The organism is Flavobacterium artemisiae (assembly GCF_042678225.1).
GTDB lineage: Bacteria > Bacteroidota > Bacteroidia > Flavobacteriales > Flavobacteriaceae > Flavobacterium > Flavobacterium artemisiae.
The window spans coordinates 1-115,343 of record NZ_JBHUDZ010000018.1; the positions used below are offsets into that span (position 1 = coordinate 1).

At 32.0% G+C, this 115,343-nt stretch carries 112 protein-coding genes, 2 tRNA genes and 1 rRNA gene (1 of these 115 running past the window's edge); 53 read left to right on the plus strand and 62 right to left on the minus strand.

All coding sequences use genetic code 11. The annotated features are described in order from the left end of the window. The 5 genes from rrf (at position 1) to ACFSC2_RS19615 (ending at position 1,393) form a co-directional block, all read left to right on the plus strand. Positions 1 to 108: ribosomal RNA gene (gene rrf / locus ACFSC2_RS19595) — 5S ribosomal RNA — on the plus strand. Between the two features lie 70 nt (positions 109 to 178). Further along, positions 179 to 251, plus strand: a tRNA-Phe gene (locus tag ACFSC2_RS19600). A gap of 6 nt (positions 252 to 257) precedes the next feature. Continuing rightward, positions 258 to 343: transfer RNA gene (locus tag ACFSC2_RS19605), tRNA-Leu, on the plus strand. A gap of 146 nt (positions 344 to 489) precedes the next feature. Continuing rightward, on the plus strand, positions 490 to 942 hold the full coding sequence (locus ACFSC2_RS19610; RefSeq protein ID WP_379812699.1) for a DUF1569 domain-containing protein: 453 nt from the start codon (positions 490 to 492) through the stop codon (positions 940 to 942). 16 nt (positions 943 to 958) lie between these two features. Continuing rightward, entirely contained in the window at positions 959 to 1,393 is a 435-nt protein-coding gene (locus ACFSC2_RS19615; RefSeq protein ID WP_379812700.1) for a nuclear transport factor 2 family protein, read from the plus strand. Here the strand turns inward: ACFSC2_RS19615 and ACFSC2_RS19620 are convergent, their stop codons facing one another. After that, entirely contained in the window at positions 1,394 to 2,044 is a 651-nt protein-coding gene (locus ACFSC2_RS19620; RefSeq protein ID WP_379812701.1) for an endonuclease III domain-containing protein, read from the minus strand. It abuts the gene before it with no gap. Between the two features lie 44 nt (positions 2,045 to 2,088). Further along, on the minus strand, positions 2,089 to 2,955 hold the full coding sequence (locus ACFSC2_RS19625; protein WP_379812702.1) for an alpha/beta hydrolase: 867 nt from the start codon (positions 2,953 to 2,955) through the stop codon (positions 2,089 to 2,091). 115 nt (positions 2,956 to 3,070) lie between these two features. Here ACFSC2_RS19625 and ACFSC2_RS19630 point away from each other — a divergent pair, with 115 nt between their 5' ends. From ACFSC2_RS19630 to ACFSC2_RS19655, 6 genes are all read left to right on the plus strand, one after another. After that, positions 3,071 to 4,498 (plus strand): glycogen synthase, encoded by a 1,428-nt coding sequence (locus ACFSC2_RS19630; protein ID WP_379812703.1) that lies wholly within the window; start codon positions 3,071 to 3,073, stop codon positions 4,496 to 4,498. Next, complete coding sequence (locus ACFSC2_RS19635) at positions 4,488 to 5,768, plus strand: glucose-1-phosphate adenylyltransferase (RefSeq protein WP_379812704.1); 1,281 nt, start codon at positions 4,488 to 4,490, stop codon at positions 5,766 to 5,768. Before ACFSC2_RS19630 ends, ACFSC2_RS19635 begins: the two co-directional genes overlap by 11 nt. Before the next feature lie 54 nt (positions 5,769 to 5,822). Then, complete coding sequence (glgB, locus tag ACFSC2_RS19640; protein WP_379812705.1) at positions 5,823 to 7,727, plus strand: 1,4-alpha-glucan branching protein GlgB; 1,905 nt, start codon at positions 5,823 to 5,825, stop codon at positions 7,725 to 7,727. Between the two features lie 201 nt (positions 7,728 to 7,928). Beyond that, positions 7,929 to 10,328 carry a glycoside hydrolase family 31 protein gene (locus ACFSC2_RS19645; RefSeq protein WP_379812706.1) on the plus strand — a complete coding sequence of 800 codons (2,400 nt, stop codon included), beginning with the start codon at positions 7,929 to 7,931 and terminating at the stop codon, positions 10,326 to 10,328. An 85-nt stretch (positions 10,329 to 10,413) separates the two neighbouring features. Further along, entirely contained in the window at positions 10,414 to 11,223 is an 810-nt protein-coding gene (locus tag ACFSC2_RS19650; RefSeq protein WP_379812707.1) for a M48 family metallopeptidase, read from the plus strand. Between the two features lie 162 nt (positions 11,224 to 11,385). Next, a complete protein-coding gene (locus ACFSC2_RS19655) occupies positions 11,386 to 12,711 on the plus strand; it encodes an MFS transporter (RefSeq protein WP_379812708.1) in 1,326 nt (441 codons plus the stop codon). Positions 12,712 to 12,805: 94 nt separating this feature from the next. Here the strand turns inward: ACFSC2_RS19655 and ACFSC2_RS19660 are convergent, their stop codons facing one another. From ACFSC2_RS19660 to ACFSC2_RS19675, 4 genes are read right to left on the minus strand one after another with little or no spacing between them, the layout of a single operon-like run. Next, the gene (locus tag ACFSC2_RS19660) at positions 12,806 to 13,534 is read right to left on the minus strand and encodes a head GIN domain-containing protein (RefSeq protein WP_379812709.1); all 729 of its coding nucleotides are present in this window, start codon (positions 13,532 to 13,534) and stop codon (positions 12,806 to 12,808) included. Positions 13,535 to 13,568: 34 nt separating this feature from the next. Next, positions 13,569 to 14,627: a DUF4097 family beta strand repeat-containing protein gene (locus tag ACFSC2_RS19665; RefSeq protein WP_379812710.1), complete on the minus strand. Its 1,059-nt coding sequence runs from the start codon at positions 14,625 to 14,627 to the stop codon at positions 13,569 to 13,571. Then, on the minus strand, positions 14,611 to 15,144 hold the full coding sequence (locus ACFSC2_RS19670) for an anti-sigma factor (RefSeq protein WP_379812711.1): 534 nt from the start codon (positions 15,142 to 15,144) through the stop codon (positions 14,611 to 14,613). The genes ACFSC2_RS19665 and ACFSC2_RS19670 overlap by 17 nt, the downstream gene beginning before the upstream one ends. Further along, the gene (locus ACFSC2_RS19675; RefSeq protein ID WP_379812712.1) at positions 15,141 to 15,695 is read right to left on the minus strand and encodes an RNA polymerase sigma factor; all 555 of its coding nucleotides are present in this window, start codon (positions 15,693 to 15,695) and stop codon (positions 15,141 to 15,143) included. Before ACFSC2_RS19675 ends, ACFSC2_RS19670 begins: the two co-directional genes overlap by 4 nt. A gap of 170 nt (positions 15,696 to 15,865) precedes the next feature. Here ACFSC2_RS19675 and ACFSC2_RS19680 point away from each other — a divergent pair, with 170 nt between their 5' ends. The 8 genes from ACFSC2_RS19680 (at position 15,866) to ACFSC2_RS19715 (ending at position 24,701) form a co-directional block, all read left to right on the plus strand. Next, entirely contained in the window at positions 15,866 to 16,564 is a 699-nt protein-coding gene (locus ACFSC2_RS19680; RefSeq protein WP_379812713.1) for a hypothetical protein, read from the plus strand. A 249-nt stretch (positions 16,565 to 16,813) separates the two neighbouring features. Beyond that, positions 16,814 to 19,279 carry an endopeptidase La gene (lon, locus tag ACFSC2_RS19685; RefSeq protein ID WP_379812714.1) on the plus strand — a complete coding sequence of 822 codons (2,466 nt, stop codon included), beginning with the start codon at positions 16,814 to 16,816 and terminating at the stop codon, positions 19,277 to 19,279. A 245-nt stretch (positions 19,280 to 19,524) separates the two neighbouring features. Then, entirely contained in the window at positions 19,525 to 20,544 is a 1,020-nt protein-coding gene (porQ, locus tag ACFSC2_RS19690; RefSeq protein WP_379812715.1) for a type IX secretion system protein PorQ, read from the plus strand. 5 nt (positions 20,545 to 20,549) lie between these two features. Then, positions 20,550 to 21,152: a murein L,D-transpeptidase catalytic domain-containing protein gene (locus tag ACFSC2_RS19695; protein ID WP_379812716.1), complete on the plus strand. Its 603-nt coding sequence runs from the start codon at positions 20,550 to 20,552 to the stop codon at positions 21,150 to 21,152. 228 nt (positions 21,153 to 21,380) lie between these two features. Continuing rightward, the gene (gene cmk, locus ACFSC2_RS19700; protein WP_379812717.1) at positions 21,381 to 22,073 is read left to right on the plus strand and encodes a (d)CMP kinase; all 693 of its coding nucleotides are present in this window, start codon (positions 21,381 to 21,383) and stop codon (positions 22,071 to 22,073) included. 69 nt (positions 22,074 to 22,142) lie between these two features. Next, entirely contained in the window at positions 22,143 to 23,519 is a 1,377-nt protein-coding gene (locus tag ACFSC2_RS19705; protein WP_379812718.1) for a nucleoside permease, read from the plus strand. Positions 23,520 to 23,610: 91 nt separating this feature from the next. Next, on the plus strand, positions 23,611 to 24,141 hold the full coding sequence (locus ACFSC2_RS19710; RefSeq protein ID WP_379812719.1) for a hypothetical protein: 531 nt from the start codon (positions 23,611 to 23,613) through the stop codon (positions 24,139 to 24,141). Positions 24,142 to 24,152: 11 nt separating this feature from the next. Next, entirely contained in the window at positions 24,153 to 24,701 is a 549-nt protein-coding gene (locus tag ACFSC2_RS19715; protein ID WP_379812720.1) for a hypothetical protein, read from the plus strand. A gap of 86 nt (positions 24,702 to 24,787) precedes the next feature. On the opposite strand, the gene ACFSC2_RS19720 is transcribed toward ACFSC2_RS19715, so the two are convergent. Continuing rightward, positions 24,788 to 25,264: a hypothetical protein gene (locus ACFSC2_RS19720; RefSeq protein ID WP_379812721.1), complete on the minus strand. Its 477-nt coding sequence runs from the start codon at positions 25,262 to 25,264 to the stop codon at positions 24,788 to 24,790. 388 nt (positions 25,265 to 25,652) lie between these two features. Between ACFSC2_RS19720 and rpsA the strand changes: the two genes are divergently transcribed. Further along, on the plus strand, positions 25,653 to 27,431 hold the full coding sequence (rpsA, locus tag ACFSC2_RS19725; protein WP_379812722.1) for a 30S ribosomal protein S1: 1,779 nt from the start codon (positions 25,653 to 25,655) through the stop codon (positions 27,429 to 27,431). Between the two features lie 67 nt (positions 27,432 to 27,498). Here the strand turns inward: rpsA and ACFSC2_RS19730 are convergent, their stop codons facing one another. Genes ACFSC2_RS19730 through ACFSC2_RS19750 form a run of 5 tightly spaced genes read right to left on the minus strand, consistent with a single transcriptional unit; the run spans position 27,499 to position 30,214 of the window. Next, positions 27,499 to 28,026, minus strand: coding sequence for an ExbD/TolR family protein (locus ACFSC2_RS19730; protein WP_379812723.1), 528 nt, complete (start codon positions 28,024 to 28,026; stop codon positions 27,499 to 27,501). Between the two features lie 31 nt (positions 28,027 to 28,057). Beyond that, the gene (locus ACFSC2_RS19735) at positions 28,058 to 28,582 is read right to left on the minus strand and encodes an ExbD/TolR family protein (RefSeq protein ID WP_379812724.1); all 525 of its coding nucleotides are present in this window, start codon (positions 28,580 to 28,582) and stop codon (positions 28,058 to 28,060) included. Positions 28,583 to 28,607: 25 nt separating this feature from the next. Then, positions 28,608 to 29,135, minus strand: a complete 528-nt coding sequence (locus ACFSC2_RS19740; RefSeq protein WP_379812725.1) for an ExbD/TolR family protein — start codon at positions 29,133 to 29,135, stop codon at positions 28,608 to 28,610. A 12-nt stretch (positions 29,136 to 29,147) separates the two neighbouring features. After that, positions 29,148 to 29,672, minus strand: coding sequence for an ExbD/TolR family protein (locus ACFSC2_RS19745; protein WP_379812726.1), 525 nt, complete (start codon positions 29,670 to 29,672; stop codon positions 29,148 to 29,150). An 11-nt stretch (positions 29,673 to 29,683) separates the two neighbouring features. After that, a complete protein-coding gene (locus ACFSC2_RS19750; RefSeq protein WP_379812727.1) occupies positions 29,684 to 30,214 on the minus strand; it encodes an ExbD/TolR family protein in 531 nt (176 codons plus the stop codon). 215 nt (positions 30,215 to 30,429) lie between these two features. On the opposite strand from ACFSC2_RS19750, the gene ACFSC2_RS19755 reads away from it, so the two are divergent. Further along, a complete protein-coding gene (locus ACFSC2_RS19755) occupies positions 30,430 to 30,984 on the plus strand; it encodes a fasciclin domain-containing protein (RefSeq protein WP_379812728.1) in 555 nt (184 codons plus the stop codon). Positions 30,985 to 31,404: 420 nt separating this feature from the next. On the opposite strand, the gene ACFSC2_RS19760 is transcribed toward ACFSC2_RS19755, so the two are convergent. The 8 genes from ACFSC2_RS19760 to ACFSC2_RS19795 all read right to left on the minus strand — a co-directional run bounded on the left by ACFSC2_RS19760 (position 31,405) and on the right by ACFSC2_RS19795 (position 39,765). Continuing rightward, complete coding sequence (locus ACFSC2_RS19760) at positions 31,405 to 32,250, minus strand: EamA family transporter (protein WP_379812729.1); 846 nt, start codon at positions 32,248 to 32,250, stop codon at positions 31,405 to 31,407. An 86-nt stretch (positions 32,251 to 32,336) separates the two neighbouring features. After that, a complete protein-coding gene (locus ACFSC2_RS19765; RefSeq protein ID WP_193845785.1) occupies positions 32,337 to 32,477 on the minus strand; it encodes an SsrA-binding protein in 141 nt (46 codons plus the stop codon). Positions 32,478 to 32,557: 80 nt separating this feature from the next. Continuing rightward, positions 32,558 to 33,994, minus strand: a complete 1,437-nt coding sequence (locus ACFSC2_RS19770; RefSeq protein ID WP_379812730.1) for a serine hydrolase — start codon at positions 33,992 to 33,994, stop codon at positions 32,558 to 32,560. 122 nt (positions 33,995 to 34,116) lie between these two features. Then, a complete protein-coding gene (locus ACFSC2_RS19775; RefSeq protein WP_379812731.1) occupies positions 34,117 to 36,012 on the minus strand; it encodes a M56 family metallopeptidase in 1,896 nt (631 codons plus the stop codon). An 11-nt stretch (positions 36,013 to 36,023) separates the two neighbouring features. Then, entirely contained in the window at positions 36,024 to 36,392 is a 369-nt protein-coding gene (locus tag ACFSC2_RS19780; protein ID WP_379812732.1) for a BlaI/MecI/CopY family transcriptional regulator, read from the minus strand. A gap of 28 nt (positions 36,393 to 36,420) precedes the next feature. Then, the gene (locus ACFSC2_RS19785; RefSeq protein ID WP_379812733.1) at positions 36,421 to 37,992 is read right to left on the minus strand and encodes a M56 family metallopeptidase; all 1,572 of its coding nucleotides are present in this window, start codon (positions 37,990 to 37,992) and stop codon (positions 36,421 to 36,423) included. 21 nt (positions 37,993 to 38,013) lie between these two features. Next, entirely contained in the window at positions 38,014 to 38,382 is a 369-nt protein-coding gene (locus tag ACFSC2_RS19790; RefSeq protein ID WP_379812734.1) for a BlaI/MecI/CopY family transcriptional regulator, read from the minus strand. Positions 38,383 to 38,547: 165 nt separating this feature from the next. Beyond that, positions 38,548 to 39,765: an MDR family MFS transporter gene (locus ACFSC2_RS19795; RefSeq protein ID WP_379812735.1), complete on the minus strand. Its 1,218-nt coding sequence runs from the start codon at positions 39,763 to 39,765 to the stop codon at positions 38,548 to 38,550. 99 nt (positions 39,766 to 39,864) lie between these two features. Between ACFSC2_RS19795 and ACFSC2_RS19800 the strand changes: the two genes are divergently transcribed. The 7 genes from ACFSC2_RS19800 to ACFSC2_RS19830 all read left to right on the plus strand — a co-directional run bounded on the left by ACFSC2_RS19800 (position 39,865) and on the right by ACFSC2_RS19830 (position 44,672). Continuing rightward, positions 39,865 to 40,464, plus strand: coding sequence for a DUF1684 domain-containing protein (locus ACFSC2_RS19800; protein WP_379812736.1), 600 nt, complete (start codon positions 39,865 to 39,867; stop codon positions 40,462 to 40,464). After that, positions 40,464 to 41,117 (plus strand): TatD family hydrolase, encoded by a 654-nt coding sequence (locus ACFSC2_RS19805; RefSeq protein WP_379812737.1) that lies wholly within the window; start codon positions 40,464 to 40,466, stop codon positions 41,115 to 41,117. Before ACFSC2_RS19800 ends, ACFSC2_RS19805 begins: the two co-directional genes overlap by 1 nt. Positions 41,118 to 41,190: 73 nt before the next feature. Then, the gene (locus ACFSC2_RS19810) at positions 41,191 to 41,904 is read left to right on the plus strand and encodes a tRNA threonylcarbamoyladenosine dehydratase (RefSeq protein WP_379814294.1); all 714 of its coding nucleotides are present in this window, start codon (positions 41,191 to 41,193) and stop codon (positions 41,902 to 41,904) included. A 118-nt stretch (positions 41,905 to 42,022) separates the two neighbouring features. Next, on the plus strand, positions 42,023 to 42,685 hold the full coding sequence (locus ACFSC2_RS19815) for an HAD family hydrolase (RefSeq protein WP_379812738.1): 663 nt from the start codon (positions 42,023 to 42,025) through the stop codon (positions 42,683 to 42,685). Positions 42,686 to 42,755: 70 nt separating this feature from the next. Continuing rightward, positions 42,756 to 43,598, plus strand: a complete 843-nt coding sequence (locus tag ACFSC2_RS19820; protein WP_379812739.1) for a DUF2911 domain-containing protein — start codon at positions 42,756 to 42,758, stop codon at positions 43,596 to 43,598. 133 nt (positions 43,599 to 43,731) lie between these two features. Next, positions 43,732 to 44,259: a TetR/AcrR family transcriptional regulator gene (locus tag ACFSC2_RS19825; RefSeq protein ID WP_379812740.1), complete on the plus strand. Its 528-nt coding sequence runs from the start codon at positions 43,732 to 43,734 to the stop codon at positions 44,257 to 44,259. Further along, the gene (locus tag ACFSC2_RS19830) at positions 44,259 to 44,672 is read left to right on the plus strand and encodes a DUF1348 family protein (RefSeq protein WP_379812741.1); all 414 of its coding nucleotides are present in this window, start codon (positions 44,259 to 44,261) and stop codon (positions 44,670 to 44,672) included. The genes ACFSC2_RS19825 and ACFSC2_RS19830 overlap by 1 nt, the downstream gene beginning before the upstream one ends. A 180-nt stretch (positions 44,673 to 44,852) precedes the next feature. Here ACFSC2_RS19830 and ACFSC2_RS19835 read toward each other — a convergent pair whose 3' ends face one another. The 15 genes from ACFSC2_RS19835 to ACFSC2_RS19905 all read right to left on the minus strand — a co-directional run bounded on the left by ACFSC2_RS19835 (position 44,853) and on the right by ACFSC2_RS19905 (position 61,251). After that, positions 44,853 to 45,482 carry an MCP four helix bundle domain-containing protein gene (locus ACFSC2_RS19835; protein WP_379812742.1) on the minus strand — a complete coding sequence of 210 codons (630 nt, stop codon included), beginning with the start codon at positions 45,480 to 45,482 and terminating at the stop codon, positions 44,853 to 44,855. Between the two features lie 122 nt (positions 45,483 to 45,604). Beyond that, positions 45,605 to 46,213 carry a hypothetical protein gene (locus tag ACFSC2_RS19840; protein ID WP_379812743.1) on the minus strand — a complete coding sequence of 203 codons (609 nt, stop codon included), beginning with the start codon at positions 46,211 to 46,213 and terminating at the stop codon, positions 45,605 to 45,607. Between the two features lie 192 nt (positions 46,214 to 46,405). Next, entirely contained in the window at positions 46,406 to 46,846 is a 441-nt protein-coding gene (locus ACFSC2_RS19845; protein ID WP_379812744.1) for a hypothetical protein, read from the minus strand. A gap of 47 nt (positions 46,847 to 46,893) precedes the next feature. Beyond that, a complete protein-coding gene (locus ACFSC2_RS19850; protein WP_379812745.1) occupies positions 46,894 to 48,618 on the minus strand; it encodes a sodium:solute symporter family protein in 1,725 nt (574 codons plus the stop codon). A gap of 113 nt (positions 48,619 to 48,731) precedes the next feature. Further along, on the minus strand, positions 48,732 to 51,260 hold the full coding sequence (locus ACFSC2_RS19855) for a PIG-L family deacetylase (protein ID WP_379812746.1): 2,529 nt from the start codon (positions 51,258 to 51,260) through the stop codon (positions 48,732 to 48,734). Between the two features lie 376 nt (positions 51,261 to 51,636). Continuing rightward, entirely contained in the window at positions 51,637 to 53,259 is a 1,623-nt protein-coding gene (locus ACFSC2_RS19860; RefSeq protein WP_379812747.1) for an LVIVD repeat-containing protein, read from the minus strand. A 214-nt stretch (positions 53,260 to 53,473) separates the two neighbouring features. Then, positions 53,474 to 53,986 carry a hypothetical protein gene (locus ACFSC2_RS19865; RefSeq protein ID WP_379812748.1) on the minus strand — a complete coding sequence of 171 codons (513 nt, stop codon included), beginning with the start codon at positions 53,984 to 53,986 and terminating at the stop codon, positions 53,474 to 53,476. A gap of 188 nt (positions 53,987 to 54,174) precedes the next feature. Continuing rightward, positions 54,175 to 56,010 (minus strand): BamA/TamA family outer membrane protein, encoded by a 1,836-nt coding sequence (locus ACFSC2_RS19870; RefSeq protein ID WP_379812749.1) that lies wholly within the window; start codon positions 56,008 to 56,010, stop codon positions 54,175 to 54,177. Positions 56,011 to 56,078: 68 nt separating this feature from the next. Then, positions 56,079 to 57,179: an AI-2E family transporter gene (locus ACFSC2_RS19875; RefSeq protein ID WP_379812750.1), complete on the minus strand. Its 1,101-nt coding sequence runs from the start codon at positions 57,177 to 57,179 to the stop codon at positions 56,079 to 56,081. 102 nt (positions 57,180 to 57,281) lie between these two features. Then, complete coding sequence (locus ACFSC2_RS19880) at positions 57,282 to 57,812, minus strand: mechanosensitive ion channel domain-containing protein (protein ID WP_379812751.1); 531 nt, start codon at positions 57,810 to 57,812, stop codon at positions 57,282 to 57,284. Between the two features lie 12 nt (positions 57,813 to 57,824). Continuing rightward, entirely contained in the window at positions 57,825 to 58,409 is a 585-nt protein-coding gene (locus ACFSC2_RS19885; protein ID WP_379812752.1) for a Maf-like protein, read from the minus strand. Then, complete coding sequence (locus ACFSC2_RS19890; RefSeq protein WP_379812753.1) at positions 58,402 to 59,328, minus strand: geranylgeranylglycerol-phosphate geranylgeranyltransferase; 927 nt, start codon at positions 59,326 to 59,328, stop codon at positions 58,402 to 58,404. Before ACFSC2_RS19890 ends, ACFSC2_RS19885 begins: the two co-directional genes overlap by 8 nt. 93 nt (positions 59,329 to 59,421) lie before the next feature. Then, on the minus strand, positions 59,422 to 59,931 hold the full coding sequence (locus ACFSC2_RS19895; RefSeq protein ID WP_379812754.1) for a hypothetical protein: 510 nt from the start codon (positions 59,929 to 59,931) through the stop codon (positions 59,422 to 59,424). A 47-nt stretch (positions 59,932 to 59,978) separates the two neighbouring features. Further along, a complete protein-coding gene (locus ACFSC2_RS19900; RefSeq protein WP_379812755.1) occupies positions 59,979 to 60,506 on the minus strand; it encodes a KdsC family phosphatase in 528 nt (175 codons plus the stop codon). Continuing rightward, positions 60,490 to 61,251 (minus strand): Rossmann-like and DUF2520 domain-containing protein, encoded by a 762-nt coding sequence (locus tag ACFSC2_RS19905; RefSeq protein ID WP_379812756.1) that lies wholly within the window; start codon positions 61,249 to 61,251, stop codon positions 60,490 to 60,492. Before ACFSC2_RS19905 ends, ACFSC2_RS19900 begins: the two co-directional genes overlap by 17 nt. 328 nt (positions 61,252 to 61,579) lie before the next feature. Between ACFSC2_RS19905 and ACFSC2_RS19910 the strand changes: the two genes are divergently transcribed. Next, positions 61,580 to 64,795, plus strand: coding sequence for a cytochrome c biogenesis protein CcsA (locus tag ACFSC2_RS19910; RefSeq protein WP_379812757.1), 3,216 nt, complete (start codon positions 61,580 to 61,582; stop codon positions 64,793 to 64,795). Between the two features lie 75 nt (positions 64,796 to 64,870). Here ACFSC2_RS19910 and ACFSC2_RS19915 read toward each other — a convergent pair whose 3' ends face one another. From ACFSC2_RS19915 to ACFSC2_RS19930, 4 genes are all read right to left on the minus strand, one after another. Further along, entirely contained in the window at positions 64,871 to 65,881 is a 1,011-nt protein-coding gene (locus ACFSC2_RS19915) for an alpha/beta hydrolase (RefSeq protein WP_379812758.1), read from the minus strand. Positions 65,882 to 66,009: 128 nt separating this feature from the next. Further along, complete coding sequence (locus ACFSC2_RS19920) at positions 66,010 to 66,405, minus strand: DoxX family protein (protein ID WP_379812759.1); 396 nt, start codon at positions 66,403 to 66,405, stop codon at positions 66,010 to 66,012. Between the two features lie 90 nt (positions 66,406 to 66,495). After that, positions 66,496 to 67,284: an anti-sigma factor gene (locus tag ACFSC2_RS19925; RefSeq protein WP_379812760.1), complete on the minus strand. Its 789-nt coding sequence runs from the start codon at positions 67,282 to 67,284 to the stop codon at positions 66,496 to 66,498. Then, a complete protein-coding gene (locus ACFSC2_RS19930; protein ID WP_379812761.1) occupies positions 67,284 to 67,814 on the minus strand; it encodes an RNA polymerase sigma factor in 531 nt (176 codons plus the stop codon). The genes ACFSC2_RS19925 and ACFSC2_RS19930 overlap by 1 nt, the downstream gene beginning before the upstream one ends. A 218-nt stretch (positions 67,815 to 68,032) precedes the next feature. Between ACFSC2_RS19930 and ACFSC2_RS19935 the strand changes: the two genes are divergently transcribed. Then, positions 68,033 to 68,170 carry a hypothetical protein gene (locus ACFSC2_RS19935; RefSeq protein ID WP_379812762.1) on the plus strand — a complete coding sequence of 46 codons (138 nt, stop codon included), beginning with the start codon at positions 68,033 to 68,035 and terminating at the stop codon, positions 68,168 to 68,170. A gap of 505 nt (positions 68,171 to 68,675) precedes the next feature. Further along, positions 68,676 to 69,260: a glutathione peroxidase gene (locus ACFSC2_RS19940; protein WP_379812763.1), complete on the plus strand. Its 585-nt coding sequence runs from the start codon at positions 68,676 to 68,678 to the stop codon at positions 69,258 to 69,260. Positions 69,261 to 69,384: 124 nt separating this feature from the next. Here the strand turns inward: ACFSC2_RS19940 and ACFSC2_RS19945 are convergent, their stop codons facing one another. Together ACFSC2_RS19945 and ACFSC2_RS19950 are read right to left on the minus strand one after the other, a co-directional pair. Next, the gene (locus ACFSC2_RS19945) at positions 69,385 to 69,882 is read right to left on the minus strand and encodes a GNAT family N-acetyltransferase (protein WP_379812764.1); all 498 of its coding nucleotides are present in this window, start codon (positions 69,880 to 69,882) and stop codon (positions 69,385 to 69,387) included. A 16-nt stretch (positions 69,883 to 69,898) separates the two neighbouring features. Beyond that, entirely contained in the window at positions 69,899 to 71,074 is a 1,176-nt protein-coding gene (locus tag ACFSC2_RS19950; RefSeq protein WP_379812765.1) for a thioredoxin family protein, read from the minus strand. A 178-nt stretch (positions 71,075 to 71,252) separates the two neighbouring features. Between ACFSC2_RS19950 and menD the strand changes: the two genes are divergently transcribed. Together menD and ACFSC2_RS19960 are read left to right on the plus strand one after the other, a co-directional pair. After that, complete coding sequence (gene menD / locus ACFSC2_RS19955; protein WP_379812766.1) at positions 71,253 to 72,914, plus strand: 2-succinyl-5-enolpyruvyl-6-hydroxy-3-cyclohexene-1-carboxylic-acid synthase; 1,662 nt, start codon at positions 71,253 to 71,255, stop codon at positions 72,912 to 72,914. A 232-nt stretch (positions 72,915 to 73,146) separates the two neighbouring features. After that, entirely contained in the window at positions 73,147 to 73,488 is a 342-nt protein-coding gene (locus tag ACFSC2_RS19960) for a DUF2853 family protein (RefSeq protein ID WP_379812767.1), read from the plus strand. A 60-nt stretch (positions 73,489 to 73,548) separates the two neighbouring features. On the opposite strand, the gene ACFSC2_RS19965 is transcribed toward ACFSC2_RS19960, so the two are convergent. Next, the gene (locus ACFSC2_RS19965; protein WP_379812768.1) at positions 73,549 to 74,898 is read right to left on the minus strand and encodes a M28 family metallopeptidase; all 1,350 of its coding nucleotides are present in this window, start codon (positions 74,896 to 74,898) and stop codon (positions 73,549 to 73,551) included. A gap of 156 nt (positions 74,899 to 75,054) precedes the next feature. Between ACFSC2_RS19965 and ACFSC2_RS19970 the strand changes: the two genes are divergently transcribed. The 6 genes from ACFSC2_RS19970 (at position 75,055) to menC (ending at position 81,852) form a co-directional block, all read left to right on the plus strand. After that, positions 75,055 to 75,915, plus strand: coding sequence for a CvfB family protein (locus ACFSC2_RS19970; RefSeq protein ID WP_379812769.1), 861 nt, complete (start codon positions 75,055 to 75,057; stop codon positions 75,913 to 75,915). A gap of 764 nt (positions 75,916 to 76,679) precedes the next feature. Then, entirely contained in the window at positions 76,680 to 77,513 is an 834-nt protein-coding gene (locus ACFSC2_RS19975) for a 1,4-dihydroxy-2-naphthoyl-CoA synthase (protein ID WP_053473251.1), read from the plus strand. An 89-nt stretch (positions 77,514 to 77,602) separates the two neighbouring features. Further along, positions 77,603 to 78,565: a 1,4-dihydroxy-2-naphthoate octaprenyltransferase gene (menA, locus tag ACFSC2_RS19980; protein ID WP_379812770.1), complete on the plus strand. Its 963-nt coding sequence runs from the start codon at positions 77,603 to 77,605 to the stop codon at positions 78,563 to 78,565. A gap of 26 nt (positions 78,566 to 78,591) precedes the next feature. After that, a complete protein-coding gene (locus ACFSC2_RS19985) occupies positions 78,592 to 79,269 on the plus strand; it encodes a metal-dependent hydrolase (RefSeq protein WP_379812771.1) in 678 nt (225 codons plus the stop codon). 106 nt (positions 79,270 to 79,375) lie between these two features. After that, positions 79,376 to 80,602: a tetratricopeptide repeat protein gene (locus ACFSC2_RS19990; protein WP_379812772.1), complete on the plus strand. Its 1,227-nt coding sequence runs from the start codon at positions 79,376 to 79,378 to the stop codon at positions 80,600 to 80,602. Positions 80,603 to 80,814: 212 nt separating this feature from the next. Then, entirely contained in the window at positions 80,815 to 81,852 is a 1,038-nt protein-coding gene (menC, locus tag ACFSC2_RS19995; RefSeq protein ID WP_379812773.1) for an o-succinylbenzoate synthase, read from the plus strand. Between the two features lie 75 nt (positions 81,853 to 81,927). Here the strand turns inward: menC and ACFSC2_RS20000 are convergent, their stop codons facing one another. Next, on the minus strand, positions 81,928 to 82,470 hold the full coding sequence (locus ACFSC2_RS20000; RefSeq protein ID WP_379812774.1) for a hypothetical protein: 543 nt from the start codon (positions 82,468 to 82,470) through the stop codon (positions 81,928 to 81,930). Between the two features lie 12 nt (positions 82,471 to 82,482). After that, positions 82,483 to 83,391, minus strand: coding sequence for an OmpA family protein (locus ACFSC2_RS20005; RefSeq protein WP_379812775.1), 909 nt, complete (start codon positions 83,389 to 83,391; stop codon positions 82,483 to 82,485). Between the two features lie 182 nt (positions 83,392 to 83,573). On the opposite strand from ACFSC2_RS20005, the gene ACFSC2_RS20010 reads away from it, so the two are divergent. Both ACFSC2_RS20010 and ACFSC2_RS20015 read left to right on the plus strand, forming a co-directional pair. Continuing rightward, on the plus strand, positions 83,574 to 84,047 hold the full coding sequence (locus ACFSC2_RS20010; RefSeq protein WP_379812776.1) for a CYTH domain-containing protein: 474 nt from the start codon (positions 83,574 to 83,576) through the stop codon (positions 84,045 to 84,047). A 3-nt stretch (positions 84,048 to 84,050) separates the two neighbouring features. After that, complete coding sequence (locus tag ACFSC2_RS20015) at positions 84,051 to 85,022, plus strand: YpdA family putative bacillithiol disulfide reductase (RefSeq protein ID WP_379812777.1); 972 nt, start codon at positions 84,051 to 84,053, stop codon at positions 85,020 to 85,022. A gap of 85 nt (positions 85,023 to 85,107) precedes the next feature. On the opposite strand, the gene ACFSC2_RS20020 is transcribed toward ACFSC2_RS20015, so the two are convergent. Together ACFSC2_RS20020 and msrA are read right to left on the minus strand one after the other, a co-directional pair. Beyond that, entirely contained in the window at positions 85,108 to 86,676 is a 1,569-nt protein-coding gene (locus ACFSC2_RS20020; protein WP_379812778.1) for a protein adenylyltransferase SelO, read from the minus strand. Between the two features lie 113 nt (positions 86,677 to 86,789). Beyond that, positions 86,790 to 87,323: a peptide-methionine (S)-S-oxide reductase MsrA gene (msrA, locus tag ACFSC2_RS20025; protein WP_379812779.1), complete on the minus strand. Its 534-nt coding sequence runs from the start codon at positions 87,321 to 87,323 to the stop codon at positions 86,790 to 86,792. 182 nt (positions 87,324 to 87,505) lie between these two features. Between msrA and ACFSC2_RS20030 the strand changes: the two genes are divergently transcribed. After that, positions 87,506 to 88,993, plus strand: coding sequence for an aminotransferase class V-fold PLP-dependent enzyme (locus tag ACFSC2_RS20030; RefSeq protein ID WP_379812780.1), 1,488 nt, complete (start codon positions 87,506 to 87,508; stop codon positions 88,991 to 88,993). Between the two features lie 112 nt (positions 88,994 to 89,105). Here the strand turns inward: ACFSC2_RS20030 and ACFSC2_RS20035 are convergent, their stop codons facing one another. The 5 genes from ACFSC2_RS20035 to ACFSC2_RS20055 are packed head-to-tail and all read right to left on the minus strand — an operon-like array spanning position 89,106 to position 91,996. Beyond that, positions 89,106 to 89,576 (minus strand): nuclear transport factor 2 family protein, encoded by a 471-nt coding sequence (locus tag ACFSC2_RS20035; protein ID WP_379812781.1) that lies wholly within the window; start codon positions 89,574 to 89,576, stop codon positions 89,106 to 89,108. 50 nt (positions 89,577 to 89,626) lie between these two features. Beyond that, complete coding sequence (locus tag ACFSC2_RS20040) at positions 89,627 to 90,151, minus strand: hypothetical protein (protein ID WP_379812782.1); 525 nt, start codon at positions 90,149 to 90,151, stop codon at positions 89,627 to 89,629. Between the two features lie 11 nt (positions 90,152 to 90,162). After that, positions 90,163 to 90,639: a hypothetical protein gene (locus ACFSC2_RS20045; RefSeq protein ID WP_379814295.1), complete on the minus strand. Its 477-nt coding sequence runs from the start codon at positions 90,637 to 90,639 to the stop codon at positions 90,163 to 90,165. A 6-nt stretch (positions 90,640 to 90,645) separates the two neighbouring features. Beyond that, the gene (locus ACFSC2_RS20050) at positions 90,646 to 91,323 is read right to left on the minus strand and encodes a peptidoglycan DD-metalloendopeptidase family protein (protein WP_379812783.1); all 678 of its coding nucleotides are present in this window, start codon (positions 91,321 to 91,323) and stop codon (positions 90,646 to 90,648) included. Positions 91,324 to 91,333: 10 nt separating this feature from the next. Next, the gene (locus ACFSC2_RS20055) at positions 91,334 to 91,996 is read right to left on the minus strand and encodes a spermidine synthase (RefSeq protein ID WP_379812784.1); all 663 of its coding nucleotides are present in this window, start codon (positions 91,994 to 91,996) and stop codon (positions 91,334 to 91,336) included. Between the two features lie 64 nt (positions 91,997 to 92,060). Between ACFSC2_RS20055 and ACFSC2_RS20060 the strand changes: the two genes are divergently transcribed. Then, entirely contained in the window at positions 92,061 to 92,612 is a 552-nt protein-coding gene (locus tag ACFSC2_RS20060) for a 1-acyl-sn-glycerol-3-phosphate acyltransferase (RefSeq protein ID WP_379812785.1), read from the plus strand. Between the two features lie 83 nt (positions 92,613 to 92,695). Here ACFSC2_RS20060 and ACFSC2_RS20065 read toward each other — a convergent pair whose 3' ends face one another. Next, positions 92,696 to 93,145: a helix-turn-helix domain-containing protein gene (locus tag ACFSC2_RS20065; protein WP_379812786.1), complete on the minus strand. Its 450-nt coding sequence runs from the start codon at positions 93,143 to 93,145 to the stop codon at positions 92,696 to 92,698. A gap of 313 nt (positions 93,146 to 93,458) precedes the next feature. On the opposite strand from ACFSC2_RS20065, the gene ACFSC2_RS20070 reads away from it, so the two are divergent. The 4 genes from ACFSC2_RS20070 (at position 93,459) to ACFSC2_RS20085 (ending at position 98,377) form a co-directional block, all read left to right on the plus strand. After that, complete coding sequence (locus ACFSC2_RS20070; protein WP_379812787.1) at positions 93,459 to 94,613, plus strand: M14 family metallopeptidase; 1,155 nt, start codon at positions 93,459 to 93,461, stop codon at positions 94,611 to 94,613. A 77-nt stretch (positions 94,614 to 94,690) separates the two neighbouring features. After that, positions 94,691 to 95,170 (plus strand): Lrp/AsnC family transcriptional regulator, encoded by a 480-nt coding sequence (locus ACFSC2_RS20075; RefSeq protein WP_007805990.1) that lies wholly within the window; start codon positions 94,691 to 94,693, stop codon positions 95,168 to 95,170. A gap of 93 nt (positions 95,171 to 95,263) precedes the next feature. Next, on the plus strand, positions 95,264 to 97,849 hold the full coding sequence (locus ACFSC2_RS20080) for a phosphoenolpyruvate carboxylase (RefSeq protein WP_379812788.1): 2,586 nt from the start codon (positions 95,264 to 95,266) through the stop codon (positions 97,847 to 97,849). Positions 97,850 to 97,861: 12 nt separating this feature from the next. Further along, positions 97,862 to 98,377, plus strand: a complete 516-nt coding sequence (locus tag ACFSC2_RS20085) for a DinB family protein (RefSeq protein WP_379812789.1) — start codon at positions 97,862 to 97,864, stop codon at positions 98,375 to 98,377. A gap of 248 nt (positions 98,378 to 98,625) precedes the next feature. Here ACFSC2_RS20085 and recQ read toward each other — a convergent pair whose 3' ends face one another. The 5 genes from recQ to aroB all read right to left on the minus strand — a co-directional run bounded on the left by recQ (position 98,626) and on the right by aroB (position 105,169). Further along, complete coding sequence (recQ, locus tag ACFSC2_RS20090; protein WP_379812790.1) at positions 98,626 to 100,743, minus strand: DNA helicase RecQ; 2,118 nt, start codon at positions 100,741 to 100,743, stop codon at positions 98,626 to 98,628. Positions 100,744 to 100,895: 152 nt separating this feature from the next. Next, a complete protein-coding gene (locus tag ACFSC2_RS20095) occupies positions 100,896 to 101,318 on the minus strand; it encodes a DNA primase (protein ID WP_379812791.1) in 423 nt (140 codons plus the stop codon). A gap of 8 nt (positions 101,319 to 101,326) precedes the next feature. Continuing rightward, positions 101,327 to 102,295: a deoxyhypusine synthase family protein gene (locus ACFSC2_RS20100; protein WP_379812792.1), complete on the minus strand. Its 969-nt coding sequence runs from the start codon at positions 102,293 to 102,295 to the stop codon at positions 101,327 to 101,329. Positions 102,296 to 102,393: 98 nt separating this feature from the next. Then, the gene (locus ACFSC2_RS20105) at positions 102,394 to 103,797 is read right to left on the minus strand and encodes a type III PLP-dependent enzyme domain-containing protein (protein WP_379812793.1); all 1,404 of its coding nucleotides are present in this window, start codon (positions 103,795 to 103,797) and stop codon (positions 102,394 to 102,396) included. Between the two features lie 304 nt (positions 103,798 to 104,101). Continuing rightward, positions 104,102 to 105,169: a 3-dehydroquinate synthase gene (aroB, locus tag ACFSC2_RS20110; protein WP_379812794.1), complete on the minus strand. Its 1,068-nt coding sequence runs from the start codon at positions 105,167 to 105,169 to the stop codon at positions 104,102 to 104,104. 242 nt (positions 105,170 to 105,411) lie between these two features. Between aroB and ACFSC2_RS20115 the strand changes: the two genes are divergently transcribed. Then, positions 105,412 to 106,581 (plus strand): proline dehydrogenase family protein, encoded by a 1,170-nt coding sequence (locus tag ACFSC2_RS20115; protein WP_379812795.1) that lies wholly within the window; start codon positions 105,412 to 105,414, stop codon positions 106,579 to 106,581. A 106-nt stretch (positions 106,582 to 106,687) separates the two neighbouring features. Here ACFSC2_RS20115 and ACFSC2_RS20120 read toward each other — a convergent pair whose 3' ends face one another. Next, positions 106,688 to 108,472 (minus strand): ABC transporter ATP-binding protein, encoded by a 1,785-nt coding sequence (locus ACFSC2_RS20120; RefSeq protein WP_379812796.1) that lies wholly within the window; start codon positions 108,470 to 108,472, stop codon positions 106,688 to 106,690. 153 nt (positions 108,473 to 108,625) lie between these two features. On the opposite strand from ACFSC2_RS20120, the gene ACFSC2_RS20125 reads away from it, so the two are divergent. Beyond that, the gene (locus tag ACFSC2_RS20125) at positions 108,626 to 109,126 is read left to right on the plus strand and encodes a hypothetical protein (RefSeq protein ID WP_379812797.1); all 501 of its coding nucleotides are present in this window, start codon (positions 108,626 to 108,628) and stop codon (positions 109,124 to 109,126) included. Positions 109,127 to 109,175: 49 nt separating this feature from the next. Here the strand turns inward: ACFSC2_RS20125 and ACFSC2_RS20130 are convergent, their stop codons facing one another. After that, positions 109,176 to 110,387, minus strand: coding sequence for an outer membrane protein assembly factor BamB family protein (locus ACFSC2_RS20130; RefSeq protein ID WP_379812798.1), 1,212 nt, complete (start codon positions 110,385 to 110,387; stop codon positions 109,176 to 109,178). A 297-nt stretch (positions 110,388 to 110,684) separates the two neighbouring features. Here ACFSC2_RS20130 and ACFSC2_RS20135 point away from each other — a divergent pair, with 297 nt between their 5' ends. Both ACFSC2_RS20135 and ACFSC2_RS20140 read left to right on the plus strand, forming a co-directional pair. Next, positions 110,685 to 111,395 carry a hypothetical protein gene (locus tag ACFSC2_RS20135; protein WP_379812799.1) on the plus strand — a complete coding sequence of 237 codons (711 nt, stop codon included), beginning with the start codon at positions 110,685 to 110,687 and terminating at the stop codon, positions 111,393 to 111,395. A gap of 43 nt (positions 111,396 to 111,438) precedes the next feature. Continuing rightward, complete coding sequence (locus tag ACFSC2_RS20140; RefSeq protein ID WP_379812800.1) at positions 111,439 to 112,368, plus strand: gliding motility protein GldB-related protein; 930 nt, start codon at positions 111,439 to 111,441, stop codon at positions 112,366 to 112,368. 61 nt (positions 112,369 to 112,429) lie between these two features. Here the strand turns inward: ACFSC2_RS20140 and ACFSC2_RS20145 are convergent, their stop codons facing one another. From ACFSC2_RS20145 to ACFSC2_RS20155, 3 genes are all read right to left on the minus strand, one after another. Then, the gene (locus ACFSC2_RS20145) at positions 112,430 to 112,993 is read right to left on the minus strand and encodes an adenylate kinase family protein (RefSeq protein ID WP_379812801.1); all 564 of its coding nucleotides are present in this window, start codon (positions 112,991 to 112,993) and stop codon (positions 112,430 to 112,432) included. A 39-nt stretch (positions 112,994 to 113,032) separates the two neighbouring features. After that, complete coding sequence (locus ACFSC2_RS20150; protein WP_379812802.1) at positions 113,033 to 113,671, minus strand: RDD family protein; 639 nt, start codon at positions 113,669 to 113,671, stop codon at positions 113,033 to 113,035. Between the two features lie 263 nt (positions 113,672 to 113,934). After that, positions 113,935 to 114,132, minus strand: coding sequence for a hypothetical protein (locus ACFSC2_RS20155; RefSeq protein ID WP_379812803.1), 198 nt, complete (start codon positions 114,130 to 114,132; stop codon positions 113,935 to 113,937). Between the two features lie 196 nt (positions 114,133 to 114,328). On the opposite strand from ACFSC2_RS20155, the gene ACFSC2_RS20160 reads away from it, so the two are divergent. Beyond that, positions 114,329 to 115,243: a hypothetical protein gene (locus ACFSC2_RS20160; protein ID WP_379812804.1), complete on the plus strand. Its 915-nt coding sequence runs from the start codon at positions 114,329 to 114,331 to the stop codon at positions 115,241 to 115,243. Between the two features lie 47 nt (positions 115,244 to 115,290). Continuing rightward, on the plus strand, positions 115,291 to 115,343 hold the 5' end (the start) of the coding sequence (locus ACFSC2_RS20165; protein ID WP_379812805.1) for a hypothetical protein. It continues 301 nt past the right edge of the window; 53 of the gene's 354 nt are visible here — the first part of the coding sequence; the start codon lies at positions 115,291 to 115,293; the stop codon falls past the right edge of the window.

The window sequence follows — 115,343 nt, forward strand, 5'->3', positions numbered from 1 at the left end:
AGGTGGTTATTGCGGCGGGGCTCACCTCTTCCCATTCCGAACAGAGAAGTTAAGCCCGCCTGCGCAGATGGTACTGCAGTTTTGTGGGAGAGTATGTCGTCGCCTTTCTTTTGAAAAACCCTGTTTTTTTTAACGGGGTTTTTTATTCTAATCTTCTTATTTTATGAGTTGATTTAAAGGTACCTTAGCTCAGATGGTAGAGCAATGGACTGAAAATCCATGTGTCCCTGGTTCGATCCCTGGAGGTACCACATAATGCTCGGATGGTGAAATTGGTAGACACGCTGGACTTAAAATCCAGTGAACAGCAATGTTCGTGCGGGTTCAAGTCCCGCTCTGAGTACTAAAAACTTCAATTGGCTTTTGCTGATTGAAGTTTTTTTTTGAAATAAACTCAAATTTATTATATAAAATTATATTTGTTGTAATCGTTTGTCAGAGTATTTTTATATTTTTACTGATCTATTTCTGTCACTATAAATTTAGATTATGCAAAATGTTTTTAAACGAGAAGATTGTGACGAATTTATCAATCGTATTAATCAGTTAAAAAATGACTCTCAACCACTTTGGGGTAAAATGTCTGTTGATCAAATGCTGGCTCATTGCAATGTGACGTATGAAATGGTGTTTGATAATATTCATCCAAAACCAAATGCTTTTATGAGATTTATTTTAAAAGTACTAGCTAAGAAAACGGTTGTTGGTGATACTCCTTACACAAGAAATATTAAAACAGCTCCGCAATTTATTATAAAAGGAGATAAAGATTTTGATATTGAGAAAAACAGGCTTGTTAATTATATCAACAAAACTCAGAATTTAGGAGAAAATGAATTTGAAGGGAAAGAATCTCTTCCTTTTGGACAATTGACATCTAAAGAATGGAATAATATGTTTGCTAAACATTTGGATCATCATTTAAACCAATTTGGTGTTTAATTAAAATATTTCAGGTATGAAGATATGTTTTATTTTATGTTTTTTATGCTTAGCATTAACAGTACGCGCACAAAAACAGGAAGTTCAAAAAACTATTGAATTATTTTTTGAAGGTTTTCATCAAAAAGATTCAATAAAAATAAAATCTGTTTGCTCTGATAAAATTATATTGCAATCAATCAGTGAAAATGCAGTTAAGGGAAACAAATTAAACAATGAGAATTCAGCAGAATTTTATAAATCAATAGCTTCGATTCCTTCAACTGTAAAATTTCAAGAAAAAATTTTGAATTACAATATCCAAATTGATGGATCAATGGCACGTGTTTGGGCACCGTACGAGTTTTATTTGAATGAAAAACTTAGTCATTCAGGTGTTAATACCTTTACTTTATTCAAAGAAAAAGATTCTTGGAAAATTATTTATTTGATTGATACAAGAAGAAAATAGTTAGTTAGAAAGAATTTCTGTTTTATAATAGAGACAAATATCTGTTAATAGACATTCTGGACATTTAGGCTTTGGTCTACAAGTTTCTCTACCTAGAAAAGAAATCGCCATTCCAATTTCTGACCAAATGCTTTTTGGAAGAACTTGCATTAAGTCTTTTTCCACTTTATTACCGTCTTTACTTTCTTTTATAATTCCGATTCTTGGAGCAACACGAATTACATGTAAATCAGCAATTATTCCTTCCGCAGGTTTATGTGTTTCTCTTAAAATAACATTTGCAGATTTTCTTCCTATACCTTTTAGAGCTGTTAATTCAGACATCTTCACTGGAATATTTTTATCGTGTTTAATTGTTTTTGCAATTTCGATAATCCATTTTGCCTTAGTGGCGTGATTACGTACTTTGCTTATATAAGGAATCAAATCTTCAAAGTCTATCTTTGAGAGGCTGTTTAAAGTTGGATATTTTTCAAATAATAATGGAGAAATGGCATTAATATTCGCATCAGAATCTTGCGCAGAAAGAATAACCATGATTAATAACTGATACGTATTTTGATAATCAAGTGGATGTTTCTTTCCTTTATATTTTTTTAAAATTGGTTTTAATTTAGTTTCCCAATCTAATGATTCTCCAAATAAATCCATTTTTGTGATGTTTTAATGTTTGATGGTTAGTGACTTATATAAAATTACGAATTTTCGATAAAGGCAAGAATTTTTTTAATCACATTATGATTTCCTAAAATTTTTCTATGCCCAAGTCCTTCCGTTAAAAAGAGACTTCCATTTTCTAAATTTTGATGAATATGTACTCCAGCTTTTACGGGAACTTCTGGATCATCATTATCATGAATCACTAAAACAGGAATTTTAATTTTTTGAGCAGCTCGATATGCTGAAAAATCATCCATTTTTACTTGGTGCTTTTTCTCAAAAAGGTCTTTTAAATGGTTTCCAATGTCTTTTTTTAATTTTAACTTCAATATAAATTCATCTAGAATATCCTGTACAATATCACCGCTTCCAATAATGACCGCTTTATTTACTTGTAAACCATCTTTTATCGCATTTAGAACAGACATGCCACCAAGGGAATGACCTATTGCTATTTCGAAAGGTCCAAATTGTTTTTCGAGTTCTAAGACTGAAGCTATAAACTCAGACATTATTGTTGTATTTCCCTCTGATTTTCCATGTGCTGGAGCATCAAAACTCACAGTTGAATAACCATTTTGCAAAAGCTCGTCAGCAATTTTAAATAATTGTGTTCCGCGTCCTGACCATCCGTGCACTAATAATATTTTGCGATCACTTTGACCGTATAAATAGGTAACTATGTTTTTATTTATTGCGGGAACATAAATCTGTTTTTGTATGCTTTTCGCATCCATTTCTAGTTCACGTTTAGGAACTTTATGTTTTATTGGAGTTGTAAATATTCTTGCAGCAAATTTTGTAACCAGCTTTGTTGAGAACAGCGCGCATATTTTCGCGGATATTATAATTATTGCTGGAATTTTTAATGATTTAGTAGGATTAATTGCCTTTTTTGCCATTTCGTTAAAATTTATTTTGAAGCTGCACTTTGCTTATTTTTTTGCTAAATTTAAAGAACATAAAAGTAGCATATAAATAATTGCTTCCTAAAAATAATCACAAATTAATTTCTTGATGGAAATATTTCATATTAGTGCAGAATGTTATCCTATGGCAAAGGTTGGCGGTTTGGCAGATGTTGTTGGAGCGCTACCAAAATATCAAAAATCTGCAGGACATGATGTTAGAGTTGTAGTTCCTTGTTATGATACCAAGTTTAGAAGCGAAAATGATTTTGAATGTGTTCATTGGGGAACGGTTAAACTCGGAAATTTTAATTTTCCTTTCAGCGTTTTAAAAGAAACTACCGATAAGCTTGGGTATGAATTATATCTAATAGAAATTAATGAATTATTCAACCGCCCGAATGTTTATGGATATGAAGATGATATCGAAAGATTTTTATCTTTTCAGATTGCGACATTAGACTGGATTATAGCAAGGAATGGAATTCCAAATATTATTAATTGCCATGACCATCATACGGCTGTAATTCCGTTTTTGTTTCAATTTGCTTATAAATATGAGACGTTAAAAGAGGTTAAAACGGTTTTAACAATTCATAACGGATTGTATCAGGGCTGGTTTGGTTTCGATAAATTATATTATTTGCCAGAATTTGATCTGAGACATATTGGTTTTTTAGAATGGAATAATTCTATTAATTCATTAGCAGTCGGCATTAAATGTGCCAATGCAGTAACAACTGTTTCTCCAAGTTATTTAAATGAAATTAACTATTCTGCAAATGGTTTGGAGGAATTGTTTAAATCTGTTCGAAATAAATCTATTGGAATTCTGAATGGAATTGATTTTGAAGTCTGGGATCCTTCTAAGGATGAAGGAATTGCATCTAATTATTCGATTGAAAATTTTCAAGTTGGAAAACAGAAAAATAAAGAAAAATTATGTGAACAATTTGAGTTAGATTCTTCAAAACCTCTTTTTAGTTTTATTGGAAGATTATTTGAAGAAAAAGGTGGTGATCTTCTTCCTCAAGCTTCGGCATTAGCTTTGTCAGAGAATTTCGAGGATATAAATATACTTATACTTGGTTCAGGAAATGCAGAGATTGAGAAGCAATTACAACAATTACGAGATGACTATAAAGGAAATTACAATGTTTTTATAGGTTATAATGAAGATTTGGCGCATTTAATTTATGCAGGATCAGATTTTATTTTAATGCCTTCTCGAGTAGAACCTTGCGGGCTGAACCAAATGTATGCCCTTAGATATGGAACCGTTCCGATAGTAAGAAGAACTGGCGGGTTAAGAGATACTGTTATTGACTTTGGAGACGACGGAAATGGAATTTGCCACGATCAGGCTTCGGTAGGTGATATTTGTTATTCGATTAATCGTGCAGTTGGTTTGTTTGCTGATAAAGAAAGTTTTAATAAAATAATTAAAAAAGGAATGACAACAGATCATTCCTGGGAAAAAGCATGTGAGGAATATATCAAAATATACAACTTAATAATTCAGCAAAATGAAATTTAAAAAGAAAAACGTTGTTGCCATTATTTTAGGAGGCGGGCAAGGATCCCGTTTGTTTCCATTGACAGAAACCAGATCAAAACCTGCAGTACCTATTGGAGGAAAATATAGACTGGTCGATATTCCGATTTCAAATTGTATTAATTCAGACATTTTCAAAATATTTGTCTTGACTCAATTTAATTCAGCATCATTAAATGCACATATTAAAAACACTTTTAATTTTAGCATTTTCAGCCAATCATTTGTTGATATTTTGGCCGCAGAGCAAACACCAGATAATCCGACATGGTTTCAGGGAACTGCAGATGCCGTTCGCCAGTGTATGTCTCATTTTCTTAAACATGACTTCGACCATGCATTAATACTATCCGGAGATCAATTGTATCAAATGGACTTTAATGAAATGCTTGAAGCACACATTGCCAGCAACGCGGAAATTTCTATCGCAACACTTCCTGTTAATGCAAAAGACGCTCCAGAATTTGGGATTTTAAAAACCAATCATGAGAACTGTATAGAAGCATTTATTGAAAAACCTGATGCTTCACTTTTGCCTGAATGGGAATCTGAAGTAAGCGAAGAAATGCATGCAAAAGGGAAAAAATATCTGGCCTCTATGGGAATTTATATTTTTAATAAATCGTTGCTTGAAGAGTTAATGGCAAACCCTGAGACTAAAGATTTTGGAAAAGAAATAATTCCGCATGCCGTTGGAAAACATAAAATACTAAGTTATCAATACGAAGGTTATTGGACTGATATCGGAAATATAGAATCATTTTTTGAAGCTAATATTGGGCTTACTGCTGATATTCCAGAATTTAATTTGTTCGATAACGATAATAAGATTTTTACAAGACCCAGATTATTGCCTCCGTCGAAATTCAGAAATTCAATTATCAACCAATCTTTAATTTCTGAAGGCTGTATTATTAATGCTAAAGAAATAAAAAGTTCTGTAATTGGTATTCGTTCCAGAGTTGGTGCGGGAACAATTTTAGAAAACTGTTATGTGATGGGTAACGATTTTTACCAAGATTTGGATGAATTAAACCATGAAAGCAGTATCAATAAAATTCATGTCGGAATTGGAGAAAACTGCTTTATTAAAAATGCTTTGATTGATAAAAATGTTAGAATAGGAAATAATGTCCATATTAATGGAGGAAAACATTTAGATAATTTTACCAATGAATTATATAGTATCAAAGACGGAATTGTTGTAATCAAAAAAGGTGTTGTACTTTCAGACAATTTCAGGATAGAATAACTTTTTAAAATTCCAATAGAAAAAAATAAATTCCAATATTGCTAAAATACAAATATGAATAAAGTTATTACCCATTCTCTTTTTACCGATTTTGATATTGATCTTTTTAAAGCCGGAAAACATTATAGATTATATGAAAAACTTGGTGCGCATTTAATTGAAGTTAATGGAGTAAAAGGCGTTTATTTTGCTGTTTGGGCGCCTACAGCGAGTTCGGTTTCGGTTGTGGGCGATTTTAATTATTGGGTTCAAGGTGAACATCAACTGCAGGTTCGCTGGGATTCTTCGGGTATTTGGGAAGGATTTATTCCTGATGTTTCGAAAGGTGCACTTTATAAATATAAAATTCAATCGAATATTAATGGAGTTACAACAGAAAAAGCAGATCCGTTTGCTTTATACTGCGAAAAACCTCCTCATACTGCTTCTGTAGTTTGGGATTTAGACTATAAGTGGAAAGATGAAAACTGGATGCAAAATCGTCATAATCATAATGATTTAGACAAACCTTATTCGGTTTACGAAGTGCATTTAGGATCTTGGAAACGTGCAGATCATAATCGTTTTTTAAGCTATTTAGAGCTTGCAGATGATTTGGTTGCTTACGTAAAAGAAACTGGTTTTACGCATGTTGAATTTATGCCCATTATGGAATATCCTTATGATCCTTCATGGGGATATCAGTTAACAGGCTATTTTGCGCCAACTTCCCGATTTGGTAAACCACAGGATCTTATGGTTTTAATCGATAAATTACATCAAGCTGGAATTGGTGTTATTTTGGATTGGGTGCCGTCTCATTTTCCAGAAGATGCTCACGGACTCGGATTCTTTGACGGATCAAATTTATACGAGCATCCCGATCGAAGAAAAGGATATCATCCGGATTGGAAAAGTTTAGTTTTTAACTATGGACGAAATGAAGTTCGTGCTTTTCTAATCAGTAATGCTCTTTTTTGGCTCCAGCATTATCATGTTGATGGTTTACGAGTAGATGCTGTTGCTTCGATGTTATATTTGGATTATTCTCGAAAGGAAGGAGAATGGGAAGCGAATATTTTTGGTGGAAATGAAAATCTCGAAACTATTAGCTTTCTTAAAGAATTTAACGAAGTAATATATTCTAATTATTCTGGTGTACAAACTATTGCTGAAGAGAGTACTTCTTTTTCTATGGTTTCGCGACCTACATCTTTTGGAGGTTTAGGTTTCGGAATGAAATGGATGATGGGCTGGATGCACGATACTTTACAATACTTTCAAAGAGAAACTGTTTACCGTAAATACCATCAAAACGAGTTGAGTTTTGCAATGACTTATGCATTCACTGAAAATTTTATGCTTCCGTTTTCACATGATGAAGTGGTGTACGGCAAAAAATCTTTAATTTACAAAATGCCGGGCGACGAATGGCAGCGTTTTGCCAATTTAAGACTGCTTTATGGTTATATGTTTACGCATCCAGGAACGAAATTATTGTTCATGGGGGCTGAATTTGGACAAACTAGTGAATGGAATTTTGAGCAAAGTTTAGACTGGCATTTATTGCAATATGATCTGCATTCTGGAATTAAAAAATTGATTACAGATTTGAATCAGTTTTATAAATCGCAGCCTGCCTTGTATGAAAAACAATTTTCAGGAGAAGGTTTTGAATGGATAAATTATTTAGATCATCAAAATGCGGTTTTGTCTTATATCCGAAAAGGTAATAATGAAAATGAAAATGTAATTGTAGTTTGTAATTTTACTCCAGTAGTTAGGGAAAATTATAGAATTGGAGTTCCTCATAAAGGAAAATTAAAAGAAATTTTTAATACAGACGCGACAATTTATGGAGGAAGCGGTATTCAAAATTCAGAAAATTTACACATAGATTCCATATCTTATGACGGAAGAGATTATTCAGTCGCATTAATTTTACCTCCGTTAAGTGTCGTTGCTTTTTCTTTCACTTAAAAATTAGAATCTTATTTTAAAGAATGCTATTTTGTTAATTTAAGGTTTTTAAATTATCGAATTGCTGTTTTTTGAATATCAAATTTAACAGACATACAGAAAAAACGTTTTCGTTAATAAACCTTTTATTCATAGAGGTTTATCTAGTTTTTTTGTATGTTTGAAAGAGTGAAAAAGTTCTATAATTAATTCAGAAGCGATATGATTACAAACACATCATTAGAATATAAAGGCGATTTATATCCATCCAAAATTGTCTCTTTTGAACACGAAGGCGATTCTATTTTTTTTAATACGGATAATAAAGTAATTCTAAAAGTTACTATTTTAAGAGACAGTTTAATTCGTTTTCGGTTTACTACAAAAGGGTATTTTAGCAATGACTTTTCATACGCAATCGATAAAACACAGCTTCACGGATATAATTTCTTAGAACTTACAGATGAAGAAACTTTTTTTCTAATTCGTACCAGCAAAGTAAAATGCAAAATACAGAAAGCAGATCTTCGTCTTTCAATTTATGACTTAAATGATTTTTTAATTCTTGAAGATGAACTAGGTTTTCATTGGGAAGAAAGTTATGAATATGGCGGAAACATTGTAAAAATGAGCAAATATTCTAAAGACGGTGAATGTTATTACGGTCTTGGGGATAAAGCTACTCAAATGAACCTGAAAGGGAAACGAGTAGAAAATTTTGCTACAGATCAATATGCTTATCAAAAAGATCAAGAGCCATTATATAAAGTAGTTCCGTTTTACATTGGTCTTCATAATAAACAATCTTACGGAATATTTTTTGACAACACTTTTAGAACCTTTTTTGATTTTTGTCAAGAAAGAAGAAATATTACAAGTTTTTGGGCAGAAGGAGGAGAAATGAATTATTATTTTGTTTACGGCCCTCAAATGCAAGACGTTGTAACCACTTATACTGATTTAACAGGAAAACCAGAATTACCGCCGCTTTGGGTTTTAGGCTATCATCAATGTAAATGGAGTTATTATCCAGAAAGTAAAGTCAAAGAGATTACTTCAAAATTTAGGGAATTACAAATTCCGTGCGACGCTATCTATTTGGATATCGATTATATGGACGGATTTCGATGTTTTACTTGGAACAAAAATTACTTTCCTGATCCAAAAAAGATGGTGGCAGAATTAGCCGAAGACGGTTTTAAAACAGTCGTAATTATCGATCCGGGAATTAAAATTGATAAAGATTATTGGGTTTATAAAGAAGCCTTAGAAAAAGATTATTTCTGTAAAAGAGCCGATGGTCCTTATATGAAAGGAAAAGTATGGCCTGGGGAATGTAACTTTCCAGATTATACAAATCCCGTTGTTAGAGAATGGTGGGCTGGTTTATTTAAAGAATTAATTTCAGATATAGGCGTAAAAGGTGTATGGAATGATATGAATGAACCTGCGGTTATGGAGGTTCCGAATAAAACTTTTCCGATGGATGTTCGTCACGTTTATGACGGAAATCCATGTTCTCATAGAAAAGCACATAATATTTATGGAACACAAATGGCGAGGGCGACTTATCATGGTGTAAAACGTTTTGTTTATCCGAAACGTCCATTCGTGATTACAAGATCGGCTTATTCTGGTGCACAACGTTATACTTCTTCTTGGACAGGAGATAATGTCGCAACTTGGGAACATTTGTGGCTTGCTAATATTCAAGTACAAAGAATGTCAATTTCAGGAATGGGATTTACAGGTTCTGATATTGGAGGTTTTGCCGAACAACCAACTGGAGAATTATACGCAAGATGGATTCAATTAGGTGTTTTTCATCCATTCTGCAGGACACATTCTTCTGGTGATCACGGAAATCAAGAACCTTGGGCTTTTGATGAAGAAGTGATTAATATTACGAGAAAATTTGTCAGTCTTCGTTATCAATTATTACCGTACTTATACACGATGTTCTGGCAGTATATCGAAGAAGGAATTCCGATGTTGAAACCTCTTGTTTATTATGATCAAGATGATACGCAAACGCATTACAGAAACGATGAATTTATCTTCGGAAATCAAATTTTGGTTTGTCCAATACTTGAACCTAATGCTGTAGGTAGACGTATGTATATACCAAGAGGTGAGTGGTATAACTATTGGACGAATGATTTTTTTGTTGGTGGAAGAGAAATCTGGGTTGATAGTAAATTTGACGAAATTCCGGTTTTTGTAAAAGCGGGTGCGATCATTCCAAAATATCCAGTACAGCAATATGTCGGCGAATTAGAATTTGACGAATTAACGCTTGATATTTACTTTAAAAATGGCAAAGAAAAGTCGGTTGTTTATGAAGATGCACAAGATGGTTACGATTATAAAAAAGGACGTTACAGCTTTTTATCGTTTAGAATTATCGGAAAAGAAAAAGAACTGATCATTCAGCTTCATAAAGAAGGAAAATACGATACTCCTTATTCAAAATATAAAATCAATTTAATTGGGCTTCCTTTTAAAGTAACCGAGATAGAAATTGATAACGAGAAAATAGAATTTGATAAAATAAGTTTTGAAGCAAATAAATTCTTAATAGTTGATAAAGAGTTTAATGAACTTCATTTAATAGCTGAATAGTCTAATTCTGATACTTTTTTGACAAATTGTGTAAGGGAATAATTCATAATAATTGTATTTTTGTTATATAAAAATAGCTTAAATTATGAAAAAATATTTGTTTTTAGGGATTTTCAGTAGTCTTGTTTTAGCCTGTGCAACGAATCCAATTACAGGAAAACAGAACTTGAATTTTGTTTCAAACAGTGAATTATTTCCAACCTCTTTTCAGCAATACAGTACTTTTTTGTCTGAAAATAAAGTTATTACTGGTACCGCAGATGCTAAAAGAGTAGAATCAGTAGGTTTTAGAATCAAAGCAGCGGCTGAAAAATATTTAACTTTTTTAGGTCAGTCTCAATATTTGAAAGATTACAGATGGGAATATAAATTAGTTGATAATAAAGAAGTAAACGCATGGTGTCTCCCAGGAGGTAAAATCGTTGTATATTCAGGAATTTTACCGATTACTCAAGATGAAGCAGGTTTAGCAACCGTTATGGGACACGAGGTTTCTCACGCCTTGGCAAATCACGGAGCACAAAGAATGAGCGCCGCACAATTGCAGCAAATTGGAGGAGCAGTTTTAGATGCAGCAACAAGCAGTAAATCGGCTCAAACGCAAGCGATTTTTTCTCAAGCATATGGAATGGGAACAGAAGTGGGAGTGATGCTGCCATTTAGCCGTAGTAATGAGACGGAAGCTGATAAAATTGGTTTAACTCTTATGGCTATTGCAGGTTATAATCCAGATGATGCAATTTCTTTCTGGAGCAGAATGGCTGCAAAATCTGGAGGATCTGGTACACCAGAATTCATGAGCACGCACCCGTCTGATGCGACAAGAATTGCTAATTTAAAATCTTTAATTCCAGAAGCAAGAGCGACGGCATTAAAAGTTGGAGTTATCAAATAAAACCACGATAAAAAAGATATAAAAGCTATTCGAATGAGAATAGCTTTTTTTATACTCTGTATTTAGATCTTGTTTAAGATTTTTTAATAAACGATTTAACAAAAAGTAATTTAATTATCCGAAAAATTAAATACATTCGTAGCTTCTTAACTAAAATAGAATATGAAAAACCTACAAAAAGGAGATAAAAAACTCCTTAATGCCTGGGCATTTTACGATTGGGCCAATTCAGTTTATACACTTACTATTGCTTCGGCAGTTTTCCCTATTTTTTATGAAGCATTATTTACTGACCGCGATCATTATATCGATGTTTTTGGTTTGCACCTTAAAAATTCTGCATTAATTAGTTTTATTACTGCTTTTGCTTTTATGGTTGTGTCTTTTATTTCTCCATTATTGTCTGGAATTGCCGATTATGTAGGAAATAAAAAGGCATTCATGAAATTTTTCTGTTACGTTGGAGCTTTGTCGTGCATGGGATTATATTGGTTCGATCTTAACAATATTTATGTTGGATTGTTTTTCTATTTTTTAGGATTGCTTGGATACTGGGGAAGTTTGGTTTTCTACAATTCTTATCTTCCTGATATTGCTTTTGAAGAGCAGCAAGATAGAATTAGTGCAAAAGGATATTCGTTAGGATATATTGGAAGCGTGATTTTATTGATTATAAATTTAGCAATGATCATGAAGCCAAAACTTTTTGGCATAACAGGAACAGATGGAGAAGCGGCAATGAAAGCCATGAGGTATTCTTTTGTAATGGTTGGAGTTTGGTGGATTCTTTTTAGTCAATATACTTATTATTATCTTCCAAAAGGAAGTAAAGAAACCGGACAGAAATTAACTAAAAATGTTGTTTTTAACGGATTTAAAGAACTAAAAAAAGTTTGGGCAAGTCTACAAAATATTGTGCCCTTAAAACGTTATTTAGGAGGTTTTTTTGTTTCAAGCATGGCGGTTCAAACTGTAATGTTAGTGGCAACTTATTTTGGAGCACAGGAAATTCAATGGTCTTCTAAAGAAGAAAGTACGATTGGACTTATTATATGTATTTTACTAATTCAATTAGTTGCTGTTGCGGGTGCGATTTTAACCTCTAGAGCATCTGCAAAATGGGGTAATATTCCAACGTTGATTGCTATAAACTTTATTTGGGTGGTTTTTTGTATCATCGTTTACTTCATAAGTTTGCCAATACATTTTTATGCAATGGCTGCGCTGGCAGGAATAGTTATGGGTGGAATACAAGCATTATCACGATCAACCTATTCAAAATTATTGCCTGATACAGAAGATACAGCATCATTTTTTAGTTTTTACGACGTTGCAGAAAAAATCGGAATTGTAATCGGAATGTGTGTTTATGGAATTATTGATCAAATTACTGGAAGTCCGCGTTCTGCGATTGTAATTTTAGGAATCTTCTTTGTTACAGCGATTTTCCTTTTACGAAGAGTACATAAAAAAGACGTTTCAAAGTAATGAAACGTCTTTAATGATAACAAAATCACGAATTGCAGCTAATTATTTGATTGATGATAGTTTTTTGTAATTCGTGATTTTTTATTTTCAATAATTAACTTTTTGAAATTGTTCCCGATCCAGAAACTTTTACATCTCTTTTTTCTGGATTTCCTGCATATTTAATATTTCCAGAACCAGATACTCTTGCTGTTAAGCTTTCGTTGCAGGTAACTTTGCTGTTTCCAGAACCTGAAACATTTGCGTCAACAATTTTTGATTTTAAATCAGAAGCATCAATATCTCCAGAACCTGCAAGTTTAGTAGAGAAAGTATCCGCTTTTCCTTTTAGATGAATATTTCCTGAACCGCTCACTTTTAAATCCAAATTTTTCGTATCAACTGGAAGTGTAAAATTTCCAGAACCAGCCAATTTTATTGTTAGATTATCCGTTTTTATGGCATCTTTTGATACAACGTCACCAGATCCAGCCAAACTTAATGCAGCGATTTTCTCAAAAGGAACTGTAATTTGAATCTTTTTACCGTTGCTTGGTCGAATGTTGGTAGATTTCTCCACATAAATTTTCAAAGAATTATCTTCAACTTCCACTTTTATAGCAGCTAATAAATTTTGTTCTCCCTTAAGAATAATTTTTCCTTCTTTTCCGGCAACTAAATCTACATCAAAAGAACCTGCAATTTTAATTCCTTCATAATCAGATGTAGTTCTGGTTTCTGTTACAACATTTCCATTTCCGTTTAATTTATTATTTTCTTGCGCATTAATAAAGCTATTGAAAGATAATACGCTTATAGCTAACAGTAAGATTGATTTTTTCATTGTTTTGATTTTTTGATTAATAAGATGATTTGATTTATTTTTTTGCTAAAGTGATATTTCCATAATTAGAAGTAATATTGACTTTGTTTTGGCCTTTTTTCTTGTAATAGCCGCTGATTCTTTTTGATGTATTTTTTGTTTCAGATACAGAAATATCAAGTGAATTATCATGTTTTATTCCGGCATATCGTGCTGAGATATCAAAGTCAAAAGCATAATTGGCATTATAACCTAGATATACATCTGTATAGCCAGAGTTAATACTTACGTTTCCTGCTTTATCAGACATATTGGCGACGCTTATTTTGCTATAATTGGTATCTACATTTATATTACTTGAAATATCTCCCACGGCAACCGTTATATAATTTCCTGATCCTGAAAGTGAATTTATTTTTTGATATTTAAAATTTCCGTAACTGCATTCATACTTAATATTACCACCTTCGTTAAGATTTAAATCGGTATAATTGGTGTCTAAATTCAAGTTACCAGATTCATTGATTTTCAGTCCAGAATAACGAGCGTGAACATTCCCACTTTTGATATAATCGATATTAGAGTTTTGGCAATAAGCGATTTCAATTTGATTATTAGGGCTGTTTAGTCTTCCTAAATTTATCTTTCCGTACTTGCAGCTAACATTAACAGGACCTTCAAGGTTTTGAGTTGTAATGTTTCCGTATTTATTAAAAAGCTTTGCACCTCCGTTTTTAGGAATTTTAATAATATAATTGATTTCGAAACTGTTATTGCTTCCTCTGCTTTTTAAAGAAGAACTTCCAATATTCGTAACTGCAGAAACCAATCCTTTTAAGGCATTGATATCTACATCAATACTATTTAATTTTTCGTTTACCCAATTTTCATTTGGTCCTGTCACTTTTATTGTGATATCAAGATCAATTTTATCTTCGTCCCAAGTAGAGACAGTGATATTACCGTAACGGTTGTCAATGTCAATTCCTGCGTTAGAATTTACGATATACGTTTTTTTAATATTTTTTTGTTTAGAAATATAACTATCATCATTTGCTAATCCTAAAAACGGAATTAGCATGAATAAAATAAGAAGATTATAATGTTTTTTCATCGTTGTTATTTTTAAAGTTTTCGTTTTCTTCAATTCGTTTCAAAACCGTTTGTAAAAAAGAAATACGGGTTTGAAGATTGCTGATCATTGCATAAATAATTTGTTTGTTTTCTCCGTTTTTTTGCAGTTCGTTGATGATTTTTTGATAATCGGCATCAAAGACTTTCATTTGTTTTAATGCATCATTAATGATCTGCTCATTTTCTGGAGAGCTTTTTTCTTTAAGCTTTACAAGTTCATTATCGATCAAAATATTGAAAATCGAATCGGTTCTTTTGGTTTCTTTAGAAGCAAATTTGAATTCTTTTGGTTTTTCGTTTTTGTAAAATATAGATACTCCAAGCATCAAGACAATTGACGCAGCAATGGCGGTTACAAACCAATATTTTTTCTTAGGCTGTTTTTTATTTAATTTTTGTAGAAAATCCATTTGATGATCAGGATTTAATTCCTGAATATCCCATCGATTTTCAAATTTTTCGAATAATTGCTCTAAATTGTCATTCTCCTTTTTCATATTTCCTCTAATTTTTTTCTTAAACTTTCTTTTGCTCGGCTTAATGTGGTTCGACAGTTGGCGTAGCTGATTTTTAAAATTTCGCAGATTTCTTCTTGGTCGTAACCTTCAATAAAAAAAAGCGTCAATACCATTCGATAATTATCTTTAAGGCCTAAAATGGTATCTAAAACCTGTTTTACTTTGAGTGAATTCAGATCAATTTTTTCAGAAAAAAAGCTGTCATCTTCCTCAATTTTATAAAGTGATTTGCTTAAATCTTCAACGTGAAATGAATTGTTTTTTTTGTAAAAATCAATACTGTAATTCACAATGATCTTCTTCAACCAAGCTCCAAATGCAACTTCTTGCTTATAATCGTTAATCTTTGTAAAAGCTTTCAAGAAACCTTCCTGCATGACGTCCTGCGCAAAATGTTCGTCTTTTACAATACGATAAGCAACGTTATACATCGCTTTACTATAACGATTGTATATTTCAAACTGCGCTTTTTGATTATTCTCTTTACAAAGCGCAATTAGTTCTTCGATATTTTGGTTGGTTATACTCAAGTAATTTTTGGTTTTTTTATTAAGGACTTGGTAAAATTTGATTTGTTACAGTTTTACAAAAAAAAATAAAAAATATTTTTTTTTAGCTTTTACGTAATGCCGTAAGGTATTATAGATTCGTTGCTATAATTTCACAAAAAATTTCAAATACCAATAACAAATTTAAAACTATGAAAAAATTAAAAAGCTTTGCGTTAATGACATTATTTGTGTCAACATCATTATTAACGTCATGTTCAAGTGATTCTGAAGACAACAGTGAAACTCCAGAAGCTTCACAAGGTGACTATTGGCCAGCTGCGGTTGGAAATCAATGGGTTTTAAACCAAAGCGGTACAGAAACTACCATGAAAATTATCGGTACAGAAAAAATTGGTGAAAGCACTTATTATAAATTCGATAAGTTTTTTGCAGCGCCAACTTCTGGTGTTGATATTGGAGGAACTGCTACAGCATCTTTGAAAAAAACTGGAGGTGATTATCTTATCAAATTAAGTGACATTAATATTAGTGCTAATGGTTTGTCAGGAAAAATCAGCGGGTATGAGTTTATATTCTTCAAAGATAATTTAGAAGTAAACAAAACTTGGACAGGAAACTACACACAAGAAACTACTTATTCAGGATTCCCAGCTATTAAAACATCAACAAAATACACTGGAACTATTACAGAAAAAGGAGCAACAGCTACTGTAAAAAGTGTTACTTATAAAGATGTTATTAAGTTTAAATTCAAACTAGAAACTTCTTTGCAAGGACAATCTGCAGGTACAACAGAAGCGGAGTACTGGCTTGCTAAAGGTGTAGGTATTATTAAGTTTTCATATACTGGAGTTTCTTCTGAATTAACTTCTTATAAATTAAACTAGACTAAAATAACCATTTTTTTGTTTTTAAAGCCGAAATTAGTTTCGGCTTTTTTTATGATTTTACTTTTCGAATTTAAATATTCATGTCAATCTGAAATTTCAAAGCTGACTATTTTTGGTTTTGGCATAATGATTGTCTATTTTTACGGCCTATCTTGTAAATACAATACTGAATAGAAAACATAGTATTTGAACAAATGTTTACAGATAGTTTCAAACTTTTAATGACAAAACGACTTATATACAATTATGTCAAATCATAAAATACTTACTATTGACAATCTGTCACTTCAAGAATTTGACTCTGAGGCAGAATTAATTCCATTATTGACTCCAGAAGACGAGGAGGAAATGAACAATGAAGAACTTCCTGTTTCGCTTCCAATTTTACCTTTACGTAATACTGTTTTATTTCCAGGAGTTGTAATTCCGATTTCAGCAGGAAGAGATAAATCCATTAAGCTTATCAATGATGCCAATGCTGGCGGAAAAATTATTGGAGTAGTTTCTCAAATTAATGAAGAAGATGAAGATCCGTCAAAAGATGATATTCATAAAATAGGAACAGTTGCAAGAATCCTTCGTGTATTAAAAATGCCTGACGGAAATGTAACGGTTATTCTTCAAGGAAAAAAACGTTTCGAAATTGACGAAGTTGTTTCTGAGGAGCCTTACATGACAGCAACTATAAAAGAAGTTTCTGAAGAACGTCCAGAAGAAAATGATACTGAGTTTACAGCGATTTTAGATTCTGTAAAAGAATTGGCTATTCAAATTATTAAGGAAAGTCCAAATATTCCTTCGGAAGCTACTTTTGCCATTAAAAACATTGAAAGTCAATCGTTTTTAATCAATTTTGTTTCTTCTAATATGAATTTATCGGTAAAAGAAAAACAAGGTCTTTTATCTATAAATGGTTTAAAAGAAAGAGCTTTAGAAACGTTACGTTATATGAATGTTGAACTTCAAAAATTAGAATTGAAGAACGATATTCAGTCAAAAGTACGTTTTGACTTAGATCAGCAGCAACGTGAATATTTCCTTCATCAGCAAATGAAAACCATTCAAGAAGAATTGGGAGGCGTTTCGCAGGAAGAAGAAATGGACGAAATGGGCTTGAAAGCCAAAACCAAAAAATGGGATGAAAAAACGCAGAAACACTTCGAAAAAGAATTGTCAAAAATGCGTCGTATGAATCCGCAATCGCCAGATTTTGGTATTCAAAGAAATTATCTTGAATTGTTTTTAGAATTACCTTGGGGTGAATATTCTAAAGATAAATTTGATTTAAAATTGGCTCAAAAAATATTAGACAAAGATCATTTCGGACTTGAAGAAGTGAAGAAAAGAATGATTGAGCATTTGGCAGTTTTAAAATTGCGAAATGACATGAAATCGCCAATTATATGTTTAACAGGGCCTCCAGGAGTTGGTAAAACTTCTATCGGTCGTTCTGTGGCAGAAGCTTTAGGACGTGAATATGTTCGTATTTCTTTAGGAGGTTTACGTGATGAAGCGGAAATCCGCGGACACAGAAAAACCTATATTGGAGCAATGCCAGGAAGAATCATTCAAAGTTTGAAAAAAGCAGGAACCTCAAATCCAGTATTTATTTTAGACGAAATTGATAAACTTTCTAGCAGCAACAGCGGTGACCCGTCTTCAGCTTTATTAGAGGTTTTAGATCCAGAGCAAAACAGTGCGTTTTATGATAATTTCCTAGAAATGGGTTACGATTTATCTAAAGTAATGTTTATTGCAACTTCAAACAATATGGGGGCAATTCAGCCTGCTCTTCGCGATAGAATGGAAGTGATCAAAATGTCAGGTTATACTATAGAAGAAAAGGTAGAAATCGCAAAAAGACATTTGTTTCCGAAGCAATTAGAAGCACATGGTTTAACAGCAAAAGATTTGACAATTGGTAAAAAGCAATTAGAGAAAATAGTAGAAGGTTATACACGCGAATCTGGTGTACGTAATTTAGAAACTAAAATTGCTCAAGTAATCAGAAATGCTGCAAAATCTGTAGCGATGGAAGAGGAGTATAACAAAAAAGTTACTGACGAAGATATTGTTGCTATTTTAGGCGTACCTAGATTAGAAAGAGATAAATACGAAAATAATGACATTGCTGGTGTAGTTACAGGTTTGGCTTGGACAAGTGTCGGCGGTGATATTTTGTTTATCGAATCATTAATTTCTGAAGGAAAAGGAGCTTTGACAATTACAGGAAATCTTGGAACTGTAATGAAAGAATCGGCAACAATTGCTTTAGAGTATATTAAAGCCAATGCTAAGAAATTAGGTTTAAGTACAGAAATTTTTCAAAAATATAATATTCATTTACATGTTCCAGAAGGTGCAACTCCAAAAGACGGACCAAGTGCTGGTATTGCAATGTTGACTTCTTTGGTTTCTCTTTTAACTCAAAAGAAAGTAAAGAAAAGTGTTGCAATGACAGGAGAAATTACTCTTCGTGGTAAAGTGTTGCCTGTTGGAGGTATTAAAGAGAAAATATTAGCAGCGAAAAGAGCAAATATTAAAGAAATCATTTTATGTCACGAAAACAAAAGTGATATTGATGAAATAAAACCAGAATATTTAGAAGGCTTAACTTTTTATTATGTAAAAGAAATGAGCGAAGTATTAACTCTGGCTTTAACAGATCAGCCGGTTAAGAATGCTAAGACTTTAGTAAGTAAGAAAGTCTAAGCTCTAAAATTCAAAATTTAAATCCCAAATTCCGGTTTAGTGTTGGAATTTGGGATTTTTTTATCCTTAAATTTTATTTTGAAATTGTTTTATTTAAGGTTGGAATCTGGATTTTATTTGCCGGAATTTAACTTTGAAGTTATTATATAATTCTTGAAAAGAGATAGTTATAAAAATTATTTTTTAAGTTATATAATTTTATATTTGTATTTGCGTTATTCCCATATTGGAACGCCTAAAAACGAATGCTAAAACAACTTGTTTTATTTTTTATTATCCTAATCTATTCGACTGCGTTTGGGCAAGTTGGAGGACGTTATACCTATCAATTTTTAAATTTAACTACTTCACCAAGACAGGCAGCTTTAGGTGGAGATGTAATTACAATTTATGACGAAGATGTTAACCAGGCTATGTCGAATCCAGCGCTTATAAATGCAGATATGGACAATCATTTAGCTATCAATTATGGGAATTATTACGGAGAAGCGTCTTACGGTACCGCTTCTTATGCATACACTTATGACAGGCATGTGCAGACATTTTATGCAGGAGTTAATTACGTGAATTATGGTTCATTTGAGGGTTATGACGAAAATGGTCAGGCTACATCTAACTTTACAGGAAGTGAAGGTGCATTATCTTTAGGATATGCTTACAATGTTCCTTATACAGATCTTTTTATTGGAGCTAATGCCAAGCTAATAACTTCTACTTTAGAAAGTTATAATTCTATTGGTGGTGCGGTAGATTTGGGTTTTCTGTATTTAATTGAAAAAAACAATGTAAATTTAGCCTTGGTGATTCGCAATATAGGTACTCAATTTACTAAATACTCTGGAATAAAAGAGAATTTACCATTTGAAATCGTTGCTGGTGTTTCACAAGAATTGGAGCACGTACCTATTCGCTGGCATCTTTCGTTAGAAAATCTACAGCAATGGAATATCTCTTTTTCAAACCCCGTTCGGGGAGAAACCAACATCGATGGATCAAAAAGTGATGAGAAAGTTTCATTTGTCAATAATGCACTAAGACACGTAGCTTTTGGTGTAGAACTTTTTCCGCAGAAAGCATTTAATTTTCGTTTAGGATATAATTTTAGAAGAGGAGAAGAATTAAGAGTTGAGGAACAACGTAATTTTTCGGGAGTCTCATTAGGTTTTGGTTTAAAAATGAATAAGTTAAAGTTTAGCTATTCGTATTCTAGATATACATTGGCAGCTAATACAAGTCTTTTTGGTCTAATTTTAAATTTTCAGTAATTACTATGAAGATATTCTCTTTGTTTTTATTTATGACTGTAGGGTTTTTTACGGGTTCAAAACTCTATTTCGAAGAAGAAAATGCCATTTCGGCAATAGAAATGGAAAGAATCAATACTAGGATTTTGGATATCAAAAACACAATCAACATTGATCATAAGTACAATTCTAAAATCGCTTTTTTGATTGATATGAAGGTTCCTTCTGGAAAAAATCGATTTTTTATTTATGATTTGGAGAAAAATGAGGTCATAGATCAAGGTCTTGTCGCTCATGGCTCAGGATCTGAGACCGGAATCAAAGGGATGCTTAAATTTAGTAATTTGCCAAATTCAAATTGTACAGCTTTAGGAAGATATTCTATCGGTAAAACGTATAAAGGAATATTTGGAAAAGCATATAAACTTGCAGGATTAGAAGAAAGTAATAATAATGCTGTAAAGAGAGCAATCGTATTGCATCATTACTCTGCAGTTCCGTATGAAGAACAAGATTATTACATCAGTAACAGCCATGGTTGTCCTATGGTAAACGAACAGTTCTTTAAAAGGATTGAAAAGATTATTGATAGTTCTAAATCGAACATTTTAATGGATATTTATTATTAAGGTTTAAATATAAAATTCTAAAATATGCTATTACTCTATATCGTAGTAATAGCATATTTTTTTGGTTGTAAAATCTATTTTCATTTTTGTCTCAATGCTTTGCAGTAAAGTCAAGTTCGTTATATTTGCAGGTGTTAAGACATTCTTTGTAATCGAAAATTTAGCTATAGAAACTAATTTGATTTACAATGTGTTAAGGCTTTAAAGTTAAAATTAAATCATATAAAATTGAAAAAAATCACCATTGCTATCGATGGCTTTTCATCGACAGGAAAAAGCACTTTAGCAAAACAGCTCGCAAAAGAATTAGAATATGTTTATGTTGACACAGGTGCTATGTATCGTGCCGTTGCTTATTTTGCAATGCAGCATAAATTTATCAGTGTAGATTTGTTTGATAAGAAAGCTTTAATCGAAGCCTTGCCAAATATTCAATTAGAGTTTAAATTTAATGCAGAATTAGGTTTTGCAGAAATGTATTTGAATGGTGAAAATGTTGAAAAGCCAATTAGAACAATTGAAGTTTCTAGTTTTGTAAGTAAAGTTGCTGAAGTTTCAGAAGTGCGTTCAAAATTAGTAGAACAACAGCAGGAAATGGGAACCAATAAAGCAATTGTAATGGACGGAAGAGATATTGGTACGGTAGTTTTTCCTAACGCAGAATTGAAAATCTTTATGACTGCAAGTGCAGAAACGCGTGCACAGCGTCGTTTTGACGAATTACAGCAAAAAGGAGACAATGTTACTTATGAAGAAGTTTTAAAAAATGTTGTAGAAAGAGATTATTTAGATACGCATCGTGAAGATTCGCCTCTTGTAATTGCAGAAGATGCGATAGAAATAGATAATTCTTACTTAAATAAAGAAGAACAATTTCAGGCGGTTTTAGAGTTGGTGCAGGATGTTGTTAAAACTGAGTAATTTTTTGTAGATAATATTTTTAATGTTAGTTTTACCACTTCATTTTTATTAAAAAGACAAAATCATTTTATGGGGATTAAAAACAGATTGATCTTAATGAGCTTTCTTCAATTTTTTGTTTGGGGAGCATGGCTTATCACAATAGGAAATTATTGGTTTGGCACCAAGAATTGGGAAGGAACTCAATTCGGACTTGTTTTTGGAACCATGGGAATTGCTTCTCTTTTTATGCCTACTCTTACTGGTATTATTGCTGATAGATGGGTTAATGCAGAAAAACTTTACGGTATACTTCATATTTTATATGCAGTTGTTTTATTTGCAATTGCACAAGTAACCACACCAGATAATTTTATATATGTAATGTTTCTTGCAATGTGTTGTTATATGCCTACAATTGCTTTAAGTAATTCGATTTCATATACTTCTCTAAAATTAAACAACAAGAATATTGTAAAAGATTTTCCTCCAATTCGAGTTTGGGGTACAATAGGTTTTATTGCTGCGATGTGGATTACGAATTTAAGTGGTAGTAAAGCGACTGAATATCAGTTTTATATTGCTGGAATTGGCGCTTTAGTTTTGGGGATTTACGCTTTTACGCTTCCTAAATGTGTGCCACAGAAATTAATTAAAGAAAATGCAACTTTTGCTGAATCAACAGGATTAGAATCTTTTAAATTATTTGGTACTTACAAAATGGCATTGTTTTTTGTTTTTTCTATGTTTTTAGGAGGAGCGCTTCAATTGACAAATGCTTATGGAGATGTATTTTTAGATGAATTCAAGCATTTTCCAAAATATGCTGATTCATTTGTAATAAAATATTCGACTATTATTATGTCGATTTCTCAGGTTTCTGAAACGTTATTTATTCTTGCAATTCCGTTTTTCTTGAGACGTTTCGGAATCAAACAAGTTATGCTGATTAGTATGCTGGCTTGGGTTTTACGTTTCGGATTATTTGCTTTTGGAGATCCTGTTGGAGGTTTATGGATGATTATTCTTTCTTGTATTGTTTACGGAATGGCATTTGATTTCTTTAATATTTCAGGCTCTTTATTTGTAGAAAGTAATACCGATTCTAAAATTCGTTCTTCGGCTCAAGGTTTATTTATGATGATGACCAATGGAGTAGGAGCAGTTTTAGGAAGTTTAACTTCTGGCTGGGCAATTGACCGTTTCTTTACAAAATCATTCGCCAATACAACTGAATTATCAGGATTTTTGCAAACGGATGCTACAAATTCAAAAATGCTTGAATTTGTAAAAGGACAAGGAAATTCAGTTTCTGTTGATGGAATTTTTACAAATCCAGTTTTAATGAAAGACTGGCATACGATATGGTTGTCTTTTGCAGCTTATGCTTTGGTTATCGCAATTGCCTTTGCTGTTTTATTTAAACATAAACATGATCCGAAAGAAATTGAGAATTTGAGTCATTAAAATATATACTCTTAAAAGCAAACCCGACAGTTTTTTTAACCTGTCGGGTTTGCTTTTTATTGATGTTTATGATTAATTTGTTGTGAAGTATATGAAACAAATTTTATTAATTTTTGCACTTTTTACTATTGGAATAATTCATGCTCATAAAGATAGAGTCGAAGTTCCAGAAAAAATAATCTTTACCTTAAAGAATAAAGAAATTGTTAGTTTTGAATTTACAGATTCAAAACTAAAAGATTTTTGTGATGATATTGTTAGCAGAAAAAAAGAAATCTCAGGAGTTCAATTGTTTTATAAAACGGGAGAAGTAGTAACGGTAGAATCTGATGGAAAAAACTGGAGTCTATTTAAAATAACTTTTAAGGGGAAAAATTTGTATGTTCCTCAGGAAAAATTAAAAAAGATTCCTGAAATTCACTTCTCAGCTTTATATTTATTTTGGTCTGGTGAAAGTAATGCTTTTAGTTCTCGTTATTTATGTTTGAGGTTTGATATTGGGACACAACGTTCGTTTGGAGTTTTTCCAAATTTGGAATTGCATTTTTCAAATAGTAAGTTTTCTAAATCTGAAGTTTGGACTCAAGCAAGTGAGAATTCTAGACATGGTAAAGCTTTTTAATTTTCTGGTTTATGAAGTTCAAGATAAGTTTTGATGAAAATAGTTATAATAAACAAATGGATTTGTTGTTTGATATAGCTTGGCAAAGAAAAAAGGATTATTATAAAAATTCTCAATATTTAGGTATTGTTTTAATTGTTGTTGGGATTCTTCTCATTCTTAAACGACCAAATATTTTTGGAATTGGATATATGTTTCTCTTTTTTGGCTTGTCTAATTTCATGCCTTTTGTATATTATTTTTTTAAAATAAAAAAAGAATACAAAAAATTGAATAATGCTAAAATAGAAGAAATAGAAATTTTAAAGCAGTATCAAGATGTTAGTTTGGAGCTTAATGAAGAAGCATTGATAATCACTGCTGAGGGTAGTTCAAAAAGAATAAATTGGGATGAGTTTATAACTTGGGTAGTAAAAGAAGATAATTTAATAATTATTACTAAAGATTATGTGCCTTATATTTTGGGAATCGATGAAGTGGGTTCGGGACATTTTGAAGATATAACTTCTTTTGTGAAAACAAAAGTTAATACTAAAGTACAGAGTAGTAAATCTTTGTAAAAGTTTAAGATTTTGATAAAAGATAGTTATGTATAGCAAACCCGACAGGTTTTTAAAACCTGTCGGGTTTGTTGTTTGGGTAGATTTTAAAATTTCTTTCTAAATCTTAAGAATAACACTATTGGAATAATACAGATAGCTATATATATTTTAAGTTTATTATTTCGCTCAATTTCTTGTGAAACATTTATATTCTTTTGATCTTCGTAAGCAAATCTTGAAGTTTTATTGTCTAAGTACCATATGTATAATGAATCATTATGTTTGGCCATGTATTCGGATATTTCAGATTCATGCGATTCATGATTTAGAACATTTCCGTTATTGAAGTAATGGTTTGTTGATTTTAAAGATGATGAACTTTTTCCGCTTCTGGTCGAAGATATTTTTGTAGAGTCAATTTTTACTTTAATTTTTGTAAACTCTTTTTCGTTTTTGATAACTTTATAATTGTCAGAAAACTCAATAATGAAAAGTATAGCCGTAAAAGAGGAAAAACCTAATATTGCAAGGAGCAAAACTGATAGAAAACTTTTTCCATCATTTTGAGATTTTTGTTTCATGGGGAATAAATTTCTTGATAGCAAATATAGTAAACCCGACAGCTTTTTAAAACCTGTCTGGTTTGTCAATTTATGTCTTCTGAAAACAAAACGTTCTAATCTAGCCCCGATAGAAGTGGAAATCCTTTTATGGTGGGGTTCACCATAAAAGATTGTAACGGATAGCGGGACTAAACGTCTTGAAAAACCTAAATTTTGCTGCTTCTAATTATCATATTGATAATCATAGCGGTTTTGTTTTGTAGATTCAGAAATTTGTAGTAATTTTGCAGTCCTTTTGGCAGAGAAGAGTTTCCATTAGGAATCAACTATTTATGTAAAACAACTTCTGTATTTTCTATCGCATGGAGAAACTCGAGAAAAACAGAATACAAATTTTTTTATCAGCATGTCTGAACAATTAAAATCACAAGAAGAGTTTTTAGCAAATTTTAACTGGCATAACTTCCAAGAAGGAATTGATGCAGTAGATGAGAAAAACTTACAAGAGTTTGAAGAACTAGTATCAAAAACTTTCATCGCTACAGATCAAGAAGAAGTAGTTGAAGGAGTTGTTGTTAGAATTACAGATAGAGACGTTATCGTTGATATCAATGCTAAATCTGAAGGTGTTATTTCTTTAAACGAATTCCGTTACAACCCAAACTTAAAAGTAGGTGACAAAGTAGAAGTATTAATCGACATCCGTGAGGACAAAACAGGTCAATTAGTATTATCTCACAGAAAAGCACGTACTATCAAATCTTGGGATAGAGTTATTGCAGCTAATGAAACTGGAGAAATCGTTAACGGTTTTGTTAAATGTAGAACTAAAGGAGGTATGATCGTTGACGTATTCGGTATCGAGGCGTTCTTACCAGGATCTCAAATTGACGTTAAGCCAATTAGAGACTACGATGTATATGTAAACAAAATGATGGAATTCAAAGTGGTAAAAATCAACCACGAATTCAAAAATGTTGTTGTATCTCACAAAGCTCTTATCGAGGCTGATATTGAAGTACAGAAAAAAGAGATCATCGGTCAATTACAAAAAGGACAAGTATTAGAAGGTGTTGTTAAAAACATCACTTCTTATGGTGTGTTCATTGACTTAGGTGGTGTTGACGGATTAATTCACATTACTGACCTTTCTTGGAGCAGAATCAACCACCCAAGTGAAGTTCTTGAATTAGACCAAAAATTAAACGTTGTAATCCTTGATTTCGATGATGAGAAAACAAGAATTCAATTAGGATTGAAACAATTAAACGCTCACCCATGGGATGCTTTAGATGCTAACTTAACTGTTGGTGATAAAGTTAAAGGTAAAGTAGTTGTAATCGCTGATTACGGTGCTTTCATCGAAGTTGCTGAAGGTGTTGAAGGTTTAATCCACGTTTCTGAAATGTCATGGTCTACTCACTTACGTTCTGCTCAAGATTTCGTAAAAGTTGGAGATGTTGTTGAGGCAGTTATCTTAACTCTTGACAGAGACGATCGTAAGATGTCATTAGGTATCAAACAATTATCTCAAGATCCATGGACTGACATTACTTCTAAATACCCAGTAGGTTCTAAACATACAGGTATCGTTAGAAACTTTACAAACTTTGGTATTTTCGTAGAATTAGAAGAAGGAATTGATGGATTAATCTACATTTCTGACCTTTCTTGGACTAAGAAAATTAAACACCCATCTGAGTTTGTAAACGTTGGTGAAAAACTTGATGTTGTTGTATTAGAATTAGATGTTGAAGGACGTAAATTATCTTTAGGTCACAAACAAACTACTGCTAATCCTTGGGATCAATACGAAGATTCTTTCGCTGTAGGAACTATCCACAATGGTGAGATTTCTGAAATCGTTGACAAAGGAGCTACTGTAGAATTCGGAGATGATATCGTTGCTTTCATTCCTACTCGTCACCTTGAAAAAGAAGACGGAAAGAAATTGAAAAAAGGTGATACTGCTGATTTCAAAGTAATCGAATTCAACAAAGAATTCAAAAGAGTAGTTGCTTCTCACACTGCTATCTTCCGTGAAGAAGAAGAGAAAAACGTGAAAGCTGCAACTGAAAATACTTCATCTAACTCTACTACTAATGCACCAGCTGCAACTTTAGGAGATAACAATGATGTATTAGCTGCATTAAAAGCTAAAATGGAAAAAACTGAGAAAAAATAATTCTTAGTTTCCTCTAAATAGAAAGTCCCACAGAAATGTGGGACTTTTTTATTCGGTAATACTATGATTATTGTGAGGCAAGCAATTTTTTTTCTTCATTACTGAAATTATCAACAACAACATAAGTATCAATTCTCGAAATTGCCATTTCATCCAAAATATCTACTAAATTTTTAAAATTAGATTTTTTGCTTGGTTTTATCATTACAATAGGTCCCCTTGATGCGTCTCCATAAAAATCAAATATCCTTCTTTTTTGACTTTGAAGTTCTTTACGAATCCCATTTTTTCCGTATTCAATTTCTTTAGGAGCTTGCAATGGATAGTCTAGAAAACCGTTATACATAATTATTTTATCATTTTTATCTAATAAGACAGTTATTAATCGATGTTCTGTACCAGCTCCACAACCACCGAAACGTCCACAAGTTGAACCATCATAATCAGGTAAACTCAGATCCATAATTTTTGGTTTTGATAATTCGCCAACAACCATAAAAAATATAATCAGGAGAAAGGAAACACTGACCATTGCAGTTAAATCAATCCTTGAGTTTAATTTTTTACTTCTCACTTTTTGCGGTAGGTTTTTCATGATTTTTTGTGTTTTGGTTACTTGATAATTTCTAATTAGATGCTAATAGTTTTGTTTCTTCTGGAGTAAAATCATCAACTATTGCGTAAGTATCAATATTAGCAATTTTCATTTCATCCAATATTTCTACTAAATTGCCATAATTTGACTTTTTACTTGGTTTTATAATTACAATTATGCCACTTTTTGGTTTTCCAAAAGAAGTCATTAAATCGTTTACTTCTTTCTTCTTGCTTAATACTTCTTTTCGGATTTCCTTTTCCCCGGATTTAAATTCTTTTGGTAGTTCCATCGGAAATTCTAATAAACCAGAATAAGTTATTATTTTGTCATTTTTATCTAAAAGTATTGTATACAAACGATTAGCTTTAATGCAAGCGATAGCTCCTCTACACACATCTTTTTCTGGAAGAGCAAAGTCTGTAGTTTTTGGTTTCGATAATTCACCAACAACCATAAAAAATATAATCAGCAGAAAAGAAACACTAACCATGGCAGTTAAATCAACTCGTGAGCTTAATTTTTTACTTCTTACTTTTTGAGGAAAGTTTCGCATGTTTTGAGATTTTATTAAAATAAAATTATTTAGATGCTAATAATGCTGATTCTTCGGGTGTATAATAATCAACAATAGCGTATGTTTTTATATTGGTAATTTTTATCTCATCGAGAATATCAACCAAATTACCATAATTAGATTTTTTGCTTGGTTTTATTATAACTTCAACTCCTTTTCCAGGTCTACCTAATTGCGAAGAATAATCTAAAACCATTCGATCTCTTCTTAATAATTCTTCTCTTATTCCGTTCTTGCCATATTTAACCTCTTTTGGGGCTTCGATAGGAAAAAACAATAATCCTGAATATGTAATTATTTTGTTGTCATCATCTAAAAGTATGGTCATAGTACGATTTTCGTCGGGTTTATTACATCCAAGATCTGGTCCGCAACCTCTTTCATGAGATGGGAATTCAAAAAGTTTCGGTTTTGATAATTCGCCAACAACCATAAAAAATATAATCAGCAGAAAAGAAACACTGACCATTGCGGTTAAATCAACTCTTGAATTCAGTTTTCTGCTTCTAACTTTTTGAGGAAGGTTTTTCATAAAAATATTTTTTTAATTTGAAGCTAGTAATTTAGATTCTTCTACAGTAAAATCGTCAACTATTGAATAGTTTTCAATTTTAGCAATTTTCATTTCATCTACTATATTAACTAAACTACCATAGTTTGAGTGCTTACTTGGTTTTATAATAACGACCACTCCGCTCATTGGCCTTCCTTCAGAAATCATATAATCGCGAACTTCTTTCTTTTTGCGGAACACTTCTTGTCTTATTTCATTTTTCTGAAATTTAAATTCTTTTGGTTTTTCCATCGGAAATTCTAACAAGCCTGAATAAGTAATCATCTTTCCGTTTTTATCTAACAATATTGTAAACAGCTGACCGACTTTGACACATCCAATATTTTCTATGCACGCATATTTTTCGGGTAAATAAAGATTCTTTTTAGGTAGTTTTGATAATTCGCTAACAGCCATAAAAAATGAAATAAGTAAAAAAGAAACACTTACCATTGATGTTAAATCGACTCTTGAGTTTAATTTTTTACTTCTGACTTTTTTGGGTAGATTTTGCATATGATGTTTTTTTAATTAGAAGCTAATAACTTTGTCTCTTCAGGTGTGTAATAATCAACAACGGCGTAAGAACTAATTCCTGTAATGTGCATCTCATCAAGGATATTGATCAGATTACCGTAGTTAGATTTTTTGCTTGGTTTAATTATTACCATTACACCTCTTTCAGGTTTTCCATTTTCGGCAGAATATTCATGTACTTTTTTATTGATATTTATCAATTCCTTTCTTATTCCATCTTTTCCGTAATGAACTTCTTTTGGATTTTGAATTGGTGCATATAGCAATCCCCTATAAGTTATCATTTTATCGTTTTTATCAAGTAATATTGTTAAAATACGCTTTTCATCAGGATTATTGCATCCAGGTTCTGGTCCACCACAACTTTTATCACCATTTCCAAAATCCATAATTTTAGGTTTCGATAATTCACCAACAACCATAAAAAATATAATCAGGAGAAAGGAAACGCTGACCATTGCTGTTAAATCAACTCTTGAACTCAATTTTTTACTTCTTACTTTTTTTGGTAGATTTTGCATAGAAATATATTTTTGGTTTACTAAAGTTAATAATAAAAGTAATGTAATCGGTGTTGAGAAATTAAAAATAAATTAAAATATTTTTTGAGGTTAATGTCTTGTATCTAAGCTGTTTTTGATGATTTTTTAATAATGTTTGAAGTTTTTTACAATTCTTTTAAAACCAAAACAATTATTCCAGCGTAAATGAGCTTATAACTTAAAAAGTAATAAATATGAAAACTAGAAAATTTTTAGCAGTGGCATTTTTAGCATTAGGATTTGCATTTACATCTAATGCGCAAAAAACTGTAATGGTTGGTGGCGCTGCCATGTATCCAAATAAAAACATTATTGAGAATGCTGTAAATTCAAAAGACCACACAACATTGGTTGCAGCTGTAAAAGCAGCAGATTTAGTAGAAACTTTAAAAGGTAAAGGACCTTTTACTGTTTTTGCTCCAACAAATAAAGCTTTTGACAAATTACCAAAAGGTACGGTAGAAAATCTTTTGAAACCAGAAAACAAAAAAATGCTGCAAACGATCTTGACCTATCATGTGGTAGCAGGAAAATGGAATGCATCTGATATTGCTAAAGCAATTAAAGCGGGTAAAGGTAAAGCTGCAATTAAAACAGTAAGCGGTGGTACATTAACTGCTTGGATGGACGGAAAAGATTTATATATTTCTGACGAAAATGGTAACAAAGCAAAAGTAACAATCGCAGATGTAAACCAGTCAAACGGTGTAATTCATGTTGTAGACGCTGTATTATTGCCTAAAAAATAAATTACCAAATACAAATTATCTATCGAAAAGTCCTGTAATTACTCAGGGCTTTTTTTTGTTATGTGATCTTTAAAAATGTAAATTAGAGAAGCAACGGTAAAGAAAATCGGTAAAACAATAAAATCTTTATTTCCTTCGGCCACTACTAACCAGATAAAGTTAAGTATTACAATTAAAACTATAAGAGAATATCTAATCTGTTCATTTGTTGTTAAAATATTCTTTGTTAGAAGATAGAAGACAAGACTTGAAAGAAAAACTAGAAATAATGATCCAAATAAAATTATTAAGATGATTACAATGCTCCTTTCATCCTTTTCACGCTCATCAATAAAATTACTAATTAACCATATAATAAATGAAAGACTGAAAAGCCCGTTTATCACTTTGCAGTATTGCCAAAAATCTTTCACTTAAGATTTATTTTTTAGCAGTTAAAGTACTTCCGGCAGAAGCGATTACAACACAAACTACAGCTAATATTTCGTATAAACTTAGTTTTTCCTGCAAAAATATAAAAGCGCAAATTGAAGCTGCAGCGGGTTCTAAACTCATTAAAATGCTAAAAGTTCTTGGCGGAAGCTGTCCTAAAGCTTTCATTTCTAAAGTAAACGGAATTGCACTGGATAATAAAGCCAAAGCAACTCCCATTCCTAAAAACGTAGGAGTAAGGTTAGAGAATCCGCTGCTGAAGAAACCAAACGGAAGTATTAGAATTCCGGCAAACAACATTCCAGTAGAAACGGCTTTTCCATCATCCATTATTTTAGAAATTTTTCCTCCTAAAATAATATAAGCAGCCCAGAATCCTCCCGCAGCTAATGCGAATAAAACACCAAGCGAATCAACTTTTGTATTGTTCCAAGGAGCAATTAAGATGATTCCTAAAGCTGCCAATAATACCCAGCAATAATCTACAAGTCTTTTAGAACCAAAAATAGCAACTAATAAAGGGCCTATAAATTCCAGCGTTACTGCAAGTCCGATTGGGATTCTTTCTATGGCATAATAAAAAACGAGATTCATTGCGCCAAGTGATAATCCGTACGGAACAACGATTTTCCATTGAGCTGGTGTAATCATTTTGAGATTAGGACGATAGGCCAAAAGTAAAATTAAAGCTGAAATTCCAATTCGTAAAGAGGCTGCGGCAGCCGCACCAAGTGCAGGAAATAGGGTTTTAGCAATTGCAGCACCGCATTGGACACTTATAATAGCAAGAAGTACCGCCGGAATAGGAGGTATATTGATTTTTTTATTTTTCATGAATAAATTGAAATAATGTTAGAAATGCTTCTTAAAACATTCTAAATCGAGTAGGTATTATGAAGGATTATGAAGGGATGAAAATACTAATCCAAAGCACGCTTCGTGACATAAGCACGATATCCAATAATTGCCATTTGCCATTTTTTAGCTTTAGAAATATCTAAACCTTGTTTAGTAAAACTTGGCAAAAGGATTTTATTTAGTTTGGCTAAAATTTTATACATGGCAGATTTGTTTTTTCAAAGATATAAAAAAAAGACTTTACGTTGCAGTAAAGTCTTTTTCTCATGATTTTTAGAATGTTTTATTGAAGGATCATAAGGAGGTTTTTATCTGGACCATTTTCAATATTTACAACATTTTTAGGTGCTTCAACCCAACCCGTTTTATTGATTACAAACTTGAACATATACGTTTTATTTTTTTCAAATTTTGATTTCGGAATCTTCAATTCAAATGAATTTTTGTTTTTTCGAATCATTTGAAAATCTTTATCCTCTGGATTCCAATTATCAAAAGAACCTGCGATCGAAACACTTTTAACCAAATCAGGATTCAAAAGTTTATCGTGTTCATAGGTAAAAACAACATTTTCGTCTTTTAATTCATAACCGTAAATTCCAGTTTGTTTATGAGTGTCTGCTAATAATTCATTGGTAATATATATAATTGCTTCGCCTAATGCATTTCCAGTATCATCATCGCTGATATTTACAATAATCGAAAGTCCGAAATTACGTTCTGGATAAACGATCAGCATATTTTGGGTTCCGAATGCGCCGCCGTGTTTCCAGCAGTTTTGTCCGTTATCGTCTACTTGAATAAAATCCCAGAAATAACCATTCCATCCTGTCGCGCTATTCAGTAAATTACGCTGTGATTCTTTTATAATTTTATTTTTAGTATTCAATTCATAATTAATGAATTTAAGCAAATCACTTAAAGTAGATTTTAAACCTCCTGCTGCCATCCATAGATTATCTGAAATATTGGGCATTAAAACTCCTTTTTTGTTATAGCCGTTTGCGATTACCGCCTCTTTATTTAAAGTAATACCGCTGTTATTCATATTGAGTTTAGAGAGAATATTTTCTTTTAAAAGTGTTTCATAACTTTTCTGATAAATATTTTCCAGCATATGCGCGGCAAGATTTAAACTTCCGTTGCAATATTTAAATTTAGTTCCTGGAACCGTGTCTAATTTCATTTTCTTTAAATCCTCAAAAAACTTTTCTCGACTGTAATCATCGTCCATTTTTTTGAAGGCTAAATAACTGGTGTCGTTTCTGTTTTTTCGCAATTCAGAGTTGTCTGGCAGGTCTTTTTCAAAACCAGACCGAAAAGAAACTAAATCTTTTATTTTTATTGGAATTCCTTGATATTCTAAATTAGGATAAGATCCTGTAATATATTTTCGAATATCATCTTCAGGATTTACTTTTCCCTCTGTTACAGCTTGTGCCATAAGTAATCCTGTAAATAATTTAGTTACCGAAGCGACTTCAAAAACAGTATTATTATTGGCGGTATTGTATTTGCCTTTATCAATTTCGCCATAATGACGCGTATAAGTTTTGCCATTTTTTACAACACCAATAGAAACCGAATTTGCTTTTGACTTTTCGATTAGTTTAGAAGCTGTTTTATCCATTGCTTCTAAAATCTGTTTTTCGGCATTTTTATGCTGTGCTGAAATAGAAAAGGCAAAAAAGGTTATACTTAATAAAAAGATATTTTTCATTTTATCAGCTTTAATTTCAATGTTATGATTTTTTCCTTAGTTCACTTTTATTGTGAATTTATTTTTTGAGATAAAAAAACCAGTGCATAAAACACTGGTTTTTAAAGTAAAATTAAATTAATTTAAGATTTACTGCTGTAATTTTTTTCCTGTTTTCTCATTTCATCAGCCTCTTTCTTCATTTCCTTAGCCTGCTTTTTCATTTCAGCCGCTTGCTTTTTCATTTCTATGGCTTGTATTCTAATTTCTCTTTCTTGAAGCTTTATATCTCTTTCTTGGAGTCTGATTTCTTTCTCTTGAAGTTTCATGTCTTTATCGTCAAACTTGAAATCAAAATTGTAATTGAAATTCATATCTTTTTGATATTTATTCATTTCAGATGCGTATTTATCCATGGCAATTTCATATTTAGCCATTTCTTTTTCAAAAATAGCCTCGCGTTTTGCCATAGTTTCTTCCATGTCTTTTTCAAAAGCTCTCATATCTGGCTCAAAAGCTGTCATTTTTTTCTCGAACTCGGCCATATCTTTTTCAAATTTTGCCATCGCTACTTTATCGTCAGCATCTTTTGGTGGTTTTGGCGCTTTTGGCATTTTAGACATATCCATTACAGGTGTTTTTGGCATTGGTCCCTGCGGAAAAACAGGTGGAACGGGTGGAGTCGGAGGTATTGGTGCATCAGAATCATTAAAGTTTCTTATCACAACTCTTTCAGAATTTACGGCAACTGGTGCATTTGGCGGTGTTGGCGGATTAAGTCCTTCAATGCTAATTGTTTTAGCGCCATTATTGTCTGTTCCTATCGCGAAAGTTAAATCTTTAATAGCCTTATTTCCATTCATAGAAACAGTTTGCTTTTTCCCTGATTCCGATTTTAACTCAATTTGTATTGCTGTCAATTCTTTTTCAGCGTTTCTTTTTACATCAGAAGCTTTAAAATCAAGATTGTGATTGGATTTTAATTTTCCTTTCAAATCATCTAACTCCTTGTCTGTTGTATTTTTTGTGATGGTAACAAGTTCTTTAGTTTCTTTGATCGTATCTTTTTGAACAACAGCTGCTGTTTCTTTTTGTTTCTTTTCCTGCGCAATAGTTTCTATTTGAAAAAGCAATACAAAAGCACCTAACGCAGGGATCACGGCATAGTATTTCCAGTAATTTCTCTTTTTTGATTGATTTTTGTTTAACATGACAATTCGTTTTTTGATTAATGATTGATAAAAATGATTGGTAATGGCAACGCAGGTTTCGTGCGTTGTGATTTTTAAAAGCGTGTATTGATACGCTTTTTTGTCGGTGATTTTTTTAGAAGCCTCGCTGTCGGCAATAAATTCTAGATTCTGCAGAATTGCTTTTTTGTAAAGCCAGATTATTGGGTTAAACCAGAATAAAATACAGAAGATTCGGGTAATCAAAACATCAATTGTATGCTTTTGATCGCTGTGCACTTTCTCGTGTTCCAGAATATTTTCTAATTCAGACGCTGTATAAAGTGATGAGTTAAATACAATGTAGTCAAAATAAGAAAAAGGAGCAATGTTTTCATTCACATCAATAAATTTAAAATCTTCTTGCTGTTGAATTTTTCTTCCTTTTAAAACAGCATTTAAACTGTAGAAATCCAAAGCAAATTTGATCATAAAAGCAACAAATCCGATTCCGTAAACGATTAACGAAACTAAATTCCAATTGATTTCGAAACTTTTTTCTTCTGCGGCAATCTGCAGTTTATAAACTGGTGTATAATTATAATCCTGAACCGCATCTGCCGTTGATGCTGTCTGAACAGCTGCCGTTGTAGATACGGTTGGAATAGGAGCCGGCGCTGGAGCCGGCTCAATCCATATAATTTTAGTGTAAACGACAAAAGGCAGAACAACTGAAGTAATTAAACCAGCCAAAAGAAAAAAGCGGCTACTGTTAAAAAATGTTTCTTTACGAAGTAGAAAAATGTAAGCAAAATAAAACGTTGCCAGCAATCCGCTTGATTTTAGAATAAAAATAAAAAGTGCTTCCATGATGGTTTTGATTAGTTTACTTCTTGTGTTTTTTCGATCATCGCTAAGATTTCGCGTAATTCATCAGCAGAAATTTTTTCTTCTTTAGCAAAAAACGAAACCATACTTTTATAAGAGCTATTAAAATAATTGTCAATTGCTGTACTCATAAAACCTTTTCTGTAATCTTCGATGCTTACATTTGGATAATACTGATGCGTGTTTCCAAAAGCTTTATGGGCAACATAACCTTTCTCTTCCAGATTGCGAACAATAGTCGAAAGCGTATTGTAATGCGGCTGGTCTTCTAAAATCTCTGCTTGAATTTCTTTTACAAAAGCTTTTTCCAGCTTCCATAAAATATGCATGATTTCTTCTTCTTTATTAGTTAGCTTTTGCATTTTACGTTTTTTTAATTTAAAGACAGGATTAGTTACGAGTCTGGATAATTAGAACACCGTCTTTTCCTTTTTCGCCGTATTTACTTGTTGCAGATTCTCCTTTAAGTACATTTACAGACTCAATATCTTTTGCATTAATTTCGTTATAATCAAAACCAGCAGGCATTTCTTCACCGTTAACGATAACTAGCTGCTCTCCGTGTTTAGCTTTTCCACCATTAGAAATTGCAATAGTAGAACTTCCTTTAGTAGTAATTACTTTTGTAGTAGTATTGTCATTATTTGTAATTACAGTAGTGCTAACACTTGTATTAGTATCGCTATTAGTTTTTGTACTAGTATTAGAATTAGAGTTAACATTGTTTTCTGTTTTAGTAGTTAGTTTTTTGCTCTTCACAATTTTTGGTTCGCCTTTTGAATCAGCAGTTTGAATTCCGACTTTTTTGCTTCCGTCTTTGTCTGTAGTCACAATAACTCCAAAGTCATCAATAACAGAATTGTCACGAGTTTGGATAGATTGTGCCACTTGTTTTCCATTTTTAATGTCAATTCTAAGTGACGTTAAGTCGTTGTTCGAATTTCGTTTAATTTCAGAAGCTTCAAAATCTATGTTGTGTAATGATTTTAAATTCTCTTTAATTTTTTTTAGTTCTGCATCGGTAGAACTTTTCTTGATTTTGTAAACGTCTACAGAGGCAATTTCTCCATTAATTTCTTTTGTTGTCTGCTGTTTTTCTTTAGCAATTACTTCAACTTGAAATAAAAGTACAAAAGCGCCTAGAGCTGGTACAATTACAAAATGTTTCCAAATACTTTTCTTGTTTGATTGATTTTTGTTTAACATAACGATTCGTTTTTTGATTAATGATTGATAAAAATGATTGGTGATCGCAACACAACTTTGATGTGTTGTTATTTTTAAAAGCGTGTATTGATACGCTTTTTTGTCTTCTATTTTTTTGAAAGCTTCACTGTCGGCAATAAATTCCAGGTTTTGTGTAATTGCTTTTTTGTATAACCAGATGATCGGATTAAACCAAAAAAGTATACAGAACACTCTTGAAATTAAGACGTCTACAGTATGATTTTGATCGCTGTGAACTTTTTCGTGTTCCAAAATATTCTCTAATTCTGATGAACTATACAGTGATGAGTTGTATACGATATATTCAAAATAAGAGAAAGGAGCAATGTTTTCGTTTAAATCAATAAACTTAAAATCGGCCTGCTGCTGAATCTTTTTTCCTTTTATGATTGAATTTAATTTGTAGAAATCTAAAGCAAATTTGATTAGAAGCGTCAAAAGTCCGATTCCGTACAGAAATAACAATATGTAATTTAATTGTAATGGATTTTCTTTTTGAATTCCTTCTGTATTATAAATTTCATGAAAATTTAAATCCGAAGCTGGAGTAGGATCTATCCAGACAGTTTTGGTATAAACCATAAACGGAAGCAAAACTGAAATTCCTAATCCCATTAATAAGAACCATCTGTTGGCATTAAAAAAGGTTTCTTTTCTTAGCAGAAAATGATAAGCTGTATAAAACAACGCCAATAAAGCGGATGATTTTAGGATAAAAATAAAAAGTGCTTCCATAACCAATTATTTTTTAAGTTGTTACTTTTCTTCTTTAGGATTTTCGATTGCGTCTAAGATTTCGCGTAATTCGGCTGCAGAGATTTTTTCTTCTTTAGCAAAAAACGAAACCATACTTTTATAAGAACTATTAAAGTAATTATCGATTGCAGTTTTCATAAATCCTTTTCTGTAATCTTCGATTTTTACAACCGGAAAATATTGGTGTGTGTTTCCAAATGCATTATGGCCAACATATCCTTTTTCTTCAAGATTGCGAACGATAGTAGATAACGTATTATAGTGCGGCTGATCTTCAGTAATTTCTGCTTGAATTTCTTTTACAAAAGCTTTTTTCAGCTTCCATAAAATCATCATGATTTCTTCTTCTTTGTTTGTTAACTTTTGCATCTCCTTTAATTTTAATCAAACCTACAACTATTTTTCTAGTTACGCAACTAAAAAAATAGTTATTTAACTAAAAATTAAGTTTGATTTGGTTTTAGAGCACAAAATTGCTATTCAAATTTATATTTAATAAATTGAATTACAATAGTTTAAAATGAAAATAGTGTTTTATTGAGCTTTCTCTGTCACCAAAGCTTTTTTGATCCAGAAACAACAGATCGTAGCAATTACACCAATAATAGCCATAAATAACCAATTGATTTGATAGCCCAAACGAGTAATAATTTCAAATCCAACTTTTGAACTGATGATATGGGCAAGGCTAAAACTCATAGTATACAGGGCCATATAACGACCTTCTTGACCGTGTGGCGCACGGCTCAGCGCAAAAGCATTTGAAAATGGGAAAGTCAAAATCTCTCCGATAGAAATACAAATCATACTGACAACCAATATTCCTGCCCAGAAATTAATGAGCAATAAAAAGAAACTTAGCGCCATTATAAAAGAACCAAGAATAATGACTCTTATTTTAGGAAAACCTTTTCGCTCTATAAAGCCGACTGTAGGCATTTCAAGGGCAAAAATCAAAAGTCCGTTGAGTGTCATTAAAAGTCCTGTTTGAAATTCGCTTAAACCAAATTTTTCATTATGATATAAAGGTAAAGTGGTAAAAAGTTGAAAGAAAATCATTGCCGTAACAAAACTCACAAACAAGAAAACCCAGAAGATCTTGTCATGAAAAACCGATTTTACTTCTGGAGCACTTTCGATTTTATCTTCTAGTTTTTCTTTTTTCTTTTCTTTCACTAAAAATGCAAAAATGGAGATGGACACAATACAAGAAGCGCCGTCAACCCAGAACAAACCAGGATATCCGATTCCCATAATAATCAAACCGCCAAGTGCAGGTCCAGCTGCAAATCCTAAATTTACCGCTAAACGAACCAAAGTTAAGGCACGTGTTCTATTTTCAGGTTTTGCGTAAGCACCCAAAGACACAAACATTGCTGGTCTAAACATATCTGCAATAACCATTAATAAAAACATGGCAATACAAAGTGCCCAAAAAGTCGTAATATATTGTATAAAAAACAACGAGACTCCACTTGTAAAAAGACTGAAAATCATTATTTTATAAAACCCAATTTTATCGGATAATTTACCGCCAAGCCAAGAACCAAGCATAGACCCTAAACCAAATGCGACCATAATCCATCCGACTTGATTGTAGCTGAATTGTAGATCTTCCTTTAAATATTTTGATAAAAAAGGAAGCACCATGGTACCGGCGCGGTTGATAAAAGTAATAATGGCAAGAATCCAAATTTCACGGGAAAATCCTCTGAAATTATTAATGTAATGGGTAAAAGCGGTTTTGAACATTTTTGGTGATAGATTATCGGTGCAAAGTTAGGAAACTTTGTGCAGCTAACCGGTTGTTGTTTTGTTACTTTTGAACTATTTTTGCATAAAATTTCTAAGATGAAAACTCTAAACGCCATAGTTTTATTACTGGCTGTTAACTTTGGTTTTGCACAAAAACAATTTAATAAAGCCGACGCCGAAAAATTTCAGAAAACAATTAATTCTGAATATGCTGATCCTAAGACAAGTCCGTTGATGGAAGAGGATTTAAAGACTTTTAAAACTTTAGATTTTTATCCTATAAATAAAGCTTTTTTTGTAAATGCTAAATTGGTGAAAGCAAAAAACGAAAAGGTTTTTGAAATGAAAACCACTGGAACCAGAACACCGCAATACATTAAATACGGAACATTGTATTTTAAAATTAACGGAAAAGACTTGCAGTTGAATGTGTATAGAAATATCGAACTTTCTAAACAAGAAAAATATAAAAATCATCTTTTCCTGCCGTTTTCGGACTTAACAAGCGGTAAAGAAAGTTATATAGGCGGGCGATATATTGATTTAGAAATTCCGAAAAGCAATACCATTGCAGTTGATTTTAATCAGGCGTATAATCCGTATTGTGCTTATAATCATAAATATTCTTGTCCGCTTGTGCCGCTTGAAAATGATCTGAAAGTAGAAATTAAAGCAGGAGTGAAAACTTTTCATTAATGAAATACTTTAATTTTCATACTCATCAATTTACCAATCAATCAGATATTTTAGAATTGGTCAATCAATATCCAAAAGATTTTGATGAAGCTATTCCATACTATTCTATTGGAATACATCCTTGGTATATTGACGAAAATCGTTTAGAAATCGATTTGAAAATTATAGAAGAAAAATTACAGACGCAAAATTGTCTGGCAATTGGAGAATGCGGATTGGATAAAAGAATTGAAATTCCGTTTGATTTCCAAGTTTCTGTTTTTGAAAAACAATTGATTTTAGCAGAAAAATATAAAAAACCTGTTGTAATACATTGCGTAGCGGCGTATCAGGAAGTTGCTGCAATTAAAAAAAGAATGAATATCTCGGTTCCGATGATTATTCATGGTTTTGCAAAAAATAATCAAGTTGCCGAACAATTAATTAAAGAAGGATTTTATCTGTCGTTTGGGAAATATTTATTGAAAAATCCAGATTTAAAAACCGTTTTTATCAATGTTCCAAATGATCGTTTTTTTCTAGAAACAGACACAATAGAAGAAACAATAAAAGAAGTTTATGAATTGGCTTCGAAATATAAAAAATTAAGTGTAAAAGAGTTAGAAGAGGTTATTTCAAGTAATATAATGGAGGTTTTTAAATATGAATTATGATTTATTGCAATTCATAGCTAAAACCTGAAACTTGAAACCTGAAACAAAAAACAAGAAAAACAAAATAGAGAATATGGCAGAATGGACAGAAAGAGCTGAGCTTTTATTTACTAAAGAAGGATTAGAAAATCTAAAAAAATCTAATGTATTAGTTGTCGGATTAGGTGGTGTTGGATCTTTTGCAGCTGAATTTTTAGCGAGAGCGGGAGTAGGGAACATGACAATTGTAGACGGAGATGTTGTAGATATTACCAATATTAACAGACAATTACCAGCGTTGCATTCGACTGTTGGAGAGCCAAAAATTAAAATTGTAGGAGATCGTTTAATGGATATCAATCCAGAATTGAATCTGACGCGCGTACAGGAATTTCTATCTCCAGAAAGAGCTTTTGAGATCGTTTCTTCAGAATTTGATTATGTTTTAGATTGTATCGACAGTATAACTCCAAAATTGAATTTGATTATTGCTGCAAAACGTAAAAGAGTAAAAATCATAAGCAGTATGGGAGCGGGCGGAAAAATGCTGGCTTCTAAAGTAAAAGTGGCCGATATTTCTAAAACGGTTAACTGTTATTTCTCTAAAACGATTCGTAAACGTTTAAGAGAGTTTAAAATCAATAAATTGAAAGTAGTTTTTTCTTCAGAAATCCAAGACGAAAAAAGCTTAAAATTAACCGACGGAAAAAACTTCAAAAAATCTTTCTATGGTACAAACAGCTATATGCCAGGATTATTTGGTTTACACGCCGCAGAAACAGTGATTAGATATTTGTTAGCTAAATAGTTACAAAGGTTCTAAGTTGCAAAGGGACAGAGTTTCAAAGTTTTAAATGTCAATGAAATTCTAGTAACCTACAACCTTTTTCCCTTTGAACCTTAGTACCTCAGAACCTTAAAAAAAAATGATTAAAACAGTAATTTTTGATATGGACGGTGTTATTGTAGACACAGAACCGGTTCATCGTTATGCATATTATTTACAATTCTCAGAATTGAATATTGAAGTTCCTGAGGAAATGTATACCTCATTTACAGGATTTTCGACGCGAAATACATTTCAAACATTAAAAAACAATTTTCCTTCGATCGAACATGAAGTTGAAGATCTGATTCAGCGAAAAAGAAATATTTTTAATGATGCTTTTGATACGAAAGAAGATTTGTATCTTTTAGAAGGTGTTGAAGATTTAATTAAAGATTTGTATCACAATAAAATACAGTTAATATTAGCTTCTTCTGCATCAAAAGTAACTATAGAACGCGTTTTTACAAGATTTAATCTTCATCAATACTTTTCGCATATTGTGAGCGGGGAAGATTTTCCTCAGTCAAAACCTGATCCAGCTATTTTTCTTCATGCCGCATCATTGTCGATCGCGCCAAAAGAAAATTGTATCATTATCGAAGACAGTACGAATGGTATAAAAGCAGCAAAAGCAGCCGGAATTTATTGTGTAGGGTATCGAAGCGAACATTCAAATTTACAGGACTATAATCAAGCAGATTTGGTCATAGATCATTTTAGCGAGTTAAATGCTGAAAAAATATCACAGCTGCCTGCTTGAATTATGTAATATTTAACATTTGTTCCCTAATTGAATTTGTAAATTTGAACAAACAAAAAAAGACAGAAGAATGAAAAAACTACTTATTGCGTTAGCCCTTATTATAGCGCCATTAGCAGCAGATGCACAAGTGAAAACACCTCAGGCAAGTCCAAAAGGATATATAAAACAAACAGTTGGTTTAACTGATGTAGAAGTTACTTACTCTAGGCCAGGTGCAAGAGGGAGAGCAGTTTTTGGTAATTTGGTTCCATTTGGAAAATTATGGAGAACGGGTGCAAACGAAAATACAATTATCAATTTCAGTGATGATGTTATTATTGATGGAAAAACGTTGAAAAAAGGGAAATATGCAATTTATACAGTTCCTAGAATTGAAAGCTGGGATGTAATTTTTTATCTTTCTACTGATAACTGGGGATTGCCAGAAAGCTGGAATGAAAATTATGTAGTTTTAAAAACTACTGTAAAAGAAGATGCACTTCCAACTCCTGTTGAAACTTTTACAATCGGCATCAATGGTTTAGATCCAAATTATGGATATTTAGAAATGGCTTGGGAAAACTCTCATGTTGCATTGAAATTTGAAGTTCCAACTGCAAAAACTGCTGTAGCAAGTATCGAGAAAACTTTGGCAGGTCCAAGTTGGAATGATTATTATGCGGCTTCTCAATACTTATTTCAATCAAACGGAAACATGGAAACTGCAAGAACTTACGTAGACAAAGCGTTGGATATGAGTGCAGATAAACCATATTATGTAACAAGATTAAAATCATTGATTCAAGCAAAACAAGGCGATAAAAAAGGAGCGCTAGAAACTGCAAAAGCTTCTTTAGCTGCTGCAGAAGCTGCAAACAATGCTGATTACGTTAAATTGAACAAAGACAGCATCGCTGAATGGAGCAGATAAACTTTTAAAATTCAATTTTATAATTCAAAATTCCAAGACTTTCGAGTTTTGGAATTTTTTTTGAAATAAATACAGACAGACTTGTCTGTATGTTTAAATAATTATTTACATTTGTATTCTAATTATAGAAGAGATGCAGCCAAAAGAAAGAATTTTAGAAAAGACATTTACTTTATTTCATAAGCAAGGTTATAATGCCACAGGAATCAATCAGATTATTGAAGAGGCTAAAGTGGCAAAAGCGAGTTTTTATCAGCACTTTAAATCAAAAGAAGATTTGTGTGTTGCTTTTTTAGAAAAACGACATTCTTTTTGGTTTGACGAATTATTAAAATTCACCGTGAATGCAGAAGATTTAAATGCAAAGGTTGTCGCATCATTTGATTTTTTAGTCTTCATGAATAAAAAGGAAAATTTTAGAGGATGCAGCTTTTTAAATATACTTTCAGAAATTCCGTCCGATAATACTAAAATACTTAACGTTATTCAAAGTCATAAAAATGATTTACGTGCTTATTTTCTGGAAATTGTAACAGATGAATTAGTATCAGATCATATTTATCTGCTTTTTGAAAGCTGTATAATCGAAAGTCAATTGTTTAAATCAAATCAGTTAATAGAACAATCAAAAAAAATAATTCAAACTTTAATTTTAAAATAATGGAACAGAAATTACCATTGCCGCCTTTCACTTTAGAAACGGCATTAGAAAAAATCCAATTGGCAGAAGATGCCTGGAATAGTCAAGATCCTGAAAGAGTTTCAAAAGCGTACACTATTGACAGCGAATGGAGAAACAGAGATAAATTTGTAAACGGACGTGAGGAAATTGTACCGTTTTTGACTGAAAAATGGAAAAAAGAGCGTAATTATAAATTGAAAAAAGAATATTGGGCTCATACTGATAATAGAATTGCGGTAAGATTTGAGTATGAATATCAAGATCTTGAGGGGAAATGGTTTAGAGCTTATGGAAATGAAAACTGGGAATTTGACGAAAATGGCTTAATGCAAAAAAGATTTGCAAGTATTAATGATCTTCAAATAAAAGAAGAAGACAGAAAATTAAAATAATCTCAATGACTAAATTTCAACACATAGAAATATAGATTTTAGCATAATAAAAAAAGATAATTCGAAAGAAACTTGTTTCACATATATATAACTATGTGAATTAAGTCAAAACGAAACGCCTTTTTTAGACTCAAAAAAACTATGTTTCTATGTGTTGAATAATTTCACCCAACGGGTTAACTAATTCATGCTCGGCGGTTCAGGAATCTTGATCGTTCGTTTGATTTTCTTTACAATCAGCAAATAAAATGTAATACCGCCCAGAATAATCAGTAAAGCAATCTGAAGCTGGGCGATACTATTATTTTTATTGTATAAAGCGTTTGCAGCAGCAAGTTTCAATTTTCCTTCTTCAATCTGAATCTGTGACAGGTTTTCTAAAGTTTTTAAAGCTTCGCCGCTTGAAAATGCAATTTTACTCCAGTTTTTATTAGCTGCTTGGGTATTTATTTCTTTGCAGGAAAGCAAAAAATTATCAAAATACTCTTTTTCTTTATTGGTTAAAACTGTTTTAGCATACAAATTATCGATGTCATGAACGATATCGAGTGTATGTATAATTTCATTCTTTTTAATATTGTCACTTAAATCTAGTTTCTCGGCTTCAGATTTAATAAAATGCAACTGTTTTGAATATTGAAAAATATAATGCGCTACGACCAGTCGATCTTTGTAAATCGCATTGATATTTTCGTTTACGTTTTTAGAATTCTGCAGTGTATTAAAGTTACCAAGCAATATGATAAGCATTACAACCAACAATATAAAAGCCGCTTTAGTTTTGTTGCTGTATTTTTTTTGATCTTTCATAAAGCTTTATATAAAAAGTAACTCACTCAAAGATAGAGATTTTGACTCTTATATTTAAAAAATAAGCTTTGCCAAAGTTTAAAACTTTAACAAAGCTAAATGTCGAGTAATGCAAATAAAATTTAATTACTAAAATATTTTAATTTGGTGAGAACTTCTACATTTTTAATTGAACCAATTGGAGTTATCTCAATATTTTTCTGCCCTTTCGCAATATAAAAATAATACATACTATTTGTACCAAGTATGCTGACCTGCCTAGATTGATCATCACTAAAATAAATAGTATGATCGTATTTTAACTTGTTTGCGGCAATTCTTTCATTTGTAAAATAACCTCCTGCAATTCCTGTTCCGATAAAAAAGGATAAAAGAGTCATTGCAAGTGTTTTTAAAGCAACTTCATTATAATATTTTTTTGCTTGTTCAGTAGATAAACCTTCAATAGATTTTAGTTCAAGCATTTTTTGAAGGAACTTATTCTGATTATGTTTCAATAAAATTCTGGGAAGATAATAGTGATAAACAAACATTCCGATAATAGTAACTAATATAATTGGGCTTGAAGTTATGTAAGCAATTGGACTAATCAGAATATCCATTATCGAAGAATAATTCAAAATATTGATTCCAAATTGATAATAATAAAGGCTTTCTTTTAAAATTCCTAATACAACTAGATAGAGATAGCCTAGTGGCAGTAGTTTTTCAATGTCTACAGAGAAATTCATTTAGTTTTCGGTTAGAGATCAATATAAAAACAAATATTCTATGAGAATTTTCGCCTTAATTAAATCTGTTTTTGGAAGACTAAAATAGTGATTTTACTTACAACGATGAAAAGAATTAGAAATAAATCCTAAAGTCTGGATTCCTTTGTTAAAAAAAATACCTGTCAAAGTTTACTAAGACAGGCATCAAGATTATTTAGCAGCATTTTGATTTATCAATAACTGAGTTTGTTTGTTTACGATTTCTGCTGCTTTGTGTAGAAAACTTGGCGAAACACATTCTCCATACCTAATGTAAACGGTGTGATTATCGTCTTCCAGATTTTCGTTTTTCTGTTTTTGTGTGAGATAGCTGTCCATACCGCTAAATAAATACACAGGATTTCCTTCTTTATATAACTGCGTTGCAATTCCAATCAATCTTTTTTCGGCTGCAAATTGTATGTCTTCTTCTTTGTAAGACAATAAAAACATACATTCAAGCAAAGAACAAAATTTTACACTTTTTAAGGCTGGATATTTCTCAAATATTTCATTTCCCTGGTTTAGATTTTCAAAACATTTTGTTTCTAATTGGGCAGCAACCAAAGTGTCTTTTACTTCTCCAATATCTAAAACTTCTTGGCTTTTCATTGTAAAGCTGTTAATCAAAAACAGAAGAAGTATTATTCTCAAAATCATTATTCTAAAATTATACTTTCTTCGTCATTTTTTCCTCTAAAAAATATAATCTGAATCAACAACGCCAGAACAATTGTCAAAATGGCTCCGATAAAATTCAGCCATAAATAACCTAGTTTTTCCTGAGTATAAATCATGAAATAATAAATCACAAAAATCGTCAGCTGACTTATTATAGCACTTATAAACATTGATTTTGCTCGAACTCGTTTCAAATAAAAACCAACAAGGAAAATACCTAAAACCGTTCCGTAGAAAATAGAACCAATAATATTTACGAGCTGAATCAAATTTTCAAACAAAGTTCCGACACACGCAAAAAGTATGGCCACAATTCCCCAGAAAAGCGTAAAAAATTTAGTAGCATTCAAATAATGTTTCTCAGATTTCTCTGTTTTAAGATTTCGCTTATAAATATCTATAGCCGTTGTAGATGCCAATGCAGTAAGTCCAGAAGCTGTTGATGACATCGCTGCAGAAAGAATTACAGCCAATAAAAGTCCGATTAGACCTTTTGGAAGATAATGCAGGATAAAGTGAAAAAACACGTAATCTTTATCATTAGTTTCTGAATTGCTGTCGGCTCTCGATATAATTTCTTTTGCTTTTTCGCGTAAATCTTTTTCTTTGTTAGATAAGGTTACCAATTCTTTTCTTAGAATAGGATTGTCGTAATCTTGATTTAACTGATCAATATAAAGCAGATTAATTACTTTTTTGTCTTCAGAAAGTTTGGTCAATTTATTTTCTAAAGTCTTGTATTCTTCTTTATAAGCCGATTTTTCGATTATAATTTTATTATTAGGATTAAAATTTAACGGCACTGGATTGAACTGAAAAAAGACAAAAACCATAACTCCTGTCAAAAGGATAAAAAACTGCATGGGTACTTTTAAAAGTCCATTCATAATTAATCCCATCTGACTTTCTTTTACGGATTTTCCAGACAAATAACGTCCAACCTGAGATTGATCGGTTCCAAAATAGGCGAGTGCCAAAAAGAAACCGCCGGTAATACCGCTCCAAAATGTATATTTCTCTTCTGGATCAAAAGAAAAATCTACAATATTCATTTTGTCGTTTGCTCCTGCAATGTGCAGTGCACTCGTAAAAGTCATGTCGTTTGGCAGATAATGCAGAATCAAGAAAAAGGTAATAAACATTCCAGACATGATTACAAACATTTGTTGTTTCTGCGTTACGTTTACTGCTTTTGTTCCACCTGAAAAAGTATAGATAATTACCAAAAGACCAATAATGATATTCATTATCGTTAAATTCCATCCTAATAAAGCCGATAGAATAATCGCTGGTGCATAAATAGTTAAACCAGTTCCTAAACCTCTTTGTACCAAAAACAAAATAGCAGCAAGAGAACGTGTTTTAATATCAAAACGTCTTTCTAAGAATTCGTAAGCTGTAAAAACTTTGCTTTTATGGTAAAGCGGAATAAATGTCACACAAATCACAATCATCGCAATTGGCAGACCAAAATAGAATTGCACAAATCCCATTCCGTCATGATATGCCTGCCCTGGAGTCGATAGAAAAGTAATGGCGCTGGCTTGCGTTGCCATTACAGAAAGTCCAACAGTATACCAAGGTGTTTCGTTGTTTCCTAAAATAAAATCTTCGACATTTTTACTGCCTCGGGTTTTCCAGGAACCATATCCAACAATAAACAAAAGCGTAACAATAAGTACGATCCAATCAAATAACTGCATAATTTAGGAGTATAATTGCATGATTAAGAAGAAAATAACAATATAGACGGCATTAGCTACTAAGACATAGGTGTAGCTTTTTTTCCATTTTTTTTGCTTTTTAGGTTCCATTTTTATTGTTTTAAATCTTGGTTAGCTTCGATTGGCTGTTTCAACGAAATCATGTTTGATAATAGTCTGTAAGCGCCGGCAACGCCTTCTGGTAATTCTCTAAAGAAACTCAAACCGGTATAAATGTAATATCCTTTCCCGTATGGAGCTACTAACAAGGCTCCTTTTTTGGCAGATTCTCCTTTGTCATGAGAGGATAAAATAGGAGTAAAGGCATCGTCGTATTCATTAGGATAATAAAGTCCTTGTTCTTGTTTCCAGCCTTCAAAATCTTTTGTTGAGATTTTATTTGGCGTGTTCAAAATAGGATGATTTGGCGCTAAAAAAGTAACTTTTGCATTTTCTTCCGTAACGCGGTCGTTCGAGATTTTTAACGGATACGGCGCCAGCTGATTAGTAACCGTTTTTCCATATGTATTGTACTGTACAATCATATTTTTACCGCTTTTTACAAAATTGAAAAGAATGTTTTGCTTGTTTGCTAAAGCATTCACTGTGTTGTAAGCACGAACACCAGTAATTACAACATTAAAAGAGTCAAGTCTTTCTGGCGTAATTTCTTCTGGTTTCAAAATGGTAACTTTGTAACCCATTTGTGCCAGACTTTCTGGAACTTCGTCACCAGCACCCATAATGTAAGCAATCGCGTCTCCGTTTGTTTTTAAATCAATACGAATTGCTTTTGATTCGGCTGGTTTTAAAACCATTTGTTTTGTAATATGATTAAAATCGATAATCGTTTCGTCTTTATCAAAACGTTTACCATCAACCACTGCAACACTTTTTAAAGTAGATTCTTCTGGATTTACAGGCGGTGTAACTTCAAAATAAAATGTCTGCTCATTTCCTTTTTTACTTAATACAAACGGAATTTGTTTTGGAGAAATGATCCAGTTTTTTGGCAATTCTAACTGTAGATTGCCGCTGACATTATCTTTTCCTGCACGAACTTTTACAGGAACCATCTTGCTTTTGGTATCTCTAAAGATTAAAACTCTTTCTAGGATTGAAGTTGTAACTTCTGGAACAATGTCTAAGAAATTGTACATTTCGCCTTTTACACCATCATTATATTTATAAACAACGGTTCGTTCAAACGGAAATTCAACTCCATTAATTTTTACATTAAAAACAACTTTTACTTGTCTTATAATATCTGCAATTCCAATTTGTTCTTGATTTGAAACAGTGTACATTCCAACCGTTGCTTTTTCTTTTAACCAATACGGCTGTGTGTACTCTAAATTTTCTGGAAGTTTAATTTCCAGATTGATTTTTTCGTCGTTATTATTTTTTAAAACGCTGTTTTGAACAATTGTTTTTTGATCAGGAAGTGTTGTAATGCTCGTTAACTGCATGTCAATAGTACATCTGTTAATCGCTTCAAGACTTAATTTTAAAGAACTTCCCGGAGTTACTTCTTGTTCATTTGCAACAGCTTCAAGATACAATCCAGAAGCAGAAGCAATTATGTTTTTAACCGCTTCAGATTTTAATTTTTTCCAATGATCATCTTCTAAGCTTTCAATCATTGTATAAACTTTAATCAAATCTGGAATGCTGGCAGATGGATTACTGAAGTTGTATTTTGCGATAATTGTCGAAATCAATTCACCAATTGGTTTTCCGTTTTTAACACGGTTCCAAGAAGTATCAATTCCATCAAATAATTGATCACGGTCTTTAGGAGTATCACCATTAATCAATTCTAAATATTCAGTTTCTAGACCACGAACACCTGTACTTCCAAACCCTTGCGATTGATGACGGCTTCGACTCAAAGCAGCAATTTCCTGATTCGATTTTCCGATTCCAGTATAATAAACTCCAGTTTCAAGTTTCGTGAATTTTGATTTATTAGCAGCATCAAATTTTTCCTGACTTCCGTAAAACCACCAAGACGGATTAAAAAACTGTCTTTTTACCTGCCAAGGTTTTACATATTTTAATTGTTCAGGATAAACTTTAGGATCGTTTGTAAGTTTAAAACTTTCTACACTTAACATCGCAGATGATGTATGATGTCCGTGAGTAGTTCCTGGCGAGCGGTGGTCAAAACGGTTGATGATAATATCCGGCTGAAAATTTCTAATTGTCCAAACGACATCGGCCAAAACTTTGTCTTTATCCCAGATTTCAAGAGTCTCGTCTGGGTTTTTAGAAAAACCAAAATCATTAGCACGCGAAAAGAATTGTTCTCCTCCGTCTATTTTTCTGGCTTCTATAAGTTCTTGTGTTCTAATTACACCTAGAAGTTCGCGCAATTGCGGACCAATTAAATTCTGTCCGCCGTCGCCGCGTGTCAGCGATAAATATCCAGTTCTCGCATTCATATCATTCGCTAAATAAGAAATTAAGCGTGTATTTTCGTCATCTGGATGTGCTGCCAGGTATAAAACAGAGCCTAAGAAATTTAGTTTTTTTATTTGGTTATAAATTTCTACCGAGTTCAGTTTTTGAGGCTGCTGCGCAAATGAAACGGAAACACTTATTAAAAATAAAAGGAGAATTTTTGCTGGAATTTTTTGCATAGGTTAATTAGTATTTTTGAAAGTGGTTCAAAAATACTAATTATATCTTTTAACAGTATTTAAATGAAATGTTAATGTTCTTTAATAAAGTTCAAACATAAAAAAAAACTGCCTGAATAAATCAGGCAGTTTTTTTAAGTGTGGTATTCTTAGGATTACAGAATTATTTGTTTTCTGTGCTTTATATATTTTATCGAATGAGATCTATTTTAAATACAAATAAAATTTGTAAGAATTGTTCTTGGCAAAGATAGGGCAAATTTATATCAAAATAAGACAAATTTTAAAACTATTTGTAAAATAAATTTGAGTGAATAAAAAAGGAGAATATCTTTATGATATTCTCCTTTTGTGTAAACTGCAATAAATCAGTTTATTATTTCAATTTATTTTCAGTATCTTTATAAGTACCAGTAATAGTTACATTACTTCCTTTTGTAACTTTTCCGTAAATAGTGATAGTAGAATCATTTCCGATGAAATTAATTTTTGCACCACTGTTTAATACTAAATCACCCCAGATTACAACAGAACCTTCAATATTTAATACTGATTCACTATTGATAATAAGTCTTGTTGGATTAGACTGTAAATATTTACCTTGAGATAAACTTCCTCTCATGTTAAATGTTCCTTTGCTGTTTAAAGTCAAATCGCTAAGTATTGCAATAGAACCACAATGAGTTAAAACTGCACCAGAATTTACAATAGCTGAGTTAATTGCGGTAGCACCTTGATACGATTTAATTTCATTTGAATTTAAAATTAAATTAGCACCTTGATTGTATACACCATAAGTTAAGCAGCTTGCAAAAGTAGTATTTGGTTTTTCCATTTTGATAATTTTCAAACCACCTGTTCCACTTGCTACATAAATATAGTTACCGCTAGATTTTACGTAGTTTGTAGAACCTGCAATTCCTAAAGCTCCTAATAGATTGTATTGAGTACCATATTTGTAAACATTTAATCCTAAAGCTCCGTTGGCAGCAAATGCATAACCATCGTTTACAGAAACAGCATTTGTTACGTTATCTTCTCCAGCTGTTGCAATTGCAATAGTTTGCAATTTTGTTCCAGTGTTTACATCATAAATACCAAGTCCGTTAGCACCTTCAGATACTAAAAGTTTAGTTCCGTCAAAATCCATTGTTCTTTTTGCACCGCTGATATCATTTGATGTCGTAAAGCTTTTTTGAAGTGCTAGAGTAGAAGGGTTGTAAACATTTACTCCTTTAGTACCGCTTAAAGTAACTACTTTATCAGAGCTTAAGGCAATAGAACGTAAATCTGCTACAGTTGCTTTGCTTTCAACTGCTTTTGTAGAACTGTTTATTTTAAATAAACTTCCAGCATCTCCAGTTACGGCAAAATAAGAAGAAGAGTTTGCTGCAACATCTGTAGTAACTCTGCTTTCTAATGCGTTAACTGTATATTTATCTGTAAGTAAACCTGAGCTTAACTGCATATTGATCACAATTGCAGGGTTTTTTAATGATGAATCTTTATCTACATCTTTAGCAGCCCCAATAATTAAATTTCCATTTAAATAAGTAAGCGATGTAATATCAGTATTTGCAATTAATGCAGATGAAAGTAATTTTGGCTTATACGGATCTGTAACGTCAATAACATCGATAGCTCCAGAATACGTTTCGCCTCTCATAATGTAAGATACATAAGCATAGTTTCCGTTTACTGCCACGTGACTTGCTTGTAATGTTTTTCCATTACTGTCAACTGGTGGTTTTACTTCTGCAATTTGTACTAATGGAAAAGAAGTTGTCGTTGCGTCAGCTGCAAATTTTCCTGTTGCAGAACTGTTTTCTAATGAAATTACCCCAGCATTTGTCAAATCTAGTCTTTGATTTAATGTGGTTTGATCTGAAGTAATTGTAATGTTATTTCTTGACTGATTGTCATTTGAATCATTGTTGTCATCACAGCTTATTAAAAGTGAGACAGTTAATAACGATAGTAAATAAGCATACTTTTTCATAGTGAGTAGATAAAGGATTTTAAAAATTCGCTGCAAAGATAAGTTATATTTATACTAAAATACGACATTTTTGTGACGAACTTACTGCTATACAGTGATTTATTTGAATAATACAAAGATTTAACAACTGTTTATGGTAAAAAACATGTTAAAATAAAAAGAGCATCTATTTATAGATGCTCTTTTGTGTTGAAAACTAATGATTTAGCAATATTTATCTTCTACCGCCTGGACCACGGTGATCATCTCTATCGTGATGATCATGTCTGTCATGTCTGTCATGGCGTTTTTTATCGTAATGTTTGTGATCTCTGTGGTCATGTCGTTCATTATATCCATATACAGGTCTTGGTCTGTATGGTCTTTGTGGTGCACCATGGTAACCTCTGTAATATTTTACTTTATGACGATCAAAGTAGGTATAAGGTGTTCTACCATGGTAATCTGTTAACACTACTTTGTAACCTCCATACAAATCATAATTTCTGTATTGTCTTGGTAAATAAGTTGTTCTAACCCATTTTCCTCTTCCATAATAAATAAATTGTGAAGCACGAACATCGTAATAAGCTTCAATATCTGGAAGATAGTAATATTCCATCTCACTGTATCCTGCAGGTCCCCAAGATGGTGGAGTTCCTATATTAACGTTAACCGATACTTGGGCTTGCGTGGCATTTGCAACCATTAGAAATAATCCGGCGATTGCTAATTTTATCGTTTTCATCTTTTTTTATTTTTTAATGTTAATCTTGTTTAGGGATATTCACATACTGTGCCAAAAAATAAAAAGCAATGTTTTTGGTCGGATAAAAAATATATTTCGTCGGGTTGTTATAGTGTATTTTCTATTTAAATATTTGATTTATAGCTACTTTTTAGATTCATAAAAAGATGAAAAAAAAGCAAAAAAAATTATTTGTAATTGACAACTCTAGGCTTTGCCAATTCAAAACTTTGTAGTCCGTAATCGGTTGTTTCAAAAGTATTGGTTTTAAAAACATTGTCTCCTTGGAACGGAATACTCGGATAATAAGATAAAGAAAGCTGGAAGGAACTGAAAACCAAGTAGTCATTACTTACCAATAAACCAAGGGTGATTTTTGAATATGATTTACTTTTTGCCATAGATACCTCAGGACTGCCCATCATCGCAATCGAATAATTAAAAAACGGATTTAAACGAAATCCCCAAAGTGCATGTGGTGAGTACGTTTGCGTTTGCAGCGATAAAACGGCTTTACTGGTTCCATAAATGGCAGTGTTAAAACCTGCAATACCATTTTGTTCATTAATATTTAATAGATCTCCAATAATATTATCCCGGTTCGTTCCTAAAACAAATTTCGGATTAACGAATTGTCTCAGTTTCCATTTTCCAATACTATATAGTTTTGTAAAATAATTTGCTTCTAATAAAAATGCAGTGTCATAAGTCTTAGATTGTTGAAAGAAAGTACCAGCTTCAAAATTCATACTTAGAAAACCAAATTTGTAATAATTTCCAAAAGAAAATTGCGCACCGACATAAGGTCTCCAAAAAGTATTTTTATACTGATAACCAAATGTGATTCCGTAGATTCTTCCTATGGGGACGTCTTCGGTTTGTCCAATTCTAAAAATATAACTGTCTTTTACGAATTTTCGCGTATTTAGTCCAATACCACTTAAAATTAGTTTTTCATCAGAATAAAAATGGGTAGGATCATAAACCTCACTTGGTTTTTCACTGTAATTTACATTTAAGAAGCGTCCTGTAATAATCAGATTGGTTCTGGCGTCATTTTCGTCTTCAAACATTTTAAACGAACGACCGACCCAAGTGTCTTGAGAAGTATATTTAAATGGCTGTTTGGCATAAATCGTATCTCCGGGCATTTGAAGAGAATCTCTTCTAAAACTTTCATCAATATAAAAACCACCTGCCCATTTGGTCAGCGGTGAATAAAAATCTCGTTCAATATCAACACTTTTAATATAATTGTTATCAATATCATTTCTATAATGAAGAATGGTACTGATGTAGGTATTTTTTATGTTCGGTATAGTGTACGTAGCTTCGTTACCGTTTCTGCCGTCATCAAAACGATTTGTAAAACGATATTCAAGCTGTTGACCAGAACCAAAAAAGTCCTTTTCTTTAAAACCAACCGAAATTTGACTGCTCGATATAGAAAATCTCGGAATGGTACTCCAGGAATCTAAAACGCGAATAGTAACATCTACAGAATCGCGTGCCGCACCAACCGTTTGATTTGAAATTCTCACAGCAGTTACATAACGCTGCGCACGTATTAAACGTTCGGACTCTAATATTTTGTAAGTATCATAAGGTGCATTTTTCTTAAAAAGCAATAGATTCATGATAGCTATTCTTTTTGTTTTTAAATGAAGCCTATTTCCTGTTCTTTCTCCCCAGTTTTTTGGTTTTTGTGCAGTGTCCGCTACAGAGTGTCCAAAAGGGTCTAAAGTTATGACATTAATGTTTCTAATAATTTTTCCGTCGTAATGTGTAGAATCTAAAGGAACTAAAAGTTCGGGTTTCTTTTTAGGTTTTCTGGATCTAAAAAGTAACTTATGCATTATCTGCGTAAATTTATTTTTCTTCGAATAATCTTTAATCTTATTGTAAATTTCAACACTGTCTTTTTTAGTTTTGGGCTCTTTTCCTTTTTGATTAACCTGAGCATATAAACCTTGTAAACAAAAGGATAAGAGAATAATAAATAATATTTTTTTGTTTACAGACATGAAGTTTTATAATACTAGTAATGATTTATTGTATGAATTTAAGGAATTAATAGAAAGCTTTACAAAAATTAACTTTCAGTTTTGACTCTGCGCATTCTCCAAGTAAATTTTCGGGGCACGTGATTTCCCATTAAATAGCCCCAGGGTTCAAGAGATTCTATTCGGTCAAAAATAATTTTCAGAATTGCCAAAAGCGGAATTGCCAAAAACATTCCCGAAATTCCTGCCGCGGCACCACCAACAATAATTCCCATAATAGAAACAAACGCATTAATTTCAACTTTAGAATTAATAATTAAAGGCACAAGTAAATTGTTATCAATAAATTGAACTATAATATTTACAATCAATATTCCTAGAATAACCGAAGTTTCGCCAGATCCTGTTAATGAAGCTAAAACTGTAATAATTCCGGCAATTGTAATTCCGATATACGGAATAAGATTTAAGATACCCGTAATTAATCCTAACAGTATGAAGTATTTAATACCAATGATCCAGAGCCCTAAACTTGTAAGTACAGAAACTACAATCATTTCTAGAATTAAGCTTACAATATAATTATTGATTGAAACTTTTATTTGCGAAAGTATATCGGCTAAAACAGGATGATTTTCTTTTTTAATTAATTTAGCTAAGAATAACTTAAAATGTTCTTTATAAATTAAAAACAAAAAAGTGTAAACAATAATGATCATACTGTCTAAAAGAACATCGCTAACCGATATTATGAATGAGCCTAATTTTGCTTGACCGGTTTTTACGGAATCTTTGGTTACAGAATCCAAGTATTTTTTCTGATCGCCAATACTTACCTGAAAGTTTTCTCTAATAAATTTATGAATTTCGATAATAAAAGAATTTGCATTTTTCTTTATCGTGTCAAAATCATTAGCCATATAGGTGACTTGATAGGAAATGAAAACCAAAATTCCGACAATAAAAGACAGAAAAATAACAAGACACACAATCGCAGCGAGATGTCTTGGGAATTTCAATCTAGTATTTAAGAATGTGAAAATTGGAAGCAATAAAACAGCAAATAAAAATGCTAGTAAAACTGGTGTTAAAATATCTTTTCCTAAACAAAAAATAAAAGCAAAACCAATTAACGTAATAAGTATAAAAGCTAGTTTTGCATAAAAAGGCAGAGTAATGGACCGAATCATATATTGAAGATTAAGCTGAATTTATAAAACAAATATTACACTTTAATTGTGTTTTTCTGTTCCAGCTTTTCTTCAAGTCGTTATAAAATTCCCATTAACATTTTAATCAAAAAACTCTCTTTCTTCGAATTTGGCAGTGATGATAGATATTCCTTTCTGAAGTAATAAATTATTAGGAAAAATAATTTTTTCGCCTTCTTTGGTTTTCAAACTTACGTGAAAAGTGTTAATGTCTTCAATTTCGGCTTCAATTGGAAAATCTTTATCATGAATTTTAATTGTATCACCAATTCGAAAAGGAAATGAGAAGAACAAAATCATTCCCGAAGTAACATTACTCAAAATAGACCATTGAGCAAACATGGCAACGCCAATAACAGTGGCAATAGAAGAAATGGTAATAAATATATCTTCTGTTTTTACTCCCCAAATAACAATCAAAATGGTGGTAACCAATATATTCATCAAAACATTAATGTATTTGATTACCAAGTTAGTACGGTGTTCAAACAAATGACTAGAAGCTGCAAAACGTCTTATTAATTTTGCAATTACCATTCGAAGTATAATCAATACTCCAATAAGGATTATGGTGGCTAATATTTCGCGGCTGTACTCTCTAAAAGAAAACATAATTAAAATTTTTTACTCTAAAGTACTCAAATATTCGTAAACTTTGGCTGTCGGAAGTCCCATAACATTTGTATAAGAACCTTCAACTTTTGCAACTGCCATAAAACCAAACCATTCCTGAATTCCGTAAGCGCCAGCTTTATCATAAGGTTTGTAGTTTTGAATGTAATATAAAATTGCTTCGTCTGATAAATCATTAAAAGTAACTTTCGTAACATCATTAATAAGAGTAGAAGAAGTGTTGGTTTTAAAACAAACTGAAGTAAAAACTTCGTGAGTTGTATTTGACATTGATTTTATCATTGAAAAAGCCTCTTCAGCATTTTTAGGCTTTCCCAAAGCTTTACCTTGATGCCAGACAATAGTGTCGCTTGTCACAAGGATTTCATTTTCTTTTAATTCACCTTCAAATGCATTTGCTTTTAATTCTGCAAGAAAATCGGTGATCTCAACGGCTTTTAATTCTGGGGGATAAATCTCTTCAACGTCTTTTAAACGAATTTCAAAATCAAGATCTAAATCTTTGAAAAACTGTTGTCTGCGCGGCGAACCGGAAGCTAAAATGATTTTATATTTTTTTAATTTTTCTTTAAGCATTGTATTTGATATTTAAAGCAATTACAAGGATTGATAATATTCCGAAGAAAATAATAAGTTTTAAAACCGTACTTAAATGTTTAAATTCTTTTTGGGTTTTGGCACTAAATAGTTTTACCATGAAATATAAAAGCGGCGCAAGTACAAAAATAAAAGCATATAATGTTACGATAAAAAGGTGGTTTTCGACGAAATATTTTTTGATATAAACTGCTAATAGTATTAGTGGAATTACAGAAAATACTAAAGCAATTTTTGCAGCTCTGCTAATTCCGATTGCAATTGGCAATGTGTTAATTCCTTGATTGTAATCTCCATTTACATCTTCTATATCTTTAACTATTTCACGAATAAAATTAATCATAAAAGCAAACAAGGCATAATCAATCAAAATCGAAAACAAACTTGCCATTTGGGCTTGATTTTCTGAAGTTGTTGCAGGAAATAAATCAAAAACGCCAATTATTATTACGCTTACCGCTAATAAAAGTGCCACAACAAAATTGCCTAAAATCATGATTTGCTTTAATGTCGTTGCATAAAAGTATAAAAGTGAAGCAATTAAAATAAATAACGAAGCAAACATCGGTCTCATAATGATATTAGACAAAAGAAAACCAATTGCTACTCCCGTGATATTTAAACCGATATAAATATTATAAGCGGCAGTTTCGCTAATACCTTTTCCGACTACCACATCGTTTGGTTTGTTAATGCTGTCAGTTGCAACATCATAAATATTATTAATTACGTAACCCGCAGCAGCCAATAAAATGGTGCTTAAAACCAATAAACCATATTGCCAGTCAGCCAATGCCAAAGGAACGTCTTGCTGTTTTAAAAAGGCATAACGAAAAAGCAGCTGCATAAAAGCAAGCATTAGTAGATTTTGATAACGAATGAGTTTTAGGTATTTCATTTTTTTTAAGGTTCAAAGGTTCAGAGAGACAGAGGGGCAAAGTTTTATAATCTTTGTCAAAGTTTTAAACTTTGACAAAGATAGGCCGTTAAATTATTGGCTTTTTCTTTCGATATATTCAGAAAATGTTTTTCCGTTTGTCAAAAGTATATATCCTAGAATTAATTTAAAAAAATAATAGATTAACCAAGGAGCTGCAGTATAATCTTTAAATTGTTCTTTTTGAATCAAAAAAGTATAAAGACGTGAGATAAAACTCGGAAGTGCTTCAGCTAAAATTAAACCTCCCATTACAATTATAGCAATACTTAGGATAGTTTCTGCATTGTAGTTGATAGCAATTTTCTCTTCCTTAAAATTTTTATCTAATTTTAATCTGTCAATAATCCAATCTGTTTTAAATATAAAAAAACGAACTACGATAAAATAAAGGAATAAACTTAAAAGCAACAATCCCCAAATCTCTATTAAAGCGGTAACATTTAAGTTTCCGTCCATAAAAGATACAGTAGTTGATAATTGAGGAATTACAGAAAAAGCTCCAAACAAGATCCATAAACCAATTATCTTAAGAAAAATTTTCCAAAATGTATTGATAAGCATGATGTGATTCGAATTAAATTGAGATTATTAACAAAAAGCTACAAACATTAATCGTATTTAGCATCAAAATATTCCATCCATTTTCCCTGTACTTTCATGACTTGCTCAATAACGTCTCTTACCGTGCCGCGTCCGCCTTTTACGTGCGAAATATAGCGACAGATATTTTTAATTTCCGGACTTGCATCTTGCGGACAAGTTGGAAGTCCAACCAGCTTCATAACATGAAAATCAGGAATGTCATCGCCCATGTACAAAACATTTTCTGGATTTATATTGTAAAGTTCAGTGTATGCTTTAAAAGTTTTTACCTTATCATGTGTTCCTAAATGGATGTCTTTTACACCTAAATTACTCAGACGAATACGAACTCCATCATTGCTTCCGCCAGAAATAATGCAAACGTTATAACCGCTTTCAACTGCTGCTTTTAGTGCATAACCGTCGCGAATGTTCATTGTTCTTAACATTTCGCCTTCGTTGGTTACAAAAACAGAACTGTCTGTAAGCACGCCGTCAACATCAAAAACAAATGTGGTGATGTCGTTCATTATTTCCTTATAACTTTTTGCCATTATCTTGTATAGATTGTGTTAGAATTTTATAAATATTTTTTTGATTTTCATTTTGAATAAAAGCCAAATGCGCGTCAGTTGTTATAGAATCGTGACGTTTGGCTGGTCCAGTCTGTGCGTCAACTGGATTTAAAGTTTTTATTTTATCAGCTGTTTCTAAGATTAAAGGTTTTAGAATATCAAAAGAAACTTGATTTTCTTCGCAGATTTCCTGTCCGATTTGATAGAGATGATTCGTAAAATTATTCACAAAAACAGCCGCGACATGAAGTGCTTTTCGTTGTTCAGAATTTATAGAATATACAGCTGTTGAAATGCTTTTTGCGGCAGTTTCTAAAACTTTATAATCGGCAGTATTTTCAGCTTCTAAACAAAACGGAATAACCGAAAAATCAACCTTTTTATTCTTCGAAAAAGTTTGCAGCGGATAAAAAACACCACGTCGGTTTTTGCTGTCTAAAAGTTCAATAGAAGAAGTCCCAGAAGTGTGTACAACAAGCTGATTGTTAAATGGAAGCAGAGAAGAAACTTCTAAAATAGCATTGTCAGAAACAGAAATGATATATAAATCAGCAGTTTCTAAATCATCAAAACTGGTTACAATTTTAGTAGCGTCTAATAAATGAAGTAAAGCCTCTTTTTTACGAGAAAAAGCCTGTTTTATCTCAATAAATTTACTAGCTGAAAAAGCTTTTATCAAATGCTGCGCGACATTTCCCGAACCAATTATTGTTATCTGAATCATAAAAGCAAAATTAGTATTATTTTTTTAAGGAAAATAGTTGCACGAAAACTTTAGCCGTACATTTTTAAGGATTAAAATGATTTCTCTTATGGTCGATTTATTTTAAATTTTTAGAAATCAAGTTGAAAAATCCTCTTTAGTCGTTTTAATCTCTGACAAAATAAATTAATTATATATCTATTTGATTTGTAGGTATAAACTTTCTTCATTATCAATTCGTTTAAAAAATGGCATTTATTTTTGGTTTTTATTAACAAAAGACAGCAACTGCTAATCAACATTTTTTAAGTACTTTTGTGCCACTTTTATACAATGTAATTCCTAAGAAATGGATAAAAAAATATTCTCTTTTTTGTTTTCTACACGATTAATGGCCGTTCTTTTTTTAACATTTGCAATTGCAATGGGTGTTGGAACTTTTATCGAAAGTAAATACAATACCGATACAGCCAGAATTTTAATTTACAACACTTGGTGGTTTGAAGCGATAATGGTCATTTTTATGATCAATTTCTTTGGAAACATTAAACGCTACCAATTACTAAAAAAAGAAAAGTGGGCAACGCTTTTACTTCACTTAGCTTTTGTTTTTATCCTTTTGGGAGCTTTTATTACAAGATACATCAGTTATGAAGGAATGATGCCTATTCGCGAAGGTGCTGCAGAAAATCAAATTTATTCAGACAAAACATTTTTAACCATTTTTGTTGATGGTGAATATAAAGGACAGCCGAGAAGAAGAGTCTTTGAAAAAAGTCTTTTATTATCTCCGGTAACCAACAATAATTTTACGATTCCAGGAAAGTTTGACGAAACTCCATTTGAAGTATCCTATTCAAACTATATTATGGGAGCGAAAGAAGTGGTGAAAGCAGATCCAAACGGAACAATTTACCTTAAAATGGTTGAAGCTGGTTCGGGCGGGAGAGAGGAGCATTATCTTAAAGAAGGTGAAGTACAGAACATTCACAACGTGTTATTTGCTTTAAATAAACCAACTGAGGGAGCAATCAATATTAATACAAAAGGCGAGAAGTATACTATTCAAACTCCATTTGAAGGAACTTTTATGCGAATGGCAGATCAGTTAAAAGGTGATGTGACCAAAGACAATGTACAACCGCTTATGATGCGTTCTTTGTACAGCATTGGCGATATTCGAATTGTTTTCCCAGATCCTGCAATGAAAGGAAGTATTACTTACGAATCTAATAATGACTTTAAAGCAAAATCACATACAGATGCACTTGTTGTAAAAGTTAGAGCAGAAGGGCAGGAGAAAGAAGTAATGCTGACAGGGTCTAAAGGCCAAGTTGGCGAAGCAAAAACGGTTAAAATTGGTAATCTTGAATACTCATTATTTTACGGAAGTAAAGCCTATGTTTTACCATTTAAAGTAAGATTGAATGATTTTATTGCCGATAAATATCCTGGAACAGAAAAAAGTTATTCGGCTTTTAAAAGTAAAGTAACCGTTCAGGATTCTACAGAAACTTTTGATGCGGATATTTATATGAATCACGTTTTAGATTATAAAGGTTACCGTTTCTTCCAATCTTCATTTGATCCAGATGAAAAAGGAACTGTTCTTTCTGTGAATCATGATTTCTGGGGAACAAATATTACTTACTTTGGCTATTTTCTATTATACATTGGTTTGATGGCAATTATGTTTACGAAACATTCTCGTTTTGGAGATTTAAAAAGTAAATTAGAAAAAATTCAAAAGAAAAAAGAAACACTGATCACGATTTTAGTTTTAATGATCAGTTTGAGTGGTTTTGCGCAGCAGACGCCTCATGTTCATTCTCACGATCATAATCACGTACATTCTACAGATCCGAACGATCATGCAAATCACGTTACAGCGCCGCCAAGTCAAAAACAATTGGATTCGTTATTGAATATTTATAAAGCGCCGGAAGCTCACGCAGCAAAATTTGGCCGTTTGATTATTCAGGATGCAGGCGGTAGAATGAAGCCAATCAATACGTTTTCATCTGAATTACTTCGAAAAGTAAGTCATAGTGATACTTATAACGGAATGAATTCTGATCAGGTTTTCCTTTCTATGACGCAATATGCTCAGGTTTGGATTCAAGTTCCGCTGATTTATATTAAAGCTGGAAACGACAGTATTCGTAAAATAATCGGAATTGATTCTAAAGATAAATTTGCACCTTTTGTTAAATTCTTTGACGAACAGGGAAATTATAAATTATCTCCCTATTTAGATGCTGCATATAAAGCTGCAAATCCAAATAGTTTTGAGAAAGATTTTGTTGAAACAGATAAAAAAGTAAACCTAATGGAATCTGCTTTGAGTGGACGTATCTTAAAAATATTTCCAGTTCCTAACGATCCAGGAAACAAATGGGTTTCTTATTTAGAACGTCAAAATGCAGGTTTTAAAGGAATGGATTCTACTTATGTAAATTCAATACTTCCATTATACTTTAGTGCATTAAACAATGGTGCTATTGAGAAAAACTTTTCTTCAGCAGATAATTTAGTAGAAAGTATTAATGGTTTTCAAAAGAAATTTGGAAGTAAAGTAAGACCAAGCGAGCAAAAAATTAATGCAGAAATTGCATACAATAAATACGATGTTTTCAAAGTATTGCCTTATTGGTATATTACAGCTTCAATATTGATGTTGATGTTTGTTATCGTTAACATCTTTTTTGAGAAAAAATGGCTTCGTATTACTATAAATGGTTTTCATATCATTATTGGTTTATTATTTGTCATTCACACCTTAGGATTAATTGCACGTTGGTATATTTCGGGTCACGCTCCTTGGAGTAATGCTTATGAGGCTATAGTTTATGTTGCATGGTCAACAATGTTCTTTGGATTGGCATTCGATAGAAAATCAAAATTAACGATCGCTTCATCAGCTTTCGTAACAGCGATGATCTTAATGGCAGCTTATATGAACTGGATCGATCCAGAAATCGCAAACTTACAGCCTGTTCTTAATTCTTATTGGTTAATGATTCACGTTGCAGTAATTGTTGGAAGTTACGGACCGACTGCCTTAGGTATGATTTTAGGTTTTGTTGCTTTAGTTTTGATTTTCTTTACAAACGAGAAAAACAAAGCCAAAATGGATTTACATATTAAAGAGATAAGTTACATTAACGAGATGGCTTTAACTATTGGTTTGATTATGCTTAGTATTGGAAACTTCCTTGGTGGACAATGGGCAAATGAAAGCTGGGGCCGTTATTGGGGATGGGATCCAAAAGAAACTTGGGCTTTAATTTCGATTATGATTTACGCTTTTGTAATTCATGCAAGATTTGTTCCAGCGTTAAGAGGAAAATGGTTCTTCAATTTAATGAGTATGTATGCTTTTATTTCGATCTTGTTTACCTATTATGGGGTAAACTTCCATTTAGTTGGTTTACACTCTTACGCAAGCGGAGAAGCACAATCATTAGACTGGGTTTACTACTGTTTCGCAGTGACTTCAATAATAGGATTGGTTACTTACCCGAAATATCACAAATATTATAAAACAAAAAAGATTAAAAAATAAATAATTCGTTGTAATTATTAATTCATAAAAAAGGTTCGACATGATGTTGAACCTTTTTTTTATAAGCTGTATTTATTATTCTTTTAGAAAATTTAAAGTTTCCCTATAAAGATCTTTTCTGCCTTTTTCGAGCTGCATTACATGAGTTCCCTTTTGAAGAACGACATATTTTATTGATACTGTATTTTCTAGAGCAATAAACAAACCTTCTGCATCATTATTATCTGGATATATATCCCATTCACCTCTTATGATCATTGTTTTAGCCGTAATCTTTTTTGGATCATAATATGAATTATTGTGCAGCAAATCTTGAACGTCAGCTGAAGGCCCAGATGGATATCGAACGAAAGAATTCTTTGAATCTGTTGTTAAAGGATCGCTTTTTTTCCAAATTTCAGCCCAGTTTGTAAAAATTTCGGGTTCCAATTGGCATTTTTTTCCTTCTGGAGTTAAGCTTTTCATTGCATTTATGCGCTGCAACGGTGTCATCACTTCAAATGACTGGTCTACGGTTTCGTACTCTGAATTTTCATTTCTAGCAGTAATTGTAGCGAACAAAACTAGTTTTTCTACTTTTTCGGACATTTTAGAAGCATAAAGTGCGGCCACAGAGCCACCCCAAGAATGCCCTAATAAATAAATCTTTTTTTTACCAGTTTTGGCTAAAATATAATTTACAGCCTTATCTACATCCAAATAAACTTCAGATGCCCTGCCTACTATTTTAGAAGATGTAGTTTTCATCTCTGGATATCTGTCTGAATTGCCATATCCAAGAAAATCTAATGCATAAACATCATATCCATTTTCAGATAAATTACTCATCCATGAAGAATTGTCCATTCGAAAACCAAAAGAGAGATCAGATGGAAATGAAGAACCATGGAGTAATAGGATAGGAGAATCATTCAAAATTGTTTTAGGTGCAACATGACTAATTGCAATTTTTAAACCAGGAACGCGGCTTTCAGTTTTTAAAACTTCCATAACTTTTGTTTTTGTAGAACTTGAAATCATCTTAAGGCTTTGAGCTCTAAACTGCAAGTTTGCGAGCAGAATCATAATAAATAACGCTTTTTTCATTTTATTTTTTTTCCAAAAATAGAATAGCAATTTCTTTATTAGTTCATTTAAGATTTAACTATGGATGTTTTTAAGTAAATGAAAGCTCAACGAGAAAAGATTCGTCAAGGCGGCTAACTTTTTATTTTCTAATCATTCTTACTCTTTGAGTTTATTTTAAAACCATTTGGATACATAACAGCCAACAAAACACAAATCAGCAGAAAATTGTATTCACAGCCATTTCTGCCGCCGCCGACAACAAACCATCCTTCAGGAAAATGAACCATTATAATTCCCATGATAAGGATAAAAATTGTTATAAATCCAGCCATTTTTATATACTTATTTAATAATAAAAGAACAGCAGCTATAATGTGGGATATTTTGATGAGCCAAGCCAAATAAAGTCCAAAAGGAGCAAATCCGACTTGATTGAGATAGAGATTGCCAAAATCATTTATTCCGTTATTGAAAATTCCGAAAACAGAATGTGTCAGAAGAATTATACCAACGGCGATTCTTAAAAGTAAATTTCCATTCATATTTGTAGCTTTTCATTTAAATAAAATTAATAAAAAAACGCATATCAAGATAGCTTGATATGCGTTTTGAAAACTGTATAGTTTTGATTTTTAAACTTTTCCTAAAGTATAAAGTTGTTCCATAGTCGGAGTTAAACTTCCACCAGCAGGTTCAAGAGTAATTCCAAATGCTTCTGCAGAATCGGTTTGACTTACAGCAAAAATCTTTTGCGTATTTCCTTCAAAATTATCAAGTAAACCAATACTTGTCGGTGTAAGTACCGGACTTAACTTTAAAGACCAAACCTGATACACCATTCCTTTTGGAGGTGCTGGTAAACCGGCAGCATCTATATAAGTGGTTTTGGTTTCTTTGTTCCAATACACTTTTGCAAAAGATGTTGGAGAAACAGCCTGACCGCCAAGTGTTACACCTGTATTTTTAATATCTCTAACGATACTAAGGTTTTTCTCGGTTTCCTTATTTTGTTGATCTAAAAAAGCATATTCGCGTTGAATTTTATTTTTTTCATTTCCAACTGTAGAGATTGCTTCTTTTGTTTTTGTCAATTCTAAAGTCTGATAACCTAAACCTAACAATAATAATACTGCAGCTGCCCAGCCCACATATTGTGACCAGTTTGAGGCAGGTTTCATATCGACTACTTTTCCGTGTTTAAGTTCTAAACGGGCTTTAATTTTCTCAAAATTCGCAACAGAGTGGAAAGGAGAGAAACTTGAAGAAAGTGCTATAACAGCTTTTTCTATCGAAATAATTTCCTTTTCTACCTCTGCATTGTTTTTGGCCAACTCAGCTATTTCTAGGTTTTCTTTTTCGCTTAATAAGCCGTAAACGTACAACTCTAGAATTCCTGATTCTATATATTCTTGTGCTTCCATTATATTTTTAAATAATTACGTAAATCATTAATACAGTTTCTGTTTTGTGTCTTGATAGTTCCCAGTGGCAGTGCCAATTCTTCTGAAGCTTCTTGCTGGGTATATCCTTTAAAGAATAATAAATTTATAATTTCAATACATTTTGGTTTGAGCTTCTTTACGAACTCCTGAATTCCAATTGCATCAAGTTTATTGCTTAATTTATTACTGTCATCTAACAGATTTACGAAATTATCTGAGGAAAGGTTTTTTTGGCTGTTATTAAAATTTTTAGATCTAAGCTTATCAATAGACGTATTACGCGCTATATTAAGGATCCAGGTGTAAAATCGTCCTTTACTTTCGTTATAAGAATCGATGTTTTTCCAGATTTTGACAAAAACATCTTGCAAAACATCTTCAGCTTCTTCTCGATTTTTGATTAAAACGTGAATGACCGAAAATAAACTTTTAGAGTACATATCGTACAAATGAGTAAAAGCTTTTTCGTCTTTTTTGTAAATTAAAACTAGCAATTCTTCTTGACTCATAGATTTGGATTTTTAAGGTTTAAACAAAAATGTTAGACGTTAATTGGTATATGTTATAAAGGTAAATTATTTTTTCGTGATTTTTTTTATTTTTTTTTGTAGTCCGAACCCTAGAAAAATCAAGGGTTTAAAAAAAAATGTGATTTTTTTTACTTTTTTTTAAAACCAAAATAAATCCAATTACGTAAATGATTTTATAGAGCGAAAATGAAATCATGATGAGAAGCAGTAAAAACGTAATTACAATTTTAATTGTAGGATTAACAAGTGTTTTAGCTTTAACGGTTTTTTATCAAAGTTATTTTCGTCACGAATTAATTGAAAGAAATAATAGATTAGAATCTATAATTGAGTAATAAATTTTAAACTGTTTAGCGTATGAGAATTTTGAAAATATTTGTCTTGCTTGTTTTTACAGTATTGTTTATTACAATTTATAAGGTTTAATAAGAATACGAGTTCTTTAAATTTTTGAAATAGTAATAGTTGATGTTCTCGGACTTCCAAGCCGATGATTTTTTGAAGTGTCAAAAATTATATACAAACTGAAGTTTTACACATACAAGCCATTAAAATATTTTGAAAGTTAGTTTGACACTGATGGATAGCAAAAAAAACTCATTATAACCGAGACATCAACTATAATTTTAAAATAAAATGGGAGACTTAGCCTAAAGTATCTCAGCTGATTTATATAAAATAAAAAATTGCATAATAATTAATTCATGGTTTGATTTGTTTGTATGGGGGGAAGCCTAACGTCTGATTAACGTTAGGCTTCATTTTTTTATTTAACTTTTGATTAGCAAAATTTAAATTTGTGTGAAATGATTTTTACCTAATTTTATAAAAAATTGCAAGATGAAAAAAATACTTTTTATAATGCTTGGAGCAGCTCTATTAAGCATTCCAGCAAATGCTCAGACGAGCAAAGCTAAACTGTCTAAAACAGATAAAACTATGGCAAAAGAAACAATTTATCAGTTTAAAGTAGAAGATTTATCAGGAGATACTTTTGATTTCGCTTCGCTTAAAGGAAAAAAAATCATGATTGTTAATACAGCATCAAAATGCGGTTTGACGCCTCAATACAAAGATTTAGAAGCTGTTTACAAAGAATATAAAGATAAAGGATTTGTGATTATTGGTTTTCCGGCAAACAATTTTGCTTCTCAAGAACCTGGAACTGCTAAAGAAATCGAAACGTTCTGCCAGCAGAATTATGGAGTAACTTTCCCAATGATGAATAAAGTTTCTGTTAAAGGAAATGATATGTGCGAAGTTTATAAATTCCTTACTCAAAAATCTAAAAATGGTTTACAAGATTCTGAAGTTGAATGGAATTTTCAAAAATACTTAATCAATGAAAAAGGAGAATTGGTAAAAGTAATTAAACCAAGAACATTGGTAACAGAGCCAGAGGTTATTAACTGGATTAAGAGTTAATTCAAAATATAGTGTAAAAGTAAAAAGCAGACAAAATTATTTGTCTGCTTTTTTTTTGAGGAACAAAAAGCAATTTAGCGTTCCTTGCGTAAATCTTTGCGCACCTTGCGGTTATAAAAAAAAGTTATTTCAAAATCAACTGCATAAAAACCAAATCCAGCCAATGATCGAATTTATAGCCAACTTCTCTTAAAGTTCCTGTGGCTACAAATCCGAATCGTTCGTGAAAAGCGATACTTCCTGCATTATCAGCGTCAATGGCGCCAATCATTACGTGATAACCTTGTTCTTTTGCCAAACGAATTAATTCTGCCAATAATTTAGAACCAATGCCTTTTCCGATCACATGATCAACTACATAAACAGAATGCTCCACGGTGTATTGATAGCCGATTTTCTCTCGAAATTGTCCGTAGCTTCCAAAACCAACTACTTCGCCGTCTAAATCAGCAACAACAATCGGTATATTTTTAGCGGTTTTATCATCAAACCATTTTTTTTGTACTTCTAAAGTCTGGATTTCGTAGCTGTAATTGGCAGTTGTATGAAGAATAGAATGATTTACAATTGATAAAATAGCTTCTAAATCGTTCTCAGTTGCTGGTCTTAAAATTATGTTCATGGTTTTGGTTAATAGTTTATTTTGTATTTAATTCGGTCAATAAAGCATCGACTTCTTTAGCATTCCAATCCATTTCTTTGGCAATGGCTTTTGCTTTTTTTGCATATTCTAAAGCTTTCTTCCGGTCTTTTATTTTATTGTAAAGTTTAGCTTCAAGCAGATTTCCGTCATAAGAATCATTTAATTCTAAGGAATGATTTACCCATAAAATAGCTTTTTTCAAGCTTTCAGTGTCTTTAATATGTTTAAAATACGTATTTCCGATATCTTTTAGAAAACTAGCATCATTCCAAACCAGTTTTTGAGTGTCCTCTAATGTAACTTTTTTGTAAAAATCCCATTTTTCAGTTCTTTCTGCTAAAGTCAAATCAAACTTAAAAACCAGCGAATCTGTTTTTTGCAAGCGAATAGATTTTGCAACTTCTCTCTGTTTGTAATAATTTATAGTATCCAGATTATCAACCAGCGGACGAAGTAATTCATTTACGATACTTTCAATCTTTCTGTCAATTCTATTTTGAGAAGCCACAGCGGCAAATTCTTTTTGATGGTTTAAAACATATTGAAATTCTCTAGATTTAATATCTGTAACACCATTGGCAATAATTCTCCAATTCGTTTCGCTTACCAATTGCGCATCAGATTGTGTATTTAAATAAATATGAGTTGCCGGCGATAATTCTGTTCTGTCTTTTCCTTTTTTTAAAGCATTCAAATAAGTAAAGAATTTATCAGAATTACTGGGATCAGCCATAAAATCTTTCTCCAAAGCGGGCAGCTGCATTTTTGGATTCAATGCATATCTAATTTCGTTTAAAAATTCAGGTTTTTTCATTTCGCCTTTTAAGGCATACAAAAGCGTTTCGCTGCTGTCCAGAAATAAAAATGTAGGCAGTGATTTGGTATTGAATTTATTCTTTAAAGCAATTCCTTCTTCTTTTTCAATGTTTTTATACGTACAGATATAATTTTTATTCAAAAAATCAATAAATGCAGGATCGCTCAAAACTTGGCTTTTCATCAAATTACAATGCGGACACCAATCTGCATAAAGCATAACAAATAATGGTTTTCCTTCTTTTTTAGCAGTTTCTAAAGCTGTTTTGTACGGAATATCAACAGGAACAAATTGATTTTGAGCATTTACCGTATGAAGTGTTAAAGAGAACAGAAGAATAAGTAAGAAACGCATTTTTGTTATGGCTTTTATTAATAATTCGATTTTACAAATATATTTCCTTTTTCGAGAAACATACTTAATATATTCCTAATTATAATTTAAATGAACTGCTAAGTTTGTAACTTTGTATCTAAGATTAAGAAAAATCTAATCAAAGATTTTCTTCACAAAAAAGTAATACAAGATCAGAATGATTTACCCCAAAATAGCGCTTGCACAAAGCATTATCGAGATTTTATCAGCCAAAGGCATTACCAATATTATTATTTCTCCAGGGTCTAGAAACGCTCCCTTGACCATTGGTTTTGCACAAAATCCTAATTTTAAATGTTATAGTATCGCAGACGAACGCTGTGCCGCTTTTTTTGCTTTAGGAATCGCACAGCAGACCAAACAGCCAACAGCGATTGTTTGTACTTCGGGCTCAGCTCTTCTTAATTATTATCCTGCTTTTGCAGAAGCTTTTTATAGTCAGATTCCGTTAATTGTGATTTCTGCAGATCGTCCGCAGAGTAAAATCGATATTGGTGACGGGCAGACTATTCGTCAGGAAAATGTATTTTTAAATCATTCTGTTTTTAATGCCAATCTAACAGAGGAAGTTTCAGCCGAAAATGATTTAAAAATTAATCAAGCAATCGAAACAGCTATTATCAAAAAAGGTCCAGTTCATATCAATGCACCTTTTGAAGAACCTTTGTACGAGACCACAGAAGAACTTTCTGTACAGCCAAAAATTACTTTTTTAGAGAAAGAGTTGTTTTCAAAAACAATTGAAGACAGTGAAGAATTCATTTCAGTTTGGAACAAAGCTAAACGTAAATTAGTTTTAGTCGGCGTAAACGATACCAATATTTTAGATCAAAATATCATTGATTCTTTAGCATCAGATCCTTCAATTGTGGTGCTGACAGAAACAACTTCAAATCTGCATCATCCAAACTTTATTAATAGCATTGATACTTTAATTACACCATTTGATGATTCTGATTTTAAAGAGTTTAATCCAGAAGTTTTAGTGACTTTTGGAGGAATGGTAGTTTCAAAAAGAATCAAAGGGTTTTTAAGAAAATACAAACCAAAACAACATTGGCATATTGATACGTTAAGAGCATACGATACTTTTGGTGCTTTGACCAAACATGTTGTAATGGAGCCAAATGATTTCTTTACCGATTTGTTTTCAAAGACAAATTTTACAGCAAGCAATTATTTTAAAAATATAGATGCCGTTTACAATGAAAGAAAAACGAAGAAAAAGAGATATTTAAATAAAATAGATTTTTCAGACTTTAAAGTTTTCGAAAGAGTAATCGAATCTCTTCCAAAAAACAGTCAGCTGCAAATAAGCAACAGTTCTGCTATTCGTTATGCTCAATTAATCGATATTGATCCAACTATCGAAGTGTTCTGTAATAGAGGTACAAGCGGTATAGATGGCAGTACTTCTACGGCCATTGGAGCTTCTGTTGGAAACAGTAAACAAACCGTTTTTATTACTGGAGATATCAGCTTCTTATATGATAGTAATGCACTTTGGAATGCTTATATTCCGACGAATTTTAAAATTATTTTAGTTAATAATGGAGGAGGAGGCATCTTTAGAATTCTTCCTGGACACGAAGAGAAACCTGTTTTCAACACTTATTTTGAAACTTCGCATCAATTAACGGCAGAACATTTGGCAAAAATGTATCATTTTAATTATTATAAAGCTTTTGACGAAAAAAGTCTGAATGAGAATTTGAATGAAATGTACAGCCAGAATGAGTTTCCGTCAATTTTAGAGATTTTTACACCAACGGCAGAAAACGATAAAATTTTGAAGCAGTATTTTAAAGAGTTAGTTTAAACTATTAATGTTTAGATATATATTTAAAAAAAAATCCACTTTAAGGTGGATTTTTTTGTTTTGATTATTTAAAACATTTCTTATAAAAATAAAGCATTTTAAGGATTTGATTATAACTGTAAATTTTATTTAAATAAAAACTTGTTAAATTTTTAAATTACATTCTATTTATAAGATAATTCTTTATTTTTGGTTCTAAATAAATTATAGTAACCAATATTAAATTTTTATTATGAGCACAAGAGAAGAATTAATCAAGAAGTATTCAGAAGATTTAAAAGACAAATGCAACGTAACGCCTGACATGGATTTGTTAACGAAAGTGACAATAGGATGCGGGCCGTCTATTTATAATGCAGATGCTTCTACAGTTGCTTCAACACAACAGTCTGAATTAGAGACTGTAAAAAACAATTTTCTTATCAAGAAATTAGGCTTAAAAGATGGCCCAGAATTAGATAAAGCAATTGAAACTGTAATAGAAAAATACGGAAAATCGAACAAGCACAAGTATAGAGCAGTTGTATATTATTTATTGACGGTACACTTTAAAAAAGAAAGCCTTTATAAATAATCAGAGTTTTGTAAAAAAAAGAAAGCGCCTTAATTGGCGCTTTTTATTTTGAATATATTTCTATCGAATTGGAATAGGAAAAACCGGTAAACTTGTATGTCCTAAAGCATCAACTGCTTGCACAGCAAAGAAATAATTGTCTTTCGAATACGGAATTTCAATTTGAGTATCTTTTGTGAAAAATGTTTTTTCCCAATGTGAAGAAGCAGTTTCTCTCATTAGTACCTGATATCCAAATGGTTTATTTCCTTCAGGAGCAGACCAGATTAGAGTGGAAGAGTTAGAAAGCTTTTTTACTTCAATCCCAACATTTACAGGAGCTTTTGACGACCAAGCTAAGTTTGCTAAAGCAGCTAAATTGGCACAGGTATTTTTTCTTAAATATTCAAAATCCATAAATTCAGGCAGATCACCGTATACAATATTGTTTTCGGTTCTTAAATCTTGATGCTGGTGATCGAAATTTTCATTCATTTCGCATAAACGAACGGCTGTGAATCCGTTTTGGCTAAAAGGAGTGTGGTCGCCGCCACGTAAAAATCGATCGTTTCTGTATACCAATTTTACCGTAAGTTGATCTACATATTGTTCTGTAACCGTTTTAATATAACGAGCCAATAATCTCGACGGACTGTCATTATCTCTATTAATAGATTTACGCATTTTGGCTTCATCCTCAGTTTCTAAATACGGGATAGTTTCACTAAATACACGCAATTGAGTATTGTCACGTAAATTAGTGCCGCTTGATAAACTGTTTCCAATCATATCATTATTTAACATTGCAATGATATTCCAATTAGATGCTTTTGCTAATTCTGCCAAATGACGAGCTCCATACAAACCTTGTTCTTCGCCGACTACAGCAACAAAGATAATAGTCGCAGGAAAAGATCTTTTGCTCATTACTTTTGCTAATTCTATTACAGCAGCCACTCCAGAACCATCATCATTGGCTCCCGGTGCAGTAGATTTTACGTTCATCACATCAGAAACCCTAGAATCCAAATGCCCGCTGATAATTAATACGCGGTTGTCAGTTGGATCAGTCCCTTTTAAAGTTGCCATAACATTGCCAAGCTGACTGTCAACAGGGATTCGTTTTCCGTCTGCTTTAACAGTAAAATAATCTATGGCAGCTGTTAATCTTCCGCCAGATTCTAAAGCCGCTTTATCAAATTCCGATTTAACCCATTGCTGTGCAGCTCCGACACCTTTTGTTTTACTTTTAGTATCACTTAAAGTGTGTCTTGTTCCAAAGGAAACTAATTTATGAATGGTTGCTTCTAGGTTTTCTGTTTTGATTTCGCTGATCATTTTTCTTATTTCAGGATCTTCTGAAACTTGAGAAATAGATAATTGGCTAAAAAATAAAAAGGAAATGATAGAATAAAACAGCGTCTTTTTCATTGATCTGTGATTAATTATAGATTCTCAAATGTAATCAAAAAAAGAAAGTCGATAAACTGTTTTTTATCCAAAATATTTTTTCGCTTTCACATTTTCAAACTTCGTACCTTTGCAACTGAAAAACTTAGATGTAACACATCTTAGAAATTAAAGAAAATGCTTGAAATAGGAAAATACAATACACTGACTATATTACGTGACACCAAAGTTGGTTTGTTTTTAGGGAATCCAGAAAACGATCCAGAAGGAACTCACGATGTTTTACTGCCAAATAAATATGTGCCAAATGAATTTGAAATTGGCGAGGAACTGATCGTTTTTGTTTATTTAGATCACGAACAAAGACCTGTTGCGACAACGCTTGAACCTTATATTTTATTGAATGAATTTTCACTTTTGCGTGTAAATTACATCAATAATGTCGGCGCTTTTATGGATTGGGGAATGGAAAAAGATATTCTGGTTCCGTTTAAAGAGCAGGCGCGTCCGATGGAGAAAGGTAAGCGTTATTTAGTTTATCTTTATATGGATCAAAAAACAAATCGTTTGGTTGCTTCTAGTAAAACCAATCAATTCTTGAGTAATGATTCTTTGACGGTAGAAAAAGGAGAAGAAGTAGATTTGATTGTTTCGCATATTACAGATATGGGAATCAATGTAATTATCAACGAAAAACATAAAGGTCTTTTGTATAAAGACGAAGTTTATGATGATTCGATTCGTACAGGCGACAGAATGCGTGGTTTTATTAAAAATATTCGTCCTGACAACAAAATTGATGTTGCGCTTCAGGAACAAGGAGTTAATAGTATTGAACCAAATGCAGAGAAAATCCTAAACGAGCTAAGAGCCAGCAGAGGATTTTTACGTCTAAACGACGATTCACATCCAGAAGACATTAAAACGGTTTTGAAAATGAGTAAAAAATCATTTAAGAAAGCAATTGGTTCTTTATACAAAGAAAAATTAATTGAGATAAAAGAAGACGGAATTTATTTAGTAAAGGAGAATAATTAAATTCCAAATTCAATTGAAAACGTACAAATTGGAATTTGGAATTTAAAAAATTTGAAGTTTAAACTTATTATAACACGAAAGGCTGCTCATTACAAGCAGCCTTTCGCTTTTTATTCTAGTTTTAAAAAAAATTGTAATTAAAAAAAAACAGAAATAAAATAATTCGAATCCTTCTACGAATAATAGCTTTACAAATTTTAGAAATCATTCAGAAGGTATGTCTTTTAAACAATTTGATGCATTCATTTCAAAAGCAAAAAAATAATTTCACGGCTGCTCCATTGGTTGTATAAAATAACTTTTAGAAAGTGTGAATTAGTATATTTTCCTTTTCGCAATCAATTTTGATACTAATTATAAATACTATTCTAACATTTAACCTTAGGTGTTACTATTTCTTTCTTGAATTCTTGACAAATACATAAATCATTTGCCCATTGTTTTGAGGTTTATTAAACAAAACCGAAAAAATATGAGCGACAAATTTTTTAAAGTTTCTCAAAAAAATCATTTTTTAGGTTAATAAATCAGTGAAAGAAAATCAATCTGAAATCTGAGAAATAAAATGTATCTCATTGATTTCTAGGTTGTAAAATTACTCATTATATTTTAAAACGAATGTTAAAAAATGTTATTTTTTGTAAGTAAATACCAATTGTTAACACAGAAACTTTTTTTGGGCAAGACTTAGCATTATTTAAGTAGGTAAAATTGTAAAAATGCTTTATTTTTACGCTTAAATTTAATAAAATAAAAAAATCAAAATGGATTGGATTACAGCCAGAGAATTTGAAGATATAACATATAAAAAATGTAACGGAGTTGCCAGAATTGCTTTTAACAGACCAAATGTTAGAAATGCATTTCGTCCTAAAACAACTTCAGAATTATACCAGGCTTTTTACGATGCACAAGAAGATACTTCGATTGGAGTTGTATTACTTTCTGCAGAAGGCCCATCTACAAAAGACGGAGTTTATTCTTTTTGCAGCGGAGGCGATCAAAATGCCCGCGGACACCAAGGATATGTTGGAGAAGATGGTCAGCATCGTTTAAATATACTAGAAGTACAGCGTTTAATCCGTTTTATGCCAAAAGTAGTTATTGCAGTTGTTCCAGGCTGGGCAGTTGGAGGCGGGCACAGTTTACACGTGGTTTGCGATATGACGCTTGCAAGTAAAGAACACGCTATCTTTAAACAAACTGATGCTGATGTAACAAGCTTTGACGGTGGTTACGGATCTGCTTATTTAGCTAAAATGGTAGGTCAGAAAAAAGCGCGTGAAATATTCTTCTTAGGACGTAATTATTCTGCACAGGAAGCTTTTGAAATGGGAATGGTAAATGCCGTTATTCCACATGACGAATTAGAAGCTACTGCTTACGAATGGGCGCAGGAAATCCTTCAAAAATCACCAACTTCTATCAAAATGCTGAAATTTGCTATGAACTTAACAGACGACGGAATGGTTGGTCAACAAGTTTTTGCCGGAGAAGCTACACGTCTAGCTTATATGACAGAAGAAGCCAAAGAAGGAAGAAATGCTTTCTTAGAAAAAAGAAAACCAAACTTTGGAGAAAACAAATGGTTGCCTTAAATATAGTTTAATGTTTTAAGTTTCATGTTTCAGGTTCTGAACGTGAAACTTGAAACCTGAAACATCAAACAAACTTAACAAAAAAAAGAATGAAACACTGGATAGAAGCCGCAAGACTACGTACATTACCTTTATCAGTTTCTGGAATCATAGTCGGCAGTATATATGCCTTATCAAACCCAACAGAAACCATCAATACACCAACCGAAGTATTCAGCTGGAAAGTTTTTGGTTTTGCACTTTTAACAACTCTAGGATTGCAGGTTTTGTCAAACTTTGCAAATGATTATGGTGACGGTGTAAAAGGTACCGATAACGAAGATCGAGTAGGGCCGCAGCGTGCTATACAAAGTGGTGTTATTACACCGCAAGCTATGAAGAAGGCAATTATTATAACTGCTCTTTTAACACTTTTGTCGTCTATAATATTAATTTATTTTGCTTTCGGAAAAGATAATTTTGGATATTCTATCTTTTTCTTACTGCTTGGAATTGCGGCAATTGTATCTGCAATTCGATACACAGTAGGAAATTCTGCTTATGGATACAGAGGTTTTGGAGATGTTTTCGTTTTTATTTTCTTTGGTTTAGTAAGTACCCTTGGTGTTAACTTTTTATATGCCAAAGAAGTCGATCCGCTTTTAATACTTCCTGCAGTTTCAATAGGTTTATTGAGTGTAGGAGTTTTAAACCTAAACAACATGCGCGATCAAGAATCGGATAAAAAAGCAGGAAAAAATACTATTGTGGTGCAAATCGGAGCTCAAAAAGCAAAAATTTACCATTTTACATTAATAATTACAGCCATGTTGTCAATTATTGTATTTGCTGTTTTAAGCGATTACAATTTTGATCAATATTTATTTTTATTGGCTTATATTCCTCTGACAAAACATTTAATCACGGTTTATAAAAATGAGAATCCGAAGTTATTGGATCCTGAATTAAAAAAACTGGCATTAAGTACTTTCTTGCTTTCACTATTACTTACGGTTTGTATGATTTCGTTGATTTCAGACATTATTGTAAACTTATTTTTAGGAGGAAGATAAATCAAGTTCAACTTTAAATTAAAAAAATGAAAATTACATATTACGGACACGCAGCTTTAGGAATTGAAGTAGGGGGAAAAAACATTATTGTCGACCCTTTTATTACTGGAAATCCGGAAGCATCTTCAATCGATATTAATAGATTAAAAGCGGATTATATTTTATTGACTCATGCGCATCAAGATCACGTTTTAGATGTTGAAACGATTGCTAAAAACACAAATGCAGTTATTGTTTCTAACGCTGAAATTGCGACTTATTATGCAAAAAAAGGATTCAATTCACACCCTATGAATCATGGTGGAAGCTGGAAGTTTGATTTCGGAAAAGTAAAATACGTAAACGCGATTCACTCAAGCAGTTTTCCTGACGGTTCATACGGAGGAAATCCTGGAGGTTTTGTAATCGAAGGCGAGCACAAAAACATTTATATTGCTGGAGATACAGCGTTAACGTATGATATGAAATTGATTCCACTTCGTACCAAACTTGATTTAGCAATTCTTCCAATCGGAAACAATTTTACAATGGATGTTGAAGATGCGATTATTGCTTCAGATTTTGTTGAATGCGATAAAATTCTAGGATACCATTTTGATACATTTGGCTATATAAAAATTGACCATGCCGATTCTATTCGCAAATTTTTCGATAAAGGAAAAGATTTGATGCTTTTAGAAATTGGTCAATCTATAGAATTGTAGTTTAAAAAGTAACATTTTCATAAGTAGATTCTTTGGCATAATCTGTGTAAGAAGAATTTATAATTTTTAAAATAATTAACTGCAATCATTTTAATCTGTTCAATCAGTGGCAAATAAAAAAACAAGATTCAGCTTTTTCAAAAAAAACATCTTATTTCTAGCGGTTTTAACGTCTATTAATTCTTTCGCTCAAAAAGACGGATATTGGGACAAAGATCGGGCAACAACTAAAGAAATATTGGTTCCTGCAGGAAACCGACTTTCAGTTTCGACAGAAGATCTACCGGTTGGAACAACTGAAATTGTCTACAGAATTACATTGTTAGACAAAAATCAGGAAATGACCAATAGTTTGGTTTCGGTCTTAAAAGCAATTCCAGATCCTTATGGAATTGGTAAAGGATCAGCCGGAGCTGTTTTTTTATTATCTAAAATTTCTGGTGACGATCAATGTACATATTCGATTTTTACGTCAAGCGAAAATGCCAAGAAATACGTTGACGATGCTAAAATTGATAATGCATGTTATTCTCAGTCAGAGCCTGTAAGTAAAGATGCCAAGCGATTATCTTTAGATAAATCTTCTTGCTTAAAACCAAATACAACAACAATTTGGTTTGGTTTCGAAAGTAAAAACTGGTTTTTAAGTCAAAAAGTGGTTTTGGAAGTAGTTCCATGGGTTGATACAAAACTAAACCGCGGCTGGAATCAAGAGAATAAAAATGAAATCATCAGTTTGTGTAAAACATCTACAATGGCACAAAAGATGGCTAATTCAGATGATTTTTGTGTTTGTATTTTAAATAAAATCATGAAGCAGTATCGTTATGATGAATTTCAAAAACTGCTGGCTGTAGAAAAAACAAAAGTTTACAAAGATTTTGGAAATGAATGTTATAGAGACAATGATATTTCTAAAAATGTATTTAATGATTTAAGAACTCAGACAGCGTCTTTGATTAAACTTCAAAAATACAACGAAGCGATTCCGAAACTAAATACAATTTTAAGCGAAGGAAAAGCAACTGCTTTAGATCACAGCAGTTTAGGATATTGCTATATTTTGACAAAGCAATATGCAAAAGCATTAAAAACGCTGCAAGATGGCGAAAAACTAGATGATACAGAATTACAGGTGAAACTGAATTTAGCTCATACTTATTTAGTAAGTGATGATTACAGCAGTGCAAAAGCAATTTATAAAAAGTATCAAAATCAAAATGTTACAGACAGTTTAAGCTGGACAGAGAAAACAAAAGCAGATTTTGAACTGTTTAAAAAAGCTGGTCTTCCTTCAAAAGATTTTGAAAAAATAGTAAAGCTGTTTAATTAAAAAGATTAAACCATATAAGTGATATAAGTTCAATTTAGCCAATTTAAAAATTACTTGCGTGGTTTAAATAACTAAAAATTTCACCATATAAGTCATATAAGTTCATTTTAGATAACCTACATTGAATTTATATGACTTATATGTTTTTATCAAAACACAAAGAATTATAATATGAACTTATATCACTTATATGGTTCAAAAACAAAACGCTAATGAAAGCATCTTATCATAAATATCTTCTTGATTTTAAACGTCCATCGGGAACTTCTCGAGGCGTTATGACCGAAAAAGAAACTTGGTTTTTAGTCCTTGAAAAAAACGGTAAAAAAGGTATTGGAGAATGTGGTATTTTGCGTGGTTTGAGCGCCGATGACCGAGATGATTACGAACAAAAACTACAATGGGTTTGTGACAATATTCATTTAGGTGAAAAAGAATTATGGGAGCAATTATTAGAATTTCCTTCTATTCAGTTTGGAGTTGAAATGGCTTTTCTATCCTTAAAAAGCGATAATCCGTATCTGTTGTTTCCTTCAGACTTTACACAAAATTTAAAATCGATCAATATAAATGGATTGGTTTGGATGGGCGAGGCTTCTTTTATGAAAGAACAGATTGAAGACAAATTAGCTACTGGATTTAGTTGTATTAAACTTAAAATAGGAGCTATTGATTTTGATAAAGAATTAGAATTACTGCATTCCATAAGGAGTCATTTTAGTGCCGATCAAATAGAGATCCGTGTAGACGCAAATGGCGCTTTTACTTCATCTGAAGCTTTAGATAAACTAAATCAATTAAATCAATTTCAGCTTCATAGTATTGAACAGCCAATAAAGAAAGGACAGATTACAGAAATGGCTGCTTTATGCGAAAGTACTCCGTTCCCAATCGCGTTGGATGAAGAATTGATTGGTGTTTTTTCATTTCAAGCTAAAGAGAAATTATTACAAGAAATCAAACCGCAGTATATTATTCTAAAACCAAGTTTTATTGGCGGTTTTAAAGGAACTCAAGAATGGATTTCTTTAGCTGAAAAATACAATATAGGCTGGTGGATTACTTCGGCTTTAGAAAGCAATATCGGACTCAATGCCATTGCACAATGGACTTTTACTTTAAATTCAAAAATGCCTCAGGGTTTAGGAACCGGCGCGCTTTATACAAACAACATGGATTGCCCTTTAGAAGTAAAAAATGGCCAGTTGTGGTACAATACTTCTAAAGATTGGGGGAAAATATTTTTTTAAAGGGACAAAGTTACAAAGGAACAAAGGTGCAAAGTATTTCAACCTCTGTTCCTCTCCACCTTTGCACCTCTAAACTCACTCTTTTCCTCCAAGAAGATTTTCCTGCCAGTCTTTTAATTCCTGCCATTTTCCTTGATAAGCAAGTAGTGCTTGTTTGGGCCAAGTACTTGGATTGTGAATTGCGTAATTTTCACCGCCGGCATCCAAAATAGATTGTAATTTTTCGGTTGAAGCTTCAGATAGAGCCTGCCAGCTGGTAATTCCTGCACTATTAAGTAATGCTTCAATTTTTGGTCCGATTCCTTCCACAATTTTAAGATCATTTTCTTTCACTTTTTTGCCTAAAATAGCAAATGCCGATTCGCTGTCAAATAGAATTAACGGCGCTGTTGCAGCAAAAGATTGAGGCGAAGCTTTAGGTTTTGCAGCCAGCTCGGCTTCAAGATTTGAAATTCTGGTGTTTAAATTTTTAGTATGAGCTTTGCAGGCATCTAAATCGGCTTGAAGTGATGCAGAAAGCGAATCGTCATTTTTAGAATTCATTTTTCCCAGCAGGTAACCTAAGATGCCGCAAATTAGCCCTGCCAGCACTGGTATTAAAATACAAGGTATATTCATGATGATATGTTTTTATTTAATAGTAATTACAGTTCTTCTATTCGACGCTTTTCCTTCAGTTGTGTTATTATCTCCTATTGGTTCATCAGGACCTTTGGACTGCGTTTCAATTCGCGCCGGATCTATACTGTTTTTAGAAAGGTATTTTTTCGAAAAATCAGCCCTTTTTTGTGCTAAAACAATATTGGCATCGCGATTTCCAACATTATCAGAATGTCCAACTACCAGAATAACAGCTTCTTTTACATGTTCTGTGTATTTTGCAATGTCTGTAACTTTTTGTTTTTCTAAGTCACTCAACGTTTCACTTGATTGGTTTGTATTAAAATGAAGAATAAGGGGATCTGCATTTATTTTGTCTTTCAAAACCGTCCATTCGTCTGTTACTGTTGTAGTTATAGTATCTGCAAAAGTATACTCTGCAGGACCGAGAAGTGTGTCAGCGCTGCTTTTCCATGTACCGATAATTTGTCCTTTAATGTTAAATTGATTTTCTGATAAGCCTTTAGAAACAAAGAAATTCTTGACATCATTTGCTCTGGCTAAGCCGAGATTTTCAAAAGTAGTCGCGTTTTTTTCGTCAGAAGCAGCATAACCCGTAATAGTGATTTTCTGTTTCGGATTAGCGGTCAAAAATGCTTTTAGTTTTTCAATACCCAATGTTATAGAATCACTAACTGGCATAATGAGCATCGCACTATTTTTAAGGAACTTGAGATTATCATTAGTTTGATATTCAATTCCTGGGCCATTTAATACAAACGGAACAAAGTTAGGTTCGTTAACGGTTGTCTGAACCATTTTTGGGGAATCATCCGCTGGTATCTTTTCACAACATTCGCAGCAAAATTTCATATACAAAAAAGTACCTAAAATAATCGTTACTGCAATGCCTAATAGATAAAGTGCTTTTTTAGACATAAATGATGAAATTAAGATTCTATCAAATTTAACTAAAATAATAATACGTAAATTGTTAATAATCAGATATTTTGGTGTTTTTATTTAAAATGATTAATTCTGTTTTGTTTTCTTTTTTGTGTGTTCAATTTTTTATCACCGGATTAAAATGAGTAACTTGCATGTTCTAAAAATTGCATAAAATGATCGAAATAGAAAGAAAGTTTCTGGTAAAATCGAATGATTTTAAAGAACAGGCTTTTATTCAGAATAAAATTGCCCAAGGTTATCTAAGTTCAGTTCCAGAACGTACTGTAAGAGTTAGGATTAAAGGAGAAAAAGGATTTATAACCATAAAAGGAATAAGCCAGCAAAGCGGTATGTCGCGTTTTGAATGGGAAAATGAAATTCCGCTTGAAGAGGCTTTAGAACTTTTGAAGTTATGCGAAAAAGGAAAGATTGAGAAAACACGTTACGAAATCAAACTCGGAAACCATATTTATGAAGTTGATGAATTTTATGGCGAAAATGAAGGCTTATTAATGGCCGAAATCGAATTAAATTCGGAAAACGAAGTGTTTGAAAAACCCGATTGGCTAGGAGAAGAAGTAACAAATGACGAGCGATATTATAATGCTTATTTGAGTAAAAATCCGTTTAAAGACTGGCAAAAATAAAAAATGGCTGCATTACAATACGATCTTATCATTGTAGGCGGAGGCCCAATTGGTCTTGCCTGCGCAATTGAAGCACAAAAAAAGAATCTTAACTATTTAATTATAGAAAAAGGTGCGATTGTAAATTCGATTTTCAATTATCCTTTATACATGACTTTTTTCTCGACGGCAGAAAGACTAGAAATCGGCGAAATACCTTTTAACTGTCTGACTCCAAAACCTGGACGTCAAGAAGCTTTGGAGTATTATCGAAATATTCATCGCTATTTTAAATTCAATATTAACTTGTTTGAAAAAGTACTTGATATTCAAAAACAAACCTCAAAATCTTTTAAAATTACAACAAATAAAGCGCATTACGAAGCTTTAAATGTCGTGATTGCAACTGGTTTTTATGATATTCCGATTGAGATGAATGTTATTGGAGAAAAATTACCAAAAGTTCGTCATTATTATAAGGAAGCTCATGAATACGCCTTTAGAAAAATTTTGATTGTGGGAGCCAATAATTCTTCTGTAGATGCTGCATTAGAATGCTGGAGAAAAGGAGCGGAGGTGACAATGGTTATTCGTAAAAACGAAATTAATAATCGTGTCAAATACTGGGCAAAACCTGATATTGAAAATCGTATTGCAGAAGGAAGTATCAAAGCCTATTTTGAATCTAATATAACTGAAATCCGTGAAAATGAAGTTGAAATTGAAATGCCAAACGGAAAAGTTACGATTGAAAATGATTTTGTGCTGGCTTTAACCGGATACAAGCCAGATTTGCCCTTTCTTGAAAAAGTTGGAATTAAGCTCTCGGAAGACGAGTTAAAAATTCCGATTTATAATGCCGAAACGATGGAAACTAATGTAGAAGGATTATTTCTTGCTGGTGTTGTCTGCGGCGGAATGCAGACGCACAAATGGTTTATAGAAAACTCTAGAATTCATGCGACAATGATTATGGATTATATTTCTTCTAAATAAAAAAGAAGTTTGCCACGAATTACATGAAGTTTTCCATTCAAAAATAAATTCGTGGAAATTCGCGCAATTCGTGGCAAATAAAAACTTAAGAACTACAAGAAAGCATAGAACAGCCAACTTTGGTTCTTGCCCAATCGGGACGTTTAGCAAACCATTTTTCAGCTTCCGGCTGTTCATCATATGGATTTTTCAAAAGTTGAAATAATTCATCAATTAATGAATAATCTTCTTTATCGGCAGCATCAATGGCTAATTGTGCCATATAATTTCGCAGTACATATTTTGGATTAATTTGATTCATTTTTTGTGCACGTTCTTCATCAGAAAGATTCTCAGACTGAAGTCTTTTCAAATAAACCGCAAACCATTTTTGCCAAGCCGTTAAAATATTCTCTTTAATTTCGTCGAATTTATAGAACGAATATTCGATTTTTTCAAAAGCACTTTCAACAGAATCTTCTTTTGTAATCTGACTCAGATTTCGGAAAAATATAGTCATATCGGTTTCCGATAATTGCAGTATTTCTTCTAAACCAGTTATAATTTTATCGTCAGCTTCACTTGAAGTGAATAGTCCTAATTTGCTTAAAAATATTACTTTATAATCTCTTTCGAAATCATTTATAAACGAATCTAATATCTTTTCTAATGGTGCTGCTTCATTAACTAAAGGATAAAGTGCATTAGCTAATTGAAACAAATTCCACTGCGCGACTTGTGGCTGATTTCCAAAACGATATCTTCTATTTTGACTGTCTGTTGTATTTGGTGTCCAATCTGGATCATAATTTTCCAACCATCCATAAGGACCATAATCAATTGTGATTCCATGAATCGACATATTGTCTGTATTCATCACGCCATGTACAAAACCAACTCGCTGCCAATGCAAAATCATTTCGCGGGTTTTATCTGCAACTGTTTGAAAAAATTGAATATATTGTTCTTTAGGTTCTCCTTTTATTTCAGGATAATAATGTTTGATCGTGAACTCAACCAGATTTTTTAAGTTTTTCAATTCATTTCTTGCGGTCAACATTTCAAAACTGCCAAAACGAATAAAAGATGGGGCAACACGGCAAACGATGGCACCTTTTTCGTACGCAGGATTTCCGTTGTATAAAACATCTCGTAAAACCTGATCACCAGATAATGCTAGCGAAACAGATCGAGTAGTAGGCACACCTAAATAATGCATTGCTTCGGCACATAGATATTCACGAATAGAAGATCTTAAAACTGCCAAACCATCTGCAGTTCTAGAATATGGTGTTTTTCCGGCGCCTTTTAACTGCAGCATAAAAAACTGATTGTTGTGCTCAACTTCCATCAGGTTAATAGCACGCCCATCTCCCAATTGTCCGGCCCAATTTCCAAATTGGTGTCCGGCGTAACACATCGCAAACGGACGTGTTTCCGGAAAAATGTCATTTCCTGAAAAAACATTTAAAAATTCTTCTGTTTGAATTTCGTCTTTAGAAATCCCAACCATTTCAGCCACTTCCTCTGAAGCATGAATGAGTTTTGGATTTGAAGTTTTAGTTGGATTTACATATGAAAACACCGTGTTTTTAACTTGACGAATTTCATTTGTCAAATCAGTATCAGCAGGTAATTCAGCAGTAAATCGATTATTTACTTTTAGATTTTTCATTTTTTTGTTTATTATTTTAGTGTAGTACTTAGCCCAAAAGTATTTAGTCGTCGTTATTTATATTTTAAATTTAAAAGAATAAAAAGTAATCACTAAACACTAAGAACTAGGGACTAAATCACTAATTTATCAGCATACATTTTCTTTAAATTTTGTATTTTAGGATCAATTACAAGTTGACAATATCTGGCATCTTGATTTTCATTATAATAATTCTGATGATCGTCTTCTGCATTGTAAAATACTTCAAAAGGTTTTAACTCTGTTACAATCGGATCTGCATAAACAGGGTGCACTTCATTAAAAACCTGTTGAGCAATTTCTTTTTGTTCTTCATTATGATACAAAACAATAGAACGATATTGTGTGCCATTGTCGCCTCCCTGACGATTTAAAGTAGTCGGATCGTGGCTTGTCATGAAGATAAAAATCAAGTCATGATATGAAATTATGTCAGGATTAAAAGTTACTTGAACAACTTCTGCATGTCCTGTTCTTCCTGTGCAGACTTCTCTATAAGGTGGATTTTTTATAAACCCGCCAGCGAAACCTGATTTTATTGATTCTACTCCTTTTAAACGCTGGATTACAGCTTCTATACACCAAAAACATCCACCACCAAACGTGGCTGTAGATAAATTTACCATGAATACTATTTGTTTTAAGTTTAATGCCTATTAATCCGATAGAATATTATGATAATTTATTAAAAAAAAGTTCTTTTAACTAAAGATACTAAACGGTATTGTAATGATTGAAGTTTACTATTGATAAATTCGCAATATTGTAAAAAAGCAATATATTTGCAGTCAAACATAAGGCACAACCAATGAATAGCAAAAATAGTACCATCACTTTAGAAACGTATTTTCAGCAATTTAGACAGAATATTGTCGGTATAAATCAGGAATTTGACTCTGCTTATGGCAGAAAATCAATTATTTATACAGATTGGACTGCCAGTGGCAGACTATATCGTCCGATTGAAGAAAAGTTACTAAATCAGTTTGGGCCTTTTGTAGCAAACACACATACAGAAACTACTGTATCTGGAACTGCTATGACCAAAGCATATCATCACGCAAGAACTATTATCAAGCGTCATACTAACGCTAGTAATGATGATGTTTTGATTACTGATGGAACAGGAATGACGGGCGTTATCAATAAATTTCAGCGTATTCTTGGATTAAAGATTCCAGAAAATTTAAAAAGTTTTACTACTATTCCTGCAGAAAAAAAACCGATTGTTTTTATTTCGCATATGGAACATCACTCCAATCAAACTTCTTGGTTAGAGACTATTGCCGATGTTGAGATTATTCCGTCTTGCGAAAAAGGACTTTTTAATCTAGAAAATTTAGAAGCTTTATTAGAAAAATACAGCGATAGAACTATAAAAATTGCCTCAATTACGGCTTGTTCAAATGTTACGGGTTTAAGAACTCCTTTTCATGAAGCTGCAAAATTAATGCACCAATATAACGGAGTTTGTTTTGTAGATTTTGCCTGTTCTGGACCTTATGTAGAAATTGATATGCATCCAGCAGATCCAGAAGCTTATTTAGACGCTGTGTTTTTGTCTCCACACAAATTCCTTGGCGGTCCTGGAACTTCTGGGGTTTTGATTTTTAATAAAAAACTTTATAATAATATGATTCCCGATTGTCCTGGCGGTGGTACCGTAAGCTGGACAAATCCTTGGGGTGAACATAAATACATTGATAATATTGAAGATCGCGAAGACGGTGGAACTCCAGGTTTTCTTCAGGTTATAAAAACCGCTTTGGCTATTGAGCTGAAAGAAGAAATGGGAATTGAAAACATCATGGAGCGTGAACACGAAATTGTTGATTTTGTTTTTTCTGAATTAGAAACTGTTTCGAATATTAAAATTTTAGCTGGACAGCACAAAGAACGCCTTGGTGTAGTTTCTTTTTTTATTGAAAATTTGCATTTTAATCTCGGCGTAAAAATCTTAAATGATCGTTTCGGAATCCAAACAAGAGGAGGATGCAGTTGCGCGGGAACTTATGGACACTATTTGTTACATGTTGACCAAGAGACTTCTAATAAATTGGTTAACGAAATTACAATTGGCGATTTAATTAAAAAACCAGGATGGATTCGTATGTCGATTCATCCAACTACAACTGATGAAGAGATTGCTTATGTATGCAAAAGTATAAAAGAACTAGCTGCAAATCATGAATCTTGGGCTTTGGATTATTCTTATAACAAACAAACAAATGAGTTTGTTCACAAAAATGCCACTTCTTTTGAAGATGAATTAGTTGAGAGCTGGTTTAAATCTTAACTGAAAATATACTCTTTGATGTAAACTTAGTAAAGTTTTATATGGGAGAAGTTTTAAACTAAAAAATCCATTACTAATTATTCAGTAATGGATTTTTTAGTTTCATATAATTTTATTTTGTTTCTTGAAATTTTTGCAACGATAATAGTGCTTGTTTTTGTACTTTTTTCTGGAAGAAACCTGTCCAGCCAAGTAGATATCCAGTTGTTCCAAAAGCTTGCTTGGACCATTTCCAAACATCAAAACTATCGGTGTGTTTGATAATTAATCCATCTTGAAAAACAAATTCGGCGACAATTTTATTAATTACTTTTCGGTTTGTTTTACTAAAATTATAAGTAGCAGTCCAGCTGGCAGAACCAGTTGTGTCATCTGCTTTTACATTTGAAAATTCTATTTTTAAGTTTCCTTTGCTTTTTAACAGCAGCATTTCCCACATTTTAGAAACTTGATCTTCTTTGAGCAGACCAAATGCAGGATCAATAAAATGAACTTTCGGATGATAACATTCACTCATCGTTTTGGCATCTGCGTTGGCAAAGGCACTGTAAAATTTGGTAATTAAGGCTTCGTTCGCGTTCATATAAGGAGGTTTTTAACTATAAATATAATATTTTAAAGATTAAAAAATCATTATAAAACGCTAATTTCTTTGGCAGTGTCGTATGTTTTTTTAGATTTATCAAAAGCTGTAGAGAAGTAATTCATTTTATTGTAAGCCGTAAAATATCCGGTTTGGCTGCCAAAAGTATTTGGTCCTCCGGCAATTATAAATCGAACAGCATAAATATCTGATTTCTTTAACTTCTGCCATTCTGCCGGTGTAAAATAATAATAAGATGTTGTTTTTCCGTCAGAAGATTCTTTTACATTTTTATCCGTGCAGGCAATAACATCAGCATTTGTAAGGTCTACATACAAACCTCCAGCAATTCTTGCTTTGTCATTTGCTGTTGTAATCGTGATTTTTAAAATTCCGCCTTTGTCTGTTTTTGCAATTTGTACATTTGCTTCACCAGTAAAAGCATATTTTTCGCAGATAAAAGTATAATCCTGTGTCGCAGGAAACGGAACTGATCCTTTTACACTGATAGTCTGCTGTGCATTTGTAAAGGTTGAAATAAACAGTAATAAGAGAAGCGATAATTTTAAATTCATATTTTTTATATTTATTGTTCGGCTAATTTAGCGTCAAATTTTTCGTCCCAATCCATAGATTTTATGGCAGAAACAAGGTTTTCATCGTTTACAAAAATTCTCAATTCTTTATTAGCTACTTTTTTAGTGTACAATGCATGGTAGCGGTAAATAACTTCATTTTTTGTTTTGTAAACACCGTCCAATTTTAGATCAATAAAACTTCCATAATATTGTCTAAATCTCTGGCAGGTTTTAGTTAAACGCTCTTCTGTAGTGTTCTCTCTAACAGACTGCGTTACTTCAGTTTCATTAAATGGTTTAAATTTCGAGGTATTGCAAGTTTCTAAAACTCTTTTTCCTAATTCATAAGCTTTTTGCTGCTGACCCGCATTTACTTCGGCTCCCGAAACTTTTTTAATTTTTAAGTCTTCCGTATTTCTGCTAACCGTTTTAGACTTACATCCAATTAGCAATAACAAACATATAATCAATCCTGCTTTCTTCATAATCATTTAAGTAATTTTTAATAATAAGTTTGGATCGGGACAATTTTCAATATAAAAATTCAAATCTTTTGTATTGCAGACTCCAGGATAATCTCCCCAATAATTTTCGATATTATGAATAATTTGAAAATGCACATGAGGTGCGTAATCTCCATTTACAGAGGCATTTCCGAGCGTTGCAATTTTATCTCCTTTTTTAAAATTGTCTCCAACCTTTAAGTTTTCTATACTTTCTAACGATAAATGTCCGTATAAAGTATAAAATTTCTTCTTTTGAACTTCATGTTCCAATATAATAGTCGGCCCATAATCTCCTAAACCAACATTGTTTTTAAAGCTGTGAACTTTTCCGTCTAAAGCTGCTAAAACACTTGTACCTTCTTCTGCCCAAAGGTCTAAACCTATATGAATATTTCTTTCGGGCTTAGAATCATCTTTAAAAATGGTACTCCTTTTATATAAAAAACGCCCCTCAATATAACCGCCAAAAGCAACTTTAGCATTATTTTTTTTAAGATAATTTGAAATGTATTTTTCAAAATCCTCGGCCGTTTCGGGTCTTATATCAGCAAATTCACGATTGGTAACCGATAAATCTAACCGCACATATTGCGAAAGATTAATAGATGCATCAATAACTTTAGTAGGTGGTAAGGCGTTTAAAATAGAGGATAAAGGTTTCATAGCAGTTTTGTCAATTTTTTTTAATAATTATTAATTCATTGTGCACCTCGATGCGGGGCAGCATCTTGGAAGTAAATAATTCAGGATCTAATTCTGAAATATATTTTCGGTTTCTAACATTATGCGCTTCATCTAAAATCATGGTATTAAACAAAATATATCCATTGCTTTTTAGAAGTATACAAATTCTATCTAGAAAGAATTTTTCGAACAAGAAATTCGGCATATTGGTATCTTCAAAAACATCTACAATTATAAGGTTGTATTGATCTTTTGTTTTTAAAACAAATTCAAAAGCATCATCGATAACAAGATTTAATTGTTTTATTTTATCAAGATCAAAATATTGATTTGCAATCTGAATCATTTCAGAGTCTATTTCAACACCAGTAATCTTACCTTTAAATTCAATCTCGTCAACTAATGTTTTTATAACACTTCCGCCAGCGACACCAAGAACCAAAATGTGATCCATTTTAAGAATTTCATCATAACCAATATTTCTAAGGCCGTATCTTAATATTCGCTGTAAACTTCCGTATGAATAATTGGTGTTTTCTGAATCTAGAACTAACTCGCCATTTGCCCAGGTAACCTCAATTGTTTTGCTTCTCGCAGATTTCTTTTTATATATTTTAATGGGAATTAAATAGCTGAAAAATTTTTGAATCATTTTTTACGGTTTTACTCAAATTTAGCATTAAATCTTTTATTTTGCACTAAATAAAAAATCTTTAATGAAAAAACTGTTGTACAAATTCATCTTTTTTAGACTAATGGGCTGGAAAATAGTGGGAATGGAAAATGCCGAAGTGAAAAAATGTGTATTAATGGTAATGCCTCATACAAGTAATCATGACTTTTATATCGGACTTCTTACTAGAGGAATCTCTGGTTTACAAATGAATTGGGTCGGAAAGAAAGAATTATTCAAATTTCCTTTTGGTTATTATTTTAGGAATGTTGGCGGTGAACCTCTAGATCGCTCTGGCGGATTGAACAAAGTAGATTCTATCGCTGCTATTTTTGACAGAAAAGAAGTCTTTAGATTGGCCGTTGCTCCAGAGGGAACAAGAAAAGAGGTTAAAGAAATTAAAACCGGATTTTATTTTATTGCGCTTAAAGCGAATGTTCCGATTGTTCCGGTTGCTTTTGATTGGGGAAAGAAAGAAGTTAAATTTGGAATGCCATTTTTTCCAACCGGAAATTATGATGCCGATATAAAAATATTTAAAGAATTCTACAAAGGAGTTTTAGGTAAAATTCCGAAAAATGGTTTTCAGTTCTAAAATTTGATATTTTTCCTAACGCGCGAGAATCGCATATTTGAAAATTTTCTGAACCAATCCCTGAATATCGTCTAAATTTTCAATCAGGAATTATAGACTTTAAAAGTACCATTTTTATAAAAAAAGATAATTTTTTCGATTTCTTCTTCATCAGAGAGGAAATCGATTTTTTTTGGAGTTACTTCTTTTTTCGCTGATTCATATTTTTCATTTTTTTCAAAACTAGAAAATAAATCAGGCGAATTTGAAATTTCGTATGAAGCAGGAGGAAGGACGTTTTTAATTTCTGATGAAGAAAATTCATTACTCTTAGGGAAATTTCCAGTTCCATTTAGCAACCAATAAAGATCAACTTCAGGAAAAACTTCTGTTATTTTCATTACAAAATCTAAACTTGGTTTGTTTCTTCCAGACAATAAATGAGACATACTTGATCGCTGTACGCCAATTTTGTCTGCAAATGAAGAAGCATTCAAACTGTAATATTCAAGTATATTTTCTAGTCTTTTTACAAAATCATCGATGTTTACCATTGTAAATTAGTTTAATTAATTACTCGATTTACAAATGTAAAAAAAGCATTTGAGTACACAAATTTTAGAATGTTATTTAATAAACAATAACTATTTAAATGTTTATAATTTACTTTAAATAATAACACATAACTTACTCTTTTTAGGTTTATTACGTATTTATTTGTTTATAACTACTTTAACAATTAGTATCATTCACAATTCTAAACTTATTTTAATAAAATCATGTTTACAAAATTAAATTTGGATCATTTTTAATTGTTTACAATTGTAAAAGTAAAGATGTTTACTTTTGTAAACTAATCACAACACAATGAATTTAGAAGCGCTTTTTACGCAATACAAAGAACAAACTATTTCTGGTCGCTATTTGACCTTAGACCACATTCAACCATTATTAAATAAACTAAACACCAATAATCAAGTAAAAGAAATTGGCAAATCTGTTTTAGGAGAACCTATATATAGTTATCAAATTGGTACCGGAGATACCCGCATTTATCTTTGGTCACAAATGCATGGAAATGAAAGCACCACAACCAAAGCATTATTCGACTTTATCAATTTTCTAAATGGAGAATCAGAATTGGCAGTGAAAATGCTCAATACATTTACCTTTTATAGTATTCCTATTTTAAATCCAGATGGAGCGAGGCTTTATACGCGTGTAAATGCTAATGAGATAGACTTAAACCGTGATTCGCAAGACTTGACACAGCCGGAAAGCAATGTTTTAAGAGCTGTTTTTGAAGATTTTAAACCGCATTATTGCTTTAACCTACATGACCAGCGTACTATTTTTGGCGCGGGAACCACAGGAAAACCTGCAACAGTATCGTTTTTAGCACCTTCTTATAATGAAGAACGTGAAGTAAATGAAAATAGATTAAAAGCGATTAATATTATCGCAGGTATTAATGAAACCCTTCAAGAATATATTCCTGGACAAATAGGTAGATTTGATGATTCTTTCAATATTAATTGTATTGGAGACACTTTTCAATATTTAGGCGCTCCAACTATTTTATTTGAGGCAGGTCATTACCCAGGCGACTACGACAGGGAAATTACAAGAAAATTCATCTTTTTCTCGTTAATTTTGAGCTTTAAGATTATATCCGAAAACGATTTAGTTGATAATCGATTTGGTGAATATTTGAATATTTCACAAAATAATGTGGTTTTTTATGATTTTATGTATAAAAATGTCAAAATAAATTATGATGGTATCGAAATTATTACGAATTTTGTCGCTCAATACAAAGAAGAATTAATCGAAAATAAGATTCATTTTAACGCTTATATTACCGAAGTAGGCGAATTGGAAAATTATTTCGGACATTATGAATATGACGCAAAAGGCGCAGAATATTCTGACGATGCCGGGAATATTCCGAAAATGGGTGAAAAAGCAAATTTTTATTTAAATAAAAATGTTAAATTTGTTAACGGATTAATAAAAAGTTAATTTTTATGTGAATTTGTTGTTTTTTATATATAATTTTATACTTTGTAATAGCAATTAGTAATATTAATTAAAGAATTATGAGTAAATTTCGTTTAGATGAAGTAGATCACCAGATTTTAGATATGTTAATAGACAATACGAGAGTTCCGTTTACTGACATTGCAAAAAAATTATTGATATCTGCTGGAACAGTACATGTTAGAGTAAAAAAGATGGAAGACGCAGGTATAATAATGGGGTCTTCTTTAGCCTTGGATTACGATAAATTAGGGTATTCATTTATTGCTTATGTAGGTGTATTCTTGAATAATACGTCTCAAACAAAATTTGTATTAGAGCGAATTAATCAGATTCCATTCGTTACCGTAGCTTCTGTAACTACAGGTAAATTCAACATTTTTTGCAAAATTAGAGCAAAAGATACAAAACACGCAAAAGAAGTTATCTTCATGATTGATGATATCGAGGGTGTTTACAGAACCGAAACGATGATCTCATTAGAGGAAAGTATAAACGATAAGAAGCGTTTGATGCATACTATTTTCAAAAATATGTAAGAACTTTTCTTGAATGCTATATCAAAAATATAACCTCAAGTTTATTCTTGGGGTTTTTTTATGACTAATTAACCAACCAACTACAACACAATTATGTATACGTTGCCAAAAATTGAACGTTTTAATCAAGACGTTCTCTCGAAATACCACATTTATAATAGTGTTTTTATAACATTACCTTTTGATTCTATAGATAATACGGGAGTTTTACTGCCCTTATTTACAGAAACTTGCGAAACTGGATTTAAAAAACAAGAAACACCAAAAGAAATAGTCGATTTTTTCTCTAATAAATTTCTGAACAACGCATCAGAAGAGGAAAAAATTGAGTTAATGTTTCGATTTATTCAATATATCGAACGTCAAATTGTATTATTTGATGCCATAGAAGACGCCGCCTTTCCCGCTGTAAACAACATGGAAGGACGTGGTTCTCTTAGAGATATTAAAGAGAAATCGGATGCAAAAGAAAAGGACGACGAACTTATTGAGTTTTTAGAAAACTTTAATGTTCGTACGGTTTTAACGGCGCACCCGACTCAATTTTATCCTGGGCCAGTTTTAGGAATTATCAATGATTTGACTGAAGCTATTCGTTCTAATGACTTGCTGAAAATTAAACAATTATTGGCGCAGTTAGGAAAAACTCCTTTTATCCAGAAAGAAAAACCAAATCCTTATGATGAAGCGGTGAGTTTGATCTGGTATTTGGAGAATGTTTTTTATGAGACTTCTGGAGAAATTGTTCATTACCTGCAAAAAAATATTTTGAATGGAAATGCAATCCAAAACCAATTAATCAAATTAGGATTCTGGCCAGGCGGTGACCGTGACGGAAATCCTTTTGTAACTACAGAGATTACTTTGAAAGTTGCAGATCGTTTGAGAACTTCAATTTTGAAGTGTTATTATATTGAAATGAGAAATTTAAAACGTAAGTTAACTTTCTCAGATGTAGATACTTTGGTAGCCGATCTTGAACATAAACTTTATCGTTCTGTTTTCTATTCTAAAGGTGAAATTTTTATCACTTTAGACGAATTATTGACGCAGTTAAATAAAATTAGAGCGATTATTATCGAAAAACATCAGTCATTATATTTAGATGAATTGGAAGCATTTTTGGTAAAAATCAATTTATTTGGTTTCCACTTTGCTACTTTAGATATTCGTCAAAATAGTAAAATTCATAATAGCGTTTTCAAGGATGTAGTTAATTACTATTTAAATTCTGGCTCAACAATTTTCCCTTCTAATTATTTTGATTTGACGGAAGAAGAAAAATTAGTTGTTTTATCTAAAGTACAAGGCGATTTAAATCCGGCAGATTTCGAAAATGAAATTACAAGATCAACGTTAGAATCTGTTCAGGCTATTAAAACGATTCAGGAAAACAATGGAGAAGAGGGAGCAAACCGCTACATCATCAGTAATAACGAAAGTGCGCTGAATGTGATGGAAACTTTTGCAATGATTCGTTTGAATAATTGGGAAAATCCAACGGTAGATATTATCCCGCTTTTTGAATCTGTAGATGATTTGCAAAATGCGCATGATGTTATGGAGCAGTTATATACAAATCCAGAATATTCTAAACATCTAAAAGCTCGAGGTAATAAACAAACTATTATGCTTGGTTTCTCTGACGGAACCAAAGATGGCGGTTATTTAATGGCAAACTGGAGTATTTATCAGGCTAAAATTTCGCTAACTGAAATTTCTAGAAAATACGGTGTAAAAGCAATTTTCTTTGACGGACGCGGCGGACCTCCTGCACGTGGAGGCGGAAAAACACATAAATTCTACGCTTCTTTAGGACCAAAAATCGAAAATAACGAAATTCAAATTACTGTTCAAGGACAAACTATTAGTTCAAATTTTGGAACTTTAGATTCTTGCCGCTATAATATTGAAAACTTATTAAGTGCAGGTGTTACTAATCAAGTTTTTAGCAAAGAAAAAAATGAGTTGACTGCAGATGAAACTCAAATTTTGACAGAATTGGCTGAATTAGGTTATAACAAATATCTGAATCTGAAGAATCATGAAAAGTTTATTCCTTATTTGGAAAAAATGAGTACGCTTAAATATTACTCAAAAACTAATATTGGAAGTAGACCTTCTAAAAGAAGCAAATCAGAATCATTAGATTTTGCAGATCTTAGAGCGATTCCGTTCGTAGGTTCTTGGAGTCAATTGAAACAAAATGTTCCTGGATTTTTTGGTGTAGGATCTGCTTTAAAACATTTTGAAGAATCTGGACAATGGGATAAAGTAAGTGATTTGTATCATAATTCATTATTTTTCAAAACATTACTGGAAAATAGTATGATGTCTTTGGCAAAATCATTTTTACCGTTGACAGCTTATATGCAAAAAGATCCTGAATTTGGAGAATTCTGGCAGATTATTAATGATGAATTTCAAGAAACAAAACGTTTGCTTTTAAAAATTGCGGATCACAAAACATTGATGGAAAATTATCCTGATGGTATTGCGTCAATTCAAATTAGAGAACGCATTGTTTTACCATTGTTAACGATTCAGCAATATGCTTTGTTGAGAATTAATGAACTCAACAAACAAGAAAATATAAACGAAGAATTGATCAAAGTTTACGAAAAAATTGTAACAAGATCACTTTTCGGAAATACTAACGCGAGTAGAAATTCTGCTTAAAAATAATATGTTATGAAAGGTTCTGAATTATTAGAAAATGAATATGCCGGTAACTTTGGTACTTACATTAAAGAAGCTGGAGAAGGAGATTTAATCGAAGAGCTAGAAATTTCACTTCACGAATTCATCCGTTTTGTTCAAAATATTCCAATGGATAAATTTGATTATCGTTATGCTCCGGGCAAATGGACAATCAAAGATATTATCCAGCATATTATGGATTGTGAGCGAATTTTTGCTTATCGTGCTTTACGTTTTTCGAGAAATGATCAAACACCTCTTCCAAGTTTTGAAGAAGATGATTATGCAAACAGCACAGATTCAAATAAACGAAGTATTCAGGATTTACTAACAGAACTTTCTGCGTTAAGACATTCAAATTTGTTATTTTATAAGAGTTTATCTGAAGAACAACTTAAAAGATTAGGAACTGCTTCAAACAACAGAATTTCAGTTCGTGCTTTAGGATTTGTAATTATTGGACATCAAAGACATCATCAAAAAGTTTTTGAAGAAAGATATTTGTAAAGTTTGAAATTGTAAGTATATATAGCAAACCCGACAAGTTTTAAAAACCTGTCGGGTTTTATATTTTAATAACAATTTCGATAAAATGGGAAAAACCGAGAAATTATTTTAATTCTAGTTTTTTCAATCTTGAAGCAATTGCTTCTATTTTCTTTCTTTCTTTATGCAAAATTCTAAGTTTAGAATCTTCTTCGTTATTCCATTTTTTGTATGCTTTAGAATATACTTCACGTATATTTTCTATAGCATTATGCCTTTTCTTTAGATCTTTCGATTACAGCCAATCCAAAGCGAATTTTGTCATAACCCATTTTTTCTTCAAAATACTCAAAATAAGTCCTTAACGCATTTGGATTCTCTAATTCGATTTTTGCTTTTTCAATTTGATTTACTTCTTCATCAGAAACAAATTTTGTAACATCAATATCAAAACCTTCTGTATATAATTTGGCTAAATGCGAAATAATTGTAGTGACGCCTAAATTTCTGCTTTCAGCAATTTCTTCGACACTACTACCGTTTTGATATAATTCTAAAGTTACTTTATAAGTATTGCTTTCTTTTTTATTTTTTACTTTCTCTTTTTTGTTTTTATGAAATGCAATAATTGCATTGATAAATTCAGAACCGTATTTTTCTAATTTTGCTTTTCCAACTCCTTCGACTGCTAGGAATTCTTCGTCACTCATTGGCCTTAGCGTTTCCATTTGTCTTAACGCAGCATCGCTAAAAATTACGTATGCAGGAACTTCTTCTTCTTGTGCAATTTCGTAACGTAATTTTCTAAGTGTTTCAAAAAGAGAATTTTTAACTGCTTTTGTCTTTTCTTGTTTTATTTCATTCTTATCAATTACTTTCTTAACAACGGTCGTTAATTTTACCTTTTCATTTTCAAATAAGACTTTCTTTGCAAAAGGAGTAAGCAAAATTTTATTATGCTGATGAAAAGCAATTTCGCAATATCCTAAATTAATCAGCTGTATTAAATATTGATTCCAGTCGTACCAAGAAACGTCATCGCCGATTCCGTACGTTTTTAACGTTTGATAATTTTTTTCGTAGATATACGCGTTTCTCGAGCCTCTTAAAAAATCTACGATTACGGCGAGAGGTTCAGATTCTTTTAACCGTGATATGGCAGACAAAGCTTTTTGAGCCAGAATCGTTCCATCAAAAAATGTTGGCGGATTTTTGCAAATATCGCAGTTACCGCAATTTTCTGTAACTAATTCCCCGAAATAAGAAAGCAAAATTTTTCTACGGCAGCTTAGAGCATCGGCGTATTGTTTCATACGTTCTAATTTTGCAAGCTGTACATCTGCATTTAATCCATCAGATGCAAATTTTTGCAACTGAATTACATCGGCGTAACTTTCAAACAAAACTGTTTCAGCGGGAAGTCCGTCACGTCCGGCGCGTCCAATTTCCTGATAATACCCCTCAATATTTTTTGGAAGATTATAGTGAATAACCCAGCGAACATTCGATTTATCAATTCCCATTCCAAAAGCAATGGTTGCACAAACTACTTGACAATCATCATTAATAAATTCATCCTGAGTTTTTGCACGTGTTGCATTATCTAAGCCTGCATGATATGCTTTGGCTGTAATTCCGTTTTTCTTTAATTTATCAGCAAGTTCTTCTGTGGTTTTTCGGCTTAAACAGTAGATGATTCCAGATTCGTTTGGTTTGTCTTCAATAAAATCAATAATTTGCTTGACACGATCTAAAGCTGGTCTTACTTCTAAACTTAGATTTTTACGATCAAAAGAAGCGATAAATGTTTTAGGGTTTCTTAATTTTAGTTGTTTTGTAATATCAGTTCGTGTTGCTTTATCCGCAGTTGCAGTTAAAGCTAAAACTGGAGTAGAAGGGAAGCGGTTTTTTAGATACCCTAAATTGGTATAAGCCGGTCTAAAATCATGACCCCATGAAGATATACAGTGCGCTTCGTCTATTGTAATTAAACTGATTTTCAATTCATTAAAAACAGCATCTAAATACGAAAGACTTTCAGGCGCAATATAAACAAGTTTAAAAGTATTCGATTTTAAGTTATCTATATAATACTGCTGTTCTTGTGCAGATTGAGAACTGTTGATATAACAAGCTGTGATTCCGTTGGTTTTCAAACTATCGACTTGATCTTTCATCAAAGCAATAAGAGGAGAAATAACAATCGTAATTCCTGGTAAGATTAAAGCCGGAAGCTGAAAACATATTGATTTTCCGCCGCCAGTCGGCATAATAGCCAATGTATCTTGACCAGATAAAATGGTATTAATAATGTTTTCTTGATTCGGTCTGAATTTTTCGAAACCAAAATTTTCTTTTAACGTGGCATGTAGTATTTCTGAAGTCATAAAGGCAGATATTTTTAAGTTTTAAAAGGACTTAAAAATATAAATTTAAAAATAATCTTACAAATTTTATTTTTTGGGTTTTTCTAATTCTATCAAAAAAACAAAAAAGGAACTCCAATAGAAGTTCCTTTTTGATATTTTAAAGAGATGAATTAATCTTCATCATCTTCTTCATCTTCGTCATAATCAGTATCTGCTTTGTCGTCATCATCGTCATCATCATCTCCGTCGCTGTCGCCGCCATCAGAATCTGGTTTGTCTAGGTTATCGTCGTCATCATCGTCATCGCTGATATCGTCGTCAAGATCGATACCTTTTACTGGTGCAATTGCATCAACATCAACATCTAAATCGTCATCTTCATCGTAGTTTTCAATTCTGTCAGCCAATTTAGTACTAATTTTTACTAAGTAAATAGTGTCTTCAGTACGAACTTCAACAGCTTCAACCAATTCATTTTTAGCATTTCTAAAACGGATTACATCCGAATCATCATAACCATCAGGAAATTTTTCTACCAAAAGGTTTAAAATTTCATTGGTAAGTTTAGCGTAGTCTACTATAACTCTTTTCATAAATTATTTTATAAATCTAATAAATATGCAAAAATTAACGGAGCAACGATTGTAGCATCCGACTCAATAATAAATTTAGGGGTTTTGATATCTAATTTACCCCAAGTGATTTTTTCGTTTGGAACTGCTCCAGAATACGAACCATAACTGGTTGTAGAATCTGAAATTTGGCAGAAATAACTCCAAAACGGCACATCGTGCATCTCCATATCTTGGTACAACATTGGTACAACACAGATAGGGAAGTCACCCGCAATACCACCACCAATTTGGAAGAAACCAATTCCGTTAGAACTGTTTTTAGAATACCAATCTGCTAAGAAAGTCATGTATTCAATTCCAGATTTCATGGTAGATGCTTTTAAATCTCCTTTGATTACGTATGAAGCAAAGATATTTCCCATTGTACTATCTTCCCATCCTGGAACGATAATAGGTAAATTTTTCTCTGCAGCTGCATACATCCAGCTATCTTTTAGATCAATTTCATAATATTCTTCTAAAACCCCAGATAACAACATTTTATACATGAATTCATGCGGGAAATAACGCTCACCATTATCATCAGCATCTTTCCAAATTTTGTAAATGTGTTTTTGTAAACGACGGAATGCTTCATGTTCAGGAATACATGTGTCTGTAACACGATTTAATCCTCTTTCTAGCAAAGCCCATTCGTCTTCTGGTGTTAAATCACGATAGTTAGGCACTCTTTCGTAGTGAGAATGTGCTACTAAATTCATGATGTCTTCTTCTAGATTGGCTCCGGTACATGAAATGATTTGTACTTTGTCTTGTCTAATTACTTCTGCAAAAATTTTACCGATTTCTGCTGTACTCATTGCGCCAGCCATACTTACAAGCATCTTTGCACCATTAGCTAACTGCTCTTCATATGCTTTTGCAGCATCCACCAAAGAAGCAGAATTAAAATGCAAATAATGCTTTTCAATAAATTGACTGATTGGTCCTTTCATTTTTTTTGTTTTTTTTGAATTAAAAAGTGTAACCTTTTTGGATGTTAATGCAAATTAAGAATTTTTTAACTATTTCTATTACTTAATCTACCGTTTTTTTATAACTTTTTTTTGTAACCTAAAATTTTTAAAACATCGTCAGAAGTCTGTTGTTCTGAGAAAACTTCAGTTGCAAGAATTCCGTTTTCGTCACGATCAATTAAAATATGTTTAGGCTGCGGAATTAAACAGTGGTGAAGACCTCCATATCCACCAATAGTTTCCTGATATGCACCTGTATTAAAGAAACCAATATATAATGGCTTTTCTTTGCTGTATTTAGGCAGATAAATCGCGTTCATGTTTTGTTCAGAATTGTAATAGTCGTCACTATCACATGTAAGTCCGCCCAACAGAACCCGTTCGTAAGTATCATTCCAACGGTTTACCGCAAGCATGATAAAACGCTTATTTATAGCCCAAGTATCTGGCAAAGTGGTAATGAATGAAGAATCAATCATGTTCCATTTCTCTCTATCATTTTGTTGTTTTTGATACAAAATCTGATAGATAGCGCCACCGCTTTCGCCAACTGTAAACGATCCAAATTCTGTAAAGATATTAGGAACATCAACTTCAGCTTCGTCACAGGCAATTTTAATTTGATTAATGATTTCATCAATCATATATTGATAATCGTACTCAAATGCCAATGAGTTTTTAATTGGAAAACCACCTCCGATGTTTAAGCCGTCTAGAGTAGGGCATTCTTTTTTAAGTGCGATGTATACTTTAATACATTTTACTAATTCGTTCCAATAATAAGAAGTATCATTAATTCCGGTATTGATAAAAAAGTGAAGCATTTTAAGCTCTAATTTATCATTTTCCTGAATTTGTTTTTTGTAGAACGAAACGATATTTTTATAACCAATTCCAAGTCTTGAAGTATAAAACTCGAATTTTGGCTCTTCCTCAGCTGCAATACGGATTCCGATTTTGAATTTTCCTTTTATTTCAGCTTGAAGTAAATCTAACTCTTCATAGTTATCAATAATCGGAATAGTATTTTTATGTCCGCTATTGATTAATCTCGCTATGTTACTAATGTACTCGTCTCTTTTAAAACCATTGCAGATTACATAAGTGCTTTTGTTGATTTTTCCATTTTCTAATAGATTTTCAACAATATTAACGTCAAATGCAGAAGAGGTTTCTATATGAATGTTATTCTTGAAAGCTTCATTCATAATGTATTCAAAATGAGAGCTTTTTGTACAATAACAATAGTAATATTTAGCGTCGTATTTGTTCTTCTCCATTGATTTTCTGAACCAAGCTTTTGCTTTGTTGATATTTTCAGAAATCTGTGGTAAATAAGTAAACTTTAAAGGTGTGCCGTATTGTTCTACCAATTTCATCAAATCGATATTATGAAACAATAGGTTGTCTTTGTTTAGTTTAAATTCCTCTTGTGGGAAGTAGTATGTCTGGTTTATAAGATCAGAATATTTTGTATTCATTTATTTGTCTGTGTTTAGAATTTTTGAATGTATTATTTAGTAACGATTTGGGTGCTAAATCTTAAATTCAAACTCTAATATTGGCAAATATAATCGGCAGTTTTTCATGCTCCGCTTTTGAACACAAGAAAACATCAAAACAGAGCGGGCTTTTACTATTATAAAAACGGTTCAACATTCTAAGCAGCGAACTGTTGAGGCGGTTTCGATAAGAGCTGAAGTGTCTTTGTTTACTGTTTGTTTTCATGGGGGCAAATGTAAAAAATAATATATACCTAATGCAATGCTTTTGATTAAAAAAAGTTTAAGATTTATAATCTTGAAACGCGTCTAGAATCAATTTATTTTCAACGGATTGGTTAATTTTTATCTTTCCGATTGCTTCAATTAATGCAAATTGAATTAATCCGTATTCATTTTTTTTGTCGTGAACAAGCAATTCTAAGATCGGATCAATGTCTTCTTCTTCAAAAATTATTTGATCATAAATACCTTGTATGACAATTTTAATTTCGTTGTATTCTTCTTGAGATATTAAATTTTTCTTCCATGAAATATAACTTTCCAAAATCATTCCAACTGCAATGGCTTCACCATGAAGTAATGTCTTTTTAGTTTCGCTTTCTAAAAAGTAACCTTCGATAGCGTGACCTAACGTATGCCCGAAATTTAACGCCTTACGAATATTTTTCTCCGTCGGGTCTTGTATTACGATTTCATTCTTAATTTCAACAGAGCGATAAATTAATTCATCTAAATCATCAAAAATGATTGACTTTAAATCTGAGAACTGTCTCCAATAAGGTGCATCGTATATTAAGCCATGTTTTAGCATTTCTGCAAGACCAGAACGCATTTCGCTTTGCGGTAATGTTTCCAGATAATCAGTATCAATTAATACCATTTGCGGTACGTTAATTACACCAATCTGGTTTTTAAGATTACCTAAATCTACTCCGGTTTTTCCTCCAACAGAAGCATCAACCATAGATAATAAGGTAGTAGGAATATTTATGAAATCTAAACCTCTTTTAAAGGTAGAAGCTACGAATCCGCCTAAATCAGTTACAACACCGCCGCCAAGATTAATGACAAGCGATTTTCTATCTGCTCCTAATTCGGTTAAAACGTTCCAGATTTCAATACAGGTTTCTATATTTTTATTCGCTTCGCCCGCTTCAAATTCGATAATTTCGATTGTTAAATCAGTTTCTAAAAGCGGCAGGAATTTTGGAAGACAATGTTCATTAGTTTGATCATCAACAATAATAAATAAGTTTGAGTACTTATTTTCTTTTAAATGTTTATTTAAAGCTTCGTAAGCATTGTGGTTAAAATGTACGAGGTAATTATTGGCTTGAATAGACTGCATAGTTCTTGTGTTAATTGAAAGCGCAAAAATAAAGCAATTTTAGCTAAATAATATTCAAACTTTACTTCTAATTTGTTTAAAAAGATAGTTTATATCTTTTATGAATTACCATATGTAATCAATAAACATTTACTGAATAATTGAACATATCTTATCCTGCTATTAAAGATATTAAAAAAATGGATATGTTTTGGTGAATAATATTCAAAACTCTCTATATATTTGCAGAAAAACTATACTTAATGGAAAAAATATTCGATAACACTCAAGCCGCATTTGCGCTAAAGAGTGATACAGAACTAGACAGAGCTTACTTTCTTTTTAAAATGATTGACAGCGAACCTCTTGTGAGAATTGGAACAGCAGTAACTAATTTTGCTCTAAAAGCACATTTGCCTGTAGAAGGATTAATTCGTGCTACGGTTTTTGATCATTTTTGCGGTGGAGTTAACGAAAATGACTGCCTTACTGTAGTAGATAAAATGTTTACAAAAGGAGTTTCTTCTGTATTGGATTATTCTGTTGAAGGAAAAGAAGAAGAAGAACAGTTTGATGCTGCTCTGGAAATGACATTAAGAACGGTTGATTTTGCCAAAGAACGTTTAGCAATTCCGTTTGCGGTTTTTAAACCAACTGGTTTAGGTCGTTTTGAATTGTATGAGAAATTGGGCGAAAAACAAACTTTGACTCCTGCAGAACAAGCAGAATGGGATAGAGTAGTAGCTCGATTTGATAAAATCTGCAGCGAAGCGCATAAAAAAGATGTTGCTTTATTGATTGATGGTGAAGAAAGCTGGATGCAGGATGCTGCTGATGATTTGGTTACCGAGATGATGCGTAAATACAATAAAGACAAAGCTATCGTTTTTAATACCTTACAAATGTATCGTTGGGATCGTCTGGATTATTTAAAAAAATTACATGAAATTGCCAAAAACGAAGGTTTCTATATCGGAATGAAATTGGTTCGCGGTGCCTACATGGAAAAAGAAAATAAACGTGCTGAAGAAAAAGGATATGTTTCGCCAATTTGTGTTTCTAAAGAAGCTACAGACGAAAACTACGACAGTGCTGTACATTATATGTTAGATCATATTGAGAAAATGGCCATTTTCGCAGGAACTCATAACGAATTGAGCTCTTATAAATTGATGGAAATGATGCAAGAGAGAGGAATTGCTAAAAACGATTCTAGAATTTGGTTCGGTCAATTGTATGGTATGAGCGACAATATTAGTTACAACTTGGCTGAAAATGGTTATAATGTTGCAAAATATCTTCCTTTTGGACCAGTAAAAGACGTTATGCCATACTTGATTCGTCGTGCTGAAGAAAATACGTCGGTTGCTGGGCAGACAAGCCGTGAATTATCGATGATTAAAGCGGAACGTAAAAGGAGAAAAGAAAAATAGTAGTCAGTACACAGTTTCTTAGTATTCAGTTTGCCAATAAAAAACTCCAATCTTTCGATTGGAGTTTTTTATTGGAATTTGGAATTTAAAAATTGGAATTTCTATTTTAAGAATTGCTAAATTGTAAGTTGCTTAAGTTTTTATAAATTCCGTTTTCTAAATTAATTAATTCGTGATGGGTTCCTTCTTCGGTAATTTTTCCGCTGTCTAAAACCAGGATTTTATCAGCGTTTCTAATAGTCGAAAGTCGGTGTGCGATGATAATGCTGGTTCTTCCTTCCATTAAAACTTCTAAAGCTTCCTGAACCAGTTTTTCGCTTTCACTGTCTAATGATGATGTCGCTTCATCTAGAATCAAAATACTTGGGTTTTTAAGTAACGCTCTCGCGATTGCAATACGTTGGCGCTGCCCGCCTGAAAGTTTTACGCCGCGCTCTCCAACAACTGTTTCAAATTTCTCTGGAAATCCGTCAACAAAATTATAGGCATTGGCTTGTTTTGCAGCTTGAATGATCTCTTCGTCAGTTGCATCTGGTTTTCCGTATGCGATATTTTCTTTGATAGTTCCTCCAAACAAAATAACATCCTGAGGAACGATACTCATGTTGCCACGAAGATTTTCTAAATCATAATCGTAGATATTTTTTCCGTCAACAGTGATTTCTCCAGAATTAATATCGTAAAAACGAAGTAATAAAGAAGAAATAGTCGATTTTCCGGCACCGCTTGGTCCGACAATGGCAATTTTCTGTCCAAAGGCTGCCGTAAAGTTAACGTCTTTTAAAACCTGAATTTCCTGACGTGTCGGATAACTGAAAGCAACATTTTTGAAAGTTACATTTCCTTTTATTTTTTCGTGCGCTCCTTTTGTTTCTTCATTAATTTTTTCTGGACTTTCGTCTAAAAGTTCAAAAACTCTTTCGGTTGCACCAATGGCTTTCTGAATTTGCGCATATAATTCGGCAATTCCACCAAAAGAAGCCCCTACAAATGTTGAATACAATACAAAAGAAATCAATTGACCAACACTCATTTCGCCGGCAATACTCAAACGTACACCGTACCAAACAACCGCTACAATAGCTCCAAACAAACAGAAAATGATAAATGAAGCAAAATAACCACGATATTTTCCGCCTTTAATAGCCAGTTTTACCACTTCGCTGATTTTACCTTTATAACGTGCAATTTCGTACCATTCGTTAGCAAAAGCTTTTACAATACTAATTCCCTGCATGGTTTCTTCCACAATTACCTGACTTTCGGCAACTTGGTCTTGAACTTGTTTCGAATATTTTCTAATAAATCTTCCGAATATTACAGCAGCAACGGCTACAAGCGGCACAACTGCCAGCATTAACAAAGTCAATTTAAAACTTTCGGTTGCTAAAAGAATAATTCCACCGATAATTAAAATAAACTGACGTAAAAATTCTGCAATCGTGCTCGTTAAAGTATCTTGGATCTGTGTAATATCTGCACTGATTCTGCTGTTTAATTCGCCGACTCTTTTTTGCGAAAAGAACGTCATTGGCAATTTTACCAAATTGGTATATAACGATAATCTAAGATTAGCCAAGGTATTTTCGGTAAAATTGACAAACAATGAAAGTCTGAAAAATGAAAAGAAAGATTGTAAAAACAAAATGATAATTAATCCCAATGCAATTTGATTTGCTTGATCATTGTCTTTGTTTTTAACGCAGTCTACAAGCATTCCCATTAATTTAGGAAAGGCAAGGGCAGTAGCGCCTGTAAGCAGCAGAAAAATTAAACCAACAAAAAATTTCCATTGGTGCTGTCCGGCGTATTTGAATATTATTTTTGCTTTATTAAGGGAAGTAGCAGTTATTTTTGATTTTGGTAAATCATTTTCTTTAAATCTTGCCATTGGTGTGTTTATATTAAGGTATGCAAATGTATGACTATGGAAAGTTACTACAAAGTATTATTCCTTATTAGAATTTTAGAAAAGTATTTTTTAACTAAATTTTATAAATTAGCTTATAGCTTGTTTTCCATAACCTCAATCTTAATTCTTTATATGAAGAAAAAAATCCTGATTTTAGTTTTAATGTTATTCTCCGGCTACTTTTTCTATTCGTACACAAGCGAGAATGAAAAGTATAAAATTTTAAATGAAATTATTCAAGACAATAAAATTTGGCTGCCAAAAATTTGCTCTAAATCTTCTAAAATTGAAATTTTTGAAGACAATTTGAGCGACTTTACTTTTATAGAACAACTCTGGGTAAACTACCAGAAAATCAATCAAAGTTCAATAGATTTCAAACCTAATAAAATTCAGTATTTTAATAGTGATTCAAAACTTCAATATTCTAAAATTATTCCAGAATGCGATAAGGAAAAAGATATTTTTTATAAAATTTCGATGCCTATTGTTTCTCCTAATAAAGAAACCGCAATTATAAAAATAACAGAAGACTGCAATTGCATGCTCGGTGGGCAAAGTGGAACCTATTTGTACAAAAAAATAGACGGAAAATGGAAAATGATTAAAATGCTTGATGGCTGGATCAGCTAGAAAAACATTATAAAACAAAAAAGCTGTCCTAATTAAGACAGCTTTTTTGTTATCGAATTATTTTTAGGTAAGCGCTATAAATATTATCACTTATAGAGGTTCGCATATAGTATACATTTTCGTCTTTTTCGGTTAAATCGAACTCGATCAAGCCAGCATCACAATAATAATAAAGTAGATTGTCATTATCAGGAAATTCAAAATTTGAAATAGGCAAAGTGGTTAACTTCAACTCAAAAGCAATTTCTCCATTTGATAAATCCAATTCAAACATTTTTGCTTTTTTGGTATAACTCCAAAGATTTTCGCCCTCTTGACGGATGTATAAAATGTTATCTCCTGTAAAATCAGTTTTCCATAACTTAATTCCAGTCTTTGCATCTAAAGCGTACACAGACGAAACCTCAGAACCTTGAGATGCAAAATATACTTTTCTGTCTTTGCAAAATATACGATCCTTGATATTGTATTGATTTTCATCTAATTTAAACTGCCATAAAATATCCAGTTTGTCCGGACTTAAAGCATAAAGAACATCTTTTTCGTTAGCTACAAAGATACTTTCGCCATCTGTTACCGGTTTTCCAGACATAACAGTGTCAAAACTTTTTTGGTTAAGTACTTTTCCTGTATTCGCATCAAAACTATAAACTGTAGAACCGCTTTGAGTAAAAATCTTATTATCAAAGAAAAGCGGCGAAATGTCATTTGCTGCAGTATCAAGTTTGTAATTCCAAACCAAACTTCCGTCTTTTATATCAAGAGCGTATAAATTACTGCCTTCACTTTGATTTTGAGCCGTTATAAAAAGTTTTCCATTATAGATAACAGGAGTCTGATCTTTTAAAACAATTTGATCTTTGATATTTCCTAATCTTGATTTCCAGAAAATGTCACCGCTTTGGTTGTCAACTGCAAAAATTTCACCATTTACAAACGGAACATACACAACACCATCAAGTAATGTGACCTTATTGGCGCACATTTCGTTATTGGCATCTGAAGGTTTTACAGTCCAGTTAATTTTCTCGGCATCCAAATCAAATGAAAAAAGAGAACCGTCATAATCATAAATCAGCATTGATTCTTTGTCTAACGGAACCTTTGTCAGCGAACTAACGGCTTTATTGGTGACCATTTCGCTAGGAGGTAAGGCTTTGTTAGAAGTATTGGCTTTAGTAGATTTTGAAACTTCCGGCGTTTGCCCAAACATATTTATAAAAGTAAATACAAATAAAAGGGGCATTAGATTTTTTTTCATTTTCAAGATTGGGTTTGATAATTGAAATAGAAACAGCTATTTAAATTAAAAACAGTTGATTAAATATTTGTCAAGATCATAAAATTCAACATTTTGAATTCTGTAATGTCTAGCAATATCTAGGCCAAATATAGTAAAATATTATTATAGAGTTTAGATCAAACAAAGTCATTAAAATTATAAATAAGAATGAAAAAAGACAGATATAATTTACAATTGATAGTAAAAGATATTTGTTATATTCGTAAAAATTAAACTTTAAATCTTAATTATTTATTCAAAATTAAAGACTTAAAAATGAACTATAAAACAGCTTACATAACTTTAATAATGCTGGCAGGAAACTTAATAAGCTGCGCTCAATCAGAGATTCCAAAAAACTTTAAAGAAATAAAAATACCTCAAAAGAATAGTGAACAAACTAGAAAACTTAACTATTCTCGAAATGAATACAAAGTAAGTTTTGAAAATAATAAATTAAAAGTAGAAAACTATAGTTCAAGCAGAAATAGTGAGCTAAAGATAAATAACGGAGTTCTAAAAGGTTATAATCACGGTGAATGGGGAGGAAAATTGTTATTTGAGCCTAATGATAAGACAAAAAAGGAAATTGAAATAAAAGAGGGCAATATTCTCTTTTTATTTAATTATAACAACAAAATTTATTTTATCGAAGGTTTAGCTCATTTATCTGTTAATGAGGGATTTTTATATGAGTTACAAATTGATGGAGATAAATTTAGCTATAAAAAAATAATCGATTTTGGAGATTGTCCAGGAGCATACACAATATTTAAAGACAATATCTATGTAGCATCTTATCAAAATTTTTATAAAATCAAAAATCTAAAAATGGAGATTCTTTATAAGAATGATTTTTGGAGAAGTTTATATCCAAACTCAATTGCAATAAAAAACGAAGAAAAAGTTTTTATGGGAATTCGCGGTGGAATAGTGGAGTTGAATTTAAAAACTAAGACAAAAAGACTTTACATTTCAAAAGTATAACATTCATTTTAATTAACATTCAATCAAATTCTTTAAAGAAACTATGAAGCTAAAATTGATTATCCTATTTGTATTAATCAGTATTCAAAATACTTCCTTTGCACAAAATAATTTCTCTGACAATCCTTTAGACGCAGTTTTTGAAACAAAAGATTCTAAAAATTTCTGGGAAGCATTTGATAAAATGGACAAAACAAAACAAAATCCGTTTGTTGAATATATGCAGAAAGGTTCTCCTGGCGTAAAAGCATTTACAGAAAACAGAATAATCAATGCAGACTCTCTTTTTGCTGTTGTAAAGAAAAGAAAAGCCGATTATGAGCTTTCTCGAAATGTCCTAGAAGGTATTTCATCAAAGGCTAAAAGAGTAAGAGCAATCTACAGCGCATTAAAATATTGGTATCCAAATGCAAAATTCCCTCCAATCTACTTTGTTTACGGAAGATTTAATTCGGGCGGGACTTCAGCACCAGAAGGAATTATTATTGGAACTGAAAAGCTTACAAATCTGGACGGAATTTCGGGCTTAATTGCCCATGAGTTAGTGCATTATCAACAAAACATAATAGGTAAAGATATGCTGTTAAAATGGTGTCTGCTTGAAGGAGGTGCAGATTTTATTGGCGAACTTACTTCTGGAGAATCAATAAATCAGGATTCTTATAAATATGGAGAACAAAACATTGATAAATTATGTACAGAATTTATAGCGAGATTAAAAAATCCTGATCATCAAGATTGGTTGTACGGAACTTCTAAAAAAGATGACAGACCCAATGATTTAGGATATTGGATTGGTTATAAAATAATAGAATCCTATTTTAATAAACAGAAAGACAAACAAAAAGCGATTCAAGAAATATTAAATATAAAAGATCCACTTCAGTTTTTAAAAGAAAGTGGCTTTCTCAACACCTACATAGAAAAGTACCAAAAATCTAAAAAGAAAAGTTTTGATGATTTTTTTAAGTAATAAAAATAAAAAACTCCTTAAAATGTATTTAAGGAGTTTTGAAATGATTTTTATCTATTAATTACAAGCTGTCTTTAATACGGTTTGTAATTTCATCAATAGTCCCCAATCCGTCAAAAGTTAAAACTTTAATTTTAGACTTCATATATTCGATTGCTGGACGGGTTGCGTTTTCAAAAACTTCAATTCTTTTAAGATGAATCGCGGCATCTTTATCATCTTTTCGATTAGAGGTTTCGGCTCTTTTCTGGGCTCTTGCCAAAAGTTCAGATTTTGGAACCTCAATATTAATTACCTTTCCAATTTTCAGGTTTTTCGATTCAACTAGTTGCATTAAATCATTTACTTGCGGTTCTGTTCGAGGATAGCCGTCTAAGATGATTCCTTTAGAAGATTTGTTTTCATCCAAAATTTTACTGAAAAGATCTTTCATGATAGAGTCGGGAACAAGATCACCTTTTTCTTCATATTGAGACATTATTTTTCCGATTTCAGTTTCATTTTGTTTTTCTAACCGACATCTGTCTCCAGTCGAAATATGCTCAAATTTAAGTTCTTCTTTTAAAATCTCGCATTGTGTACCTTTTCCTGAATAGGGAGGGCCGGTTATAATTAGTATTTCCATTTATTTATAAAATTTTGTTTTTTTTAATTCTGTTTATATTTATTGATCTATATGCTTATCAACAATAACAAGCGTTTTCGATATTTTGTCGTGAAAACCACTAAGGCTATACAAATAAGAAAGAGAATCAAAAGGAATTAATCGGCTAAAGGTTCTAATAATGATATTCAGGATACTAGGTTTTTCTCCATTTAAATCTACCACTTTCGTTTTTGTCAATAGTTTACCAAGCGTTTTTTGAAAAATACTTTCTGTTACTATAAAATAAAAGAGAAAAGCACAAAAAATGGTTGTTCTGTTTATTAATATAATTTCTCTTGGACTTACAATATTGGTTGCGCTTTTTATCACAAAAATGATGCAAACATATATTGCTAAAACAGCAAATAAATCGATTATAAAGTTTATACTACGTAAAGTTGTACTTGCAATACTTTTATTTAGAGCACTCGTTTTTTGTTTTAATTCAGATTCCTCTTTTTCACGTCTTAAATTTTCCTTTTCATTGAGAATCTTATATTCTTCAAGTTTTTCCGATATATCCAAATTTCTTGAAGAGATTTCTTTTTCAGCTGCTTCAAGAGCAGCGTTTTGGTATTTTTTAATATCTATCGTAACAATTTTAATTAATTCGTTGTCAGTTTTACGAGACATAACATCGGTAAAATTGTTTTCCATCGTTTTTCTGAATTTAGATTTTTGAATGTTTTTAAGAAAGTCTTACTTAATACTATCAATTTCAATTGGTTGCTATGATTTTTCCTTTTTTATCAAAAGAGTGTTTTTTGTAAATAGTATTTCCATCTATATTGTAATCAGTGGTTATTAGTACTTTATTAATACTATCTCTTTGTTCTATATTATTATCTGATAATTCTTCTGAATGTGTAAAACACTTGTCTTTGGATTGAATATAGATATTTGTCAAATCAGTAGTCGGCTTACTTCCGTAGCTTTACTTTAAGTAGTTTACTTGTTTTGACAACAATGTAATTTTTTTCGATTAACGCCCCATTTTTAGTTACAGTAGGATCTTTCGCTAAGATTTCTTTCGCAGGTAAATTTTGTGATGATTTTTTGCAATTCGCAAAAAATACAAACGGAATAAAAAGTAAAACTATTTTTAATTTATTTTTCATTTAGAATATTCCAAAAAAAGCGGTTCAGAATTAAGCCGGTTTTGTAGAAGTAAACAAAAATATATTAAATAATTCTAAAATCAGGTTAGTTCTAAATCAGAAAATTACCGTATTAAAGTCATTATATTTCTTATATTCGTTTCAGTTAAAAGCTTATTTCTTTTACACAAATTAAACCATCAGCTATCTATAACTTGTGAAAAAAAACTTTTTATCCATCTTAATTTTTCTACTAGGAATCCAGTTTTTAATTGGGCAAAATAGTAATAATACTTTAAATGACTGGGATAAGATAATTATAATTGATGCTTATCACGGCTGGTCTAGTTTCGAAAACAAACTTCAAATTAAAAAACAAGATTTGTGGGTTACGCCTTTAGAGAAACCTGACTCAATAATTAAAAAAATTGATCCTAAATTGGTCAATGATTTGGTTAAACTCATCAAAAGAACAAATTATGATTCTACTTCCTTCCAAAAAGAGCCATTGATTTCTTTTGGAAGGGATTCATTGTGGCTGATTAATAATGCAGAAAAACTTTGGAAGGAACACATAAGAAATAGAGAAATCCCCAAAGAAATAGATTCAATTGCAATCAGCACTATTAAGAATTATCAAAAGGCAAATAAAGCCGCGTCTTTTTTTGAAGGCTCAAATTGGACAGACGACTATCCATTCGTTGTTATTGGTATAATTAAAGACAATGACACCATAACAGTGCATTCAAACGGGCAATATCCTTATATGCTGCCCTGGTATACTAAAAAAAGGAGAATTTACGATTCTAAAATTTCAGAATTAATTTCTCAATTATTACCTGATGCAATTCCTAGTAACAAAGAAAGAATGAGTGGAGAGGGCTTTAATTCTTCTTTCATTGGGAAAACATATGAACTTTTTATTGCTGAAAAAGAAAATTATTTAGAAGCTAAAAATAAATATCCCAAAACTTTCAAATTATTAGAGAAAGAATTTGAAATAACTAGAGCAGAAATTATAGCCATGTCCTCAATAGAATGGGGGAGATCCTCAGGTCGTGAGTGTCTTGATATGTATCTAAAAGATACAACTATTTCGAAAACATTCAATTCAATACAATTTCGGGAGTAAATGAAGTCTTTAGCACCAAAAGATCCATTATTTCGAAGAAAAAATATTTGATAAGTTTATTAAAAGAAAACCCTGTATATAAATATACTTTAAACTGTAA

Coding starts and splice junctions, on each gene's coding strand:
- ACFSC2_RS19965 (WP_379812768.1), bottom strand. CDS start 74,898: ATGAAAAAGACGCTGTTTTATTCTATCATTTCCTTTTTATTTTTTAGC.
- ACFSC2_RS19825 (WP_379812740.1), top strand. CDS start 43,732: ATGCAGCCAAAAGAAAGAATTTTAGAAAAGACATTTACTTTATTTCAT.
- ACFSC2_RS19895 (WP_379812754.1), bottom strand. CDS start 59,931: ATGCTTATCAATACATTTTGGAAAATTTTTCTTAAGATAATTGGTTTA.
- ACFSC2_RS19680 (WP_379812713.1), top strand. CDS start 15,866: ATGAAAAAATTAAAAAGCTTTGCGTTAATGACATTATTTGTGTCAACA.
- ACFSC2_RS19630 (WP_379812703.1), top strand. CDS start 3,071: ATGGAAATATTTCATATTAGTGCAGAATGTTATCCTATGGCAAAGGTT.
- ACFSC2_RS19930 (WP_379812761.1), bottom strand. CDS start 67,814: ATGAGTCAAGAAGAATTGCTAGTTTTAATTTACAAAAAAGACGAAAAA.
- ACFSC2_RS19890 (WP_379812753.1), bottom strand. CDS start 59,328: ATGAAATACCTAAAACTCATTCGTTATCAAAATCTACTAATGCTTGCT.
- ACFSC2_RS19645 (WP_379812706.1), top strand. CDS start 7,929: ATGATTACAAACACATCATTAGAATATAAAGGCGATTTATATCCATCC.
- ACFSC2_RS19830 (WP_379812741.1), top strand. CDS start 44,259: ATGGAACAGAAATTACCATTGCCGCCTTTCACTTTAGAAACGGCATTA.
- ACFSC2_RS19885 (WP_379812752.1), bottom strand. CDS start 58,409: ATGCTTAAAGAAAAATTAAAAAAATATAAAATCATTTTAGCTTCCGGT.
- ACFSC2_RS19875 (WP_379812750.1), bottom strand. CDS start 57,179: ATGATTCGGTCCATTACTCTGCCTTTTTATGCAAAACTAGCTTTTATA.
- ACFSC2_RS20080 (WP_379812788.1), top strand. CDS start 95,264: ATGTATACGTTGCCAAAAATTGAACGTTTTAATCAAGACGTTCTCTCG.
- ACFSC2_RS19835 (WP_379812742.1), bottom strand. CDS start 45,482: ATGAAAGATCAAAAAAAATACAGCAACAAAACTAAAGCGGCTTTTATA.
- ACFSC2_RS19635 (WP_379812704.1), top strand. CDS start 4,488: ATGAAATTTAAAAAGAAAAACGTTGTTGCCATTATTTTAGGAGGCGGG.
- ACFSC2_RS19765 (WP_193845785.1), bottom strand. CDS start 32,477: ATGTATAAAATTTTAGCCAAACTAAATAAAATCCTTTTGCCAAGTTTT.
- ACFSC2_RS19860 (WP_379812747.1), bottom strand. CDS start 53,259: ATGAAAAAGTATGCTTATTTACTATCGTTATTAACTGTCTCACTTTTA.
- ACFSC2_RS20150 (WP_379812802.1), bottom strand. CDS start 113,671: ATGGAAAACAATTTTACCGATGTTATGTCTCGTAAAACTGACAACGAA.
- ACFSC2_RS19610 (WP_379812699.1), top strand. CDS start 490: ATGCAAAATGTTTTTAAACGAGAAGATTGTGACGAATTTATCAATCGT.
- ACFSC2_RS20005 (WP_379812775.1), bottom strand. CDS start 83,391: ATGTCTAAAAAAGCACTTTATCTATTAGGCATTGCAGTAACGATTATT.
- ACFSC2_RS20105 (WP_379812793.1), bottom strand. CDS start 103,797: ATGAATACAAAATATTCTGATCTTATAAACCAGACATACTACTTCCCA.
- lon (WP_379812714.1), top strand. CDS start 16,814: ATGTCAAATCATAAAATACTTACTATTGACAATCTGTCACTTCAAGAA.
- ACFSC2_RS19940 (WP_379812763.1), top strand. CDS start 68,676: ATGAAAAAAATACTTTTTATAATGCTTGGAGCAGCTCTATTAAGCATT.
- ACFSC2_RS20000 (WP_379812774.1), bottom strand. CDS start 82,470: ATGAATATACCTTGTATTTTAATACCAGTGCTGGCAGGGCTAATTTGC.
- ACFSC2_RS19780 (WP_379812732.1), bottom strand. CDS start 36,392: ATGCAAAAGCTAACTAATAAAGAAGAAGAAATCATGCATATTTTATGG.
- ACFSC2_RS19770 (WP_379812730.1), bottom strand. CDS start 33,994: ATGAAAAATATCTTTTTATTAAGTATAACCTTTTTTGCCTTTTCTATT.
- ACFSC2_RS19625 (WP_379812702.1), bottom strand. CDS start 2,955: ATGGCAAAAAAGGCAATTAATCCTACTAAATCATTAAAAATTCCAGCA.
- ACFSC2_RS19695 (WP_379812716.1), top strand. CDS start 20,550: ATGAAGATATTCTCTTTGTTTTTATTTATGACTGTAGGGTTTTTTACG.
- ACFSC2_RS20075 (WP_007805990.1), top strand. CDS start 94,691: ATGAGTAAATTTCGTTTAGATGAAGTAGATCACCAGATTTTAGATATG.
- ACFSC2_RS19715 (WP_379812720.1), top strand. CDS start 24,153: ATGAAGTTCAAGATAAGTTTTGATGAAAATAGTTATAATAAACAAATG.
- ACFSC2_RS19665 (WP_379812710.1), bottom strand. CDS start 14,627: ATGAAAAAACATTATAATCTTCTTATTTTATTCATGCTAATTCCGTTT.
- ACFSC2_RS19910 (WP_379812757.1), top strand. CDS start 61,580: ATGGATAAAAAAATATTCTCTTTTTTGTTTTCTACACGATTAATGGCC.
- ACFSC2_RS20010 (WP_379812776.1), top strand. CDS start 83,574: ATGATCGAAATAGAAAGAAAGTTTCTGGTAAAATCGAATGATTTTAAA.
- ACFSC2_RS19620 (WP_379812701.1), bottom strand. CDS start 2,044: ATGGATTTATTTGGAGAATCATTAGATTGGGAAACTAAATTAAAACCA.
- ACFSC2_RS20070 (WP_379812787.1), top strand. CDS start 93,459: ATGAATTTAGAAGCGCTTTTTACGCAATACAAAGAACAAACTATTTCT.
- ACFSC2_RS19945 (WP_379812764.1), bottom strand. CDS start 69,882: ATGAACATAATTTTAAGACCAGCAACTGAGAACGATTTAGAAGCTATT.
- ACFSC2_RS19615 (WP_379812700.1), top strand. CDS start 959: ATGAAGATATGTTTTATTTTATGTTTTTTATGCTTAGCATTAACAGTA.
- msrA (WP_379812779.1), bottom strand. CDS start 87,323: ATGGTAAATTTATCTACAGCCACGTTTGGTGGTGGATGTTTTTGGTGT.
- ACFSC2_RS20085 (WP_379812789.1), top strand. CDS start 97,862: ATGAAAGGTTCTGAATTATTAGAAAATGAATATGCCGGTAACTTTGGT.
- ACFSC2_RS19670 (WP_379812711.1), bottom strand. CDS start 15,144: ATGAAAAAGGAGAATGACAATTTAGAGCAATTATTCGAAAAATTTGAA.
- ACFSC2_RS19850 (WP_379812745.1), bottom strand. CDS start 48,618: ATGCAGTTATTTGATTGGATCGTACTTATTGTTACGCTTTTGTTTATT.
- ACFSC2_RS20065 (WP_379812786.1), bottom strand. CDS start 93,145: ATGGTAAACATCGATGATTTTGTAAAAAGACTAGAAAATATACTTGAA.
- menA (WP_379812770.1), top strand. CDS start 77,603: ATGAAACACTGGATAGAAGCCGCAAGACTACGTACATTACCTTTATCA.
- ACFSC2_RS19760 (WP_379812729.1), bottom strand. CDS start 32,250: ATGAAAAATAAAAAAATCAATATACCTCCTATTCCGGCGGTACTTCTT.
- porQ (WP_379812715.1), top strand. CDS start 19,525: ATGCTAAAACAACTTGTTTTATTTTTTATTATCCTAATCTATTCGACT.
- ACFSC2_RS19650 (WP_379812707.1), top strand. CDS start 10,414: ATGAAAAAATATTTGTTTTTAGGGATTTTCAGTAGTCTTGTTTTAGCC.
- ACFSC2_RS20045 (WP_379814295.1), bottom strand. CDS start 90,639: ATGAAGAAAGCAGGATTGATTATATGTTTGTTATTGCTAATTGGATGT.
- ACFSC2_RS19855 (WP_379812746.1), bottom strand. CDS start 51,260: ATGCAAAAAATTCCAGCAAAAATTCTCCTTTTATTTTTAATAAGTGTT.
- ACFSC2_RS20015 (WP_379812777.1), top strand. CDS start 84,051: ATGGCTGCATTACAATACGATCTTATCATTGTAGGCGGAGGCCCAATT.
- ACFSC2_RS19820 (WP_379812739.1), top strand. CDS start 42,756: ATGAAAAAACTACTTATTGCGTTAGCCCTTATTATAGCGCCATTAGCA.
- ACFSC2_RS19840 (WP_379812743.1), bottom strand. CDS start 46,213: ATGAATTTCTCTGTAGACATTGAAAAACTACTGCCACTAGGCTATCTC.
- menC (WP_379812773.1), top strand. CDS start 80,815: ATGAAAGCATCTTATCATAAATATCTTCTTGATTTTAAACGTCCATCG.
- ACFSC2_RS19775 (WP_379812731.1), bottom strand. CDS start 36,012: ATGGAAGCACTTTTTATTTTTATTCTAAAATCAAGCGGATTGCTGGCA.
- ACFSC2_RS19705 (WP_379812718.1), top strand. CDS start 22,143: ATGGGGATTAAAAACAGATTGATCTTAATGAGCTTTCTTCAATTTTTT.
- ACFSC2_RS19915 (WP_379812758.1), bottom strand. CDS start 65,881: ATGAAAAAAGCGTTATTTATTATGATTCTGCTCGCAAACTTGCAGTTT.
- ACFSC2_RS20155 (WP_379812803.1), bottom strand. CDS start 114,132: ATGAAAAATAAATTAAAAATAGTTTTACTTTTTATTCCGTTTGTATTT.
- ACFSC2_RS20035 (WP_379812781.1), bottom strand. CDS start 89,576: ATGAACGCGAACGAAGCCTTAATTACCAAATTTTACAGTGCCTTTGCC.
- rpsA (WP_379812722.1), top strand. CDS start 25,653: ATGTCTGAACAATTAAAATCACAAGAAGAGTTTTTAGCAAATTTTAAC.
- ACFSC2_RS20135 (WP_379812799.1), top strand. CDS start 110,685: ATGAACTATAAAACAGCTTACATAACTTTAATAATGCTGGCAGGAAAC.
- ACFSC2_RS20050 (WP_379812783.1), bottom strand. CDS start 91,323: ATGAAACCTTTATCCTCTATTTTAAACGCCTTACCACCTACTAAAGTT.
- ACFSC2_RS20145 (WP_379812801.1), bottom strand. CDS start 112,993: ATGGAAATACTAATTATAACCGGCCCTCCCTATTCAGGAAAAGGTACA.
- ACFSC2_RS19720 (WP_379812721.1), bottom strand. CDS start 25,264: ATGAAACAAAAATCTCAAAATGATGGAAAAAGTTTTCTATCAGTTTTG.
- ACFSC2_RS19905 (WP_379812756.1), bottom strand. CDS start 61,251: ATGATTCAGATAACAATAATTGGTTCGGGAAATGTCGCGCAGCATTTG.
- ACFSC2_RS20130 (WP_379812798.1), bottom strand. CDS start 110,387: ATGAAAAAAAATCTAATGCCCCTTTTATTTGTATTTACTTTTATAAAT.
- ACFSC2_RS19755 (WP_379812728.1), top strand. CDS start 30,430: ATGAAAACTAGAAAATTTTTAGCAGTGGCATTTTTAGCATTAGGATTT.
- ACFSC2_RS20100 (WP_379812792.1), bottom strand. CDS start 102,295: ATGAAAGGACCAATCAGTCAATTTATTGAAAAGCATTATTTGCATTTT.
- ACFSC2_RS19740 (WP_379812725.1), bottom strand. CDS start 29,135: ATGAAAAACCTTCCTCAAAAAGTTAGAAGCAGAAAACTGAATTCAAGA.
- ACFSC2_RS19960 (WP_379812767.1), top strand. CDS start 73,147: ATGAGCACAAGAGAAGAATTAATCAAGAAGTATTCAGAAGATTTAAAA.
- ACFSC2_RS20095 (WP_379812791.1), bottom strand. CDS start 101,318: ATGAAAAGAGTTATAGTAGACTACGCTAAACTTACCAATGAAATTTTA.
- ACFSC2_RS20030 (WP_379812780.1), top strand. CDS start 87,506: ATGAATAGCAAAAATAGTACCATCACTTTAGAAACGTATTTTCAGCAA.
- ACFSC2_RS19800 (WP_379812736.1), top strand. CDS start 39,865: ATGAAAACTCTAAACGCCATAGTTTTATTACTGGCTGTTAACTTTGGT.
- ACFSC2_RS20040 (WP_379812782.1), bottom strand. CDS start 90,151: ATGAATTTAAAATTATCGCTTCTCTTATTACTGTTTATTTCAACCTTT.
- ACFSC2_RS20060 (WP_379812785.1), top strand. CDS start 92,061: ATGAAAAAACTGTTGTACAAATTCATCTTTTTTAGACTAATGGGCTGG.
- ACFSC2_RS20115 (WP_379812795.1), top strand. CDS start 105,412: ATGGAAAAAATATTCGATAACACTCAAGCCGCATTTGCGCTAAAGAGT.
- ACFSC2_RS19805 (WP_379812737.1), top strand. CDS start 40,464: ATGAAATACTTTAATTTTCATACTCATCAATTTACCAATCAATCAGAT.
- ACFSC2_RS19985 (WP_379812771.1), top strand. CDS start 78,592: ATGAAAATTACATATTACGGACACGCAGCTTTAGGAATTGAAGTAGGG.
- ACFSC2_RS19795 (WP_379812735.1), bottom strand. CDS start 39,765: ATGTTCAAAACCGCTTTTACCCATTACATTAATAATTTCAGAGGATTT.
- menD (WP_379812766.1), top strand. CDS start 71,253: ATGATTTACCCCAAAATAGCGCTTGCACAAAGCATTATCGAGATTTTA.
- recQ (WP_379812790.1), bottom strand. CDS start 100,743: ATGACTTCAGAAATACTACATGCCACGTTAAAAGAAAATTTTGGTTTC.
- ACFSC2_RS19920 (WP_379812759.1), bottom strand. CDS start 66,405: ATGAATGGAAATTTACTTTTAAGAATCGCCGTTGGTATAATTCTTCTG.
- ACFSC2_RS19865 (WP_379812748.1), bottom strand. CDS start 53,986: ATGAAAACGATAAAATTAGCAATCGCCGGATTATTTCTAATGGTTGCA.
- ACFSC2_RS19660 (WP_379812709.1), bottom strand. CDS start 13,534: ATGAAAAAATCAATCTTACTGTTAGCTATAAGCGTATTATCTTTCAAT.
- ACFSC2_RS20120 (WP_379812796.1), bottom strand. CDS start 108,472: ATGGCAAGATTTAAAGAAAATGATTTACCAAAATCAAAAATAACTGCT.
- ACFSC2_RS19710 (WP_379812719.1), top strand. CDS start 23,611: ATGAAACAAATTTTATTAATTTTTGCACTTTTTACTATTGGAATAATT.
- ACFSC2_RS20125 (WP_379812797.1), top strand. CDS start 108,626: ATGAAGAAAAAAATCCTGATTTTAGTTTTAATGTTATTCTCCGGCTAC.
- ACFSC2_RS19735 (WP_379812724.1), bottom strand. CDS start 28,582: ATGCGAAACTTTCCTCAAAAAGTAAGAAGTAAAAAATTAAGCTCACGA.
- ACFSC2_RS19845 (WP_379812744.1), bottom strand. CDS start 46,846: ATGAAAAGCCAAGAAGTTTTAGATATTGGAGAAGTAAAAGACACTTTG.
- ACFSC2_RS19970 (WP_379812769.1), top strand. CDS start 75,055: ATGCTTGAAATAGGAAAATACAATACACTGACTATATTACGTGACACC.
- ACFSC2_RS19925 (WP_379812760.1), bottom strand. CDS start 67,284: ATGGAAGCACAAGAATATATAGAATCAGGAATTCTAGAGTTGTACGTT.
- ACFSC2_RS19950 (WP_379812765.1), bottom strand. CDS start 71,074: ATGCGTTTCTTACTTATTCTTCTGTTCTCTTTAACACTTCATACGGTA.
- ACFSC2_RS19655 (WP_379812708.1), top strand. CDS start 11,386: ATGAAAAACCTACAAAAAGGAGATAAAAAACTCCTTAATGCCTGGGCA.
- ACFSC2_RS19935 (WP_379812762.1), top strand. CDS start 68,033: ATGAGAAGCAGTAAAAACGTAATTACAATTTTAATTGTAGGATTAACA.
- glgB (WP_379812705.1), top strand. CDS start 5,823: ATGAATAAAGTTATTACCCATTCTCTTTTTACCGATTTTGATATTGAT.
- ACFSC2_RS19745 (WP_379812726.1), bottom strand. CDS start 29,672: ATGCAAAATCTACCCAAAAAAGTCAGAAGTAAAAAATTAAACTCAAGA.
- ACFSC2_RS20020 (WP_379812778.1), bottom strand. CDS start 86,676: ATGAAAAATCTAAAAGTAAATAATCGATTTACTGCTGAATTACCTGCT.
- ACFSC2_RS20140 (WP_379812800.1), top strand. CDS start 111,439: ATGAAGCTAAAATTGATTATCCTATTTGTATTAATCAGTATTCAAAAT.
- ACFSC2_RS19785 (WP_379812733.1), bottom strand. CDS start 37,992: ATGGAAGCACTTTTTATTTTTATCCTAAAATCATCCGCTTTATTGGCG.
- ACFSC2_RS19870 (WP_379812749.1), bottom strand. CDS start 56,010: ATGTCTGTAAACAAAAAAATATTATTTATTATTCTCTTATCCTTTTGT.
- ACFSC2_RS19750 (WP_379812727.1), bottom strand. CDS start 30,214: ATGCAAAATCTACCAAAAAAAGTAAGAAGTAAAAAATTGAGTTCAAGA.
- ACFSC2_RS19790 (WP_379812734.1), bottom strand. CDS start 38,382: ATGCAAAAGTTAACAAACAAAGAAGAAGAAATCATGATGATTTTATGG.
- ACFSC2_RS19810 (WP_379814294.1), top strand. CDS start 41,191: ATGGCAGAATGGACAGAAAGAGCTGAGCTTTTATTTACTAAAGAAGGA.
- aroB (WP_379812794.1), bottom strand. CDS start 105,169: ATGCAGTCTATTCAAGCCAATAATTACCTCGTACATTTTAACCACAAT.
- ACFSC2_RS20055 (WP_379812784.1), bottom strand. CDS start 91,996: ATGATTCAAAAATTTTTCAGCTATTTAATTCCCATTAAAATATATAAA.
- ACFSC2_RS19730 (WP_379812723.1), bottom strand. CDS start 28,026: ATGAAAAACCTACCGCAAAAAGTGAGAAGTAAAAAATTAAACTCAAGG.
- ACFSC2_RS19815 (WP_379812738.1), top strand. CDS start 42,023: ATGATTAAAACAGTAATTTTTGATATGGACGGTGTTATTGTAGACACA.
- ACFSC2_RS19900 (WP_379812755.1), bottom strand. CDS start 60,506: ATGGCAAAAAGTTATAAGGAAATAATGAACGACATCACCACATTTGTT.
- ACFSC2_RS19975 (WP_053473251.1), top strand. CDS start 76,680: ATGGATTGGATTACAGCCAGAGAATTTGAAGATATAACATATAAAAAA.
- ACFSC2_RS19880 (WP_379812751.1), bottom strand. CDS start 57,812: ATGTTTTCTTTTAGAGAGTACAGCCGCGAAATATTAGCCACCATAATC.